Consider the following 115,343-nt stretch of genomic DNA (forward strand, 5'->3'; position numbering starts at 1 on the left):
GAACTGGACGGCCTTCATGGGGCGGCCGAACATGTATCCTTGTGCTTCGGGGCAGCGGATAGCCCGCAGGTAATCCGCTTCGTCCACCATCTCTATGCCCTCAGCGATGACGTCGAGATCGAGGCCCGCCGCCAGCCGGATGACGGCTTCGACGATCGCCTGGCCCTTGGCATCCCCGCCGATCCCGCGGATGAACGATCGGTCGATCTTGAGGCGTGTCACCGGGTAGTCCTTCAGCATGCTCAGCGAGGCAAAGCCCGTTCCGAAATCGTCGAAGGCGATGCCCACGCCGATGGATTTGAGGTGATGCAGCGTTTTGGTGATGCTGCGTTCATTGCGCAGGATGGTATTTTCGGTGATTTCGAGTTCGAGCGCCCTTGCCGGGAGATCGTGATCGGACAGCGCCCGTTCGACCGTTTCAGCGAGATCGTTTGTCCGGAACTGGGCGGCAAAGAGGTTCACCCCGATGCGGAAGTCGCCAAGGCCCATCTTTCGCCATGCCGCGGCCTGCGCGCAGGCGGTGCGCAAGACCCATTCGCCCACGGGAACACACAGAAGGCCGCTTTCGAGGACCGGTAAAAAGGCCCCGGGGGCGACGACGCCGTGTTCGGGGCGGTTCCAGCGGATCAGCGCCTCGGCCCCGGAGAGGCTGTTGTCCGACAGCCGGACCTGCGGCTGATAGTAGAGTTCGAACTCCTCCTCCTCCCACGCCTTGCGCAGGCCCGAACTCACGCTGCTGCGCGTCGTCATGGCCGCGCGCAGTCCCAGCGTGAAGATGCGGACCCGGTGACGGCCGTCGGCCTTCGCCTGGTAGAGGGCGAGATCGGCGTCGCCCAGAAGGGTGGAGGCGTCGCCGGCATCGTCGCAGGAGGTGGCAATTCCGATGCTGGCGCCAATGTAGATCGGCTGCTCGTCGAGCTCGATGGGTGCCTCGATGGAGGAGATGAGTTGCTCCCCCAGTGAAGCCGCCAAGAGCGGATCGCCCCATCCGGCACTGAACACGACGAACTCGTCGCCGCCCAGACGGCCGAGCAGATCGTTCTTGCCGATGATGCCCGATAGACGCCGGGCCACCACTTGCAGGACCTGATCTCCCACCGCGTGGCCCAGAGTGTCGTTCACGTCCTTGAAACCATCGAGGTCGAGAAGGAGAAGCGTCATCGAAACGCCGGCGGCGGAGGCCTTTGCGATCGCCTTGTGAAGGCTGTCGCGGTTGAGGAGGCCGGTCAGGCTGTCGTGTTCGGCGGAGTAACGGAGTTGCTCCTCGGCCTGTTTGCGCGCCGTCACGTCCCGCAGGATGGCGCCGAACTTCGGCTCGCCATTCTCGACCCAGCGCGACAGCGAAAGCTCTATCGGAAACTCGGAGCCGTCTCGGCGGCACGCCATCAGGTTCTGAGAGGTCCCGATGATGCGCTCGGCGCCGCCGGCTGCGACGCGGGCAAGCCCGCGGCCGTGCTGAGCGCGCAGTTCCGGCGGGACGATCATGTCGAGCGAACGCCCGACTGCATCCTCCGCGCTATAACCAAACATCCGCTCGGCAGCGCTATTCCAGGACGTGATGATGTTGTGACCGTTCGCGCAGATGATGCCATCCGGCGACGTCATGGCAATGTTCTGGAACTGGCTTCGGCTGGCGCTGTTGGCAAGCTCCAGCCGCCGCAACTCCATGCGGTCCATCACCAGCGAGGCAAGGTTCACGAGGAACAGGCGCTCCTGCTCTGATAGTCCCGGCCGGGGCTGATGGTCGATGAGACAGAGGCTGCCGAGACGGTGGCCCGAGGCCGAAATAAGCGGGGCGCCGGCATAGAAACGAATGAACGGCTCGCCTGTGACGAGCGCGTTGGAGACGAAGCGGGAATCCTTGGTGGCATCCGGCACCACCATCACCTCGTCGCCCAGCATCGCGTAGGTACAGAAGGAAACGTCGCGGCTCGTCTCGCAGACGGGAAGGCCGACGTTTGCCTTGAAGAACTGGCGGTCCCGGTCCACCAGCGAAACGAGGGCGATCGGGACACTGAAGACGTGCGAGGCGATTTCAACGATGCGGTCGAACTCGTGTTCGGGCGCGGTCCCAAGAATGCCAAACGCTTCGAGCGCGGCTAGGCGCTCACTTTCGTCGTCGAGGATGGGGTAGGACATGCGATGCTGCCGCTGAAAGCTGATGCTGAGAGTCTAGCCTCAAATAACTTAAGGAATGACGCAGCCTCTGCTTGGGTCAGGGGAACTGCTCCCTCAGTCTTTTGTGGCTAGCGTCCCACGCGTGACAGTCACCAGGCTGGCTTGTCCGAAGGACATCTCGCGCGACGCGGCGTCCGGTCGATCCGAAAGCACATAAAATTGTGCCGGTTTAGCCCGGCAAACAGAAGTCTCCCTGAATATTATCTTAGCTGGTAACGAATCGAAAATCGAAGATCGCTACCAGTGCTTGCGGTGCGTCGCCAAACTCACACTCGAAGACGGCGAAGGCCAGTCGGGATTCGGTTTGATGTCTTTTCTACAGCGCGGGCGGTTTTGGATTCTGTTGGCAGTCCTGTTGATGGGCTTCTGCGGCGCGTCGACGTTCGCGCTCCTCGAGATGCGCCGGGACACCTATGGTACCGCCGTCGCCAACGCCGATAATCTCCGCCGCGTGCTGTCGCAGGACATCGAGGGCAATCTGCGCAATTACGACCGGGTTCTGTCGGGCGTTGCGGCGAAGCTGACGGGCGGCCGGATCGCCTCTCTCGCGCCGGACCTGCAGCAGGCCTACCTGTTCGAGGGCGTGCTGGTGGATCCCTATTTCACCAGCCTTCTCGTTCTCGATGCGGCGGGCAACGTGGTGCGCGACGCCGGGGCGAACCCGCACCGGTCCGACAACTTCTCCGATCGCGACTATTTCCAGCTGCAGCGGGACGGAAAGGTCGAGGGGATCTACCTCAGCGACCCGTTCCGGCGCCGGCTGACGGGAGACGACGTCGTGATCGCCCTCAGCCGCCGGATCGACAGCGCGGACGGTTCCTTTGCGGGCGTTGTCGTCGGCACGGTCAGGCTGGATTATTTCCGCAGCCTGTTCGAACGCGCGGCGCTTCAGCCGGGCGACAGCATCAACCTGTTCTCGGCCAAGGGCGTCATGCTGATGCGAACGCCCTACCGCGATGACCAGATCGGGCGCGACTTTTCCGCCACTAGCAACATCCGCCGTTTTATCGCCGAGGGTGCGGGCACGTTCTCCGGCGTCGCCGCCGTCGATGGCCTGCCGCGCATCTATACGTTCGGCCGGGTCGGTGACCTGCCGCTGATCATGAATGTCGCGCTGGACGAGGCGGCGGTCTATGCTGGCTGGCGGACCCGAGCCGCGCAGATTGGCGCCGTGCTCGTTCTGCTGTCCGTCATCGCGCTGGCCCTGGGGCTTCTGGTCCGGCGGGAATTGGCGAACCGGGCGCGGGCAGAGAAGACGGCGCTGCAGAACGAGACGCAGTACCGGCTGCTGGCCGACAACGCGTCCGACATCATCATGCGGCTCGATAGCGACCTGACGCGTCGATACGTGTCGCCGGCCTGCCGCCGGGTCCTCGGCTACGACCCGAGCGAGCTGATCGGCCAAAAGACGCGCGATCTCATCCATCCCGACGACTGGCCGCTGGTCGAGGGGATCGTCGCGGCCTGCCGCGAGCGTCAGGAGCCGGCAGAGGCGGTCTATCGCCTGCGGCACCAAAGCGGCCGGGAGGTCTGGGTCGAAGGACGCTATGGCAGCATTTCCGAGAAGGACGGCTATCTCGTGGTCCTGCGCGACATCACCAAGCGCAAGGCAGCGGAGCTCGAACTCGACAAGGTTCATGCCCGCCTGGAGCAGCTGGCCAACAAGGACGGCCTGACCGGGCTCGCCAACCGGCGGCAGTTCGACGAGAAGATGGCGCTCGAGTGGGATCGTGCAGCCGGCGATGGCAAGCCTCTGTCGCTCCTGCTGCTCGACGTGGATCACTTCAAGCGGTTCAATGATACGCACGGGCACCAGGCCGGAGACGACTGCCTGCGGCGGGTGGCGGCGGCGGTCGAGCAGTGCGTGCGCTCCCACGATATGGCCGCCCGCTACGGCGGCGAAGAGTTCGCAGTGATCCTTCCGGGCAGCGACGAAAGGGCGGCCCGGATCGTCGGCGACCGGATCGTGTCGGCCATCGAGCGCCTCGGCATTCGCCATCGCGGCAACGAGGCGCCGGACAGTGTGGTCACGATCAGCGTCGGCTGTACCACGCGCCAGGCCGAGGCCCCTGAGGGCGTCGATCCGGCGGAGATGATACGGCTGGCGGACGCAGCGCTCTATGAGGCGAAGCGGACCGGCCGGAACCGGGTCATGGCCACCCCCGACATGCCGTCCGACCCGAAGCCGCCGATCGTCGTGGACGACGAACAGAGATCGGTCCGGGCCGACCAGGCCGCCTCCGGGATCACGCCGGGCGCGACGGATGCGCTGAACGCCATCGCGCGCAGCGCCGCGGAGATCATGGACGCGCCGATCGGCTTCGTGTCGCTGGTCGGCAGCGAGAAGGTGATCCTCATTGGGCGGCACGGCATCGATGCTGCCGATGTGCCCCGTGACATCTCCTTCTGTGCCCATGCGGTGACCGGGCTCGAGCCGCTCGTCGTCGCGGACCTTGCACGCGACAGCCGTTTCTCGGAGAACCCCCTGGTGACCGGCGACGGCATGCGCGCCTACATGGGCGCGCCCTTCTCGGACCCGGAGACCGGACTGCCGCTCGGCGCCGTCTGCGTGGTCTCGCGCGAGCCGATGCGCAGCGAACCGACGCCCGAGCAGAAGAAGGCCTTCATGGCCATGGGAAGGGTCGCCGCCCGGCGGCTGTGATCGTCTTAGGCCTCCTGTAAAACCGATTGTTCCCGCAGGCGATGACGCTGCAAACGGGCTTTTGGCCTACGTCCCGGGCACACCCGCGACTGGGCCGCCGCCGGTTCATCATCGGCGCTGAAGCTCACAATAAACTTGACTAGCACACTCTACTTATTGTTCGACCAGCGCTGGAGGGCCTAGGGCTCGAAGGGTTGATCGGGGATACCAGATCTTGATGACGCCAGGTTCGCGGATATCCGTCATTCCCAAGCGACACGGAGTGCCGCCTGCCACGGGTGAGCTGTCGCCCGACAGCCCGGCGCGAACGCCGGATCTTTGCCGTCGCGCGCTGCTCTCCGCGCTTCTCGCTTCCCCGTTCGTCCTGCGCGCGCGATCGTCCGATGCTTCCACCTTGCGGGTGGCGACGCTCGACTACGCGCTCGCTCAGACCCTCATCGTTCTCGGCTGTCCGCCGGTCGCGATCTCCGATGCCCACGACTGGGGGAAATGGGTCGCCGAGCCGCCGCTGGCGCCGGGCACGGTGGACCTTGGCGCCAGTCTCGATCCGAACATGGAACTGCTGGCCGCCCTCCGGCCCGATCTGATCCTGACCACGGACTATGTCGGACTGGCCGAAGAGCGCCTGTCGCGGATTGCCGAGGTCAAACGCATCACGGTCTATTCCGAGGGCGGCTCGCCGCTGCCGAAAGCGATGGCGGCGGTGCGGGAGGTCGGCGCGCTCACCGGCCGGGCGCTCGAGGCCGAACGATACCTTGCCGACACCGAGCGCTTCTTCGACGTCTGCGCCGAGCGCGCCCGGCGGTTTCGCGGCCGCCCGGTTGCCGTCCTCTCCTTCATCGACCCGCGCCACGTCCGCGTCACCGGGCGGCCGGGCCTCTACCAGGACGTTCTCGACCGCATCGGCCTTCGCAATGCCTGGGAGAAGCCCGCCAACTTCTGGGGCTTCTCGACCGTCGGCCTCGAGCACCTGGTCGCGCTTGGCGACGCCTTCGCCGTCGCCGACTACATGCCCGGCGACGTCGCCGCGACCTTGCCGGACAGCCCGCTCTGGCGCGAACTGCCCTTCGTGCGCGGCGGCACGGTGCCCGTCCTGCCGCCGGTGCTGGTGTTCGGCGGGGTGCCGTCGGCCCGCCGCTTCGCCGCGCTGCTGCTCGATGCGCTGGAGGGCAGCGCGTGACCGCCGCCATGCCGGTCGCCGGCCTTCCGAGACAGCGGCGCGGACCCGCGCTCCTGGCCCTCGCGCTCGCGCTGCCGACCCTCGTCCTGGCCGCGATCCTCCTTGGTCCCGATCTCCCGGCGCTGTGGCGCTCGGGCACGGCCGGTTACGATCCGCAGCGCCTCGTCCTCCTCCACTCCACCTTGCCGCGCCTCGCGATGGCGGTGATGTGCGGCGCCGCGCTGGCCGCCGCCGGCGCACTGCTCCAGCAGGCGCTGCGCAACCCGCTGGCCTCGCCGACGACGCTCGGCATCGACGCCGGCGCGCGGCTGGCGCTCGCCCTCGCCACGCTGTTCGCCCCGGCGCTGCTCGGCTGGGGGCGCGACCTCGTGGCGCTCCTCGGCTCGTCGCTCGCGGCAGCGCTGGTGTTCGCGCTCGCGCGTCGGCAGGATCTCGCCCCGGTGCCGCTGGTCCTGTCGGGTCTCCTTGTTGGGCTCTACTGCGGGGCGCTCGCCTCGGTGCTGACGCTGATCGACAGCCGCTGGCTGGTCAGCCTGTTTATCTGGGGCAGCGGCTCGCTCAGCCAGCAGAGCTGGGCCCCGGCCGCGGACCTCGCCGTACGACTCGCGATCGCCGCGCCCTTCACGCTTCTCCTCCTGCGTCCACTGTCGCTGATCGAGCTCGGCGATGAGGCGGCGAGGGGCCTCGGCCTGCCGGTGGCGCGCCTGCGGCTCTGCGCGGTCGCGCTGGCGGTGGCGCTCTCGGCAGTCACCGTCAGCGCCGTCGGCGTGATCGGCTTCGTCGGCCTGGTCGCGCCGATCATGGCGCGGCTGGCCGGGGCCCGCGACTTTTCCGCCCGCCTTCTGTGGTCCGGGGTGATCGGGGCGCTGCTGTTGCTCTTGACCGATCTCGCGGTCCAACTGGCGGCGGGCGTGTCCGCCGATCTCGTGCCGACCGGCGCCGTGACGGCGCTGCTCGGATCGCCGATCCTGCTCTGGCTTCTGCCGCGCCTGCAGGCGGGTCTGCGGCCTCCGACCCGGCAGGCCCGGGCGCCACGGGCGATCGGCGACGGGAACAGGTCACGCCCCGTCGTCGCCGCGATGGTCTGCGGCTTGCTGCTGCTGGTCACCGCAGCGCTGCTCCTTGGGCGGTCGCCAGCGGGTGGGTGGCACTGGCTTGGCCTGTCCGACCTGTCGGCGATCCTGCCCTGGCGGTGGCCGCGGGTGCTGGCGGTTGGCGCTGCCGGTGTTCTTCTCGCGCTGGCCGGTTTCGTGCTGCAGCGGCTGACGGGCAACGAGATGGCCAGTCCGGAAATTCTCGGCGTCAGCGCCGGCGCGACCTTTGCCGTCGCCATTGCTTTGTTCACCGCCGGCAGCCTCTCGCCCGGCGGCACGGTGCTCGCCGCCTTTGCCGGCGCCTTCGCGACGCTGCTCGTGATTCTCCTGCTCGGACGCCGCTCCGGCTTTGCGCCCGAGCGCATGCTGCTGGCGGGGATCGCCATCTCGGCGCTGCTCGATGCGGTGATCGGCGTCCTGTCGGCCGGCGGCGATCCGCGCGCGGTACAGCTGCTCTCCTGGATGGCGGGCGCGACCACGACGGTGGAGCCTTTCGGCGCGCTGATGGCGGCGGGCGCTGCCGCGCTCGTCTTGCTGATCGCCCTCCCGACCGGCCGGCCGCTCGTCCTTCTGACGCTCGGCCCCGCCACCGCCGGCAGTCTCGGCCTCGGCGTGCGCGCCAGCCGGCTTCTCCTTTTGGCGCTCGCGGCGCTGGCGACGGCGGTGGCCACCCCCGTCGTCGGTCCGCTGACCTTCGTCGGGCTCATCGCCCCGCATCTCGTGCGCCTTGTCGGCGTTCGCGGCATGGCCCCGGCACTCTTCCTCAGCGCCGCCACGGGCGCCGCCATCCTCATCGCGGCGGACTGGCTGGCGCGCGTCGTCGCCTTCCCATTCCAGCTCCCCACCGGCCTCGTCGCCTCGCTGGTCGGCGCGCCGGTTCTCTTCTGGCTTCTGCAAAGGCGCACGCAATGAACCTTGCTGTTCCCGTCCCGCCAGCGACGAAAATGTCGCGGACAGGCTTCGAACTCGATGCCGTCAGCTTCGAGGCAGACGGCCGCACCATCCTCGCGCCGCTGACGCTGTCCTTCCCGCATGGCGAGGTGATCGGCCTCGTCGGCCAGAACGGCTCCGGAAAGTCGACGCTTTTGAAGATGCTGGCACGCCAGAACAGCCCGACCGGCGGCACTCTCCGCTTCGAGGGGCGTCCGCTCGGCGCGTGGGGCGCACGCGACTTTGCCCGGCGCGTCGCCTATCTGCCGCAGGACCTGCCGACCGGCACCGGGCTGCGGGTCCGCGAACTCGTGCGCCTCGGCCGCTATCCCTGGCACGGCGCCCTCGGCCGCTTCACCGAGGGCGACGCCGCCGAGGCGGAAGGCGCGATGGAGCGGACGGGAACGCTCGAGCTTGCCGAGCGGGACGTCGACACCTTGTCAGGCGGCGAGCGCCAGCGGGTCTGGCTCGCCATGCTGGTGGCGCAGGATGCCGGATGCCTCCTCCTCGACGAGCCGATCTCCGCCCTCGACGTGGCGCACCAGATCGACATCCTCAGCCTGATCCGCCGCCTCTCGCACGAGCGCTCGCTCTGCGTCGTCGTCGTGCTGCACGACGTCAACATGGCCGCCCGCTTCTGCGACCGGATTGTCGCCTTGCGCGGCGGACGCCTCGTCGCGAACGAGACGCCTGAAGGCTTCATGTCGCCGCCGGTGCTGGACAGCGTCTACGGCATGGCGATGGAAGTGCTGCCGCGGCCGGGATCGGCCATCGGCGTCGCAGTGCCGCTCTAGAGCGCCGTGCGTCCGTCAGGACGCACAAAGGACGCTCTATCTTTTTGGATGCGCTATTCCGAGATGCGGAAGGCGACGCGGACGGCGCGCGAGACTGCGATCGGCAGCATCGTCATATGGGTTTCGCCGGCATAGGTCTCATAGGCCAGCCGTAGGTGCGGCAGAGCGGCGAGGCGCGCGGCCATGGCCTGGGTCAGCGATAGCGTCTGTGCGATCCGGGCATGCTCGAGCCGCTTGTCCGTATCGTCACGTCCGTACTGGAACGGCGCCAGCGTCTCGCCCTCGTGCTCCCCGGCGGAGAGATGGACCTCGATGTCGCGGGCCTGCTCCGCGGCGGCGAACCGGGCCTCGCTTTCCAGCAGCAGGCCGTCCTCCCAGTAGATGGTCGGGCTGGCCGCGACAAAGCGCTGGAATGTCGTGCTGCTGGAGAAGAGGGCATGCAAGGCGAAGAGCCCGCCGAAGGAGTGCCCGAAGAGGGTTCGCCGGGCCGGGTCGACCGGCGCGAGCGTCGCGACGAACGGCAGCATCTCGCGCTCGATGAAGCGCAGGAACCGGTCCGCCCCGCCCGTGACGACGTCGGGTCCCCTCTCGGTGAACGGCGGGTAGGTCCGGCCGGGCGGCGGCGAGAGATCATAGGAGCGCCGCAGCGGATCATAGGCCTCGTCACGGGGATAGCCGACCGCGACGATGACGCCGGGCTGGACATCCGTCCCCATGGGGTAGGCCGCCTGGACACGCAGCGCGTCGACGGCGGTGGCGATCACCGCATTGCCGTCGGTGAGGACGAGAAGTGGCCATCCACCGGGCGGCGCCTCACCTTTCGGAAGGTAGACGAAAAGCCGCCAGACATCGCCGCACTCTCCCGTCAGATCGAAGATCTGCGTATTGGAGAGGAGGGCTCGCCGGCCTTCGGTGGCTGTTTGGAACGGGTCCAATACTTGTGTCCTTCTTGCCGCAGTGGCGGATTTTCATTCCGGGCTGCTCGAGCCCTGAACAGGCCCAAGTTCCTGACGAAAGGAAAGCTTTCGCCGTTTGTGCCCGTCTCAGGGCTATCACGGCCGGCTGATTAATGTTGACTCTCGTTATCATGTTTTTCTAACCGTGCTGGCACCCGGCATCAAGCCGTTGCCAGCAGGACCCATCCGATCATGTCGCCATACCATCGTCCGACGCGCATCCTCTGCGCCACGCTGCTCAGCTGCTCCTGCCTCACCATGGTCGGAGCATCGGCGGCCCTTGCTCAGGACACGATCGTCCTTGATGCCGTGACGCTCGAAGCCGGCGCTGGCGGTGCGACGATGGGCGACGGCGAAGGCGGCGGGCTGCAGACGGACGGCGCCGTCGCCCGGTCGGCGACGGTCGCGACGAAGACGGACACGCCGCTGAAGAAGGTGCCGCAGACCGTCAACGTCGTCTCGCGCCAGCAGCTGGAGAACCGCAAGGTCCAGACGCTGAAGGAGGCGCTGGGGTATACGCCCGGCGTCCGCGTCGGCGCTTTCGGCTTCGATCCGCGCTTCGACAGCTTCTACATCCGCGGCTTCGACGTGACCTATACCGGCGTCTACCGCGACGGCCTGCGCGAGCTCACCGGCAACTTCTCGATCTTCAAGACCGAGCCTTACGGCCTCGAGGGCATCAGCGTCCTCAAGGGTCCGAGCTCGGTCCTCTACGGCGGCGGCTCGCCCGGCGGCATCGTCAACCTCGTCTCGAAGCGGCCGACCGACACGCCGTTCCGCGAGATCGAGACGCAGATCGGCTCCAACAGCCGTGCCCAGGCAAGCTTCGACGCCTCGGGGCCGCTCGGCGGCAGCGACAACGTCCTCTACCGCATTACCGGGCTCGCCCGCGACGCCGATACCGATCTCCGCAGTGCGCCGGACGACCGTGTCTTCATCGCGCCCGCGCTGACCTTGCGCTCCGACGACCGCAACACCCAACTCACCGTCCTCGGCGAGTACATGGACTTCACGACCGGCGGCAACGCGTCCTTCGTCAACGAAAACGGCAAGATCACCGGTCTGGAGTCCGGCGATCCCGCTCTCGGCGACTTCGACGGCAAGCAGGGCCGCATCGGCTACGAGTTCGAGCACCGGTTCAACGATACTCTGACGGTGCGCCAGAACCTGCGCTACGCCCATGTCGACGCCGACGTGAAGTACACCCAGATCGACGGCATCTCGGCGGACCGGCTGACGGCCAGCCGCTCGGCCTGGCGCATCATCGACGCACTGGACTCCTTCGTCGTCGACAACCAGGCGCAGATCGATGTCGACACCGGCCCGGTCAAGCACACGCTGCTCGGCGGGGTCGACTATTCCTATGTCGATGTCGACGACGCCTTCGGTTTCGGGCCGGCGCCGGATCTCGACCTCGTCCGGCTGAACTACGGCGCGCAGGCGATCGCGACGCCGTCTCTCGACCTGGTGTCGACGACGACGCAGCAGAGCCAGACCGGGCTCTATCTGCAGGACCAGATGGAATATCAGCGCTTCGTCCTGACGCTCGGCGGACGCTACGACTGGCTGACCACGAAGAACTTCGACCACATCAACGCGCTCGGCAGCGAGCAGGACGAAGAGAAGTTCTCGGGCCGGGCGGGTCTGGCCTACCTCTTCGCCAACGGCATCTCGCCCTATGTCAGCTATTCCACCTCGTTCGCGCCGACCATCGGGCGCAGCGCGACGGGCGCGACCTTCAAGCCGACCGAGGGCGAGCAGGAGGAGATCGGCGTCAAATACGCGCCGGATGACATCAACCTCGCCGTCAACGCCGCTTTGTTCCGCATTCGGCAGAGCAATGTCCTCGCACAGGATCCCGATAATCTCTTGGGTCAAATCCAGCGCGGCGAGGTGGAGTCCCGTGGTTTCGAGCTGGAGGCGACGACCAGCCTGATGACCGGTCTGAACCTCACAGCAGCCTACACCTACCTCGATCTTGAGATCACGGCGGGCAACAACGAGGGCATGTTCCCCTCCGGCATTCCCGCGCACCAGGTCTCGGTCTGGAGCGACTACACCGTGCAGAGCGGGGCGGCCGAGGGGCTCGGTTTCGGCGCGGGCCTGCGCTATGTCGGCGAAAGCTTCGGCGACGACACCAACACCTTCCGCAACGAGCAGCGCATCCTGGTGGACGCCTCGCTGTCCTACGACTTCGGCAAGGCGAACCCGAAGTTCGAGGGCGTCAGCGCGCAGATCAACGCCAAGAACCTCTTCGACAAGCGCGAGGCCAACTGCTCGTCCGGTTACTGCTACCTCGACGAGGGCCGCAACGTCATCGGCTCGCTCCGCTACCGCTTCTGAGGCTTGTGGCTGGCGTCCAAGCGGGCTGGTTCGCTTTACCGCCGGGGGAAGCCCGTCCCGGCCGCCGAGTGCCATGCCGCGCGGGACACGTCCGGAATCAGCTTGCGGCGGAGGCTCGAAAGCGCTCCCAGCCTTGCGCCCGCAACTGGCAGGCCGGGCAGTCGCCGCACCCATAGCCCCAGTCGTGCCGGTGCGTGCGGTCGCCGGCGTAGCAAGTGTGCGTCTCCTCCCGGACGAGATCGAGCAGAACGTCGCCGCCGAGGGCCTCGGCCATCGCGAAGGTCTGCGCCTTATCGATCCACATCAGCGGCGTCTGGATGACGAAGCGCTTTTCCAACCCGAGATTGAGGGCAAGCTGCATCGCCTTCATCGTATCGTCCCGGCAGTCGGGATAGCCGGAATAGTCGGTCTCGCAGACGCCGGTGACGAGGTGCTTGGCGCCGCGCCGGTAGGCGATCGCCGCGGCAAAGCCGAGGAAGAGAAGGTTGCGCCCGGGCACGAAGGTGTTCGGCAGGCCATTCGCCTGCATGGCCATTTCCGACGTCTGGGTCAGCGCGGTGTCGCTGATCTGCCCGAGGACGCCCATGTCGATGAGGTGATCCTCGCCGATCTTTGCCCCCCATTCCGGAAACTCGCGCCTGAGCCTGTCGAGGATGCACGGGCGGACGTCGAGCTCGATGCGGTGGCGCTGGCCGTAGTCGAAGCCGACCGTCTCGACATGGTCGAAGCGCTCGAGTGCCCAGGCGAGGCAGGTCGTGGAATCCTGTCCGCCGGAGAAGAGGACGAGGGCGGTTTCGCCGGTTGCCGCCATCTCAGCACGCCTCGTTTGCTGGCGTTGCTACCTGCCGGCACAGGGGAACCAGCCCGGAGGCGGTTTTGACGTTGGATACGTCGACGACATTGGCGACAACACCGCTGCAGGCATCGCCAGTCCCTTCAAGGCGGAGCACAGCGTCAGAAGAATGGCGGCACAATCGCAAGCGCTGGCGTGTCGACAGCCTGTCCGGCAGCCGGTGGACGGTCTCGAGGGTGAAGGCTTGCAGCATCGTCATCGGATTTCCAGCATCCTGTGGGTTTGGGGCGCTTGGCACCGTGGCGAGGTGCCCTGCCATCGCCAGGAACAGCCGCCTTCTGTAGGCGCCAGCAGCCCTTGCAGCGGCGCCTGCTGCCAGGGATCCCGGCGCCGAGTTTACTCGATCATGCGACGCGGACCAGTCCCGCCGACCCCTGCGGGTTCTCTGCGCGTCCCGCATGCACGATGTCGGCTGGGCTAGCCGATGCGGCCGCGTAGAGCATACGGGCGCTTTTGGCGGAAGAGGGCGCCGGCCTGCGGATGGGGGAGGGTGGACATGCGAAAGCGCGGCTCGGGCTGGTCGGAGCTCCGGCGCTTCATGGCTTCGTTGAACCATGCGGGCGCATCACATCCCGCCGTTACGGCTGAAGAGGACCCGAGCGGCGATGGCGCCATCTGCAGGAGGCCGACATGCCCGAGCCGTTCCGCGGGAATTTCGCCGAGTTTCCCGCTGCGGTTGACAGGGTGTCCCGCCACCCGTACGTTCATTGTAATGAATATGTTCAAAATAATGAACGGCGGGGGGATTTAAAGTGAGTGGACGAGGGTCGGAACGCGTTCTCGACATGCTCGAATGGTTCGCCCTGCAGGCGGGCGCCGTCTCGCTGGCGGCCGTCGTCCAGGCACTGGACCTGCCAAAGAGCAGCACGCTCCTGCTGCTGCGCCAGCTGGCCGACCGGGGCTATCTCGAGCGGCTCGGCGACGGCACCTATCTGCTTATCCGCCTGCCCGGCGAGGCGGGTCCCGGCCGCGAGGCCTGGGGCACCATTCTGAGGCTCTCGGAAGCGCCGCTGCGTGACGCGGTCGCCGCCTCGAACGAGACCGGGTTCTTGGCGATCACCGAGAAGCAGGAGGTGCGCTACCTCACCAAGGTGCTGCCCGCCCGCGAGATCCGCTATGACCGCGACATCTCCAAACTCCGCAAGGCGCACCAGGTGGCGAGCGGCATCGTGATGCTGGCTGGGCTCGAGCCGTCCGACTTCGACGCCTATCTCGGCCATCTGGCGCCCGAGCTGCGCGGCGAGGTGGCGGCGACGGTCGCGGCGGCGCGGGTGGACGGCTTCTGCGTCAACCTTAAGGGCGTGGTCGAGGGCGCTGCGGGCATCGCAGCGCCGGTTCGAGACGCCAAAGGACGGGTGGTCGCCGCCATCAACATTTCCGGGCCGCGGGACCGCATCGAGGCCAACGTCCCCGGGATCACCGGCATCGTCGTCGAGACCGCCCGCCTCGTATCGGAGGCGCTGGCGCGGCGGAGCCGGACAAGCAGCAAGAACCCTGGGAGGAATTAGAATGTTTAAGCAGAAACTGGCCGCGTTCGTCGTCGGCGCCGCAGTCGCGGGCTTTGCCACCGGCGCCTCGGCGCAAGGCGTGCCGGCGGGCTATCCCGCTGACTATGCCGCCACGATCGAGGCGTCCAAGGCCGAAAAGGGTCTGGTGATTTACTCGAACATGGCCGACAATAACTGGCAGCCGGTGATCGCTGGCTTCAAGGCGGCCTATCCGTGGATCAACATCGAGACCCTCGATCTCGGCTCCGGCACCGTGCATTCACGCTGGGAAGCCGAGGCCGGCAGCGGCTCGCGCACCGCCGACGTCCTCATCTCCGGCGCCAACGACCGCTGGGCGAACTACGGCACCGACGGCCGCATGCTCGACTACAAGAGCCCCGAGCTCGCCAAGCTGCCGGACTTCGCCAATCCCTATGCTGGCGTCTACGTGCTCTCGGCCGACCCGCTGGTCATCACCTACAATGCCGCGCTCCTGACCGAGGAGCAGCGCCCGAAGGGCTTTGCCTCGCTGGTCGCGGCGGCGGTCGCCGATCCCGCGAGCTTCGAGGGCAAGATCACCACCTATGACGCCGCGCGCAATTCGTTCGGCCTCGCCGCCTGGTGGAACTACATGGCCAAGAAGGGCGACACCGGCTGGAACGAGCTTCGCCAGATCGGCAAGATGATCCGCGGCGAGACCTCGGGCGGGCCGATGAACGAGAAGATCGCCACCGGCGAATACGTCATCGGCGTCGCGGTCTCCGGCATCACCATCTTCCCGCGGCTGGAACAGCCGGGCGGCGAACTGCTCGGCTTCGCCTTCCCCGACGACGGTACCATCGTCATGCTCCGCGGCATGGGCATCCCGAAGCAGGCGGCGAACCCGAACTCGGCAAAGCTCTTCGTCGACTACACCCTCAGCCAGGCCGGCCAGACCCTCGTCGGCAAGGGCGGGCTCGTGCCGTACCGCGACGACGTCGCGGAGGCTGACGTCCGCTACACTTTCCAGGGCATCGAGCAGCTGATCGGCCCCGACAACGTCATCCTCGCCGGCTTCGACAAGAAGCTGATCGACGAGGCGCCGGCCTTCGTCACCAAGTGGAACGCCGCCCTGAAGGGCGAATAACCGCGCTTCCGCTGCGGGACGGCCCCACGTCCGTCCCGCTCCCGACCCTTCACCGGAAACCATCGCCATGACAGCCACGACCGCCGACAAGGGGTCGACCGTGGGCTTCGATCGCTCGCGGCTGATCTTCTGGGGAGTCTTTGCCCTCACCACCGTGATGGTGGTGGGGCCGATCGCCCCGATCATCGTCCAGGCCTTCCTCGACAAGCCGCTCTACGATACCGCGGCGGGCATGACCGTCGGCAATTTCGGCCGTCTGTTCGGCGATCCGGAAATCCTTGGGATCTTCTTCAACACGGCGGCCTTCGCCGTGCTGACCATGGTCGTCGCGCAGGTGTTCGGCGCCGTGATGGCGGTGATCGTCGGCCGCACCAACCTGCCGTTCCGCCGCCTGTTCGGCGAATTGCTGCTCTGGCCGCTGTTCGTGTCGAACCTCGTGATCGCCTTCGGCTGGTTCACCATGTACGGCCCGTCCGGCTATGTCTCGCTCGCGGTGCGCGGCTGGATCGGCACGATCCCCTGGAACCTCTATTCCATCACCGGCATGGGCATCGTCGCCGGCCTCAGCCAGGCGCCGCTCGCCTACCTCATGTGCCTCGGCGCCGTCACCAAGGCCGACGCCTCGCTGGAGGATGCCGCCCGGTCGGCCGGCGCCGGCCCGTTCCGCGCGCTCTGGTCGGTCACCGTGCCGATGATGCGCCCAGCGATCATCTATTCCGCCGTCCTCAACTTCGTCATCGGCATCGAGATGCTGGCGATCCCGCTGCTGTTCGGCGCGCCGAGCGGCATCAACACCATCACCACCTTCCTCTACGACCGCGGCATCAACGCCGCCGTGCAGCCGGACTACGGCATCGTCGGCGCGGCCTCGCTGATCCTCCTCCTCGTCGTCGGCTTCCTCGTCTGGCTGCAGGGACGGCTGATGAAGGGCAGCGGCCGCTTCGTCACGGTGCGCGGCAAGGCAACCCGGCCCTCGACGCTCGACCTCGGCCCCTGGCGCTGGGTCGCCTTCGCCGTGGTCGCCTTCTACGTCCTCACCACCATCGTCGCGATCTTCGCCGGCATCTTCATGCGGGCGGGCGTCACCTTCCTGACGCCGCTGATCCCCTTCTACAAGCTGATGACGACGGCAAATTTCGAGCTGATCTTCAACTCCAGTTCCTATATGCGCTCGATCGGCAATTCGGTGCTGATCTCGCTCGTCGGCGCCGTCGTCGGCACGTTTTTCATCGCCATCATCACCCTTGTCGCCCGGCGCTCGGAGTTCCGCTTCGCCCGGCCGCTGGAATATGTCGCGCTGTTCCCGCGCTCGCTGCCGGGCATCATTGCCGGCCTTGGCTTCTTCTATGCCGTGGTCTGGATTCCCGGTCTCGACGTCATCCGCGGCACGATCTGGATTCTCATGCTGGCGTTCATCCTGCGCTACATCCCGGTCGGCTTCGGGGCCATCGCACCGGCGCTCTCGCAGGTCGGCGACGAGCTCGACCGCGGCGCCCGCATTTCGGGGGCGGACTGGTGGACGACGGTGACGCGGATCATCCTGCCGATCCTGAAGCCGGCGCTGTTCTCCTGCTTCGCGCTCCTCTTCATCCACTTCTTCAAGGAATACGTGACGGCGGTCTTCCTGTACCAGCCCGGCTCCGAGATCATCGGCACCACGATGCTGCAGCTGGTCGCCCAGGGCGACAACGGCCCGGTCTCGGCCCTCGCCACCATCCAAGTCGTCATCACCGCGGTCTTCGTGCTTCTGGCGCGCCGCGTACTGGGAGCCAAGATCTATGGCTGATCTCGTCCTCGACCGTCTGACCATCCAGTATGGCGACGTCACCGCCGTCAACGATGTCTCTATCACTGTGCCGTCGGGCGAATTCCTGACCCTTCTCGGCCCCTCCGGCTGCGGCAAGTCGACGACGCTGTTCTCCATCGCCGGCCTTAACAAGGCGACGTCCGGCACCATTCGCATCGGCGACAAGGTGCTGTTCGACGGCGCCAAGGGCATCTCCGTCGCGCCGGAGCACCGCGACATCGGCCTCGTCTTCCAGAGCTATGCGCTCTGGCCGCACATGAGCGTCGCCGACAACCTCGCCTTTCCGCTGAAGCTCAGGAAAATGGGCAAGGCCGAGCGCGAGGAGCGGATCCGCGATGCGCTGACGCTGGTCGAGATGATGCCCTATGCCGAGCGCTTCCCGTTCGAGCTGTCGGGTGGCCAGCAGCAGCGCGTGGCGCTCGCCCGGGCGCTGGTCTACCGGCCGAGCCTGCTGCTCCTCGACGAGCCCCTGTCCAACCTCGACGCCAAGCTGCGCGAGCGGGCGCGGGTCTGGCTGCGCGAGCTGCAGGAGCGGCTGAAGGTGACCACCATCTACGTCACCCACGACCAGTCCGAGGCGCTCGCCGTCTCCGACCGCATCGCGGTGATGAGCATGGGACACCTGCGCCAGCTCGGCACGCCAAAACAGATCTACAACACCCCTGCCGACGCCTTCGTCGCCGACTTCATCGGCTCGTCGAACTTCCTGTCCGGCAAACTGTTCGGCGGCGACGTCGATGGGCTCCCGAACGTCGAGCTGGCCGACGGCTCGCGCATCCGCACGCTGCCCGGCCGCGCCGCGGCCGACGGCACGCTGGTCGTCGCCGTCCGCCCGGAGCGGCTGGAGATCGTCTCCGGCCCGCAGGACAATGCGATCGCCGCCCGCATCGAGCACGGCACCTATCTCGGCTCGGTCTACCAGTATGAGGTCACCGGCGCCGGCTCGCGCTTCCGCATCCAGACCGCCGAGGAGATCGCGCAAGGCGAGGTCTTCATCCGCATTCCGCCCGAAGCCGCGACGATCTTCCCGGCCGAACCGGACGGCAAGTGAGGCGCCCATGAGCACTGAAAAAGACGTCATCCGCTTCGACAAAGCTGCCACCGGTCCGCTGTCCGGTGTGCGCGTCGTCGATCTCTCGCGACTTGTCGCCGGCAACATGCTGACGCTGCAGCTCGCCGATTTCGGCGCCGACGTCATCAAGATCGAGCCGCCGTCCGGCGACTCGCTGCGCGACTGGAAGGATGACGGCCAGTCGCTGCACTGGAAGACCTACGGCCGCAACAAGCGGTCGGTGGTGATGAACCTGCGCGATGGGGCAACGCTCGAGGCGCTGCGGACGCTGATCCGGACCGCCGACGTCTTGGTCGAGAACTTTCGCCCGGGCACGTTGGAGAAAATGGGCCTTGCCCCCGACGCGCTGCTTCAGCTCAATCCGGAGCTTATCGTCGTCCGCATTTCCGGTTTCGGCCAGACCGGTCCCTATGCGCACCTGCCGGGCTTCGGCACGCTGGTCGAGGCGATGAGCGGCTTTGCCGCCCGCACCGGTTTTCCCGACCGCGAGCCGGTGCTTCCCCCTTTGGCGCTCGCCGACATGATCTCCGGAATGTTCGGCGCACAGGCGACCACCATGGCGCTGCTCGCCCGCGAAAAGGGCATGGCACACGGCCAGGTCATCGACCTCTCGCTGCTCGAGCCGATCTTTGCCGTCCTCGGCCCGGAAGCCTCAATCCACCGCCTTACCGGCAAGGTGAAGGAGCGCGTCGGCAGCGGCTCCAACACCGTCTCGCCGCGCAACATCTACCGCTGCCGCGACGGCCGGTTCGTCGCGCTGTCCGGCTCCATGCAGGCGGTGACGATGCGGATCTTCGACATTATCGGCCACCCCGAGATGAAGACCGATCCGCGCTTTGCCACCAACAGCGAGCGCGTGCGCAACCGCCTCCTCGTCGACGAGGCCGTCGGCGCCTGGTTTGCCGCGCGGGACCGCGACGAGGGCCTTGCCATCATGCGCGAGGCCGGCGCGACGGTCGGCCCGGTGTTCGACATCGCCGACATCGCCGCCGACCGGCATTTCGAGGAGCGCGGCATCGTCGTCGAGGTCGAGGATGCCGACAATGGCTCGCTGCCGATGCACAACATCGTGCCGCGCCTCTCCGCGACCCCCGGCGTCTGGCGCCGCCCGGCGCCGACCCTTGGCGAGCACAATGCCGAGATTCTCGGCGAGATAGGTCTCGATGCCGAAGCCATCGCCGCCATCGCCACGGCGACGAAGGCAGCAGTATGATCCGCTCACTCCTCTACGTCCCCGGCAGCAGCCCGAAGTTCATCGCCAAGGCGCACGAGCGCGGGGCGGATGCGGTTATCATCGACCTTGAGGACGCCGTCGCGTCCTCGGAAAAGACCGCAGCGCGGGAGGCGCTGTCGCAGGCCGTGCCGAGCGTCGGCCAGAAGGGCGCCATCACCTTCGTGCGCGTCAACAATTCTGACGAGCGCCTGCTGCCGGACGCAGCCGCCGCCTGCCGCGCCGGCGCCGACGGGCTCTATATCCCGAAGGTCACTACGCCGGACCTTCTTGATGCGATCGTCCGCCACATCGCGCCGATCGAGGCCGAGCTCGGCCGCAAGCCGATGGTCTTCGTGCCGCTGATCGAGGATCCGGGCTCGGTGTTCGACGCAAGGCCGATCGCGGCCGGTCCCCGCGTGCTCGCCCTCAGCGCCGGCGCCGAGGACCTCGCCACCGCCATGGGGGCCCAGCCGACGCCCGAGGTGCTGAAGCTGCCGAAACAGATGATCCACATGGCGGCGAAGGCCGCGGGCGTCCTCTCCTTCGGCCTTCTGCGCACGGTCGCCGATTACAGCGACGTCGAGAGCCTGAGGCTCGCCGCCCGCGAGGCGCGCGACTTCGGCTTCGACGGTGCGAGCTGCATCCACCCGAGCGTCGTCGCCGTCCTCAACGAGGCCTTCGCCCCGTCCGAGGCGGAGATCGCCTGGGCCCGGAAGGTCGTCGCCGCTAATGCTGCGGCTGCTGCCGCGGGCACCGGCGCCTTCACCCTCGAGGGCCGGTTCATCGACGCGCCGATCGCCGCGCGCGCCGAAGCCGTCATCGCTTTGTCCGAACGTCGCTAGACCCTTTTTCCGTAAAGGAGCCCTCGCCATGAGCGACACACCCAATGGCAGCGGCCGCAGCCGCCGGATCCTCGTGACCCACACGCAGATCGCCCCGAGCGCCATCGCCCTCCTCAACGCCCACGACATCGACGTGTTCTTCTCGCCGCCCTATGACGCGCCGGAAGTCGTGGCGGAGCGGGCGCGCGACCTTGGCGTCGACGCCATCATGGTGCGCCAGGGCAAGGTCAACGACCTCGTCATTTCCGCCTCGCCGAAGCTGAAGGTAATCGTCAAGCATGGCGTCGGCATCGACAATATCGACCTGCGCGCCGCCCACGCCCGCGGCATTCCGGTGCTGCGTTCGCTCGGCTCCAACTCGCTCGCCGTCGCCGAGCACGCCATTGCCCTGGTGCTGGCGCTGATCAAGGAAGTCCTGCCGCTCGACCGCGCGGTGAAATCCGGCGAATGGCCGAAGCCGACCTTCATCGGCCGCGACATCGCGGGGTCGCTGATCGGCCTCGTCGGCTTCGGCGCCATCGGCCGCCACACCGCGCGGCTCGCCGAGGCGCTCGGCATGGAGGTCACTGTCTACGACCCGATGTCGTCCGCGGCGATCCTGGCTGCCGGCTATACCGAGGCGAAGACCGTCGACGCCCTCGTCGCCGCCGCGGACATAATCAGCCTGCACTGCCCGCTGACCACTGAGACACGGCATATGATCGACGCCCGCCGGCTGGCGCTGATGAGGCCGACCGCCTTGATCGTCAACACCGCCCGCGGCGGCATCATCGACGAGGCGGCGCTGGCCGAGGCGCTCGCCGCAAAGCGCATTGCCGGCGCTGCGCTCGACAGTTTTGCGGTCGAGCCGCCGCCGGAAGGCAGCCCGCTCTGGCCGCTTGGCACGCTGGTCGCAACCCCGCACATCGGCGGCGTTACCACCGGCTCGGCCCGCGCCATGGCCGAGATTGCCGCCCGCCACATCATCGACGTGCTCGACGGTAAGGCGCCGGACGCCGCCAGCCTGTCGCATCCCGATACTCTCGCCGCCTGATCTCCCGACCCCAACAGGAAGTGCCACCATGCCCGTAGGCTTCAGAATCAACCGCCACTGGACCCGCGTCGACGCCGCCACCGTCGAGGCCTTTCGTGCGCTCCCGGTCGCCAATGTCAGCGATTCCATGTCGCGCCTCGCCTCCGCCGGCCCTCGCCTCAGGCCCATGCACAAGGACGGCAATCTTGCCGGGCCGGCGCTCACCGTCCGCTCGCGCCCGGGCGACAACCTGATGCTGCACAAGGCGATCGACATGGCCGAGCCCGGCGACATCATCGTCATGGACGCCGGCGGCGACCTCACCAACTCGCTGATGGGTGAGCTGATGCTGGCCCATGCGATCAAGCGCGGCGTCGCCGGCTTCGTGCTCTACGGTGCGGTGCGCGATGCCGAGGCCTTCCTTGTCCGCAACCTTCCCGTCTTTGCCCTCGGCATCAACCACCGCGGCCCCTACCGCGACGGTCCTGGCGAGATCGGCTACCCCATCGCCTTCGACGGCATGACCATCGCGCCGGGCGACCTGATGCTGGGCGACATGGACGGCGTCCTTGCCGTCGCCCGCGGCGACACCGCCGCCGTGCTCGCGGGGGCGCAGAAGAAGCACGCTGCCGAGACGCGGCAGATGGAGGAGACCGATGCCGGCACGGTCGACCGGTCCTGGGTCGACAAGGCCCTCGAAAAGGCCGGATGCACCTACGCCGATATCGGCTGACCCCGAAACAGGGCGGGGCGGTTCTACCGTCCCGCGCTTCGTCTCTCTAACGCACGAAAATCCTCCTGCGACGGCGCGAACCGCTCCGTCGCAGGAGGCTCGCCGGCTTAGTCGAGAAGATCGGCGAGGCCGATCGGGAAGCGGCGGATGCGCTTGCCGGTGGCGTGCCAGATCGCGTTGGCGATGGCGCCGCCCGTGCCGGTGATGCCGATCTCGCCGACGCCCTTGATGCCGAGGGCATTTACGTGCGGATCGTCCTCGTGCACCAGGATCGCCTCCATCGACGGCACGTCGGCGTTTACCGGGATGTGGTACTCCGCGAGATCGGCGTTGAGGATGCGGCCGGAGCGCGCGTCCGTGATCGCCTTTTCGTGCAGCGCGAAGGACACGCCCCAGACCATCCCGCCGAGAAGCTGGCTCTCCACCATCCTCGGGTTGATGATGCGCCCGGCCGCGAAAGCGCCGACGAGGCGCGTCACCCGGATCTGCCCGAGATCGGGATCGACCTTCACCTCGGCGAAGACCGCGCCATGCGCATGCATGGCATAGGCTTCCTGCGCCGCGGGATCGCCGGCGCTTTTGCCTTCCGCCGTGACGAGGTCGAGGCCGGCGCGCTGCAGGATGTCGGCAAAGCTCTCGCCCCGGCTCTCGTCATCGCGCCGAACGAGGCACCCGTCGATGGCGACGGTTCCGACATTGCCGGCGCCGAACAGCGGCGAGCGCTCGTCGGTGGTGGCGATCTCGGCGAGCTTGGCGATTACGTTGACGCCGGCTGAGTGCAGCGCCATGCCGGCGGTCGCGGTGTGCGCCGATCCGCCCGCGATCCCGGCATCGGGAAGGTCGGAACTCCCCGAAAGAAACTCCACCTCGTCGATCCCGAGGCCCAGCGCGTCCGCCGCGATCTGGGCGAGAGCGGTCCAGGCGCCTTGCCCCATGTCCTGCGCGCCGATCTCGGCAAGGCCGGTGCCGTCGCGGTGGATGGTGGCGCGGGCATTGGCCTGGAACATCAGCGCCGGAAAGGTCGCCGTGCCAACGCCCGAGCCGACGAGGAGGCCGGCGTCGTCGCGGCGCGCGCGCGGCTCGACCGGGCGACCCTCCCATCCGAAGCGCTCGGCGCCCAGCCGGTAGCATTCGCGCAGGGATTTTGACGAGAACGGCTTGCCGGAGATCGGCTCGACCTCGGCGTAGTTCTTCAGCCGGAAATCCAGCGGATCCATCCCGACCGCGAAGGCGGCCTCGTCGATCGCGCTCTCCAGGGTGATCGATCCCGTGGCCTCGCCCGGCGCGCGCATGAACAGCGGCGTGCCGGTATCGAGCCGCACCGCCTCGTAGCTCGTGCGGATGGCGGGGCTGGCATAGAGCGTATGGGCAACGCTCGCCGCCGGCTCAAGGAAGTCGTCGAAGGTGCTGGAGGCGGTGCGGGTGTGGTTGCCGATGGCCCGCAGCGCCCCGTCCTCGGAGACGCCGAGGCTGATCGCCTGGCGCGTCGGGGCACGGTGCCCGACGGGGCCGTACATCTGCTCCCGGCGCAGCACCAGCTTGACCGGACGGCCGAGCGCGCGCGCCGCGAGGATGCCGAGCACCTGCGGTCCGGCCGGAAAGCCCTTGGAGCCGAAACCGCCGCCGAGGAAGGGGCTGCGGATGTGGATGTCGCCCGGCGCGATGCCGAAGAGTCCGGCGATGCGCTGCTGGGCCATGCCGAGCGCCTGCGTCGGCATGTCCAGCGAGAGGGTGTCGCCCTCCCAGCGCGCGACGACGCCATGCGGCTCCATAGCGTTGTGGTATTGCGCGGGCGTCTCGTAGACCGCCTCGATGCGGTGGGCCGACGCGGCGAGTTCGCCCTCGAGGTCGCCGGTCTCCTCAAAAGCGGGGTTGCCCGCCCCGACCACGTCGGGCGAGAAGGTTTCGGCGCCGTCGAGGCCGGTGCGCGCCGGCTCGGCTTCGTAGCGCGGGGCAAGAAGCAGGGCGCCCTCGGTCGCCGCTTCCAGCGTCTCTGCCACCACCAGCGCGATCGCCTGTCCAGGATAGCGGACGCTGGCGTTTTGCAGGAGGTCCATCCGGAACATGAAGGGGTTGGACTTCTCGTCCGGATCGGACGCCAGCGGCGGGCGGTTTGCCGGGGTGAAGACCTCGACGACGCCCGGATGCGCCCGCGCGGCCGCCTCGTCGAGGAAGGTGACGCGGCCGCGGGCGATCGCGCTGGTGGCGACCACCGCATAGAGCATGCCGGCCGGATGATTGTCGGCCGCAAAGGTCGCAGCCCCCGTCACCTTCAGGACGCCCTCGCGCCGGGTGAGGGGCTGCCCGATGTTGGAGCCGTGCCGCCGGCGGGGCCCGGTCTCGTTCAAGGTCATCTCAGACATGGAGGTCCCCTTTGGACTGCGCGGCGAAGGGCGAGGCCGGAAGCGCCGGAAGGCGCTCCGGTGTGCCGGCTGCCGCGAGCTGCAGTGCGCGCGCAACGATGCGCTCGGCGAGCACGATCTTGTAGGCATTGTCGCCGAAGGGCGTGGCCCCCTCGAGCGCGGCCTTGGCGGCCTGATCGAAGGCCTCGGCGCCCGGCGTCTGGCCCACGAGCACCGCCTCGGCCGCCGTGCAGCGCCAGGGGCGTGCGGCGACGCCGCCGAGCGCAATGCGTGCCGCGCGGATGCGCCCATTCTCAAGATCGAGGCCCACCGCGGCGGACACGACGGCGAAGGCATAGGACGTCCGCTCGCGCACCTTGAGGTAGCGCGAGTGACCGGAAAAGGCCGATGCGTCCGGCGGCAGCAGGACGGCAACGATCATCTCACCTGGTGCGCACAAAGTCCGGTCCTGCGGGGTGTCGCCGGGCAAGCGGTGGAAGTCTGCCATCGGCACCTGCCGGCGACCCGCCGCGCCTTCCAGTTCCACCAACGCGCCGAGCGCGGCGAGGGGGACGCAGAAGTCCGAAGGGTGCGTGGCGATGCAGGCCTCGCTCCAGCCAAGCACCGCATGCAAGCGGTTTTCGCCGCCGAGCGCGTCGCAGCCGCTGCCGGCCTGGCGCCGGTTGCAGGCGCTGGTGGTGTCGTAGAAATAGCGGCAGCGGGTCTCCTGCATCACGTTGCCGCCGACCGTCGCGGCGTTGCGCAACTGTCCGGACGCTCCCGACAGGAGCGCCTCGGCGACGGCCGGATAGGCCGCTGCAAAGCGCGGGTCATGCGCGAGGTCGGCGTTGCGCATAAGGGCGCCGATGCGCACCGATCCGTCCGCCTGCCATTCGATGCTGTCGAGGCCCGGCAGATGGGTGATGTCGATGAGACGGCCGGGGCGGGCGACGTCGCCTTTCATCAGGTCGAGGAGGTTGGTGCCGCCGGCGAGAAAAGCTGTATCCGGCCCTGCCGCGGCGGCCACCGCCTCGGCAACGCTCATTGCCCGCACGTAGTCGAAGTTTCTCATGCCGCTTTCTCCTCAGCCGACGCGGCCATCCGGCGGCCGGCCTCCAGCACCGCTTCGGTGATGCCGGCATAGGCGGCGCAGCGGCAGAGATTGCCGCTCATGCCCTCGCGCACCCGCTCAGGGTCCCCGCCCGCCTGGTTCTCCGCGAGAAGGCCTACGGCGCTCATGATCTGGCCGGGCGTGCAGAAGCCGCACTGGAAGCCGTCGTGCTCGATGAAGGCAGCCTGCACCGGGTGCAGCGTGCCGTTCTCCGCCAGGCCCTCGATGGTGGTGATCTCGGCGCCGTCGTAGCTCAGCGCCAGCGCGAGACAGGAGTTGATCCGCCGGCCATCTGCCAGGATCGTGCAGGCGCCGCACTGCCCACGGTCGCAACCCTTCTTCGTCCCCGTGAGGTCCAGCCGCTCGCGCAGGAGGTCGAGGAGCGTCACGCGGGGATCGTCGAGGTCGATCCGCCGCTCCTCCCCGTTAATGGTCAGTCGGATGGAGTGGGCCATGCTTTCCCCCGTCTCGTGCGGTATCAACCGGGACCGCCCGTGACTTTTGCACGGTCGGCCTCCAAAACACGTCCACACGGATCCCCGTGCGACGTTCGCAGAGCATATACGGAGGGTGCCTCCGCTTACAAGCTTCGAGGAGTTCCAAACTGTAAGATGGCAAGCGAACCGGAGAAGGGAATGCGCAAGCCGCGGGCCGACGTCGTGCGGAACCGGGAGCGGTTGCTCGCCGCCGCAGTTGACGTGTTCCGCTGCGGCGGGTCCGCGGCCAGTCTCGAGGCGGTGGCGCGGGGCGCCGGGGTCGGGATCGGCACCCTCTATCGGCATTTCCCGACCCGCGAGGCGCTTTTCGAGGCCGTGTACCGCCGGGAGGTCGAGGAGCTGGCGCGTCTTGCCGAGCGCCTTTCAGAGGGGCCCGATCCCGTCGAGGCCCTGCGGCAATGGTCGCGCGGCGGCATCCAGCTGGTCGCCACCAAGCACGGCATGCTGACGGCGCTGGCCCTGGCGGTGGACAAGTCGTCCGACGTCTACGCCTTTTCCTTCGAGCACCTGACGCGGGCGATCGGACTGCTTCTCGGGAAAGCCGTGACCGCAGGCGAAATCCGCCACGACGTCGCGCCGGAGGACGTGCTCCATGCCTTGGTCGGGATGTCGATGATGGGGAAGGGGCCAGGCTGGGAAGCCAACGTCATGCGCCTCCTCGATATCTTCATCGACGGCCTTCTCAAGCGCCCGGCGTGAACGCGGGTCGATAACGCGTCGTGGGTCCCGGGCGCGCGCGGCGCAGTTTCCGGTCGCGTTCGGACCGGTGCGAGGAGGGCGCCGCGATCGACGGGGGCTATAATGCCATCCCTCCCCATTAAAGTAATTATATGCGTAACTTTTCGTAAGTTGTATTTATTTTACGACGTAAAATCATAATATCAGATTAGAATATTTCCTTACAAGTATATTTTAAAAGTAAAACAGGCTTGCGCAAGCCTTCGTTCCTATGAGTTGCTGATGCCGCCACGTTGGCCGATCAAGCGCTGAGGACCGATGCGGCCTTGGCATCGACGGGAAGTCGATCCGGTTCGCGTGGCAGCCGTCTTTCGACCGCAGCAACGAAACCCATCACTATCAGGAAGGATGAGGCCGATGGCGCTCACGAAGAAAAGTGCTGTCCGGACCACGCCCGGATCGTTCATCAACCACGAGGAATCGCATGCCGGCGGGGTCAGGCTCGTGGCCGAGGCGCAGAAGCGTCAGGCGCGCTCCTTCGCGCGGCACCAGAAGGCGGCCGAGCGCATCGCCACGGCGGCGAACCAGCTCTCGGCGGGCGTCGCGGAATCGGCCTCGGCGGCCGAAGAGCTGCGCAAGTCTGCAGATCAGATCGCCGCTGGTGCCGAGGAGGCCTCGGGTGCTGCGCAGGAATCGGTCAAGGCGGTCGCCCGCAGCGCTACCCTCATCCTCGACGCGCGCAACAATGCCGATGCGTCGGTGAAGGTGACAGAGACGCTGCAGGGCCTGATCTAGGATGTCAGCAACCAGCTCTCCAGCTCGATCTCGGCGGTGTCGCGGGCGTCCGAACGCCAGGAGAACTCCGCCAAGATGGTCGAGGAACTCGACCGCCAGGCATCGACGATCGGCGAGGTGGTGAAGGCGGTCGCCCGCATCGCCGACCAGACCAATCTCCTCGCCCTCAACGCGGCGATCGAGGCGGCGCGCGCCGGGCAGCACGGCAAGGGCTTTGCCGTCGTCGCCGACGAGGTGCGAACGCTCGCCGAGACCAGCGAGAAGTCGGCGCGCGATATCCAGGAACTCATCACGCAGATCCAGGAGGGCGTGAAGCTCGTCGCCGAGGGAATCTCCACTTCAGCGACCTCGGCGCGCGCGGAAGCCGGCAAGGGCGTCGTCGTCACCGACCGGCTGACGCAGATCCGCGGTGCGATGACCGAGCTGGTCGCGGCGTGCCGGGAGATCGCCCGGGCCAACGAGGAGTCGAACACGGCGGCGGGCGAGGCACACAAGGGCGCCGAGATTATCGCCGCCGCCGCCGAGGAGCAAGGAGCGGCCTGCGAAGAGGTCAGCAAGACCATCGCCCAGCAGACCGCGGCGCTCGGGCAGAGCGAGCAGGCGGCACAGGAACTCGCAGCCCTGTCGGATGAGCTGAAGAACAGCGCCAATGTCGGCAAGAGCGCGGAGGAAGTCGCCTCGGCCGCCGAGGAACTGTCGAGCGCGGTTGAGGAGATCACCCGGGCTTCGACCCAGATCATGACCGCGCTCGACCAGATCAATCAGGGCGCCCAGCAGCAAGGCGCCGCGACCCAGCAGTCGGCCGCCGCGATCAGCCAGATCGAGAAGGGCTCCAACCTCTCGCAGACAAGGGCGCGCGCCGCGCTTGATCAGGTCGAGGAGATTTCCGCGAGCCTCGTCGAGAACAAGGCGGCGATCGACTCGCTGATCCAGGGCGTGGCGCATTCGGTCGTTACCGGCCGCGCCAGCCGCGACCAGATCAGCGGCATCGAGCAGATCAGCCGGCGCATCGACAAGATCGTCGACGCCATCACCACCGTCTCGATCCAGACCAGCATGCTGGCCGTGAACGGCTCGGTCGAGGCGGCGCGGGCGGGCGAGTTCGGCAAGGGCTTTGCCGTCGTCTCCACCGACATCCGCAATCTCGCCCGCGACTCCGCCGAGAATGCCGACCGCATCAAGGATACCGTCAAGGCGATCCAGGACACCATCGTCACGGTGCGCGAGGACCTTCAGAGCATCGCCGACGCGGCGGAGGTGGAGGTCGACCGCAACAAGCTGATCTCGGCCAATCTCGTCACCGTCGGCACCGATATGGCCGCCGTCCTCGAGGGCAACCGGCAGACGCTCGCCGGTGCCGAGGAGATCGGCCGGCTGGTGCGCGAGGTGCAGGTCGCCATCGAGCAGATCGGCGCTGCCGCTAACCAGGCGACGCGCTCGACGACGGAGGCCGCCGCCGCGGCGCGCGAACAGTCGAAGGGCGCCGAGCAGCTCGCCGCCGCGATCGAGGAGATCGCCTCGCTCGCCGACGAGCTTCAGGCCTCCTGAGCCTTTGGCCGGGCGGCGGGACGCTGCCCGGCCCTTTTCCACCAGCGCGCGCCGCCTGCGCTCCATCCTGCACCCAGAAAAGGAATTTCCGTCATGCCGACTTTGGCTGAGGCGCCCTCCGCGGGCGAAGAGAAGGGTGCCGGGCGCGCCGAGAACGGTGCCGGGGGGACCCGGCAGTTCGTGATCTTCCACATCGAAGACGAGATGTTCGCGCTGTCGCTGTCGGAGGTTCAGGAGATCATCCGCTTCCCCGACATCGTCCGGCTGCCGCTCAGCCCGCGCTCGCTCGAGGGCCTTGCCAATCTGCGCGGCACCGTGCTGCCGGTCATCAACCTGCGGGATGCCTTCAACTTTCCTGCGCTCGCCCACGATGATTCCACCCGCGTCGTCGTGCTCGACCTCGGCCATGCCGTCGGCCTCGTCGTCGACCGCATGGCCAATGTGGTCACCGTCGAGGCGGATCGCATCGAGGCCGCCGAGACGCTCGGCACGCTCGTCGATACCGACGTTCTCACCGGCATGATCAAGGCGGTGGACGGCGGTTCGATGGTCATGATCCTCGACGCCAAACGCCTCGTCCAGCGCGAGTTCAGCGCGATCCTCGACCGCCCGACGAGCACCGCACGCCAGGCCGACGGCGGCCAGAAGCCGAACACCGACACGCAGGAGGAGCGTCAGGCCGACGAGGACCAGCTGGTCAGCTTCGAGGTGGCGGGGCAGGAATACGCCTTCCCGATCGAGACCGTGCAGGAGATCGTCCAGATGCCGGCGGTCGTCACCCACGTCCCCAATGCGCCCGGCCATGTGCTCGGCGTCATCACCTTGCGCGACCGGCTGCTGCCGCTCGTCTCGCTGCGCGAGCTCTTCGGGCTCCCGGCCGTCCGGCTGTCCGAGGCCAACAAGGTCGTCGTCGTCTCGCTCGGCGGCGACGGGCGCTTCTCCGTCGGCGTCGTGATGGACAGCGTCAAGGAAGTCCTGCGCGTCGCCCGCTCGCAGGTCGAGCCGGTGCCGAGCCTCCTCGGCCAGGCCGGGCCCGGTAACGACATCCAGGCGATCTGCCGGTTGCAGGGCGGCGAGCGCCTCGTCTCCGTCCTCTCGGCGGAAACCATGTTCAACATCCAGGACCTGAAGGAGGTCGTCGGCGCAACGGAGGACGGTATGACCACCATGGAGATCGACAGCGGCGAACCGCGCGAGCGGGTCGCCGCCGACGAGGAACAGTTCGTCGTTTTCCGCCTGATGAATGAGGAATACGGCGTCAGCATCGATGCGGTGCAGGAGATCGTGCGCGTGCCGGACCAGCTCACGCGCATCCCCAACACGCCGTCCTTCATTGAGGGGGTGATCAACCTTCGCGGCATCGTGCTGCCGGTGATCGACCAGCGCCGCCGCTTCGAGCTCGCCACGGCCACGCGCAACGACCGGCAGCGCATCATGGTCTTCACCGTCCGCGGCGCCCGCACCGGCTTCGTCGTGGACTCCGTCTCCGAGGTCATCCGCATTCCCGCGTCGGCGATCGGCGCGGCGCCCAGCCTGTCGGGCGAGCAGCAGCGGCTGATCAAGCGCGTCGCCAATCTCGCGGAGCAGAAGCGGATGATCCTCCTCCTCGACGTCGTCGAGCTTCTGAACGTCGGCGAGAGCGAAGCGCTGACGCAGGCCGCCTGACGGCACGGGTCAAAGGCGCGTGGCCGAGCGGAGGACGGCATGATCAAGGTACTCATCGTCGACGACTCCGCCTTGATGCGAAAGCATCTGACGGACCTCTTGGGGTCGCAGCCCGACATCGAGGTGCGCACGGCGCGCAACGGGGTGGAGGCGCTGACCGCCATCGACGACTTCGATCCGAACGTCGTGACGCTCGACATCAACATGCCCGAGATGGACGGCATCACCTGCCTGTCCCGCATCATGTTGGCGAGCCCGCGACCAGTCGTCATGGTCTCTTCGATCACCGAGGAGGGCGCCGAGACGACGCTGCAGGCGCTGAGCCTCGGGGCCGTCGATTTCGTCCACAAGCCCGGCGGTACCATCTCGCTGTCGATCGACAAGATCCACCGCGAGATCCTCGCCAAGGTGCGGGGCGCCGCCGAGGCGCGGGTCCGCCGGGCGCCGTCGCTGCGCGGGCGCATCGCCGAGGCCAGATCCGGCCTTGCCGGTGCCGACCGTTCGCTGTCCGGCGCCGGTCCGTCCGCCGCCGCCCCGTCCGGGGGCAAAGCCGAGGGGGCCACCACCGCCCGTTTCGGCCTCGTCCTCGTCGGTGTCTCTACCGGCGGTCCGGGCACGCTGGAACAGATCCTGCCGAAACTCTCCGCGGGGTTTCCTTGGGCGGTCCTCGTCGCGCAGCACATGCCCGGCAGTTTCACCGGCGTCTTCGCGCGGCGTCTCAACGACATCGCCGCGCTGCCGATCGTCGAGGCCAACCGCCAGATGCCGATCGAGCCGGGCACGATCTACATCGCCAAGGGCGATGCCGACCTGCTGGTCACCCGCGGGCCGCTCGGGCCGGTCGCAAGCCCGGTGCCGGCCTCGCGCGAGCATCTCTGGCACCCGAGCGTCGAGCGGCTCGTCACCAGCGCCCTCGACGTCATGCCCGCCACCAGCCTGATCGGCGTCCAACTCACCGGCATGGGCAATGACGGCGCACAGGCGTTGGCGCTGTTGAAGCAGCGGGGCGGGCGGACGATCGCCCAGGACGAGCGCACCTGCGTCGTCTTCGGCATGCCCAACGAACTCATCAAGCTCGGCGGGGCCTCGCTGGTCCTGCCAAGCGAGCGCATCGCAGGACAGCTGAGCGCCTGGCTGTCGCGTGCGCCGTCCGCCGAACCGAGAGGAAACCGCCATGGCGCTCGTTAGACCAGAGAAGATCGACGCCGCCCCGGCGGATACGCCGGCCCTTCTGCCGCGGGATGCCGAGGCCGAGAGCCGGCTTCTCGCGTCCCCCGCCGCCGCCGAACGTCGCAGCGCCGCGCGCGGGCTCGCCTCGACCGAAGCGGGCGCGGCCCTCCTCGTCGCGCACCTCGCCGCCGAGCCTGCCGTCAGCGTGCGCGGCGCGATCCTCAACGCCCTCATCGACAACCGGTCGCCGGCGATCGCTGGAGCGCTCACCGCCTATCTCTCGGTCGAAGACACCGCGCTGCGCAGCGCCGTCGTCGACGCGCTCCTTGCAATGCCCGACGAGGTCGAGCCGCTGCTCGGCACGCTCTTGTCGAGCGATGACAGCGACCTGCGCATTCTCGCCGTCAACATCGCGTCGAAGATGGCGCACCGGCACGCCCCGGCTCTTCTGCAGCGCGTCATCGAGACCGACGGGCATCTCAACGTCTGTGCCGCCGCGGTCGACGGCCTGACGGAGATCGGCGACCACCGCGCGGTGGCGCCGCTTGAGGCGCTCGCGGACCGCTTTGCCGGGGAGCCGTTCATCGCCTTCGCCGTCGAGGTCGCGCTTCGCCGCATCAGGGCATCCTGATGACGACCGTCGCCGCACAGGCGCTGAGAGCCAGCGCGCGCGTCATCTCCGAGGAGGAGTTCGCCAAGTTCAACGAGTTCTTCTACCGGCAGACCGGCATCTCCTTCACCGACCGAAAGGGCTATTTCGTCGAGCGGCGGATCCAGGAGAGGCTGGAGAAGACCGGGGCACGGTCCTTCGGCGAATACTTTAACACGCTGCGGTTCCAGGCCTCCGGCGAGGAGCTGCAGCATCTCGTCAACGCGATGACGGTCAACGAGACCTATTTCTTCCGCGAGGACTACCAGTTCAAGGCGCTGATCGACGGCGTGCTGCCGGAGATCGCCCGCACCCGCCCGGAGGGTTCGACGATCTCGATCTGGTCGGTCCCGTGCTCGACCGGCGAGGAGCCCTATTCGATCGCCATCCAGATCCTGGAGAACTGGGACCGGGCGGATGATTTCGGCATCGAGATCCGCGCCTCCGACATCGATACGCGGGTTCTCATGGACGCGCGGCAGGCGGTCTACAGCGAGCGGGCCATCCACCGCCTGACGCCGGCCCTGCGCGAGAAGTATTTCTCCGCCGCGGGCCCCGGCCGGTTCCAGTTGCGCGAGGAGATCCGCGGCTCGGTCGACTTCTCGGCGGTCAATGTCGCCAACCCCGCGCAAATGGCGCGCTATCGCGGGATCGACGTGATCTTCTGCCGGAACATGCTGATCTACTTCGACGATCTGTCGCGGCGCCAGACCGTGGAGGCGTTCTACGATTGCCTGAAGCCCGGCGGCTTCCTCTGCCTCGGGCATTCCGAGAGCATGAGCCGCATCTCCTCGCTGTTCACCCCCCGCAGCTTTGCCGGAACCATCATCTACCAGAAGGCCAGAGGGGCCGATTGAGGCGCACATGGACCCAAAACGCATCCTCGTCGTCGATGACGGCATCACCATGCGCCTCTTCTACCGCGACGTCCTGGAGAAGGAGGGGTTCGCCGTCGAGGAGGCCGTCAATGGCCTGGAAGGACTGGAGCGCGCGATGCTCGGCCGTTTCGACCTGATCCTCATCGACGTGAACATGCCGAAAATGGACGGGTTCACGCTCGTCGACCGGCTGCGCCGCGAGCCGCCGCTGGCCGCGGTTCCCGTCCTGATGATCAGCACCGAGGCGGCCGCGGACGACGAGGTCCGGGCGCTGGAACTCGGCGCCAATCTCTATATGGTGAAGCCCGCGCAGCCGGTGGCGCTTGCCGCCGCCGCGCGCCTGATGACCGGGGTGCCGCTGTGACGAACCCGTTGCTCGCCCAATTCATCCCCGAGGCCCGCGATCTGATCCAGACCTCGGCGACCGGCCTGTTGAAGCTTGAAGACAACCCGCAGGATGCGGCGGTGGTCAACGAGGTGTTTCGGGCCGTGCACACGCTGAAAGGCTCGTCGGGCCTGTTCGAGGTGGTGGCGCTGACCAGGCTCGTCCACGCCGCCGAGGACATTCTGGGCGCGATCCGGGTCGATGAGCTCGCGCTGAGCCCGGAGATCGTCGACCGGCTGCTCGAAAGCCTCGACCGCGTCGGCGAATGGATCGATCATCTCGAACGCCACGAGACGCTGCCGCTGGAGGCCGACGGCATATCGAAGGGCATGGTGACGGATCTGCGCGCCTGCGCCGGCTGCGCGCCCGGGGCAGAGACCGCGCCTCTCGAGGCCGCGGACCCGTCGCGCCGCCCGCCGATCGCCTGGCTCGGCGCCTTCTCCGAGGCGCAGAGGATCGCCGCCTTCCGGCATGTCCTCTCCGGCGATACGGTGCTGGCCGTCCGCTACGTGCCGGACGAGGGCTGTTTCTACAACGGCACCGATCCGCTCGGCACCGCCCTGCAGCTGCCCGATCTCCTCGGCCTCGATACCACCCCCCGCGAGCCTTTCCCGCCGCTTGCCGAGTTCGACCCCTATCGCTGCCTCCTCGACCTGCAGATGCTGACCGTCGCGCCGAAAGCGGAGGTCGAGCACCTCTTCCGCTACGACATCGAGCAGATCGAGATCGCGACCGTGGCGATCTCCGACCTCGTGAAACTCGCCGGCGATCCCGACAACAGTCCTGTCTGGGACGATTTCACGCAGAATGCCTATGCCCATCTCGCGGAAGATGATCTCGCCTCGCTGCAGGCGGCCTGCGGCGTCCTCCTGCATCTGATGGGACCCGCCTCGCGGCCGGCGTGTGCCCTGCGTTGGTTGGAGTCGGGGCTCGGCGCCGATCGCCCGGACCGGGCGCTGGTGACGGCGCTCGTCGATGCCGTCACGTCGGGCAGTTTTGCCTTGCCCCAAAACGGCGCGGCGGCGCCGCTCGCGGCGGGCGGCGCGCGCACGACAGCCCTCGCCATGCCTTCAGGCGGGCAAGGCGTCGTCGTGCGGCAGCTCCTGGAAGCGCAACGGCGGCAGCTGTCGATGGCCGGCGATCTGGCCCGCCGCCTCGGCGCGGTCGGCGCGACGCTGCGAAACGTGCTGACGGCGCTCGGCCGGCAGGATCTCAACGTGCCCCTCCAGGCAGCGCTCGCGGCGGCCGTCCGCCAGGCGTCGCCGGCCCGGGTCATCGCTTTCATCGACGGGCTGACGACCGCCGGGGTCGACGCGGGTGAAACGCCGCCGCCTGCCGCCGCGCCGCCCGGCGAGCCGGCATCGACGCCAGCCGGGGAGGGCGCCGTCGCCGCTACCGCAGGAGCGGGGCAGAAGACGCTGAAGGTCGACCAGGCGAAGATCGACCGGCTGATGAACCTCATCGGCGAGCTCGTGGTCTCGAAGAATAGCCTGCCCTTCCTCGCCCGCAAGGCCGAGGACGTCTACGGCTCGCGCGAGATGGGCCGCGACATCAAGGAGCAGTACGCGGTCATCGACCGCCTGGCGCAGGAGATGCAAGGCGCGATCATGCAGGTGCGCATGCTGCCGGTCTCCGAGGTGTTCGCGCGCTTTCCCCGTCTCGTGCGCGATCTCTCGCGCAAGCTGTCGAAGCGCATCGCGCTGACGATCGAGGGCGGCGACACCGCGGCCGACAAGACCATCGTCGAGGCGCTCGGCGACCCGCTCCTCCACATCGTGCGCAACTCGCTCGACCACGGCATCGAAACCGCGGACGAACGCGCCGCGGCCGGCAAGTCGCCGGAGGCGCAGATCGGGCTGAAGGCCTATCAGGAGGCCGACAGCGTCGTCATCGAGGTCAGCGACGACGGCCGCGGCATCGACCACCGGCGGGTCCGCGAGGCTGCCGTCGCCAAGGGCGTGATCGACGCCGAGACGGCCGAAGCCTTGAGCGAGCAGGACGCCGTCAACCTCATCTATCGCCCCGGCTTCTCGACCGCGGCGACCGTCTCGGACCTGTCGGGCCGCGGCGTCGGCATGGATGTGGTGCTGACCACCGTCCAGCGGCTGGGCGGCAGCGTCGAGGTGTCGACGCGGCTCGGCTCCGGCACGCTGACCCGGGTGACGCTGCCGCTGTCGATGGCGGTGGCGCGCGTGATGGTCGTCGAGGTGGCCGACAATCTCTACGGCGTGCCGATGGACATGATCGTCGAGACCGTGCGCGTGCCGCGTGCCGCCATCCGGACCATCAAGCGCTCGGAGGCCTTCGTCCTGCGCGATGCGGTCATTCCGCTGGTGCGCCTGCAGAGCCTGCTGCAGATCGGCGATGGCGCCTTTGCGCCGCCAGCAATCGACGAGGAGGCGGTGCTGGTCTGCCGCGTCGCCGGCCACCCGGTGGGGCTCGTCATCGACGATTTCCGCGAGGGTCTCGACGTCATCCTGAAGCCGCTGGAAGGGGTGCTGTCGCGCATCCCCGGCTATTCCGGCACGACGCTCCTCGGCGACGGCCGGGTGCTCCTCGTCCTCAACCTCAAGGAACTGCTGTGATGCCGCTCTGCTACGAAGAAGGACGGGTCCGGTTCGAAGGACATTGTGCGGTCGAGGAAGCGCTGGATCTGACGGAGTTCCTCCGCGCCACCCCAATGGCGGAGGTCGACCTCTCGGCCTGCGCCAGCCTTCATACCGCGCTCTTCCAGGCCGTCATCGCCAGTGGCGCGCGCGTCTGCGCTGCGCCCGGGGACGCGGCGCTGGCCCGTGCGATCATGCCGGCGCTGACGGCCGGCATGAGATGACGACGAGCCGCGTCATCGCGATCTCGAACCGCAAGGGCGGCAGCGGCAAGACGACGACCGCCGTCAATCTGGCGGCCGAGACCGGGGCGCGGGGCTTGCGCACGCTGCTCGTCGATCTCGATACGCAAGGTCATTCCGGCATAGGCTTCGGCATCGTCGCGCAGCGGGGCGTCCCGCGGGTCCACGACATCTTCTCGGATCCGGGGTTCGACCTCCTGTCGGCCGTTCAGCCATCGGGACATCCGGGGGTATGGGTCGCGCCGGCCGACCAGGCTTTCATGGGCGACGCCAACGGGCAAAGTCCGACAACGCTGAGGCGCCAGCTCGGTAGCGACGCGGTTCGCAAGGCCTTCGACCTCGTCATCATCGACACGCCGCCCTCGCTCGACATGCTCCTCGTCAACGCGCTGGCGGCGGCCGATGGCGTGCTCGTCCCGCTGATGCCGCACGCGCTGTCGGCGGAAGGCGTCCGGCAACTCGCCCGCGTGTTCCTGCGGATCGCGACCACCGTCAATCCCGATATCCGTCTCCTCGGGCTGGTGCCGATCATGCTGAACCTGCGCATTCGCCATCACGCCGAAACGCTCGCGCAGCTCGCGCGCGAGTTCGGGCCCGAGCGCCTGATGGACGGCATTCGCACCGACATTCAAATCGCCGACGCCTTCGCTGCGCGTCGGCCGATCCAGGCGCACGCGCCGTCGAGCCGCGGGGCTGCCGACTACCACCGCCTTTCCCACCAGCTTGCGAACCTTTTTCCAGCTATCGCCTAAACCGGAATGCGAAGCCTGCGAGATAGTATTATGTGCCGTCAATAAGAATAGTAGAGTGACTAAGGCATCTTACTGCAGTAAACTGGGCATCCACCTTTTTCATCTAGTGTTCGTGCACCATGGCGTTTCAAGGAGATGGAGATGGCCACGAACATTATGATTGTAGACGACTCGCCCACCATCTTGATGAGCCTCGAAATGACGTTCAGCATGAACGACATCGGCGTCACCAAGGCGGCGAGCGCCGAGGAGGCCGTCGCCAAGCTGAAGGGCGGCTTGAAGCCGAGCATGATCATCACCGATCTCAACATGGGCGCCATGAACGGCATCGATCTCATTCGCACCGTCCGAAAGATGGCCGGTCTCCAGTTCCTGCCGATCGTTCTGCTGACGACCGAGTCGCAGCAGGACAAGCGACAGGAAGCCAAGGCGGCCGGGGCCACCGGCTGGCTGGTGAAGCCAGCGCAGGGCGACATGCTGATGAACGTGGTCCGGCAGGTTCTGAAGCTTTGACCATTGGCATCCCCGCCAGCGATCGGTGCCGCGGCCTGGGCCGTCGTATCTGGATGCCCGGGATGGTGTTTCGACAATGAACAGGACTAATTTTTTGCGAAACCAGAGGTCCCTTGCTGCGCAACCGGATTCTTTCGAGGATGTGCGCCGCCTCATGACGGCGGTCCATGGCTGGAGCGTCTCGAGCGAGGCCGTCTATATGGCGGTCGGAGAGGAGGTTCAGAACCTTCACCGCAAGGTGTCGCAGGTACGCGACGGCATCCGCCGCTCGACGGAGATCTTCGTCGGCGAGGAGATCGGCGAGATGCGCCGAGGGCTGGCGACCGCCGCCGAGGTGTCGCAGACCACCGCCGATCTTTCCCGGGAGCGCAGCGAGGCGCTCGCGCGGCTGCGCGGCTCCGTCGAGATCGCCGTCTCCGGCAGCACGGCGGTGGTCCTGGTCTTCCGGCTTCTCGACTATGTCGTTCTCATCGCGCGGGCGCATGTCGAGGGCATGAGTGACGGGCAGTATGAGCTCGGCCCCTTCACCGCCCATGTCGCCGAGCTGGTTTCGGTCGGCGAGGGGGTCGCGCGGGGTATCGACGAGAGCACGCAGCTGCTCGGTCGCTGTCTTGCCCAGAGCCGCGCCTTCGAGTCGCAGACGGGCCTCGACGGAACCAGCCTGATCGACGATTTCCTGGCGCTCGCGGCCCATCTTGACGAGCAGCAAGGAGCGTCGTCCGAGCGGCGCGAAGCGGCCCATGCCGCCTTCACCTCGATCTGGAAGGCGATCGGCGGCATCGTCGCCGGCCTGCAGTTCCACGACATGGCGCGTCAGCGGCTCGAGCACACGATCGCCAATCTCGGCCGCATGGCCGATCTGCACAGCAAGGGCCTGATCGACGCGGGCCTCCCCCCGATCGCCGAGCACTCGCGCCCGGCGGCGCTGCGCCGCATTGCCGCGCTCGAGATCGCCCAGCTCGACGATCTCCGGCGCCTCTATGAAACGAAGATGGGCGAACTCGACGGCCATCTGGCCGAGATCGGCGGCCAGGTCGTTCAAAGCCAAGACATTCTCGGCCAGCTTGTTCACGGCGGCGGTGGCGCCATGCTCGACACCGAGGCGCGGCACCTTCAGGCGCAGTTCAAGGACGGCGAGCAGGCCCGCCTTCGCCTCGGCAAAAGCCTTGCGCGATGCGCCGAGGCGACCCAGTCGCTGATCGACATGACCGGCAAGCTCGACCAGCTCGAGCACGACCTCAAGATCGCCGGTCTCAACGCCGCCGTGCGTGCGGCACATGTAAAGAGCGAGGACGACACGATCGGCTACATCGCCCGCGTCATCTGCGAGCAGGCCTCAATCGCGCGCAACGAGGCCAACCGCGTGCGCGAGGGAGTCGATCTGGCGGCGATCGACACGACGGACCTCAGCCTGCGCATCCTGCCCGGAATCTCTGCCGCCTACAGCCTCGTCGAGGAGCGGCTGACCAGCACGAGCGCGGTTCTCGGCGAGGCCCAGGCGTCGTCGTCGCGAGAACTGGGTTCCGCCATTTCCGCCGCGTCTTCCCTGACCGCCGACGTGACCGCCATCCGCAAGATGATGACGCCGCATATCGAGGGCTGCGCGCTGCTGCACGCCCTCTGCGCGGCGCTGGCGGCAATCACCGCGGAACTGCCGCAGACAGACGCCAGCGACGAGGAAATGGCGGCAATCGACGAGATCCTCTCGCAAGACTACACGATGGCCGAGGAACGCGAGATCTTTGCCGCCGTCGTCGGCCGGGACGTCCCGGCGGCATCGTCGGGCGCCGCGGACGGTCCCGGTCACCGTCAGGACGAGACGATGGACGCCATCTTCTTCTGATCCTGCGACCAGGAACGCGGAAAACGAGACGGCCCGGCACGCCACACGCGCGTTGTCAGGGTGCCGTCGACGGGACGTGGCGTCTTGCCGGACCGGCGTGGCAGGCGACGTGTCCGAGGGCCTCGCCCGGCTGAGGTCCGTGCCATCGGCGTCGCAAGCCCCGCGTCGGCCGTCCGGTCAATCGACGAGGGCCTCCTTGAGATCCCGGTACTCCTCGCAGGAGGTGCCGCAGAGCGTCTCGATGACCGCGAGCTGTTGCCGCGCGAGATCCGGCTTGCCTTGGATGACATAGGCCTCGCCGAGATATTCGCGGACCCGCGCATAGCGGGGATCGAGCTTCACCGACTGGAGGTAGTAGCCGATACCCTCCTCGGTCCGCCCGAGCTTGCGCGTGGCGTAGCCGCGATAGTTCAGTGCCTTGGCGGTATGGGGCTGCTTCAGGGTGTCCAGCACCTCCAGCGACTCCTCGAACCTTGTCTCCTTGGCGAGAGCGTAGGCGTAGTCGGAGAGCGCGTCGTCAGTGAGGTTCGCGGCTGCGCGCTTCACGCATTTCTTGAGCTTCCCGTCATAGACCTCGCCCCGCTTGCACGTCGGTGTCGCCGGCGTGTCGTCGCCGAGGGCGAAGGCGGGAGCGGCATGGACCAGCAGGGCGCTGGCGAGGAGACCGGCAAGCCCGGTCCGGGCGATCGTCTTGCGCATCATGGCCGTCTTCATGGCATCCCTCCATCGCATCGCGGGTCCATGCCTCCAGCAATACCCTTGCTGGCAGGATGACCGCTGGGCCATGCCAACGCTTCGGACCAAGGTCCCATGGAACGCCGCGCATTGGTCCCATGTCCGCGCGGGCGAAACCGGCTAGGATGGTCGGCGATGACGCCTTTCGCTTCCCTTCTTGCGCCCACCCTCCGCCGATGGCGGGTGCTGACGCTCGCCCGCCAGTATCTCCTCGGCGGCGCGACCGTGCTGCTGGCGGGCATGTTGACGATCGGCTTCTGGGTCACCAGCCAGATCGCCGAAAGTGTCACACGCAACACCGCGACGGCGACCGCGCTCTACGTCGACGGCGTGATCTCGCCGCTGCTGCCCGACATCGATGGATCGAACGTGCTTGGCGAAGGCGCCCGGAGCGCCCTTGACGAGACGCTGTCTACAGGGGCGCTGGGCGAGCGGATCGAGACCTTCAAGCTCTGGGGGCGCGACGGGCTGATCATCTACAGCAGCGAGCCCAGCCTGATCGGGAAGCGCTTCGAGCCGACGACGAGCCTGCGCGAGGCCTGGGAGGGAAAGGTCGCGGCGGAGTTCGACGATCTGACCGACGAAGAGGATGCCCTCGAGCGCGATGCCGGGGTTCCGCTTCTCGAGATCTACCACCCGATCCGCGCCCCCTGGTCCGGCAAGACCGTCGCGGTCGCCGAATTCTACGAGCATGCCAAGGAACTGGAATCCAGCCTCCTCGCCGCGCGCGTGCGCAGCTGGATCGTGGTCGGCGCCGTGACGGTCGCGATGATCGGGGCATTGTTCGGCATCGTCCTGCGCGGAAGCTCGACCATCTCCCGCCAGCGCATCGCTCTGGAAAGGCAGGTGCTAGACCTGCAGGACCTTCTCGAGGAGAACCATCGGCTCGGCCGGCGCGTGCGGGATGCCGCAACCCGCGTCTCGTCGATCAACGAGCGAACGCTGCGTCAGCTCAGCGCCGACCTTCACGACGGACCGGCGCAGCTGCTCGGCCTTGCGGCGCTCCGGCTCGGGAGCCTTTCCCTTGCCGCAGGGCTCGGGACTCGGGCAGCGGAGCTTCTGCCCATCCGCAGCTTCCTCGGCGATGCGCTGATCGAGATCCGGCGCATCTGCCACGGCTTGGCACTTCCGAACATTGAAACGCTGGCACTTGACGCCCTGCTCCGCGACGCGGTGCTCGCCCATGAGCGCCGGACGGCGACCGAGGTCACGCTGCAACCGCCCGGCACCAATCCGGTGCTCGCATCGGCCGAGAAGCTCGCCATCTACCGTTTCGTTCAGGAGGGCCTCAGCAACGCCTTCCGGCATGCGGACGGCCGCGGGCAGGCGGTGGCCGCACGCGTCGAGGGGGAGGCGGTCGTCGTCGAGGTCCGCGATGCTGGATCTGGCTTTGCGGCGGACGCGGCGTCGGGGCTTGGTCTCACCGGGCTTCGCGACCGGATCGAGAGCCTCGGCGGGACTTTTGCCGTCGAGAGCGGCTTTTCCGGAACGCGGCTCGAAATGACGTTGAAGCATGGCACCACCGCGGAGTTGACGGCATGAGCGAACCCGTGAGCGTGGTGGTGGCGGACGATCATCCGCTTTTCCGGGCGGGCGTGGCGCTCAGCCTCGAGGAGACGGGCCGCTATGCCGTCGTCGGCAAGGCCGCCGACGCGGACGAGGCGGTGGCGCTGGCGACGTCGGCAAGACCGGTCGTCGCGTTGATCGACCTGTCGATGCCCGGCGGCGGCCTGTCGGCGGTCCGAAGGATCCGCGAAAGCCTTCCCGCAATTCTCGTCGTCGTTCTCACCGCCTCGGAAAGCGACGACGACGTCTTCGCGGCGCTCGAGGCAGGCGCCCGCGGATATGTCCTGAAGGGGGTTGGATCCGACAGCCTCGTCGAGGTGCTCGATGCGGTCTTGCGCGGCGAGAGCTATGTCCCGCCGCATCTTGCCGCCCGCATCCTGTCGACGATGCGGCGGCGGACGCCCGCCGCCACGCCGCCCGCCGACCCGATGGCGCGGCTGACCGAGCGCGAGGAGGAAATCCTCACGCTCGTCGCCAGCGGTCTCAGCAACAAGGCGGTGGCCTTGCGGCTGGACCTCCAGGAGAAGACGGTGAAGCATCACGTCACCAGCATTCTCGCTAAGCTGAACGTCCGCAACCGCACCCAAGCGGCGATCCTCGCGCAGAGCCGCGTGTCCAGCGGTTGAGCCGGGCGTTCACTGCAGAAGGTCGGAGATCCTGGCGCGATCCTCCGCCGTCGCCCGTCGTTCCACGACGGTTCGGCCCCTCTGGTCTTTCATTTCGAAGCGGCCGTTCTCGATCTCGAGCTTGAAACCGTCCTCGGTTCTGGCCTCGACGTCGTCGACATTGCCGAGTCTGCTGGCGGCGCGATCGTCGCGCTGGGCACGGCTGCCCTTGCGTTGGCCGCCATGGTCGTCATTGGCGTCGTTGTCGTCATCGTTCCGTTCGCTTTCACGACCGCCTCTGGCCTCCCCGCCGCGGCCGCGCGATCCGGCTCCACTGGACCCGTTGTCGTCGCCACCACTGCGGGCCTCGCCACCACGACCGCGTCCGCCATTGCCGGATCCGTTGCTGTCGGAACCGTTGTCGTCGCCGCCGCCACGGGCTTCGCCGCCCCGGCCGCTGCTGCCGTTGCCGTCGGATCCGTTGTCATCGCCACCGCCGCGGGATTCACCGCCCCGGCTACCGCCGTCCTTGCCGGATCCGCCGTTGCCCGAACCGCCGCCGCGGTTGCCGCCTCCGCCGCCAGAGCCACCGGAGTTGCCGCCGGAATCCCCGCCGGAACCACCATCCTTCGCCGCGGCCGTTGCGGCATGGAACCCGGTACTCAGCGACAGGGCCAAGGGCGACGCGGCAACGGCGAGGGCCAGCGCGGCGGTCGCAAACGTGCGGCGGATGCAATTCATCTTTGTCATGAATCGTCTCCTCGTTGTCCGGCGGCCCGTTCGGCCGTTCCAGTGAGGAGAGGATGACCAGCCGGCATCGTCCGCGATAGCGTCCCCGGACCAATGCCGCCCGCGCCCGGACCAATGACCGACGGGCTCGGTCGCCGGCCAGGGGGTGTACCAGGCGTTGGCTCCAAGGTGCGTCATGGAATGCGGAAGGCCGAGCGTCCCTTGACCTTCGCTCGCCCGGATGTCGCCTTTCCGCGCGTCGCGGGCAGGGGCGCTCTCTGGATGAGTTCGCGCCGGACGCACTCTATGAACACCCGCCCGGATATCGCTTATTTCGGCTTCGACAGGGACGCCTTGGACTTCTGCGCGTGGTTGAGATCGATCACGACGCGCGTCCGCCCGGGCTTGGATGCCTTGATCTGCGTGATCCCGAGCCCGGCGGCGAACAGCGCCTGCCAGCCCGACCGCCGCAGGGAGGGAGGCGGCAGTTTGGCGGTAAGACCCCGCGCGGCCAGCTTTCGGCATGCCGTCGCAAACGACATGTCGTCGGCGATCGGCAAGACGCCCAGCGGCTTCTTCGCGGCCGACCAGTCCTCGGCAGAATGTCCGGTGATCCAGATGACATAATCCTGTGTCTCACCGGGCAGCACCGTCCCGCCCTTGCGCCAGGCGGTCACGCGACCGGGGCCGGCGTTATAGGCGGCGGCGGCAAGGCCGAGGCTTCCGAAGCGCCTCCGCAACTCGGTCAGGTATTTCGCGGACTCGGCAAGGGCCCGCGTCGAGTCGAACGGATCCAAGCCGCGCTCCGAGGCTGTCCCCGGCATGAACTGCGCGATGCCCTGCGCGCCGCGCGGGCTGACGGCTTTCGGGTTGAACAGGCTTTCCCGCCAGATCAGGCGGGCGAAGAAGGAGGCGGGCAAGCCGTTGCGGGCCGCCTCGTCTTCGATCGAGCGGCAGGTTTCCCGGCCAAAATTCGCGGCCGTTTGAGCAGGAGGCTTCTCCTCCCCCTCGGCAGCTGAGGCGCCGTTGGCGGGGAGAAGGGTCACGCATGCGAGGAGGGCGATGAGCGTTGGTCGAAACATGCTTCCCCTGTATGCCAGAACAAGTGCCATATTGCGGCATCCGTTATGCTGAAAACCGGATCCGCCTGCTTTGTTTAAGCTTCGACGCTGGTATGACCGTTGCGGCACCTCGGATCTCGAGGAGCCACCTCAGGCCGAACATTTTGTCCGCCTGGCCCAGGAAACTGTCGTCGTCCGCCGGAGCCGGACGAGGCCCATGCTGCCCGCCCCGCGCCAGCCGCCGATGGCCTCGAGACGCTGTCGCTGGCACGGGTTCTCGGGCCTCTCGTTCGGCGAGGTGGCTTGGAGGGGCTGGAGCACGTTCACCAGAAACTCGGTGCGCGCTCCGGCGTATCCTCCAGCGAATGCGCCACGAAGGTGAGGACCTTGCGCAGGTTCTCCCGGGTGATCGGCCCGCCGAGGCAGAGGCGCACGGTCTCCGGCGGCGGCGCGCTGTCGGCGACGAAGACGTCGCTCGCGACAACGCCGATGCCCGTGCCGCGCATCTGCCCGATGAAGGCGGAGCGGGTCCACCCGGCGGGGAGGGGCATCCAGATGTTGAAGGCGAGCGGGTCGCCGCGGAACGAGCCTTCGTCGAGGATTTCCCGCGCCATGCGCTGGCGGGCGCGCGCCTCGTCGCGGACGAAGGAAAGGATCGCGTCGGCCGTCCCGTCCTCGATCCACCGCGTGGCGATCGCCGCGGTGATCGGCGATGCCATGACGTTGGCGGCGGCCATCGCCGCCATGAAGGGCCAGGCGGACCGCGCATCGGGCGCAACGACATAGGCGACGCGCAGCCCGGCGCCGATGCATTTGGCGAGCCCCGCGACGTGCCAGGTGAGGTCGGGCGCGATCGCGGCAAAGGGTGGCTCGCCGTGATCGGGGATGAAGCCGTAGGCGTCATCCTCGATGATCGGCACGCCGAACTCGCGCGCGACATTGGCGATCTCCGCACGGCGGGCGGCGGGGATGGTCAGCGTCGTCGGGTTGTGAAGGGTGGGGTTCAGGTAGAGAGCTTTCGGCTCCAACGTCCGGCAAGCGGCGCGGAAGGCCGCCGGAAGAATGCCGTCCCGGTCCATCGCGATGCCGACGAGACGCAGGTCCTTCTGCGCGGCGATCGCCCGGATGCCGGGATAGGTGATGGCCTCGCAGAGGACGATGTCGCCTCCCGAGCAGAGCAGGCGGAGAATGCCAAGCAGCGCCGCATGGGCGCCGGGCGTCACGAACAGGCGCTCCTGCGTCGGGACCAAGGCCCGCCGTCCCAGCCAGTTCGATGCCGCGTCCCTGTCGCTCGGCGCGCCGCCAAAACCCTGGTAGCGCAGCAGCGCCTTCATGTTGCCGGCGACGACGGAGAAGCCCGCCTCCATTCTCGCCAGCAAAGCGGGGCTGTCCGGCTCGGGCGGCAGGTTCATGTTGAAGTCGGTGCGGGAGGAGGACGGCGGCCGGGCGAAGGACGTGGCGGCCGGGCGGTCCCGCTTCAGGCGCTCGGCCGCATCGGCGGCGATGAAGCTGCCGCGCCCGACCCGGCTGACCAGCAGCCCGCGCTTCTGTGCTTCGACATAGCCGCGGGCGACCGTCGTGAAGTCGATCCCGAGGCGCTCGGCGAGGCGGCGCTGCGGCGGCAGGCGGTCCCCCGCCACCAGCATGCCGCCCATGATGTCCGCCGCCATGCTGTCCGCCAAAGCGAGGTAACGCGGCTTGTCGCTTAGCGAGAGGTCGGGCTTCCAGTCCTGCATGGTGATCCTGACGTCGACGGGGGACCCATCCAGTAGATTGACCATACATTGACTGTATCGGGAAGCTTTTCAAAACAGCACAATGTCTTGCGTCGCAATGGTCCAAACTGCCCGAAAAGATGCAGAAGGCTGCCTATATTGATGACAGTCGCTGCCCAAAGCGCCAATTGGTCGCGCTGACTGAGTTCTATTGATCGCAAAATTGACTGCATCAATCGATCCGCGTTGACCGGATCGCCTGATGGCACCGATCCTTCTCTCGCCGCCAGTCGGCCGCGCCCGCTACCCGCATCCGTCACGAGGAAGGACAGTCATGCCCGTCGTTCAAAAAGAGCCGCATCAGAAGGGTGATTATCTCGTCGACTACGAGGAGAAGGTCTTCGAGGACGTGAAGGCCGATCCGGGCGAGCGCGCGCTCGTCACCTTCCACACCGTGGCGTTCGAGGGCTCGATCGGCTTCGTCAACCTGCTCCAGGCCACCCGCCTCTTGCGCAAGGGTTTCGAGACCAGCGTGCTGCTCTACGGGCCGGGCGTCACCCTAGGGCTTCTGCGCGGATTCCCGAAACTCGGCGACGAGGCCTTTCCAGGCCACCAGAACATGAACAACCAGCTCGTCAAGTTCATGGAGGAGGGCGGCAAGGTCTATGCCTGCCGCTTCGCCCTGCAGGCGCTCTACGGCCATGGCGAGGGCTCGCTCATCCCCGGCATCCGCCCGATCGCGCCGCAGGACGTGCTGGACCTGATCCTGCTGCACCGCAAGGACGCCTTCATGATGCACACCTGGACGGTCTGAGACCGCGGGAAGGAAGGGACTGGCCATGAAGGAGAAGCAGCTGGTCAGGGTCGCCGCGGTGCAGATCGCGCCGGACCTCGCCTCCCGCGAGGGCACGGTCGAACGTGTCCTCAACGCCATCGCGGAGGCGGCGGGCAAGGGCGCGAAACTCGTCGTCTTTCCCGAGACCTTCGTGCCTTGGTACCCCTACTTCTCCTTCTGCCACCCGCCGATGGCGACGGGGGCGGAGCACCTCCGCCTCTACGAGAACGCGGTCGCCATTCCGAGCCCGGCGACGGCGGCGGTCGCCGCGACGGCCCGTCGCCATGGCGTCGTGGTGGCGCTGGGCGTCAACGAGCGTGACCACGGCACGCTCTACAACACGCAGATCGTGTTCGACGCGGACGGGAGCATTGTCCTCAAGCGCCGCAAGATCACGCCGACCTTCCACGAGCGGATGATCTGGGGGCAAGGCGACGGCTCGGGCCTCACCGTGGTCGACACCGCCGTCGGGCGCGTCGGGGCGCTCGCTTGCTGGGAGCACTACAACCCGCTCGCCCGCTACGCGCTGATGGCCCAGCACGAGGAGATCCACGTCGCGCAGTTTCCGGGCTCGCTCGTCGGGCCGATCTTCGCCGACCAGATCGAGGTGACGATCCGCCACCACGCGCTGGAGTCCGGCTGCTTCGTGGTCAACGCCACGGGCTGGCTGACCGAAGAGCAGATCGCCGAGATCCAGCCCGACGAGAAGCTGCAGCGCGGGCTGCGCGGCGGCTGCATGACGGCGATCATCTCGCCCGAGGGCGCCCATCTCGTGCCGCCGCTGACGACGGGCGAGGGCATCCTCGTCGCCGACCTCGACATGGGCCTCATCATCAAGCGCAAGCGGATGATGGATTCGGTCGGCCACTACGCCCGTCCGGAACTCCTGTCGCTCGTCCTCGACAACCGCCGCCAGGCGCCGATGCGCGCTGCCGCCGATCCCGCCGCCCTTTCCTTCGGAGACGAAAGCGATGATGCCGATGCTGCCGACCGCGATGGACACAGCGGAACTGATCAACGAGTTGCAGTCCTTCGGCGCCCGCCTCGTTGATCCCAGGGCCGGCGCCGATTCCCGCCGGGGCGGGGCAGGGCCGTCCGACCACAAGGCGATGACCATCGACGGGATGACCGTCATGGTCCCCGTCCACACCGCACCGGCCTTCGAAAGCCCCTATCTCGTCGAGAAGCCAGACGCCTTCGGCCGCAGCCGGGTGCTCCGCGAGGGCCTGCCGATCGGCGACATCTCCTTCCCGCTCCGCCCGAAATTCTACGATCTGTCGACGGCGGACGGCATTCCCTATTCCAAGATCGCGGTGCTGCATGGACGCGACGTCCTGGCGACGACTGTCCTCCAGACCTGCATCCGCTACCAGAGCCGCACCAAGACCTGCCAGTTCTGCGCCATCGGCCAGTCGCTGGCGGCGGGGCGGACGATCGAGCGCAAGACGCCGGCGCAGCTCGGCGAGGTCGCGAAAGCCGCCGTCGAACTCGACGGGGTCAAGCACATGGTGATGACCACCGGCACGCCGCCCGGCAGCGATCGGGGCGCCGCGATCCTCTGCGAGAGCGCGGCCGGCGTGAAGGCCGCGGTCAACCTCCCCATCCAGGTGCAGTGCGAGCCGCCGGACGAGGACGCCTGGTTCGAGCGGATGCGCGTGAGCGGCGCCGATGCGCTCGGCATGCATCTCGAATCGGTGACCGAGGCGGTGCGCCACCGCATCATGCCCGGCAAGGCGCAGGTCTCGGTCGAGCGCTATTTTTCCGCCTTCGAGGCCGCGGTGCCGGTGTTCGGGCGCGGCCAGGTCTCGACCTATATCCTCGCCGGGCTCGGCGACAGTGAAGCCGAGATCCTTTCGGTGTGCGAGCGGCTGGTGGCGATCGGCGTCTACCCCTTCGTGGTGCCGTTCGTGCCGATCTCCGGCACCCCGATGGAAAGCCATCCGACACCCGATCCCGCCTTCATGCACGCAATCCTGCGCCCGCTGGCGAGGATGCTGGTCGACGGTGGGCTGAAGTCGGTCGACGTCAAGGCCGGTTGCGCCAAGTGCGGCGCGTGCTCGGCGCTCTCCACCTACGAGCGTGGCGAAGCCGATGTGAAGGGGTGCGCGGCATGATGTTTGATCCCGTCCGCTCCTTCGTCGCCCCCGGTTTCCAGATCAAGCACGCTGTCGATCCCTGGGAGAAGAAGGGGGCGGCCGCGCTCCGCCGCGCCGTCTTCTGCCGCGAGCAGGGCCTTTTCGAACAAGACGGCCGCGACGCGATCGACGATGTGGCGATCCCGATCGTCGCGCTGGCGCTTTGGGGCGTCTATGCCGATGCCGTGGTCGGGACGGTGCGCATCCACGAGGAGGCGCCCGGCCTCTGGTGGGGATCGCGCCTCGCGGTCTGCGAGCACCACCGCAAGGTCGGCGCGCTCGGCACGGCGCTGATCAAGCTCGCGGTCTCTTCCGCCCATGCGCGCGGCTGCACGCGCTTCCTCGCCCATGTGCAGAGCCAGAACGTCCTCCTCTTCCGCCGCCTGCACTGGGAGACCGTCGAGGAAGTCGAACTGCACGGGCGCCTGCATCACCGCATGGAGGCCGACCTTTCCTGCTACCCGCCATTCCACACCCCGGAGACCGGGTTCATGGCGCTGAGGGCTGCTGCGTGAGCGGCGCACTCGACCTTGCGGCGCTGGCGAAAGTCCTGCGCAGCAGCGCGGGGCTCACGGCCAAGGGCGACATTACCGAGGCGACTAGCCGGCTCGGCCTATCCGCCGCGGGAGCCGTGCCGGTCGGCGACGACTGCGCCGCCATCCCCGACGGCGAGGGCTGGCAACTTCTCGCCATTGAGGGGTTCATGAACGAGTTCGTCGCCCGCGACCCCTGGTTCGCCGGATGGTGCGGCGTGATGGTCAACATTTCCGACGTCGCCGCCATGGGTGGACGGGCCGTGGCCGTGGTCGATGCTCTCTGGGCGGCGGGCGATGCGGGGGCCGAGGCCATCATGGCCGGCCTTCGGGCGGCGTCGGAGCGCTATGGCGTCCCCATCGTCGGCGGACATACCAACCTCAAGACTGACCGCGCCCAGCTTTCCGTCGCGATCCTCGGGCGGGCGAAGCGCCTGCTGACGAGTTTCGACGCGCGGCCCGGCGACGTTCTGGTGGCGGCGATCGACCTGCGCGGGCGCTACCGCGAGCCCTTCTCCAATTTCGAGGCGGCGACGGACGCCCCGGGCGAGCGGCTGCGTGGCGATCTGGAACTCCTGCCGCGCATCGCCGAGAGCGGTCTGGCGAGGGCGGCCAAGGACATCAGCCAGGGCGGCATCGTCGGGACCGCGGCCATGTTCGCCGAGTGCTCGAAGGTCGCGATCACGATCGACGTCGGCGCGGTGCCGAAGCCCGACGGCGTGCCGCTGGAGCGGTGGCTGCTGACCTTCCCGAGTTACGGCTACCTTCTCTCGGTATCTCCGCCCAACGTCGCGGCCGTGCTCGGCCTGTTCGCCGAGCGCCAGATCGCCGCCAGCGAAATCGGCGTCGTTTCGGCGGGCGATGCAGTCTCGATCCGGGATGGGGAACGGGTGGAGGTCATCCGTAATCTCGGCGCCGAACCCCTGATCTTGCCGACGGAACTGGGTGTTGCGGCATGAGGGCTGTGGCGTCTCCCTCCGGTTCAAGCTTGCGGTCCTTTGCAGAGCGCGAGGCTGTCCCTCGCAACCGCGCACCCGGCGTAGGTGCCGAGCGCCCTCGCGCAGACGGGCCCGGAGGCATCCATGCCTGAGGTCCGCTTCACCATCCGCTGGCCCGACGGACAGTCCGAGGACTGCTACTCGCCCTCGTCGGTGATCAAGGAGCACTTGCAGCCCGGCCGTGCCTACCCGCTCGCCGAGTTCCGCGATCGAACCCGCACGGCCCTGTTGATCGCCAGCGACCGCGTCCGGGCGAAGTACGGTTTTCCCTGCTCCCAGGCCCTCGGACAGATCGAGCGCATCGAAGCCCGGTGCTGGACCTTCGCCGACACCGCCGACGCCGCCGTCGGCGTCCTCTCTTTTCAGGAGTAGTTCATGGCCGGATCGCTTCCTCCCTCGATCCCCGTCGCCATCGTGGGCGGCGGCCAGGCGGGCCTCTCCCTCAGCCACCACCTGACGTCCCGCGGCATAGGGCATCTCGTCTTCGAGAAGTCGACGGCGATGCACGTCTGGGCCGACCGGCGCTGGGACAATTTCTGCCTGGTGACGCCGAACTGGCAGTGCGACTTGCCGGGCCACGCCTATGACGGCCCGGACCCCGACGGGTTCATGACCAAGCCCGAGATCCTCGACTACCTCGCGGCCTTCCGCGCGAAGGTGGACGCGCCGCTCCGCGAGGGGACGGCCGTCACCCGGATCGTGCCGCAGCCGGGGGGCGGGTTTCTCGTCGAAACGTCAGCCGGCTCGCTCCACGCCGATCAGGTCGTTGCGGCGTCCGGAGGGTACACGGTGCCGATCATGCCGGCCTATGCCAGGGACCTGCCGGCTTCGATCGTCCAGATTCACTCGGAACAGTACCGCAATGCCCAGCAGCTGCCGGACGGCCCGGTGCTCGTCGTCGGCTCCGGCCAATCCGGCGCGCAGATCGCCGAGGACCTGCATCTGGAGGGGCGGCGCGTGCATCTCGCCGTCGGCAATGCACCCCGCTGCGCGCGCTTCTACCGCGGCCGGGACGTCGTCACCTGGCTCGCCGATATGAACTACTACGACATCCCCGTCGAGGAGCACCCCTTGCGCGAAGGCGTGCGCGACAACACCAACCACTACGTCACCGGTCGCGACGGCGGCCGCGACATCGACCTCCGGCGCTTTGCCCTAGAGGGCATGCGGCTCTACGGCCATCTCGAAGGCTTCGCGCAAGGGTGCCTGCAGTTTCAGCCGACCGTCGCGGCGAGCCTCGACGAGGCCGATCGCACCTACAACCGCATCAACGCCTCGATCGACCGCTTCATCCTGGAGCAGGGCCTGGAAGCGCCCCCGGCCTCGGTCTACGCGCCGGTCTGGCAGCCTGAGGGCGAGACGACATCACTCGACCTCGTGGCAGAGGGGATCGCCGCCGTGGTCTGGTGCATCGGTTTCCGCCCCGACTTCGGCTGGCTGGAAGCGCCGGTCTTCGACGACCAGGGCCATCCGAAGCACCGGCGCGGCGTGACGGACGTCGACGGCCTCTATTTCCTCGGCCTGCCCTGGCTCCACACCTGGGGCTCGGGCCGGTTCTCCAGCGTCGGCAGGGACGCTGCCTATCTGGCGGACGCCATTGAGGGTGCCCTCAAAACGCGACAGGCCCCGCGCCGTCTCGCCGCCGCGGTTTGACGCCGATGAACGCGACGGCCGTCGAGGCGTGATCGCCGACGGCGGATATTGCCGCCGCCGTCCGTCTTCCGCCACCCGAGATAAACGTGCTTCTCGGGATGCAGCAACTCTCCGGCGTCGGTTCGTTTGAGAACGGCTCCCACGGGAACAGGTGGCGGACCCGTTCGAGCTGGGCACGCTGAGGGCGGCGGTGTCCGCTCAATCGCCGCATGAGCTTGTTATCGGGACGCCACGACCGGGAGCCAGATCCAGAGGGCGACGAGCGTTGCGAACAGCACCGGCGGCGTGAGGACGAGACCGACCTTCATGTACTGGCCCCAGGTGATCGTCTGCCCTTTGCCAGCGAGAACGTGCAGCCAGAGCAGTGTTGCGAGCGAGCCGATCGGCGTGAATTTCGGGCCGAGGTCGTTGCCGATGACGTTGGCGTAGACCATGAGGTCTCGGGTGACGGGGTCGAGGGCGGCGCGGTCGATGGCGAGCGCCCCGACGAGGGTGGCGGGCATGTTGTTCATGACGGAAGCCAGCACCGCGACGACGAACCCCGTGCCGACGGTGGCAACGAATGTCCCTTGCGCGCCGAGCCAGACGAGGATGCCGGCAGCGATGTCGGTGAGGCCGGCATTTCCGAGGCCGTAGACCACCAGATACATGCCGACCGAGAACAGGACGATCTGCCAGGGCGCCTCGCGGAGGACTTTGGCGAGCGGCACCACGGCGCCGCGCCGGCCAGAGAACCAGCGTCCGGCGATGGCGAGGAGGACGAGGGCCGCAGCGCCTGTGACGAAGGCGATGGGAACGCCGAGCGGGCCGGTGACGAAGTAGGCGACAAGCAGAAGGCCGAGGAGCGGGAAGGCCGCGCGGAAGACGGCGGGGTCCTTGATAGCGCTGGCCGGTGCCTCAAGCTCGCCCAGCGGATAGGTGGCCGGGATGTCCTTGCGAAAGTATCCCCAGAGGACAGCCAGCGTCGCCGCGAGCGCCACGACGTCGACGGGCACCATGACCGCGGCATAGCGGCCGAAGGAGATGTCGAAGTAGTTGGCGGTGACGATGTTGACGAGGTTGGAGATCACCAGCGGCAGGCTTGTCGTGTCCGCGACGAAGCCGCAGGCGACGATGAAGGCGAGGGCGCCGGCGGGCGGAAAGTTGAGACGGAGGAGGATCGCCAGCACGATCGGGGTCAGCAGCAGTGCCGCGCCGTCATTGGCGAAGAAGGCGGCGATCACCGCGCCAAGGACGATGACGAGCGGGAAGAGCTTGCGCCCGTTGCCGCCTCCCCAGCGGGCGACGTGCAGCGCTGCCCAGGCGAAGAATCCGGCCTCGTCGAGGATCAGCGAGATGACGATAAGCGCGACGAAGGTGAAGGTCGCGTCCCAGACGATGTCCCAGACCACGCCGACATCGGCCCAGCCGACGACGCCCGTCAGCAGGGCGAGCAAGGCGCCGCCGAGCGCCGACCAGCCGATGCCGAGCCCCCTGGGCTGCCAGATCACGAGAACCAGGGTGGCGACAAAGATCGCGAAGGCGAGCATGGGCGGTTTCCAGGCAGGAGAATGCCGGTCGAGGGACGGGGCAGAGCGTCCTGTCCCGGGACCGGCGGGCGGATGGGCCGGGCGCTTCGGCGCCCGGCAGCGTCAGATCGAGGCCTGGTTCACCCGCTTCATCAGCGCTTCCGCGCTCTCGACCCGCTCGGAATAGCGGTCGGTGAGGTAGGCGGAGCGGCCGCGCGTCATCACGGTGAACTTTGCCAGCTCCTCGCAGACGTCGACGATGCGGTCGTAGAGGCCTGAAGGCTTCATGCGCCCGGCCTCGTCGAACTCGAGGAAGGCTTTCGGCACGGAGGACTGGTTGGGGATGGTGATCATCCGCATCCAGCGGCCGAGGACGCGCATCTGGTTGACGGCGTTGAAGCTTTGCGAGCCGCCGGAGACCTGCATCAACGCCAGCGTCTTGCCTTGCGTCGGGCGCCTCGCGCCGTCGCTAAGCGGGATCCAGTCGATCTGCGCCTTCAGGATCGCCGTCATCGCGCCGTGCCGCTCAGGGCTCACCCACACCATGCCCTCCGACCAGTCGGCGAGGTCGCGCAGCTCGCGCACCTTCGGGTGGTCGGGCTCTGCGCCGTCCGGCAGCGGCAAGCCGCGCGGATCGAAGCTCTGGACCTCGCAGCCGAACCAGCGCAGGAGCCGGGCGGCTTCCTCCGAGACCAGCCGCGAGTAGGAGCGCGCGCGGAGCGAGCCGTGGAGGACGAGAATGCGGGGTGCATGCGCCGGCGCGCCGGGGCCGGCCAGCGCCGCCACGTCGATCGGGCGGAGCTGATCGAGCGCGACGTTGGGAAGGTCCATCGAGAGCGGGTCGGTCACGCCGCCGGTCCCGGGGCGGTACCGACTGATGTCACGGCCTCACCGTCCTCCTTGGTGAAGGACGCAACGGGGTTGTCGAGGAGCGGCAGCACCTTCTCGGACGGGCGGCAGAGCGCGACGCCCTTGTCGGTGACGACGATCGGGCGGTTGATCAGGATCGGATGCGCCATCATGGCGTCCAGCAGTTCCTCGTCGGAGAGATGCGGGTCGTCGAGGCCGAGCTCGGCATAGGGCGTGCCCTTCTCGCGCAGGAGGTCGCGCGGCTTCATGCCCATGACGTCGAGGAGTTCGATCAGCGTCTCCCGGCTCGGCGGCGTCTTCAGATACTCGATGATCCTCGGCTCCTCGCCGGACTGGCGGATCATCTCCAGCGTGTTGCGGGACGTGCCGCAGGCGGGGTTGTGGTAGATCGTGACGGTCATCATGTTCTCTCAGGCAACGTCGGACGGGCGGAACGAGGCGCCTTCGAGCTGCCCGATCTCGCGGACTTTCACGGCGAGCCGGGTGCGCTCAAGGCTTTCGATCGGCAAGGCGGTGAAGACCGAAATCCGGTTCTTCAGGTAGCGGAAGGCGGTGGTGAAGGCGGCGCGCTGCCAGATCTCGCCGCGGCTCTCCTGGCTCGGATCCTCGATGCCCCAATGCGCGGTCATCGGCTGCCCCGGCCAGACCGGGCAGGCTTCGCCGGCGGCCTGATCGCAGACGGTGAACACGAAATCCATGATCGGCGCCTGCGGGGTCGCGAACTCGTCCCATGCCTTCGAGCGCATGCCGTCGGTCGGGTATCCGAACTCCTCCAGCACGCTCAAGGCCATCGGGTTGACCTCGCCCTTGGGACGGCTTCCCGCGGAGAAGGCGACGAACCGGTTGCCGCCCTCCTTGCGCAGGATGCTCTCGGCCAGGATCGAGCGGGCGGAGTTGCCCGTGCAGAGGAACAGGACGTTGAAAGGGGTGCCTTGGGTCACGTGCAGGTCTCCAGGGAACAGGAAGGGGAGGTGAGCGTGGTCAGGTCGCCGCAGATCTCAGGCTTGCCGTCGCAGCAATCCTCGGTGAGGAAGCCGAGGAGCTGGCGCATGTCATTGTAGCTGGCGGCGTAGAGGATGCGGCGCCCATCCCGGCGCGAGGCGATGAGCCCCGAGCGTTCAAGCGTCGCTAGGTGGAAGCTCATCCGCGTCGGGGCAATGGCGAGCCGCTCGGCGATCTCGCCGGACGGAACGCCGTTCGGCCCCGCCCGGACGAGCATGCGGAAAGCGGCGAGCCGGTCGGCATGGGCAAGGGCGGAAAGGGCGGCAACGGCGCGGTCATCATTCATGTCTGCTATTATGCAAACATCCTTGTAGAGTTCAAGCGCGTGCCGACTTATGTCCGCCGGGTATGGCGTTTAGCCGTTCATTTCTGTTGCGTCTGCGATAGGCGTCGTCGCTGGGTTCGGCATGCCGTTGATGAGGACCTCGAAGGCCGTCCGGCTGACCGGCTTGGAGTACAGATAGCCTTGCCCTTCGCGACAGCCGATCGCTTGAAGCACTTCGGCCTGCTCCAGCGTCTCGATTCCCTCGGCAATGACCCGGATATCGAGACCCTCTCCAAGCGTGATGACGGATTTGAGGACAGCGATCGACGGCGGGCTCTCCGGGGCGTCCGTCACGAAGCTCCGGTCGATCTTGATCTTCGAGATCGGGAAGCGCCGGAGGTAGCCGAGGGACGAATAGCCGGTGCCGTAGTCGTCTAGGGCAAAGCTGATGCCAAGGGCCGTCAGAGCCGCGAAGGCCTCCTGCAGGCCGCTGCTCTCCGAGACGAAGGCGGACTCGGTGATCTCCAGTTCGAGCCGTCTGGCCGGAAGGCCCGACAGCGCCAAGGCACGTGTCACCGCCGCCACGAGATCGCCGGCTTCAAACTGAATCGGCGACACGTTGACCGCTACCTTCACGCTATCGGGCCAGCCTGTAGCAGCAAGGCAGGCTGTTTCGAGGACGAAGGTGCCGAGCCGGTGGATGTACCCCATTTCCTCGGCGACCGGGATGAAGGCGATGGGCGAGATGTAACCGCGCACCGGATGCCGCCAGCGCACGAGCGCTTCCGCGCCAATGATCCTGGCATTCTCGATCAGCACTTGCGGTTGATAGACGACCTCGAACTCGCCCTTGTCCAAGGCGTTCTCGATATCGCGTTCGAGCGTGAGACGGGCAAGGCGGTCGACCTCCATGCCGCTGTCGAAGACGGCGATCCGCTCGCTGGCCAGTGACTTCGCTCGGTAGAGCGCAATGTCGACCTGGCGCATCATGTCGGTCCCATCCACGGAATGATGCTGCCACCAGCCGATGCCGACGCTGGAGCCGACCGAGATGCGGTGCCCCCTAATGAGGTAAGGCTCGCGGATGGCGGCGAGCAGGCGCTGGGCGGCCTCGACGGCTGTCGCGACGTCGGCGCACCGCAACAGGATCGCGAACTCGTCTCCCCCGATCCGCGCTACAAGGGCCTCCGGTCCGACCACGCGGCGGGCACGCCGTGCCGTCTCGACCAGCACCGCATCGCCGGTCCCGTGGCCCAGGGCATCGTTGACGGCCTTGAACCGATCAAGATCGAACGCCATCAGCGCGACGCCGTCCGGACGTTCCGCGTCGCCCAGGTCCGAGATTGCGCCTTCGAGGGCGCGGCGATTGGCGAGTCCCGTCAGCATATCGTGCAGCGCCTGGTGCCGCAGCCGCTGCTGCGCACGCTCGCGGTCGGTAACGTCGCGGAGCGTCAGGCAAAGATGCAGGACATCGTCCGCGGCGGCATCCTCGTGCGCGGTCACTCCTCTCATCCAGAAGGGCGCAATCGAATATTCGATCACGCGCTCTTCCTCCCCGGCATCGAGCGTCAGATGCCGCAATGTCCGGTCGGCATGGGCAGCTCTTGTCGATCCGATCCGGGCAGCTTCGCTGAGCGCCTCGCTCAGTGCAGGCGGCAGGTCGCCCAGAAGCGCGATCGGGACCGGACTGCGCAGAAGGGTCGCCGCCTCGACATTACTGCGCGCGATCCGGCCATCGCCATCGACGATGACGATACCGTCGAAGCTTTCGTCGACGACATGCTCGAGCATGCCCTCTGAGTTCGATGCGTGGAGCCGGGCGAGCCAGACCCGGAGCCGGCCAAGGTTGAACTCGCGCAGGAGCGTCAGGATCATCAGGCCAAGGCCGAGGCCGTGAAGGCTCGCCGTTTGCAGCGCCACGGTCCCGTATCGCTGGAGGAGGAAGGCACCGCCTTCCAGCAACACCATCGCGGCGATCAGGGCGAAGACGGCGCGCCTTGCCGGAACGCATGCGATGGCGGCAAGGGCGAGGATCCCGATGATTGCCAGCGCTGCGATGGGCACGGGCCTCTCGGTGATCTCCCGCTTCTGGATCAGCGTCTCGGCCGCCAGCGCGTGAACGAGCGATCCCGAAACCGTCCCGAAGACGGGCACGGTGAACAGGTCGCGCAACTCGGCGGCGCTGGCGCCGACGATCAGCGTCTTGCCGGCGAGAGCTTCTGGCGCCACGCGGCGGTGGAGAAGGTCGACAAACGAAATGCGCGGTATCTGAGAGGCGGCGATGCTGTAGTCGATGCCGAAAGTGCCGGTCTGGGTCTCACGGCCGGCGACAACCGACGCCAGCGAGGACAGGGTTTCTCCCGCAATGTCTGTCGCAAACGGCACGCGCCGCAGCCGCCCGTCGGGGTCGATGGCGACGTCGACACCGACGGGCCACGACGCCTGGAGCAGCGAGTCGATCGGCATGGCCGCGTGAAGCGTCGCGGCGCCCGTCGTCTCGGGCTGCGCGAAGGCGGCGAGGTAGGTTTCTATCCCCGCATTGGCGAGCGCGTCACCGAAAGCCTGATCTTCCGTCGCCGTCGAGGACGATGAGAAATCGATGTCGAAGGCCACGCGCTCGGCCCGCGCTGCCGCAGCCGATGCGAGCATTTCGCCGTAGAGGTGTCTCGGCCATGGCCAGATCCCGACGTCGGAAAGGCTCTTTGCATCGATATCGACGAGGACGATGCTGCCGCTGGGCGAGCGGCTGTGCGCCGAAAAACGCAGTTCCGACAGGCGGTTGTCGAGCGCATCGAAGAGCCCGGTCGCCTGCGCCACGGAAAGGCCCAGCGCCAGCAACCCGAACAGCCCCATTTTCCGAAACGCGCGGAAAAGCGCCGGCCGAGGTTTGCTGGCCGACGTCAGTTGATCCCTGGACATACCAGCGGTCCCGTCCGTCAGTGCTTACCCTTGCCGTTGCCGCTGCCACCAGCGTTTCCGTTGCCGCCGGCGTTGCCGTTGGCGTCGGCATTGCTGTTGCCGCCGGCATTGCTGTTGCCGCCGGCATTGCCGTTGCCGCCGGCATTGCTGTTGCCGCCGGCATTGCCGTTGCCGGCGGCATTGCCGTTGCCGCCGGCATTGCCGTTGCCGCCGGCGTTGCCGTTGCCGCCGGCGTTGCCGTTGCCGCCGGCATTGCCGTTGCCGGCGGTATTGCCGTTGCCGCCGGCATTGCCGTTGCCGCCGGCGTTACCGTTGGCGTCGGCATTGCCGTTGCCGCCGGCGTTACCGTTGGCGTCGGCATTGCCGTTGCCGCCGGCGTTGCCGTTGCCGCCGGCATTGTCTTTGCCACCGTTTCCGTCACCCTTGTCGCTGTCGCCAGGTTCGTTGCCGTTTCCTTTGCTCTTGCCAGCGTCACCGGCGCTACCGCCCGGTCCGTTGCCGCTCTCTTTACCCTTGTCGCCACCTGGGTTGCCCTTGTCGTCCTTTCCATCGTCACCGACGCTGCTGCCCGGTTCGCTGCCGTTCCCCTTGCCCTTGCCCTTGCCAGGGTTGCCCTTGCCGTCCTTCCCGTCGTCACCGACGCTGCCCGGTCCGTTGCCGTTCCCCTTGCCGTTGCCTTTGCCAGGCTTGCCGTTGCCGCCCTTGCCGTCGACGTTGATGCCGCCGCCAGGTCCATTGCCCGTCTCTTTGTCCTTGCCACCGCCAGGCTTGCCTTTGCCGCCCTTGCCGTCGTCACCAGTGTCGCCGCGAGGTGCGTTGCCGTTCCCCTTACCTTTGCCGCCGCCAGGGGTGCCCGTGCCGTCCTTCCCGTCGTTGCCGCCGCTGCTGCCGTTACCGTTGCCCTTGCCGCTTCGATCGCCATTGTCGCTTCCCCCGCGGTCGCTCCGGCCATCGCTGTTGCTGTTGTCGCCCGAACGCGCGGACGATGTCTGCGAGCCCCGGTTGTCAGAAGCGGCGGAAGGCGTCGTGGAACCCGCATCGCTTGTCCCGGGACCGGCGGTCGACGCACTGGCCTCGCCGACCCGGGCTTCGGCGCTGAATTCCTTCATGGTCATTCCCGCCGGCGCAACGGATGGCGAGGAAGGCGTGCCCGATGCTACCGCCGGCGCATTCACGCCGCCCGTGCTAAGGCCGCCCTTCGCGGAGGCAACGCTGGCGTTCTGCCCCGCGCCCACCGCGGCCGTCTGACCCGTCCGCAGATCGCTGACCTGAACAAGGCCACGGGTGACCCCGATGTTCGTCTTCGCCCTGGCAACGCTAACCGTGAACTTCGTGCCCTTCACGACGGCCGCCATGTAGGGCGTCTGCACCGTGAAGTGCGGCTGCTTCCGCTTCTCGATGTCGAACTCGATACTGCCGGCCTTCTGCCTGACCTCCGTCTTCGCGCTGAAGAAGGATTTGGGGACGACCGCTGCCACGCTGTTCGGCATCAAGGTCATCACATTGTTCTCGCTGACGAGACGCACGCGGCCGTTCGACCCCGTCGCAATGGTCAGACCCTCGGCGATCTTCATCTCCCGTTTGATCTCGAAGCGCTCTTTCGACTGCGAGATGGCATAGGCGGTGCCTGAGACGCGATCGACCAACCATTCTCTGGCCATCGCAACGCTGCCGCTGAAGGCCCAGCCAATGATCGTAAGAAGAAAGATGAATGTTTTCATCGTGTGTATCCGCCATTCCGAAGTCAGCGGAGACTATGATTGTCCAGCTAAGGACCACTTAATCAGAAGCGGACAAGTGATGTCGAAAGTGCATTTCCTGCGCGACTGGGCCTATGAGGAGCATTCGCGCGCGACACTCGCTCGAAGACAGGCCGGTGAATCAATGATGCCAGTGCTCGCAGTGCTCATGCCGGCAGAAAAGTTGCGAGAGCGTTCGTGAAGGAAGGCTCTGTCGTCTTGTCAGTTGGTCCGACAGCCGCCGAGGCTGGGTCGCAGAACCGCGGGCAGCCGATGGAACCGCCCCTCCGGAGACCCATTACTCAGCGGCCAATTGTTCGGCTCAGCGAGCATTTGGGCTGGGATAGCATGCCATGGTGACTTGGTTGCAGCTTGGCGACTTGCATGCCTGCGAGGGCGATGATTGGGACAGCCTGTCGACGTTCCAGCGTCTTGTCGCGGAGGCGAACGAAGGCTGTTCGGGGCGCATCGGCTTCGCGGTTCTGCCGGGTGACAACGCCAACCATGCGACGCGGGAGCAGTTCAAGCGCGTGGCGGAAGTCGCCGCCGGGCTGGCTTCGCCGCTATTCATCCTCCCGGGTGACCACGACTTCGAGGCAGGGCATCTCGACGACTTCCGCCAATACCTCGCGGCGCAGCCCCTGCCACGCATGGAAACGATCGGCGCCGCTCGCATTCTGCTCCTCGACATCGTCCGCGCCGGATCGGGCGGTCCGGATTTTCGTCTGGGACAGTCACAGTCTGCCTGGTTGAGGCGGCGGCTGGCGGAGGAAACCGATGCCCCGACCCTCGTCTTCATGCATGCCTTCCCCGAGGACCTGCACGAGGGCGGCGAGGCGGTGGCGACAGCCCTCGCAGAAGGCGGCGTTTCCTATGTTGGGACCGGGCATACCCACTACAACGACGTGTTGAACGACGGGCACGTCATCTATGGCGCGACCCGTTCGACCGGGGAAATCGAGGAGGGGCCGCCGGGTTTCACCGTCTCAGCGCTGGACGGCGATGTCGTCTCCTGGCGCTTTCGCGCGCTGGGATCCGGCTGGCCCTTCGTGCTCATCACCTCGCCCTCCGACATCCGGCTGGTCACGAAGGCGCAGTCGCGTACTCAGGTGCCCGACCGTTCCTTCGAGGTCCGCGCGGAAGTCTTCGGTGCTGGGCCCCGCACGCGGGTCACGGCAACGCTCGACGGCGGGGGAGAGCGGCAGCTGACGCCGGACGGGAGTGGCATCTGGTGCTGCCGCTTCGACGACGTCGCGGACGGACTGCGTGTCCTCGCCGTGACGGCGGTGTCGGAGGACGGCGCCAGCAATACCGACATCGTCGAGGTGCTGGTGCGCAATCCGCGAGAACGGCCGAAGCGCGGTCCGGCCACGGCTCTCGGGCACTCCGTGCACTCCGTCCGCTCCTGGCCGAGCCACGGCATTCCCGGTGGACGCCTTGGGCCGAACGCGAACGGCCGCAAGTGGTAGGCTAGCCGCGTCGGATCAGCCCGCTCGACCCAGTTGCAGAACGGCCGCTCTCCGGTCGTTCCAACATTGCGATCTTCGGCTGAGCCGACAGCGGTTTCCCCGCGCTCAGTTCCAGGGCTGGAAGAGGACTGCGCCGAGCGCGAGGAGAAGCGCCGGCGGCATGACGACGATGCCGATCTTCAGGAAGCTCCACGCGCCGAAGGACAGGCCCTCCCGGCGAAGCGCGGTCAGCCAGAGGATGGTCGCGAGCGACCCCGTGACCGAGAGGTTGGGGCCGATGTCGATGCCGACGAGGATCGCGTCGATGACCTTCTGAGGCAGGTCCGCGGCCGTCGTGAAGGCGCCGGCGAGGAGGCCGAGCGGCAGGTTGTTGGTAAGGTTCGTGCCGAAGGCGAGTGCGGTGCCGGCAAGGAACGCGCCGGTTTCCGGGTTGGCGTTCAGCGGACCCTGGAGGTGGCCGACGAGCATCGCCTGCACCCCGCTGACTTCCAGGGCGCGGACGATCACGAAGAGGCCGGCGACGAGGATCAGCGTATCCCAGGAAATCTCCTTCAACAGGGGAAGCGGGCTGGTGCGTTCGCCGACCGTGACGGCGAGCGCGGTGAGGAGGCCCGCGATCAACGTCGGAAGTCCAAGCTCCAGCCCGAGGGCGGAGGAGCCGAGCAGCACGGCGGCAGCGGCCGCAAGGCCGATCGCCGCGATGCGTCCCCCGGTCGACAGAGCGGGAATGTCGATGTCCGTGTTCGTCGTTCCCGTGAGGTTGGCACGCTGCGTCAGCCGCAGCAGGAAGAATGTCGCGCCGATCGCGGCGACCGAGGGAAGCGCGAAGCGGGCAAGCCAGTCGCCGAGCGCCGGCATGTCCGCCCCGAAGACGACGAGGTTGGCCGGGTTGGAGATGGGCAGCACGAAGGAAGCGGCATTGGCGACGAAGGCGCAGACGAGGAGGTAGGGAATGGGCGACGTGACTTTGGCTGCCCGTGCCACTGCGATGACGGCTGGCGTCAGCACGACCGCGGTCGCGTCGTTCGACAGGAACACCGTGACGAGCGTGCCGATCAGGTAGACAAGACCGAAAAGCCGTTGTGGCGAGCCCTTGGCTGAACGGGCGGCATAGGCTGCCAGAAAGTCGAAGAGCCCCTCGCGGCGGGCTGTTTCGGCGAGCAGCATCATGCCCGCAAGAAAAAGATAGACGTCTGTGCCCGAGGCGATGCCGTGCAGCGCTTCGGGCCAGGGAAGGAGGCCGATGACGACGAGAAGCACCGCCCCGGCGAGGGCGTAAACCCATTCCGGCTTGTTCAGCGGCCTGAAGATGACGCCGAAGACTGAAAAGGGCGCTGATACCCCAGGTGGCAAGGTTAACGCTGAGGGGCATGGGAACGCCTGGCTTGCCGGGGGAAGCCGGCGATGGGTATCGGATCTCTACGGATGTTGGCGAGCGATCTGTCAATCACCCTTGCAGGCGGCTGCAACTTTCGAAGCACAGACAAGCCAGAGCACCAAGCCGCACAGCGCGAAGCCCGCGAGCGCCAGGTAAGCGACGGAGAACCCGTAGCGTGCGACGATCACGCCGGCGATGGCCGGGCTGAGCGAGGCGCCGACACCCTGCACCGTCATCACCGCGCCAAGGCCCGCATTGATATGACCGGTACCCTTCAACATGCGCGCGACGAGGCCAGGGACCGCGACGCCGAGCAATCCGGCCCCGACGCCATCGAGCATCTGCACGGGAATCAGCGCGTAAGGGCTTGGCCAGAGGCCGGCGATCAATCCCCGGAGCGGCATGGCGACCAGGGCCGCGACGAGGAGCAGAAAGTAGCCGCGGCGGCCTGCGAAGCCCGCTGCCAACAGTGCGATAGGGATCATCGTCAACTGGGCGATGATGACGGTCGCGGCCGTATACGAGACCGGGTCGGACAGGAGCATCTGCAGCGTCGAATGTTGGGTGCTCGGCTCCGCCGCCGGCCGGCCTGCGGTTGCCTGTCCCGGCGCGATCGTCACCGACGGCGCCGTCGCATTGGCGTCGGATGGCGCCGTGCCTTGCGTCGAGGCTTCAGGGGATGCCGTCGTCGCGCCGGCAGGTGCGGTGTCGCTACTTTCCGCCTGTGTCGCGACCTGCTGGCCGAGCAGCGGCAGCATGGCGCCGTTGCCGAAATGGAAGAGCATCAAGGTCGCGGCCAGAACGAGCAGAGGTGTCGACTTCCAGAGCACGCTGAAACCCGACGGCGCCTCTTTCTCGTCTCCGCTCGACTTCTCGAGGCCGCGCGCGGCGTCGTGGTCGATGTCGTCTGCCTTGATCATCAGGACAGCGACAATGGAGCCGGCCGCCATGACGGTCATGAGGATGAAGACGGCGGTGAGGCCGAACTCGTAGCCGAAGAAGCCGGCACCAGCCGCTGCAAAGACGTTGCCGCCATGGTTCCAGGCTTCGTTGCGGCCGAGCTGGGGCGCAAGGCCCTTTTGTCCGACGAGACCGAGCGTCAGGCCGGCAATGGCCGGGCCGATAGCGGCGCCCGCAATGCCGGTCGCGACCTGCGAGGCCGTGACGAATGCGAAGGTCGGGACAAACAGGATGGCGACCGAGGCGATGATCACCAGCGCCGCGCAGAAGGCGACCATGAAGCGCTTGGCCTTCGACGCGTCGGCCAGCGCGCCCAGCGGTGTCGTCGCCAGCATGCCGGCGATGCCGCCGATGGTCATGACGTAACCGATGGTGGCCGTGCTCCAGCCTTGCCCGATCAGGAAGATGCCGAGAAAGGGACCGAGACCGTCCCGGACGTCGGCGAGGAAGAAGTTGACCGCGCCGAGAGCCTTCAAGGATCTCGATCGAGCAACCGGGCGTCCGGACGGAAGTGCTTCTGCAACCGTGGTCATATGCGCATCCTGGAGGGGTTCCAAGCCGACATCTGTGCGTAACCGCACTGACTGGCCGGCCTCTCAATGCGCCGTCCGTGTTATGGTTGCTCACTAAGCAGCATGCCGATAGCCGCGTTGTCTTAACCGTGGGGCCGTGGTGCAGAACTGCATCTGGCAGCAACGCTCCGCCCTGAAGCGGTCGCACCTGTATGCACCCCGCCTTCGATCAAGCCGATGACGGGGTGTAGACCAATACAACCGGACGAGCCGCGACGGATAGCCGCGTCGCGGCGATGAGATCTCGCCCCGCAGATTGCAGTACGCGGCGTGCGTCCGCCCGTGGCGCCTAGAACTTGATCATCACCTTCCCCAGATGCTCTGCCGCCGCGAAATAGCGGTAAGCCTCGGGCGCGTCCACGAAGGCAAACGTCTTGCCAGGGATGGTGTCCAAGCCCTTGGCTTCGATGAAGCGAAGGAGGTCGACGAACATGGCACGGCTGCCATTGGCGATGCCGCGGATCGTCAGGTTCTTGGCGATGAAGGCGAGATAGTCGGGAATGGCGGGGCCCTTGCCCGGGGAAACGCCGACTACGACGATCTGGCCGTTAACGGCACAGGCGGCGATGGAATGACCGAGCGTATCGACCCCACCGGTCTCGATGACGATGTCGGCGCCGGCACCGCCTGTCTCCGCCATCAGTTCCGCTGCCCAGTCGGCGCTGGTGCGGTAGTTGATGGTGATGTCGGCCCCGAGCGTACGGACGAGGTCGAGCTTCTCGTCCTGCGAGGAGGTGATGGCGACACGCGCCCCATGTGCTTTCGCGATCTTCATCGCGGCCAGCGAAACGCTGCCGGTCCCGAGGCACAGGACGAGATCCCCGGGTTTGACGTGGCACATCTCGGCCAAGGCGTGCCAGGCGGTGAGGGCCGCCGAGGCGAGGCCGGCGACGTTCTCGTCGGCAATGCCGTCCGGCACTCGGATCAACGCGGGCGCGGGCAGCACGACCTTTTCAGCCAGCCATCCATCCCGCGTGACGCCGATGTCCTCGGCGAAGACGTCCTGACGAAACCCGCCGTCGAGCCAGCTGGAGAAATGACCGCAGACGACGCGGTCGCCTGCCTTCACCTCGGTGACCCCGTCCCCGACCGACACGACCGTGCCCACACCTTCCGACATCGGAATTCGCGTCGCAGGCTGGTCGCCGCCATAGGTGCCGCGCAGCAATTGCAGGTCCCGGCTGATCATGCCGACGAGGCGTGGCGCCACGACAACTTCGCCGCGGCCGGCAACCGGCTCCGCGCGCATCGTCGCGGTCAGGGCGTCGATGCCGTTCCGCGATCCAATCTGGAATGCTTTCATACTGCTGGCCTTCTCTCGTTGTGTGAGGCGAGCATACGGAGAATTCAGATCGGCAGTGGCGATGATCGATCGCCATCGCGGCGACCGATGCGCTACAATAAGCGATGGCCGATGATCTTGTGGGGATTTCCGTCTTTGTGACAGCCGTGGAGGCTGGCGGCTTTTCCGCGGCGGCCGAGCGCCTTCATTTGTCGCGTTCGGCAGTCGGCAAGTCGATCGGTCGCCTGGAGAAGCGGCTGGAGGTTCGGCTGTTCCACCGCACCACCCGCAGCATGACGCTCTCCGAGGATGGGCAGTTCTTTTACGAGCACTGCTTGCGGGCTCTCGCCGAACTCAGGGCAGGACGGGAGGCGCTCACCTCCGGAAAGAGCGTTGCGACGGGCAGGTTGCGTGCCTCCTTGCCGGTGCTGTTCGGCCGCAGATGCGTCGCTCCGATCCTCACGAGCCTGGCAGGCAAGCACCCGCTCCTGGAACTCGAGCTGAACTTCAGCGATCGGACCGTCGACCTCGTCGAGGACGGGTATGACTTAGCCATCCGCAGCGGCGCACCTGAAGGTGGCGCAGGGCTGATGACCCGCCGTCTCGCCTCGCAGACGATGATCCTCTGTGCCGCGCCCCGGTACCTTGTGGAGAACGGCACGCCGCGATCGATCGGCGAATTGGAGCGGCATGCGCTGATTGCCTATGCGGCGAGGGGCCAACTCAGGACATGGCTGTTCCCGCGGCGCGGCCATGCGCCGATCGAAATACAGCCGGCAGGACGGATGCGCTTCGACGATCTCGAGTCGATCTCGGATGCCGTTGCCGATGGACATGGCATCGGTTGGCTGCCGCGCTGGCTGGTCAGCGACCGACTGGGTGCTGGCGAGATCGTCGAGGTGCTCGCCGACGTCCCGCCGCTTGTCGTTGACATCCATGCGGTCTGGCCGGAGACGCCCCATCTCCCGTTTCGAACCCGGCTGGCGATTGACGCCTTGGTTCAGGAGCTCCCCCGGACGATGGACGCCATCTAGCGTTTTCCCGGCAATGCTCGAGCGTGATCTCAGTTAGCCTTTCGCGTGACGGCCAGATTGCCAGATGCGCTTCTGATGACCGGTCAAGCCGTCCAGAGCGCCGCGATTGCGTGAACGAGATTTGCCGCGAGAAGGCAGAACACGGCGAAGGAACCAAGGTCCTTCGCGTGCCCGGCAAATTCGGCATAGTCCGGGGATATCCGGTCGACGAGCACTTCTATCGCGGTGTTGAGCGCCTCGACGGCGAAAAGGACGAGGGCGAGGGTGATCTGCGTCGCGTAGCTCCCGATCGGAACGCCCCATCCGGCGAACAGGACCAGCAAGACGAAGAGCGCGATGAGTTCCTGCCGAAACGCCGTTTCGCCAAGCAGGCGTTTGAGCCCCAGGAACGAGTAGCCGGCGGAAGCGAAAGTATGGCGCAGCCCGAACGCCTTCACTGGTTTGGTCTGAAACTTCGGCGCGTCGTCGGTCACGACGGGTTTCCCGCCGGCGCGCTGTCCGTGGGCTTCTCCTTCGCCTGTCGGCAGGTGCCGAAAGCGTCGAGCGCGGGATCGTAGACGCCGGTCGACACATCGGTAAGGCCGAGGATCGTGTGGAAGAGGTTATCGTGCGAGACGGGACGGTCTCGTTCGTCGCGCAGGCAGTTCATGTCGATATTGCTGGCCCGCTGGTACGCATCCGAAAGCCAGGTGATGAAGGGGATATGCGTCTGGGTCTGCGGCGCCAGAAAATACGGCGTCCCGTGCAGGTAGAGCCCGTTCTCGCCGAGCGACTCGCCGTGATCCGACATGTAGACCATGGCGGTTGCCGTCTCCGGACCCTCGGCCTTAAGAAGGTCGATGACCTCGGACAGGATATGGTCGGTGTAGAGGATCGTGTTGTCATAGGCCGCAACGATCTCCTCCTGCTGGCAATCGGCGAACTGGGCGGTCTCGCAGGCCGGACCAAAGCCTGCGAACGCCGGCGGGTAGCGCTTGAAATAGGCGGGTCCGTGACTGCCGAGCTGATGCAGCACGACGACGGCGTTTCCTGTCTTCGGCCGCTGCTGCAGGAACAGCTTCAGGCGTTCGATCAGGACCTCGTCCTTGCACTCGCCGCCCTCGCAGAACAGGGGATCGTTCGCGTCCGGCAGGAACTCGTACGCGACCCTGTCGGCGACATGCTTGCTGCCCGTGTTGTTGTCGAACCAGTCGACGGCGAGGCCGGCATGCTGGAGAACGTCGACGAGGTTTTCCGACGCGAGCCCCTTGGCCGTCGAATAGTCAACGCGCGGGTAGACCGAGAACATGCAAGGAAGCGAGATGGCGGTCGCGGTCCCGCAGCTCGACGCCTGCGTGAAGCTCACGACATTGCGCTTTGCGAGTTCGGGATTGGTGTCTCGACCGTAGCCGTTCAGGCTGAAGTTCATGCCACGCGCCGTCTCCCCGACGACGATCACGGTCAGCGAGCGCAGGCCCTTGGAGGCGAAGCGCGAGCCTTGCTGGGCGTCGGTGCCCAAAGGCGCTGCAACGATGTCGCGCTCTTTTCTCAGGCTCTCGACATATTTGACGGCGCCGGCGATCGGCGCGCCGGGATTGAAGGTGTCCATCAGATCGCCGCGCTCGCGGAAGGTCGAGGAGTAGGACGCGTAGTTCAATCCGACGATCGTGATCGCCCCGAGCAAGCAAGGCAAGATGACTGCCATGTTGAACAGGAACTTCTTCGGAAAGGCCCGATGGACGATCCGTACCCAGGCGATCAACAGGCAGGGCAACACGACGTAGAGAGCGAGATGCACGAAGAGATTGGGCGTGAAGAGGTTGCGCGCTTCGCCGCTCGTCGTGACGACAGCGCTCTGGATCATCTCGCGATCGATGATCGTGCCGAACGTGTCGGTGAAATACGAAGCCGAGCCGGCGACGACGATGAGAAGGATAAAGACGGGCTTGATCAGGTATTTGATCGACACCGTCGTCAGCGCCGCGACCGTCAAAAGGAAGATCGCCACCACGAGAGCGGCGAACTGAGCCTCATGGCCGGCGAAGTAACGAAGGCCTTTTGCGAGGAACGTCTGGTTCGTTGCGACGAGGAGGTAGGCCGATACGACGACCGACAGCGTGATGCTGCCGATGCGCGGTCTGGATAGTTTCATGGGGATCTTTGGATTCGAAGGGCAAGGCGAGTTGGGGCGTCAACTCCCTGAACCTTAAGAGGGTTGCCCCTTCGAATTGATGGCCATGGCTATACGGATCGCCAATCATTCGCGGCGCCGCGTTCGCTTTCTCCAAGCACAGGATGTCAGCGTGCCGGGTGCTGGTCGATCGCACGCGGCGATCTGGCGCTGCCGGCAATGGACCTGAAGCGGGCAAGATTCCTTTCGCGGTGATCCCGTCAGTTGTCGTTGGCGTCATCCACCAGGTCGACATTCTCCATCATGTGGTAGCCGAGCGGATCGATGATGAAGCCCCTGACCTCCTTGCGGGCCGCGACCATGAAGATCGAGTGCGCGATCGGAACCCAAGGGGCCTGCTCGTGAAAGATGACCTGCGCCTGCTGGTAGAGCGCTATCCGCTTGGCGACGTCCGATGTGGCTTTGGCCTCGACCACGAGAGCATCGAAACTGCGATCGCACCAGCGTGCGATGTTGTTGCCGCCGATGCGCGCGGCAAGGCAGCCGAGCAGCGTGTGCAGGAAATTGTCGGGGTCGCCGATGTCGGCCGCCCATCCGTAGATCGCGAGCGTAAACTCGCCTTGCTGCAGGATGTCGCGATAATCCTTCCATTCCGCGGTTTTGAGCTCGAGCCGGATGCCGAGCTTGGCAAGGTCGGTTTCCACCATCTCGGCGACGCGCTTGCCGTTCGGCGTATACGGACGGTCGACCTGCGGATACCAGAGATCGACCGTCATCCCCTCGGTGATCCCCGCCTCGGTCAGCAGCCGGCGGGCCGCCTCCGGATCGTAGCGGTAGGGCGCGATCCTGTCGTTGTAGCCCCACAAAGTGGGGGGGATCGGATTGACCGCGGCGACGCCGGTCCGCGGGTAGACGGCCGAGATGATCGCCGCCTTGTCGATGGCAAGGTTGATCGCAAGGCGGACCCGCGCGTCGTCGAAGGGTGGGCGCGTCGTGTTCATGGCGAGGTAGCCGATGTTGATCCCTTCCGACGTATGCAGCGTCAGCCTCGGATCGGACCGGATCTCGGCAAGGTCCCCGGGTTCCGGATAGGCTGAAATGTGGCATTCGCCGGCCTTCAGCTTGGTCAGCCGGGCCGCCGCCTGCGGGGTGATGGAGAACACCACCGTGTCGATCGGCTGCCGCCCGCGCCAGTAGCCGGGGAAGGCGCGATAGCGGATCGTCACGTTCTCGTGGAAGCTCGAGAACATGAACGGGCCCGTGCCGATCGGCTGGGTGTCGAACAGCTCCTTCTTGCCGGTCTTTAGCAAGGTGTCAGCATATTCGGCGGAGAGGATCGCGTTGAACGACATGGCGAGATCCGACAGGAACGGCGCTTCCGGACGGGTCAAGCGGATGTGCACGGTGTGCGGATCGGGTGCCTCGACGCTTTCCAGAAGGTCGGCCATGCCCATGTCCTGGAAGTAGGCAAATCCGCCGCCCGCGGTCGCGTGGTAGGGGTGATCCGTTTTCCACTGCCGCAGCAGCGAGAACACCACATCGCGCGCGTCGAAGTCGCGGGTGGGGGTGAACAGCGCATTGGCGTGGAAGTGAACGTTCCGGCGGAGCTTGAAGACATAGTCGCGCCCGTCGGGGGAGATGCTCCAGCTCTCGGCGAGCGAAGGCTCGATGATGGTGGTGCCGACCTTGTACTCGACGAGGTTGTTGAACATCGGATGCGCCGCATCCATCGCCGTTCCGGTGACCGCCAGTTGCGGGCTGAGGGTTTCGGGATTGCCTTCCGAACAGAAGACCAGCGTCTTTGCCCCGGCGGGAAGCACGGGGAAGGCGAATGCCAAGAGGATCAGGCTCGGCAGGATGCACGACATTCTCTGGATCATCACGAGGCCTCCGGGCTTTCGGTGTCGTCGATCGAGGTGGCTTGCGGTGCGGCAGACGGCAGATCGATGGTGAAGCGCGCGCCGGGCAGCGGCGGGCGGTCGAACCGCACCGTTTCCGGGCCGCCCATGCTGATCGTGCCGCCGAGGGTCGCGGTGACGAGATTGAAGACGATGTGGAGGCCAAGCCCGGTCGATCCCTTGCCGCGTCCGGTGGTGAAGAAGGGGTCGAACACCCGCCGCCGATGGGCAAGCGAGATGCCCTGTCCGTCGTCGGAGAAGATGATGCGCACGCCGCCGTTCCGCTGGGCGATCTCGACGCGGACCAGTCCCCGGCGGTCCGCGGGAAAGGCATGGGCGAAGGCGTTGGACAGGAGGTTGGTCAGCACCTGCGCGAGGGCGCCGGGATAGGAGTCCAGCACGAGGTCCGGCTCGCAGAGGACTTCGGTGCGGTGTCCGGCGCGTTTCGTCAGCGGCCCGAGGCTTGTGAAGAGATCCTCGGTGAAGGCCTGGAGCTCGAACGTCCGCCGCTCGCCGCTCGCCTGGTCGACGGCGACCTGCTTGAAGCTCTGGACGAGATTGGCAGATCGTTCGAGGTTGGCAAAGATCAGGCGTGCGCCCTCTGCGGTCCGTTCGACGAAGGTGTCGAAAGCCTGGCGCGTCACCTGTCCTTGTCGCGCTTCTGTCTCGAAGCGGCGCGTCTCCTCGTTCATCACCGTCGCCGTCGTCAGGGCGACGCCGAGCGGCGTGTTGATCTCGTGCGCGACGCCGGCGACGAGCTGCTCGAGCGAGGCAAGCTTTTCCGCCTGGATCAGCTGGGACTGGGTCTCCTTCAGCTGGCGCAGCGCATCCTCGGTGCGTTCCTTGGCGACGCGCAGGGCGTTTTCGCGCTTGCCGAGCTCGCGCAGGAAATGGTTGGTCGCCCGCGCCATGGAGCCGATCTCGTCGCGCCGATCGTCGTCGGGCAAGGGGCCTGACAGATGACGGGAGGCCCGGTCGAGCATCCCGTCTTCCAGCCGCTTCAGCGGCTTCAGGATGGACTGTGCGACCAGCACCGCGGTCGCGGCGCCGACGACCAGGCCGATGATGGCGCCGAGCACCAGAATGCGGCGCACATTGGCGCCGATCGACTCCGCATTGGCCGACAGGGTCGTGTTCAGCGTCGCGACCTCGAGGAGCATGATCGAGGCGATGTCGCCCATCGATCCGAGAATGGCGTTCTGGTCGGAAAGGCCCGTCTTGATGTCCCCGAGGCCTTCCCGCCACTGCTCGATCGCGTCGAGCATCTCGGTCTGGATCAGGGGGGAGATCGGTTGCGATGCGATGGTGTCGGCAAGGCCCACGCTCTCCACAATGACGTCGGAGACAACGTTCACGTCGCGGGCCGAGAACGCGGCCAGCGTGCGATCGCCGAGCTTCAAGGTGGCGATCGCGATGTTCTGGGTGGCTTGCTCGGTCTCGTGCGCCTCGACGGTATAGGTCAGCAGTTCCGCGGCCTGGTCGTGCAGCGACCGTTGCTCGGTCGACTTGACCTTGAGCAGCCGGTCCAGCCAGTCGAGCGAAGCGCCCGTCGCCCCGCCGCCTAGGATGTCCGCGAGAAGCACCCGCAGTTCGGCGGCCTCGCTCCCGGACGCCCCGAGCGCGCTTTCGAGATCTTGCGCTGCATGGCTGAGGCGGGCATTGGCGTAGGACTGGTCCGGCGGCGGATCGGTGCCGCCGTCCGCCACCCGCCGTTCCCTGTCGGTGATGGCGATCCGGACCGCGGTGGCGGTATCGACGAGGGTCTGGGCGGCGCGCAGCGCCGCGTCGCGATGGGTCAGTGTCCGCACCACGTCGGCGTTGGACTCGTGCTGCCGAAGGCGCGCTTCGTCGGTCAGCTTGATCAGGCCGCGCAGCCGCTGGTCCATCTGCGAGAAGAGTGCGTCGTTGCGCTCGGTCGACCGCGCGAGATCCTGCATCGCCGTGAAGTACTGCGTCGCGCTCTCGCGGACCGAGGCGATCGCGCCGTCGGTCTCGCTGCCGAGGCTCCCCGCCTGCAGGTTCTCCAGTCCGACCTCCGCCGATTTCAGGGATGTCCCGAAGCCGGCCAGATACCGGTCCCGCGTGGCCGGGGGTGAGGCGAGGTAAGCGTCGCGACGGCTCATGGCCGACACGATCTGACGGTAGATGGTGGCGACCTTCAGCGCCGCTTCATGGGTCTGGTCCGCCTTGTGGAGCAAGCCGATCGACGCAAAGGCGAGGGCGGCCGCGATGGCGATCGGAATGGCGCCGACGAGAAGGATGGAATGCCGGATGCGGGGCGGACGCGGGCGAAGCCAGCCTCTCGCTTTTTTCCGCGCCAGGGGTGCCGTAGGCTCGGCCGGCAGTTCATGCCGCACTGGAAGGCCTCCCCCCTGTCTGGTTGTCCCGCTCCGTCATGCGTGCCGCGTGCTCCGTTGCACCGGCATCTTTCACCGCCGATGTTTCCGGCAGATTTCTTGCTGGACCTCAGCCCCGCAACAGTCGCGCAATGAAGGCGGCGCCAGCGCGGCGGCTATCCCTCCGGGGCGAAGAGATAGCCGGCGCCTCGGATCGTCCGGATGATCGTCGGTCGCGCCGGGTCATCCTCGATCTTGCGGCGGATGCGCGTGATGCGAACGTCGATCGACCGGTCGAAGGGATCCACGTCGCGCGCATTGGCAAGGGTCAGCAGCCGTTCGCGGGTGAGCACCCGGCGCGGGTTCTCGGCAAAGGCCTTCAGCAGATTGAACTCGCTCGGGATTAGCTGCCACTCATTGCCTTCCTCGTCGCGCAGAAGCTGGGTGTCGAGATCGAGCAGCTTGGCGCCGAAACGCACCTCCCGGCGCGGCGGCTCGAGGCTGGCCAAGGCGGGCCCGACAGTTCGCGGCGGTTGCGCGCTGCGGCGCACGACGGAGCGGATGCGCGCCAGAAGCTCACGCAGTTCACAGGGCTTGGCGAGATAGTCGTCCGCCCCGAGTTCCAGCCCCACCACGCGGTCGATCAGGCTCGCGGTCGCCGTCAGCATGATCACCGGGACAGACGGCTCGCCTTTCAGAAAGCGCACGAGCGACAGCCCGTCCTCGCCGGGCATGTTGAGGTCGAGCACGACGAGAGCCGGCGTCTCTTCGGGCAAGATGGCACGCAGGGCATCGCCGCCGTCGCAGAGCTTCACCCGAAAGCCGTTGAGGGCGATATAGTCGCCGATCAGGGTGCGCGTGTCGGTCTCGTCGTCGACGACGATGATCAGCGGGTCGAGGCTCATGGCTTTGCCCCGGCACGCAGCGGCAGGACCACGGCGAAGCTGGCGCCGCCGAGCGGTCCGCTCTCCGAGATGTCGATGCGCCCGCCATGCAGGTCGACGATCTTCCTGACGATCGAGAGGCCGAGGCCCGTGGAGCTCTCGCCCCCCGTCGGTTGCGCCGACAGGCGCTGGAACCGTCCGAAGAGACGGGTGACGTCCTCCGGCTTCAGCCCGGGACCGCTGTCGGCGACGACAGCTTCCGCCTCGGATCCGACCCGCCGCGCGGTGACGCGGACATGGCCGCCGGGCGGGGTGTACTTGACGGCATTGCTCACGAGGTTCTCCACCGCCTCCATCAACCGATCCGGATCTGCCGAAATGGGGAGGTCCGCTTCGAGCTCGATCTCCAGGGTTTGCTGCTTGGCGGCGGCCAGGCCCTCGTTCAGTTCGGCGACCGCTCGCACGATTTTCCCGAGATCGACGTGGCGGCGATCGATCGAGATGTCGAAGGCATCCGCCATGGCATCGGCGACCGAGACATCGACAATCCGGTTCATGCGCTGTGCCGCGGTGCGCACGTATCCGATCTGGACATCCATCGCCTCCTTCGCGTCTCCGCCGCTCTTGGCCGCCAGCGCCGTCAGCATCTCGGCGCGGCCGAGGATCACCATCAGCGGGTTCTTGAGATCATGCGCGATGGTCCCGAGGATCTCGTTCTTGAAGGCGTTGACGCGCCGCAGCTGGGCCCCTTGCCCCTCGAGCCTTACATTGGCCTCGGCGAGCGCCGCCGTCCGTTCCTCGACCCGGCGCTCCAGTTCGGCATTCGCTTCGGCGAGGCGCTCGTGCAGGCGGGCATTGTCGAAGGCGACGCCGAGCTTGGACGCGAAGACGTTGACGAGGGCAAGCTGCGTCTCGGTCAAGGCGTCGGGGCCGTCGAGGATGACGAGGATTTCCGCACCGCTGCTGGTCTGCAGATAAAGCCTCTTATGGCCGGGCGAGGCGAGGGCGTGTCCGTCGCGCATGGCATCGGCAAACAGGGTGGCGAAGTCGATGGCGCCGTCATCCATCGCCGCGAAGCTGCCGCTGCGCGCCAGAACCGAATGCACGCCGTCCACGGTCTCGCGGAGGACGAGAATGCCCCCCGCCTCGATGCCCAGCAGCGCGTTCAACTGCAGCAGCACCCCCTCGGCCAAGGTTCCGAGCGAGCGCCTGTCGTAGAGCTCGGCCGCCGAGGCGACGATCAACGCCAGCCCGGCGCGGGTGTGCTCGAGGCGGCGAAGCTGCTCGTAGCTGCGGACGGATGCCGTCAGCGTCGTGAACAGACGCTCCGCCGACAGTTCGGTCTTCGCCTTGTAGTCGTTGATGTCGTAGTCGACGACGATCCGCTGCTCCGGAGCCTGTCCCGGCTGCCCGGTCCGCAGGATGATGCGGACGAACTCGTTGTGCAGGTCTTCCCGGATCCGCCGGGCGAGCTTCAGCCCGGCATCCTCGGTCTCCATGACGACGTCGAGCAGCACGATGGCGGTGTCGGGGTTGCGGCGCAGCAACTCGAACCCCTCCGCCCCGGAATGGGCGCCGATGAGGTCGAAGCCGCGACCTTGCAGGCGGTAGTTCCGGAGCGCGTACCGCGTGCCGTCATGCACCGCCTGGTCATCGTCGATCACCGCAAGCTTCCAGCCGGCCGGGGGCGGGTCGATATCATGCCCGGGATTTCCCGCCGGATCGGCAAAGGTCATGAGATCCGTCGACATCGGAAGCGATCCAGCCCTTCCACGCGCCTTTTCTTGGCGGTGCCATTGCGTCAAGTCTACACATCTTCGGCAGTGTTTGGAGAGGCAAAGCTGAGGAGTTCAGATGGCCCCGACCAAGTGCGGCGCTCCGCGCGTCAGACGGTCCGCGCCCGCGACGGGTGCACCCTGTTCAGCCGGCTCGGCTGTGCCTGCCGGTGCGCTTCCAAGGCGACGTAGTAGTCGTAATCGAACTCACAAAGGTTCTGCGACGCGCGGTGAAAGCCTGGCAAAACGTTTGCCGATCGCCGCTTATTCATGGTGCGCCGACGTCCCCGCGTCACTTGCAAGCGAGCGAGGATGACAGCGCCGAGCTTTCCGGCGGACCGGGAGAGCGCCTGCGTCAGCGCCGCCGGCGAGACGGACACACGCGTGGTCAGGTCATGGATCCGGGGGGCGAGGTTCAGCATGATGAAGCACTCGAAGGGCCAGGGGCCGTTTGGTTTTCGAGCCGGGAAGTAGCGAGCGAATGTTTCGGCGGCAGTTCGAGACGGGGGAAAATGGTTTCGTCCAGATGTCGCCGCCGAACCTTTCGGTGACGCGACATGCCTGCGAAACAACAAGGCGGAATAGTCCGGCGCGCCGAAACCACTTTCCCGGACCGGGAAACGTCCCGGGCATCAGGCGGAAACAGGACGGCGGCATCAGTGAGCGGCGGCGGAGGGGATCCCCTCTCCCCGTGCCACTGTCTCAACGTTCAGGACTACACGATGTCTTCGATCCTTGATTTCCATCTTCTTCAATCGCTGTCCCTGACGGCCGCCATGGCGTTCGGCGTGATAGGCGCCAATCGCCTGACCGCCAGGCGTATCGCGCCTTGCCGGACCGTTCTGACGCCCGAGCAGCGCCGCCGGCTGGCGCTGGTGCGGGCTGTCTCGTCTTCGGTGCTGGTGACCGGCACCATGATCATCTGGCACAGCGAGTTGCAGACGCTCCTCGTCTCGCTGGCGGCGGTCGTCGTCGCGCTCGTCGTCGTGTCGAAAGAAATTATCCAGGGCGCCCTTGGTACTTTGGTGTCCAGCGCCTCCGGCTCGGTCCGGATCGGCGACTGGATCGAGGTGGCGGGCGTGCGGGGCGAGGTCGTGGACCGGTCGCTCCTGACGACGACGCTGAACGAGACCGGGGACGGTACCTTTGGATACGCCTACACCGGACGCCGGCTCGTGGTGTCGAACATTCACCTCTTCAACGCCACCACGCGGCGCCAGCGGTTCGGTCGCGAATTCGTGCAGCACCGCGTGGCCGTGATCTTCGACCGCGGGCCGTCGAACGCAGAGGCGCTGGCGATCTGGCGAAGCGAAGCGGCCCGTCTCTGCAAGCCATTCGCGGTTGCCGCAGCAAAAGCGCGAACGGCGATCGAGGCGGAACTCGGCGTGACGATCGGCTCGCATGAGCCGAGGACAAGGATATCGACGACCGAACTCGGCAAGGTCTGCCTCGAAGCGGAGTTTCTCTGCCCGACAAGCCAAGCCGCGCAGATCGAGGCCCGGCTGAAGACCAGCCTTCTCGACTGGCTGTCGGCGGCGGCATCCATCGCCAATTTCGGTCGCCGCTTCGACAATGCGAACGCCAATTCCACGTTGCCGCACGGAGACCGGATTGCGGGCAAGGAGGCGGCGTAAGCCCTGGCGCGCAGTGCCGACCGGCTTCCGCCGAAGGAAGCCGGTCGCTCGCTTTGACGATCCCGCTTCGTCTGCCATCCGACTGGCCCGTCGCAGTCTACAGTGCTACGCCATCACCTATATTGGAATTATTCTAAGTTAGGGGCATGGCCATGCGGTGGTTCGCGAACGGCAGAAAGCGTTTTAAGGATTTGTCGGAGCGGGAAATCCTGGCCCTCGCCATTTCGGCAGAAGAGGATGATGCGCGGATCTACTCCGGCTATGCCGAGCGTCTGGCGCAGGATTTTCCCGATACGGCCGCGGTCTTTCGCGAAATGGAACAGGAGGAGGACGGCCACCGCCGCGTCCTGATCGCCGAGCACGAGCGCCGCTTCGGCGGGGCCATTCCGCTGATCCGGCGCGAGCATGTGGCGGATTACGTCAGCCGGCGTCCGATCTGGCTGGTCGCCAATCTCGGGATCGAGCAGATGCGGGCGGAAGCCGACCGGATGGAGGATGCCGCTTGCCGGTTCTACGACGAGGCCGCCAAGCGCGTCGGCGACCCCTCTACCCGCCGCTTGCTCGGCGACCTGGCGGAAGCGGAGCGCCGGCATAAGGGCAAGGCCAACTCGCTGGAGGAGGCCCATCTGACGGGAGAGGCGCGCGCGGGTGAAGACCAGACGGCACGCAAGCAGCTGATCCTGACCTTGGTCCAGCCGGGGCTTGCCGGTCTGATGGACGGCTCGGTGTCGACCCTCGCGCCGATCTTCGCCACCGCCTTCGCGACGCATGACACCAAGACGACGCTGCTGGTGGGCCTTGCCGCCGCTGTCGGCGCGGGCATCTCGATGGGCTTCACCGAGGCCGCCCATGACGACGGCGTGCTCTCCGGCCGCGGCTCGCCGCTGAAGCGGGGTCTGGCCTCCGGCATCATGACCGCCGTCGGCGGGCTCGGCCACGCGCTCCCCTATCTCATCTCGGACTTCTGGACGGCGACCGCCATCGCCTTCGCCGTCGTCTTTCTCGAACTGTGGGCGATCGTCTGGATCCAGCACCGCTTCATGGAGACGTCGATCGTGCGGGCCACCCTTCAGATCGTCGTCGGCGGCGCGCTCGTCCTCGCCGCCGGCATCCTGATCGGCGGCGGCTGACTGCGATGGCTTCTCGATCAAATATACACAGGGTGCCGCGACACCCGCGATGACGGGACAACGAATGCCCTACAATGCCTCATACCGAAGCGAGGGTTAGTGCCTTTCGTTCGGGTGCCGAGCGTTAAGCCATTCTTCTGATGACCGTTTTCAGTGCAGGGGGCTGCGCGATGTAAACATCGCACAGCCCTCTGCACTTTTTATTCAAAGGCGTCGCTGAAGTGCAACGGCGCCCTTTTGTACTTCAGTCTCGAGGAAAGTGTACACGGTCCACGAAGGCCCGATCGAAGGCTTCGGACACATGCGCGAAGGAGCGCTGCGCCTCGGCCTGCCCGCGTTCGCCCTCGCTCGGCTCCAGCATGAAAACGAGGAAGGAGCGCCCGGTGACCATGTATTCGAACCCGAAGTCGAACGGCGCGAACTCCTCGCGGTCCGGCAGGTTGGTGTCGACCACGCACTGCCAGCGCGTGCCGCCGGCAGCCTCTGGCAAGGTGAAGTTCACGACGTCATGATGGGCGTTCATGACGATCATCATGGTCGCATCGGTGCCCGGACGACGGATGCCGGCGGCCTGCGCCCGGCCGTCCAGCAGCACGCCGAAGCAGCGCGCCCCCGCATCGGCCCAGTGCACCTCGTCGAACTCGGTTCCGGCAGGCGTGATCCAGGTCACGTCCTTAACGCCCAGTTCCTCGTCGTAGCGTCCGCTGAGGAACTTGCCCCGGCGCAGCATCGGCAGCGACTGACGGAGCATGATCAGCTTCTGCACGAACTCCGCGAGGTCCTTACCCTCCGGCGATACATCCCAGTTGACCCAGCCGATCTCGTTGTCCTGGGCATAAGCATTGTTGTTGCCGTTCTGCGTCCGCGCGAACTCGTCGCCCGCCAGGATCATCGGCGTGCCCCGCGAGAACAGCAAGGTCGCAAAGAAGTTGCGCAGCTGCCGGAAGCGGACGTTGTTAATCTCCGGGTCGTCCGACAGCCCCTCGACGCCGTAGTTGCACGAGAGGTTGTGCGAGTGTCCGTCGCGGTTGTCCTCGCCGTTCGCGTCATTGTGCTTGTCGTTGTAGCAGACCGTGTCGTGCAGCGTGAAACCGTCATGGGCCGTGATGAAGTTCACGGACGCCCAAGGCTTGCGGCCACGCCGGTCGAAGATGTCAGCCGACGCACTGAACTTGCCGGCGACGGCCGGAATCTTGCCCTCGTCGCCCCGCCAGAACGAGCGGATGGTGTCGCGGTAGCCGTCGTTCCACTCGGCCCAGCCCGGCGGAAAGCGTCCGACCTGATAGCCTCCCGGGCCGCAATCCCACGGCTCGGCGATCAGCTTGGTCTGCGCCAGCAGCGGATCCTGCATGCACGCGTGCAGGAAGCCCGAACCTTCGTCGAAGCCGGTCGGCTCGCGTGCCAGGATGGTCGCGAGGTCGAAACGGAAGCCGTCGACCTTCATCTCGCCGGCCCAGTAGCGCAGCGAATCCGTCACCATCTGCATCACCCGCGGATGCGCGGTGTTCACGGTGTTTCCCGTGCCGGTATCGTTGATGTAGTAGCGATTGTCGTCCGGCATCAGGCGATAATAGGTCGCGTTGTCGATACCCTTGAACGACAAGGTCGGGCCGAGCTCGTTGCCTTCGGCCGTGTGGTTGTAGACGACGTCGAGGATGACCTCCAGTCCCGAATGGTGGAACTGAGAGACCATCTCCTTGAATTCGTTGACGAAGGGCGTCGAGCAGTAGCGCGGGTCCGGGGCAAAGAAGCCGAGCGAGTTATAGCCCCAGTAGTTCCGGAGGCCCTTCTCGACGAGGTAGCTGTCATCGACGAAAGCATGGATCGGCAGTAGCTCGACCGAGGTCACGCCGAGACTCTTGATGTAGGCGACGACGTCCGCGTGCATCAGGCCGGCGAAGGTTCCGCGGTCGCTCTCGGGAACGGAAGGGTGAGTCTGGGTGAAGCCCTTGACGTGGGTCTCGTAGAAGATCGTCCGTTCCCACGGCACGTTCGGCTTGCGCTCTTCGCCCCAGGTGAAGGCCGGGTCGACCACGCGGCATTTCGGCACGAACGGCGCGCTGTCGCGGGTATCGAAGGACAGGTCCTTGTCCTTATGGCCGATCGTGTACCCGAACAGGGCATGGTCCCACACCAGCTCGCCGACATGCTGCTTGGCATACGGGTCAAGCAGAAGCTTGTGATGGTTGAAGCGATGACCGGCCTTCGGATCATAGGGGCCGTGCACGCGATAGCCGTAGGTGAGGCCCGGGCGCGCGGCTGGCAGGTACCCGTGGAAGATCTCGTTGGAATATTCCGGGAGCTCGATCCGCTCGATCTCCTGCGTTCCGGTGGCGTCGAAAAGGCAGAGCTCCACCTTCGTGGCGTGGGCGGAGAAGATCGCGAAGTTGACGCCGCGCCCGTCCCATGTGGAGCCGAGAGGATAGGGCCTTCCCTCCTCAAGTTGAGACCGCGACGAAGGCGGGCTAAAGGCCGGGGTGGCAGACTTCTCGACCGGGGTATGGATTGTCATGCGGGCTCACAGTGTTCGGATACAAAGACGAGGTCGAAAGTGCCGCCGATGCCGTTCGTTCCGCTCCCTGCCTTATTAAGTTGCGGGTGAACACAATCCCGAACCGTGCGTTATATCGCACTGCAAAATCACCGTGAGGGTTGTCGTGAGAGTTGCCGAATTGATGAGCCGCATCGTGGATTTTGCAGCGCCCGAGGACACGGCGCGCTCGCTCGCCGAGCTGATGGGCGATCTGGACGTCGGGGCGGTACCGGTCGGCAGCCCTTCGGATCCGCTGGGTGTCGTGACCGTCCGGGACATCCTCTACCGGGTCGTCGCCAAGGGCGGTGACCCGTCGTCCATGGTCGCCACCGAAATCATGTCGTCCCCGATCATCTGTTGCCGCGTCGACGATGGAGTGAACGAGGCCATGAGCACGATGGCGGCAAATCACATCCGGCGGCTGGGGGTCAGGGATCATACCGGCGAGATCGTCGGCTGGCTGACCTTGGCCGACATCTCGCGCAAGCTGCTGCTGGAGACGCGCGCGATACCGGAAGCTCTTCAGGAGGTCAGGTCCGAAAGCGTCGGTTAAGGCTCCGCGTCAGCTCCCGCGTCAGGGTGAGGCGTGCTGCGACATAGCTGAGGTGGATCGAGGCCAGATCGTTGTCGACGCCGGACAGCGTGACCAGCGACACCGCATAGGCATACTCCGAGAACCCCGCCTTTGCCGTTTCCGCCAGGATCAGCGACAGCGCCCTCGGCTGGCTGGCTGCCTGGTGGAAGGCGGCGATGGCGACGGCATCGGCGCGGATGGACGCGAGACCACGGGCGGCTGCCTCCAGCTGCACTGCCGACAGGTCCACCGAGACCGCTGCCGCCGCCGCCACTTCCAGCATCAGCGAACGGACCTCCGGCGTCACCACCGAGAGATCAAGGACGAGCGGGTAGGAGGTTTGAAAACGGTTATCGAGGTGTGCGCCGAGCACCTTGGAGGCGAGCGCCTTCAGAAGGATCTCCGAGCGCAACTCCTCGAAGGAAATCTCTCCGAGGGACGAGGTCCGCCCCATGTCGGCGGGCGGCGCTTCCGAGAACGGGCGATCCGCCAGTTCCACCAGCGCCTGCACTTCGCCGTCCCGAACGCCGCTGGTGACCGGATCGATCGCGTGGGGGGACTTGTCGTTTTCCATCACGAAAGATCCAATCTTTGGCGCCGGGCCAAACCGGGGTTGGGGCAGTGAAAACTCCCTCCAAGGACGGTTTGGAGCCGGAGGTGTTCCAACCCACCGGTAATTAGCGTGCCGCGAAGGCCCTGCGGCTATGCCGCGCAGGACGCCAAACGCCATGGGCAAAAGCGTGGGTCAGCCATTGTCGCCTTTCGCGCTCGCTCTACTCTCCCGCCATCCTCGCAAGCTGCCGGGAAAGCCCGGCTGTCAGATGCCGGGTCGCATCACCGCGTGCCTCTCTCGAAAGCCTCAGAATGACGATCGACCAAGCCCTGGCTTTCGGCCTCGTTTTCGCGACCGTCGTCGGCTTCATCTGGGGACGCTTGCCCTATGATCTGGTGGCGGTCGCGGCTTTGTTCGCCGGGCTGGTGCTCGGCATCGTGCCGTTCGATCAGGCCTTTACCGGCTTCTCCGACAATGTCGTCGTCATCGTCGCCGGCGCCCTGATCATCAGCTCCGCCGTCGCGCGCTCGGGTTTTGTCGAGGACCTGATGCGCCCGCTTCTGCCGTACATGAAGTCGGCCCGAAGCCAGGTGCCGATCCTCGTCGGGGCGACCATGTTGATGTCGATGGTGACGAAGAACGTCGGCGCACTGGCGATCTTCATGCCGGTGGCGGCGCAGGTCGCCAAGCGCAGCGGCACGTCGATCTCGCGCTTCCTAATGCCGATGTCCTTCGCCTCGCTCATCGGCGGCCTGGTGACCTTGGTCGGCACGTCGCCGAACATCATTGTCTCGAAGATCAGGGTCGACGTGTCCGGCAAGCCGTTTGGCATGTTCGACTACGCTCCGGTCGGCCTCGGCGTGGCGGCGGCGGGCTTCATCTTCCTCTCGCTCGCCTCGGGCCTCCTTCCCAAACGCAAGCCGGGCGGCACGGTGTCCGCCAGCTTCAATCTCGATGCCTACACCGTCGAGGCCGTCATCCCCGAGGGCTCGGCCTCCGCGTCCCGAACCGTTGGTGAGATCGAGGCGCTCGGCGACGGAGACATCCGCATCCGCTGGGTCATCCGGGAACGCTTCCGCCGGCTCGTGCCGTCGCCCGACATGCCGGTGCGTGGCGGCGACGTGCTGCTCATCGCCGGCGATCCCGAAGATCTCGAGCGCGCGATCGCCCGCTCGGAACTCCGGCTGGCGGGAGAGACGATCACCGCCGCAGCCGCCGACGTCGAGACGGAGACGGTGGTCGAGGCGATCGTGTCGCCGGCGTCGTCGGTCATCGGGCTGCCCGTCATCCGCGGCATCATGCAGCAGCATCCCGAAGTCGCCGTGCTGGCGATCAGCCGAGGCGGGCAGCCGATCAGCCAGCGCCTTTCATCCCTGAAGCTCAGGGCAAACGACGTCGTCGTTCTCAAGGGAACTGCCGACGACATTTCACAGGCCCTCGGCGCCTTGAACCTCTTGCCGCTCGCCGAGCGTCGCATCGTCCTTGGCCGCAACCGGCGCAGCTACGTGCCGATCGCGGTGCTGGCCATCGCGATGGCGCTGACGGCCGCGGGCATCGCGAGCGCCGCCGTCGCGTTTTTTGGTGCGGCGGTGACCTTGCTGCTGCTGCGGGTGATGAGCATGTCGGATGCCTATCACTCCGTCGAGGCCTCGGTGATCGTGCTCCTCGCCGCGCTCATTCCGATCAGCGAGGCGATCCAGACCACCGGCGGCACCGACCTGATCGCGGCTTGGCTCTCGCCGCTGCTGTCGGGGCTCGCGCCGTCGCTCGCGCTCGCCGTCGTCATCATCCTCGCCATGGCCGTCACGCCCTTCCTCAACAATGCCGCGACGGTGCTGATGATGGCGCCGATCGCCGCGTCGGTGGCCATCAAGCTCGGGCTCAACCCGGATCCCTTCCTGATGGGCGTCGCCCTCGGCGCGGCCTGCGACTTCCTGACGCCCATCGGCCACCAGTGTAATACGATCGTCATGGGCCCCGGCGGCTACAAATTCGGCGACTACTGGCGGCTGGGCCTGCCGCTATCCGTGATCGTGGTCCTCTGTGGCACGTTGCTGATCACACTCGTCTGGCCGTTCTGAATGGCCGTTCTGTCAGCAGATCAATCAGCGCAAGGGGTGGCATCTTTCGCGGGCCCGAAACGACAACCGCACCGGACGTCGAACAGTGCGCGGAACCTGGGGCACTGCGACCGCCACTCTCCAGACTAAAACGGCTTGCGGTCCGTCTTTGGCGGTGACCTGGTCAGCGCAGGACCGGTGTCGCGGAACCAAGGTTCAGCAGAGTCAGCCTGCTGACGATCGTCCGGGATGACGTGCTCGGTTAGCGAACCACCAGCACCGGCACACTGGCGCCCTGCACGACACGAGAGGCCTGGCTGCCGATGACGAAGCGCTCGAAACCCCGCAGGCCGTGGGACGCCACTACGATCAGGTCGCAAGACCGGAACTTCGCGGTCTCGAGGATCGCGTCGGCTGGCGAGCTGCCGGGTATGTAGAGGGTCTCGCATTCCACACCCTCTGCTGCGGCGGCGGCAGTGGCGCTGGCAAGGACCTTGTCGGCCCATTTTCCGCAACTGGTGTTGTAACCTTCGAGCACGGCCGGGTCTTGGAACAGACCCAGCTTGGACACGAGGTCGAAGACCGGAAAGGCTTCGCTGACTGTCAGGATGGTGACTTTGGCTTTGGCCAGCTTTGCAAGTTCGAGGCCGGCCGCAACCCCTTTGGTTGACAGGTCCGAGCCGTCGGATGCGATGAGGACATGCTTGTACATCTGCGGTCTCCGGGGGCAAAAGGGTGCGGTGGCGGTCGTCAGGCCGGACGAAGGGCGCGCAGCGCATTCAGGATGACCGCGACATCGATCGCTTCCTGGAGAAGTGCGCCTTGCACCGGCGGCAGGTAGCCGAGTGCCGCGGCCACCATCCCGATCGCAGAAAGCCCGATTCCCGCGAAGACGCTCTGAAGCGCGATCTTTCGGGAGCGCTGGCCGATGGCCATGGCCTCGACGAGCCCGTCGAGACTGTCGCGCAGGAGGATCACGTCCGACGCCTCCGCCGATGCGGCGGCCCCCTTGGCGCCCATGGCGATGCCGAGATCGGCGGCGACCAAAGCCGGCGCATCGTTGACGCCGTCGCCGACCATCATCACCGGTGCCTGTTGCTTCTCGCGCCGCACCAGCGCGATCTTGTCCTCCGGCACGAGGTCGGCGGCGATCGCGTCGAGGCCGAGGCTCTCGGTGATGGCGAGCGCGACATCCCGGCGGTCGCCGGTGGCAAGCACGATCCGCGTCACGCCGAGCGTCCGCAGCCGCGCCAGCGTCCCGGTAACATCCGGGCGGAGCGCGTCGCGCATCAGGACGAGCCCGGCAAAGGCGCCGTCGACGGCTAGCGCGACAGTGAGGGCGCCGGCGGGAACGGCGGCAGTCAGCGCCGACCGTTCGGCATCGGCCATCCCCGCGGCGACGAAGCCCTTGCCACCGACGCGCACGCGGCGCCCGGCAACGCGCCCCTCGACGCCTTCGCCCGGCACCTCCCGCGTCTCGGTCGGGAGCAAAAGGGCGAGCCCGCGTTCGACCGCCGCGGCGACGACGGCCTTGGCGACGGCGTGCTGCGACGCCTGATCGAGACTGGCGGCGAGCGACAGGACTTCGGTCTCCGTCCAGCCTTCGCCGACGACGATTTCCGACACGGCGGCGGTCCCGTGTGTCAGGGTTCCCGTCTTGTCGACGACGAGCGTCCTGATGCGGCCGAGCGTCTCGAGCGCGGCGCCGCCCTTGACGAGAACGCCGACCTTGGCCGCCCGGGAGATGCCGGAGACGATGGCGACGGGAACCGCAAGGATCAGCGGGCACGGCGTTGCGACGACGAGGACCGCGACGGCGCGGACGGGATCGCCGGACAGCCACCAGGCCAGAGCCGAGAGCCCGAGGGTCACCGCCATGAAGCCAAGGGCGTAGCGATCGGCAAGGCGCGTCATCGGTGCCTGCGACGTCGTCGCTTCTTCGACGAGGCGGACGATCCCGGCATAGGTGCTCCGGGCGGCCGGCTCGCTCGCCACGAGGTCGAAAGCTGCGCCGACATTGGTCGAGCCGCTCATCGCGGCGTCGCCGTCGCGTTTCGTCACCGGAAGGGATTCGCCGGTGAGCGGCGCCTCGTCGAGCAGCGCCGATCCCGAGACCGTCCCGTCAACGGGAAGGACATCACCGAGATGGACGAGCAGGCGGTCGCCGGCGGCAACCTCCGAAATCGGGATGGTGGCGAGGGTTTCGCCTGAATACCGCACCGCCGTGCGCGGGACGCGGTCGAGAAGCGCGTTCATCTCGCGGTTGGCCCGGCCCGCGGCATAAGCCTCGAGCGCCTGCCCACTGGCATACATCAGCGCGACGACGGCCGCCGCGAGTGTCTCGCCGATCAGCAGCGCCGCCGCCATCGAGAGGGCGGCCACGAGGTCCAGCCCGACATCGCCGCGGCGAAGGCTCGCGGCGATCTGCCAGAGAAGGATGGCGAGGACCGGCAGGACGCCTGCCGACCAGATCAGATCGGCAGCTTCTCCCTCGCCGAGCAGGAAGGCTGCGGTGCCGGCGCCGAGCCCTGCCACCGCGCAGCCGATTGGCAACAGCCTCGACAACCGCCTTTCGCGCTCGGCAAAGCGGACCGCTTCGACCGGCACGATAGTCGATGGCATCATCATGGCGTGCCTCCTCCAGAGGTCCGGCAGGTTCGACATGCCGCCCGAGGTAGGGCGTGCATCCATCTGAGCCGGGCGTTCAAGCTGTCCCCCGGCGATGGTCTGGCACAAAGCCTCGCCGCAGCCTCTGAAGTCGCGCCGAACTCCCGGAGACGGTCACTCTCTCTCAGCATGGACGGCGCACCGATGCCTTGATCTGGCGCAAACCCGGCGCCGTCTTCGGCGCCGCTGACAGAGTGCGGGCCGGTCGGGCCTCCCGCGCCGGACCTCGGTCCGCCCTGCCTTGGTTGATCCAGTGCCCTTAGATCGATATGGAGGCGGACTGCTCCTCGCCCGCAGTTGTCCCGTCGACGCGCCCAGGAAACGAATGCCGCTCTTCGACGTCCTGCCGCCCGATCTGTTCAAGCCGCTGGCTTCCCCGTCGCGGCGGCTCTATTCCGACCTCCTGCTGCATCTCTATCACCGGACCTTCGAACTCGCGCCGGAGGCACCGCGCCGTGCCGATGTCGTCAGCGAGGTCGAGGACTTCCTCTTGCGATGGGAAGCCACGCAGGAACCCGTTGCCGACGAGGAGGCGCTGGAGCCGTCCGGCGACGACCGCGCGCGCGCCACCTATCAGCGGCTGGTGGATACCGGGTGGCTTGTCGAGCACCGGGAGCGATACGTGCGCCTCGTCGACTTCAATCCCGAGGCGAGCATCCTCGTTCAGGCTCTGGCCGAGATCGAGAAGGGCGAGGCCCGCAGCTATGGCGGCGCGGTCCTCGGCGTTCTCGGCGCGCTGGAGGGAACCGCTGCGGAGCCAGACGAGCGGTCCGAAAGCCTTCGCAACGCCCTTCGGGGCGCGAACGAGTTCGCGGCCCACATGCGCACGGTCTCGATCTCGCTCCGCCAGGCCGAAGACCGGATCCTGAAGCAACCGAGTGTCCGGGAGGTGTTCCGGCATTTCTTCGAGGATTTCGTCGAGCGCCACCTCATCCGCGACTTCAAGACCTTGCACACGAAGGACAATCCGTTCCGGTTCCGCGCCGCCATCGTCCGTCAGGCGAACGAGATGATGATGGACGACAACCTCGTGGCAAGGCTGGGAGAGGCCTATGCCAGGGAGGGCAGGGCGGATGATGCGGCGGCCGGGCAGGAGCGGGTGCGGGAGGAGATCGCGGAGGTCATCGCCGTGTTCGACGCCGCCGACCTGCATCTCGATGCCATCGACGCCACCGTTGCGCGGATCGAGCGGCGGATCGTCAACACGGCCCGCTACATGGACCGGATCATCAACCCCTCGCAGGTGCGCCTCGTCGACGCCATCAAGGCCTTGGCCGACGACGGCCGCGAGGATGTTCCGGTCGCGACCGCCCTTCTGCCGCGCATCCTGCCGCTCGGCCCCGTCCACGTGCCGGCGCCGCGCCGCGAGCGGGCGGTCGTCGCCCCGACCGTCATCCGGGACGTTCCCCCCGATCCCGGCGCGCTCGTCTATGCCCGGGCCAAGGCCGAGTATGTCCGGCGCACCCGCGTCACGGCGCCGGTGCTTGCAAGCTATGTGGATAAGGTCCTCGGCGAGAAGACGGAGGTTCGCGCCAAGGATATCATGCTCGAGACGGTGGAGGACTTCGTCGCCTTCCAGCGACTGCGGGAACTCCCCTCGATCTTCAACGGGGCCTTGGCGTCCCGCTTCGAGCTCGTCCTCCTGCCTGGTCGCTGCTCCAACGACTGGATCTCCTGCCAGGATTTTCTGATACGACGGCGAATGCCTAGGGATAGTGATGCAGCGTGAGACCGACGAATTTCGCGATATCGTCGACGGCGACTGGGCCGGCGGCCATATCGCCGGCCGTCGCCCGTCGGCCGAGGAGATGACGCGGTCGCTGCAGGTGCTGCTCACGCGCCAGTGCATCTACTCGCACACGCCGGGGCTTGGCCGGACCTATGATCTCGTCCGTGCCTATCCTACCTTCTACGAACGCTATTTCGGCGCCCTCGGCTACCGGCTTGAGGTGTCGGCCCGTGATCAGATGGTGGCGCTCGTCGTTCCCGGCGACGAGGCGCGCTACGACGGCATGTTCGAGCGGCTGCGCAAGGACGAGACGATCGTCCTCCTGGCGCTGCGCCTTCTCTGGGAGGAGGCGATGCGGGCCCATGAGATCGGGGATGGCGGCGTCGTGGAGAAGACGACCGATACGCTGGTCGACCGCATCGAAAGCGCGACGCAAGCCGCGCCGCCCGACGAGATGCGGCTGCTCGACATCCTGCGCCGCTTCCAGCGCAACGGCGCCGTTCGTCTCGGCGAGCGCGACCGGGTGGGCCGCGTGTCGCCGCTTTCCATCCTCCCCGGGATCGCGGTCCTGGTGCCGGACTCCTACGTTGAGGACCTGATGGCCTGGGTCGCGGCGCCGCCTGCCGAGCGTAGCCCGGGCCTCGATCCGGACCGCACGGCGGTGGAAATCGAGCGCAGCACCGCGTCGGCGGATGCCGTCGTTCAGCAGCCGGCCGGCCGGGGCAGTACTCTTGTATAGCCTGCGCCGGATCTCGATCTCCAACTGGTATCTGATCGATGCCCAAGACATCGAGATCCGCGGCGAGGCCGCCCTGATCGGGCCGACCGGCGCCGGCAAGAGCTCCATCCAGGACGCAATCCAGACCGTCATCACCGGCGGCAATCACAACCGCCTGAACCTCAATGCGAGCGCCAGCGGTCGCTCGTCGCGCAGTGTGCTCGAATATTGCCTCGGCATGACCGGAGATCCCGCGCAGGATGGCCGTCCCTTGCGCAAGTCCTGCGAGAGCATCCTCGCGCTGACCTTCGTCCACGAATACACGGGGGTGGCCCTGTCAGTCGGCGTCGCCTTCGCGGCCCGCCATGGCGACAGCCGCGAGGAGGTGCTGTCGCGCTTCATCATCCCGGGGCACGACTTCTCGATCGCAGCCCTGCGCCGCGAGGAGGACGGGGTCTCGACCATCGCGCCCTTCGCGGAGGTCGCCGCGGACCTGCGCAAGGCGCATCCGGACATGGCCGAGTACAAGTCCTCGGCCGAACGCTTCACCGCCGACATGCTGGCGGCGATGCGCGGCGCTGCCTCGCCGCCGAATGCCCGCCACTTCCTGCGCGCCTTCTCCAACGCGCTGGCCTTCAAGCCGATCTTCGACCCCACGGTCTTCGTGCGCGAGTTCGTGCTGGAGCCCGATCCGCTGGATGTGCAGCGCGTCCGCACCTCGATCGCGACCTGGCGGGAGCTGGAAACGCTGATCGAGGAGGCGGAGGCCAAGCATCAGCGCGTCAGCCGGATTTGCTCCCGGTTCGAGGCCTGGGGGACAGCGCGCGTCGAGGCGGACCGATTGCGCTGGCGGGCGGCCGCTGCGGACGCGACCCGGGCAGCCCTCGAATTGCGCTCCGCCCGCGAACTTTCACGGACCCGATCGGCCAGCCTCGATGTCGAGCGCCATGTGCTGACCAGCCGCCGCGAATGGATCCGCAACTGGGACGAGGAGATCCGCTCCAAGCAGGCCTTGCTCGGCGCGGCCAGCGGCGAGGCGCAGCTTCGACAGATCGACGCCGAGGCGAAGCTCGCCGAGCGCGATCTGCGCGAGGCGGAATCCGCCTGGACCCGGATCCGCGGGGCGCTCGCCGATCTCGTGCGCCTGTCGTCCCTCGCCGACGTTCAGCGTCCCGGCATTCTTTCCGCCCAAGAGGCGGCGCGCCAGGCCCTGGCGCTGGTGCCAGTGGGAAAGCTGTTTCACGAGGCACTCCGCGGGCGTGCCGAGGAGGTCCAGGACCTTCTCTCCAGAGCCAGCGATCTTGATACGCTGCAGACAGCGCTCGATGATCTCGCCCACAGCCTTCAGGACGAGGTGCGCCATCTGCAGGAGGAACTGCAGCGAACGGCCGTCAGCCCATCACGGACGGGTGGTGGTGTCCTGTCGCGGGAGGCCGGGGCGCTTCTGACGGCGCTCGCCGCCGCGGGCATCCCCGCCGTTCCGCTGTGCGACGTCGTCGGGGTCGCCGATCCCGATTGGCAGTATGCGGCCGAGGCGCTGCTCGGGCGAGGCCGCGAAGCGATCATCGTCCAGCCACCGCTGCTGCCGCGCGCCTTTGATCTGATGTGGCAGAACCGAAACGCGTTTGCCGGCTGCACGCTGGTGAAGACGAGCGCCACCGCCTCGACCCGCACGAACACGCCGCCGGGCAGCATTCTCGAGGCGCTTCGCACGGAGGACCGGCACGCTTTGGCGTTCCTCACCGTCCGTATCGGCGCCTTCCGCAAGGCGGACAGCGAGGCGGAACTCGACCGTCTCGATCGCGGCATCATGCGCAACGGCAAGACGTCGTCGGGCATGAGCCTCTCCGTCCAGCGCGAGCTGAAGGAACTCCTCCTCGGGCGGCAGGCTGGCGCTTCCGGTGCCGATCAGGCCGACGGCAGCCGTGCGCGCATCGAGCGTGAACTCGCCGGGGCGACGATGCGCCTCAACGAGATCCGCGCCGCCGCCCGCCGCGTGCCCGGCATCCTCCAGGTCCTGACCGCCGATCCGCCGCTGGCCGAAATAGAGCACCGCGCCACCACGGCGCAGCTCCGGCACAGCGCGCTCCTGCGCGACCGGCGGTCCGTGGAGGAGAGCGACGCTGCCGGGCTCCGCGCCGAGCTCGACGACATCCGGGCAGAGCGCGACGCCCATGCCGCGGAACTGGCAGAGGAGGTCGAGCCGAAGATCGACGGTCTGCAGCAGGCCGTCGCCCATGCGAGGGCCAGGGAGACGGTCGCCGCGGAAAAGCTGAAAGCCGCTGTCGCCCTTCGCCGGAGTGCCTTTGCGGCGCTGGAGAGCGAGACCAACCGTGCGCTCGCCCGCCTCGACGGCAAGACGCGCTCGGCCGCCGAGGTCTGCGCCGCCTTCCGGGACGAGATCCGCGCCGGCGGTGCCCCGCGCCGCGACCTGATGGCCTGGCTCGCGACCTGCCGCAACGAAGCCCGCACCGGCGTCGACCTTGCCGAGGGACAGGCACGGCGCGACCAGCTGGCCGCGCTGCGGGATCTTGGCGACTACGCGGCGCAGTGGCGGATCGCCGTTCCGGTGGTCGACGCCGACAGCATGATCGCCGGCTATCGCTGGATCGAGGAGGAGCGACAGCGTCTCGAGGAGAACGATCTGAGGGTTTACCGCGAGGCCTGCGCGAGTGCGGCGGGCGAGATGCGCCGGATGTTGCGCGAGGATCTCCTGGCGCGGTTGTCCGAAAAGCTCGGCAATGTCCCGCACCGCATGGAGGCGATGAATCGTCTTCTGCGGCGCCACCGCTTCACCGGCCAGACCTACGCCTTCACCTATGTCGTCGACGGACGCTTTGCCCGTCTCCACGATCTCGCGGCGAGGGTCGCCGACGGCGATCTCTCGGAGGCGGTCTTCGAGGCGTCGATGGAGGATGTGGAGGCGATGATCGAGGGGGGCGAGGACGCCTCGGCGATGGCGGACTACCGCCAGTACTTCACCTTCGAGATCGTCATGACGGACGCAAAGGGAGCCCGGACCAGCCTGTCGTCGCGGGCGATGAAGGGCTCGGGCGGCGAGGCGCAGGTGCCGTTCTACGTCGCGATCGCCGCCTCGCTGTCACTGGCCTACTTCCCCGGCCACATCGCCGGTCGCCCGGTCGGCATGGGGCTCGCGCTGTTCGACGAAGCCTTCAACAAGCTCGACGTCCCAAATACCCAGGCGCTGCTGCGCTTCTTCAAGGACATGGGCCTCCAGCTTCTCATCGCCGGGCCAGAAGACAAGCGGGCGACCTTCAGCGAGGTTCTCGACACCATCGTTCTCGTCAACAAGTCTCTCGACGGCACCTCCGTCTACATCGACACCGAGCATCCCCGCGAGGCGGCAAAGCAGGCGCTGGCCGAACTGAACCCGGACCATCGCGACCTCGGAGACCTGCGGTCGGCCGTGATCGCAACCTGAGAGAACGACCGGCGTCCAGGTTGGAGGCCTCCGGCAAGAGGAATTGAAGGATATGTTCCGGCCTAGCGCACCGGCGCATGGGCCGACCCCTGGGCCGTCACCGAGCGCTCGATGCGCTCACGGTCGAGAACACCCGAACGGCGCAGTTCCTGTTTCAGCTTGTCGATCGGCGGCGCGTAGAGGAAGCCGAAAGAGACGCAGTGCCCGCGCCCCTCAACCGCGTGGTGGAGACGGTGGGCTTGAACCAGTCGCTTGGCATAGCCCCGATGCGGAACATAGCGGAACGGCCAACGCTGGTGCACGAGCCCATCGTGGACGATGAAGTAGAGCAGGCCATATAGTGTGATGCCCCACGCAATCGCCAGGATCACCGGCGACAATGCCTGCCCGACGAAGAACAAGGTGACTGCAAAGCCGCTGAACACCACGGCGTAGAGGTCGTTCTTCTCGAAAAGCCCCTCGGTCTCCTCGTGGTGCGACTTGTGCCAGGCCCAGCCGCTCCGTCCGTGCATGACGTATCGGTGCATCGCCCAGGCAAAACCCTCCATCGCCGCCACAGTCACGAGCGCTATGAGGACGTAAAGGAGAATCTCAAATGTCATGGCAGCTCTGCGGGTTGCACGTCTGACGGACGCGGCGTGTTGGCGTCTGTCGGTTGCCGAAGATATGGGGATCGGCCGATGGCTGGCAAGGCTTGCAGGCTGCGCCTTATCCTCGCAGGCCATGCCTCGGTCGGCACCACTTCAGACGAGGCCAAGAACCTTTAACGCCCCGAGCAAAAGGCCGTCCCCTATCGACAAGGACAGGACCACCTCGATCAGGATCGCCATCACCAGCGTAGCGCGCCACCCGATCAGTTGGGCAACAAAGAAGCCGAGGATCACGCAGCCGGTGTCGCTCATGGAGTTGACGATGCTGTCGCCCGCATAGGCGCCCGGTTGGCCCGAACCGTTGAACAGGCGGATCACCGGCGGCGTGTTCTCGACGACCTCCCAGACGGCGCTCCCGATCACCGCGACCATCAGCTTGGCGCGGGTCGACCAGCCAGGCTTCAGTCCGTTGATGAAGACGTACAGGCCGGCTCCGAAGACGCCGTGCATGAATGAGTAGGGATCCGATAGGTGCTGGGAGTTGGCTCCCTCCTCGAAGCCAGCACTCCACAGACGAAGCGGCTCGAGCCGGGGCAGGAACGAACGCCCGAACAACCAGAGCAAGCCTGCGGCCACGCCATTGACCAGGAGCATCAACAGCGCGCAAGCGCCGAGCGACGGCTTCGCTGCGTCGGACCGCTCTGGGGTCATGAAGGGCGCGAGACGACCCTGGTTCGCATCGGGGGAGGCTTCTGTCATTGCCCGCGAGATATGGAGCCGCCATCGACCTGGTCCATAGCCCTGTGTGGCGCTTGATCCCAATCGTTTGGTTTGACTTCTCGCGCCTCAGGGCGAGGGTTGACCCTCTCGACCTTCTGGCGTGCAAATCAACCGCCATTGGCCGAAGCCCTTTAAACAACGCTGACGTGCCCAATCTCTCCAACGGGAGTGTCGGGAGGCGATACGCCGCATGCCACCCGATGACCCCGCAGATTAGGATGAAAAGATGGAGATGAGTGAGGTCACCCCGATCAGCCCGAAACTCTTCGCCCCGCGCGAAGACACGACCGCGCAGAGGCCGCGGCTGCGTCCGTTTCAGGCGGCCATCGGTCTGTCGCTTGCGGGCTGCGTGCTCGTTGCCTGGATGACGATCCACGTCGCGACGGTTTTCTTTCTCGATCTCAGCTGGGGCACGCTGCCGTTCGTTCCGGTCATCATCGCCGTGCAGTGCTGGTTGACGGTGGGCCTCTTCATCGTCGCGCACGATGCGATGCACGGCTCGCTCGCGCCCGGCTGGACGCGGCTGAACACGTTCATCGGCACCTTTATCCTGACGATCTATGCGGGTTTTGCGTGGCGCCAGATTCGCAGCGCGCACATGGCCCACCATGACGCTCCGGGCACCGCCGACGACCCCGACTTCTGCGCCGACGAGCCCGATCGTTTCTGGCCATGGTTCCGCACCTTCTTCACGCGGTATTTCGGGCGCCGCTCCATCCTTTTCGTGTGCACGGTGGTGGCCAGCTACATCCTCGTTTTCCGCGCCCCGGTCTTGAACGTCGTCCTGTTCTATGGACTGCCATCGCTGCTGTCGTCGTTGCAGCTGTTCTATTTCGGCACCTTCCGCCCGCACCGTCACGAGGAGGAGAACGGATTCGCCGACGAGCACAATGCGCGCTCGAACGAGTTCGGGTACCTGGCGTCGCTCCTTTCCTGCTTCCACTTCGGCTACCACCACGAGCACCACACGCAGCCTTGGGTCCCGTGGTGGGGCCTGCCGGCCCATTGGCGGGAAGGTCGGCAGTCCTGACGTTCACGCCGTCCGAGGTTCAAAAGAACTGACCTGACTGACCGACATCCAGCTTGCGCGGCAGGAGAGGAGCACCCGCTATCGGCGGAAACCAGAGTGGCGCCGTCGACGAGAAGCCCGTTGGTGCCATCGACGTGAACCGTCGCGCCGCCGACGTTCTGGGGATCGGCAACCTGTCCGGCAACATCTGCTGCCACCACCTTCAGCCCAGCCATGGTTCGCCTTGCCGCGAGAGTGCGGTTCCGAAAACAACCCTGCGCTGCCGTATCGAAGGAGTGGCCGCTCCGGCGCAATTCACGCGGCCGTTCCGATAGCAAGGCGGGGTGGGGAGGGGGCGGTCCGCTTGCAGCTCAATGTTCGCGATAGCTGACATTTCCCGCAGGAGTTCGGGCCGAGAATGGACCTTCAGGGGTCGAATTTGCGAAATTTGGTTTCGTCCCGCATCGGGGGCCTTGCAGCCTTCGGTGGCCTCTCTCCGCTTCGTGCCCATGCCATGAAAGCAGCGCCGCCTAGAATCATGGCGAGGAAAAGGGCAGCGACCACAACCGCGAACCAAAACGCTTCGGGATCTCCGTCAATCGATACGATCCCAGGCCGACGTGCCCGAATGGTCCCGTAACTCCAAGCTCCGTAGAGTTGGGAAACAGCGAAGATCGTGCCGGTTCCGACAACGATAGCTGAAATCGCAAGCTTCGTGCGTTCGAGCAGGCGGTCGCGACCCAAACGGTTCATTGTTTATGCCTCTTCCTACAGCCTTGAAGCAGTCTATTGCCCCAATGGTTTATGAGACGCTGACTCATAGTTGGATGTTGTGATTCATGAACGACCGCTTCCGATGATGCTGTTTCCTCTGGTGAACGGCTCAGAAGAGTCGTGAACAGACCCGCAGTTTTAAGCGAACTGTCGTCGGTCGCTGGCGTTCGGTGTCAGGTGTCATGCCTACCCGGCGCTGGGGTCGTCGGACGTGCCAGGACCGTCGAAAAATAAGGGCAGTTCTGCGCAGCCTACATCCCGTGATTGCGGGCTCTCCAGTCTATTGCTCATTTTCCATGATCACTTGCGACAGTGAGCAATTCGACAGGGAATCTTAGGGCCCTCTTAGAAGTTAAGCGCCTAACGGTCCGCCGCGCGAGACCGGCTGTTGGTTGTCGCCCCGGAGACCGACGTGAACCACTTTTTCCCGACCAAATCCGACCTGCTGCTGGCCGCGCTCGACAAATCGATGGCGACGATCGAGTTTGCGATGGATGGCACCATCCTTACCGCCAATGCCAATTTCTGCGCACTGATGGACTATTCGCTGTCGGACATCGTCGGGCAGCATCATCGGCTGTTCCTCGACGAGGGCTATGCGGCGTCGCCAGAATACGCCTCTTTCTGGAAGCGGCTCAGCGATGGTGAGTTCGAGTGCAGCGAGTTTCTGCGGTACGGTCGGAACCGCAAGCAGGTCTATATCCGCGGCAACTACAATCCGGTGGCCCGGCCGGGGCGCAAGCCGCACAAGATCGTCAAGTTCGCCAACGACATCACGGAATCCAAGCTCGAACAGATCGAGAAGTCCGCGAAGATCGACGCCATCGGCCGGGCGCAGGCGCTGATCGAGTTCACGCCGACCGGCGAGATCATCGCCGCCAACGCCAATTTCCTCGCCACGATGGGATACCGGCTCGAGGAAATCATCGGCCGTCATCATCGGATCTTCGTCGAGCCCGCGGTCGCACTGGCGTCCGCCTACGCCGTCTTCTGGGAGCGGCTGCGGAACGGCGAGTTCATCGCCGACGAGTTCAAGCGCATCGGCAAGGACGGTCGGTCTGTCTTTATCCAGGCGTCCTACAACCCGATCTTCGACCTCAATGGCAAGGTGGTGAAGGTGACGAAGTTCGCGACGGATGTCACGGAGCGTGTTTGCGTCGTGAACCGCCTCGACGAAGCGCTCGACCGACTGGCGAAGGGGGACCTCGTGCAGCGGCTGGATCGCCCGTTCATCCCCTCTCTCGAGCCGCTGCGGGTCAGCTTCAACTCCTCCGTCGAGCACATGCGAGATACGCTCCGGTCCGTTGGCGTCAACGCCCTGGAGATTGGCAACGGCGCCGATCAGATCCGCATCGCCGCGGACGATCTCGCCCAGCGGACCGAACCGCAGGCGGCGGCTCTCGAAGAAACCTCGGCGGCGCTGTCCGAGATCACGGCGGCGGTCAACACCTCCAGCAAGCGGGCCGACGAGGCAGGCGAGCTCGTGTCCCGTACCAAGGGCGGGGCTGAACTGTCGGGCCAGGTCGTGGCGAAGGCGACGGCGGCGATGGCCGAGATCGCCCATTCCTCCGACGAGATCGGCAAGATCATCGGCGTCATCGACGAGATCGCTTTCCAGACCAATCTCCTGGCGCTAAATGCCGGCGTCGAGGCGGCCCGGGCGGGGGAGGCTGGCCGTGGCTTTGCCGTCGTCGCCCAGGAAGTGCGCGGGCTCGCCCAGCGTTCAGCGGAGGCTGCCAAGGAGATCAAGAGCTTGATCTCGACGTCTGGTCGGCAGGTCAGCGCGGGCGTCGACCTGGTCTCGCGAACCGGCGAGGCGCTGCAGGCCATTGTTGGCGAGGTCACCGAGATCCACGCCCACGTCATCGCGATCGTCTCGTCGGCCCGCCAACAGGCGGTCGGTCTCCAGGAAATCAACGTCGCGCTCGGCACGCTGAACCACGGCACGCAGCAAAATGCCGCGATGGTCGAGGAATCGACGGCGGCGAGCAACAGCCTGGCCGCCGAAGTGCACGCGCTGAATCAGCAGCTGCTGCAGTTCCAGACTGAGGACGACCAAGTGACTGGACGCCGCTCCAGCGCTGACCGCCAGAGATCCCAACGTTTCGGACTGCAGCTGATAGCGTCCTAGGCATCCCTGTAAAGTTAGGTCCCTCACTGCACCGCGCACCGGTGCGGGTGGAGATCATGAACTCTTGAAATATGGCCGGCTACGAGTTCTCGCAGGAACGGACGCGCGCTCAGCGCAGGCCGGGTTCCAGCCAGACGCTCATTCCGGTGTCCAGGTCGGCCACGGCCTCCTTGGGCTCGGCGCGCAGCAGGAAGCTGTTGAGGTCATGGTCGCCCACCGCCCTTGCGGCGCGCCAGGTGGCAAACTCTCCGAGCGCGCGCAGTTCGGTGACGTGCGCCTTGAAAGCGCGGTCCTTGGCATCCGTCAGCGTGATTTCGGCGCCGACCCGTAAAGCCCCGAGCCGGTCTTCGCGCAAGGTGAACGCGAACCATCGGTCCGCTCCGGCTTCCAGAGTGACGACGGTCTGGCCGCGCGGGATGACCTCCCCGGGGGAGGCGACGATCAGCCGGACCTCGCCGTCGGCGGGGGCGAGAAGGTTGGTTTTGGCGCGCTTGGCGGCGACAAGGGCCATCCGGGCTTCCGACAGGGCCAGATCTGCGTCCGCGCTGGCCCTCTCCTCCGCCGTCGGACCCGCCATGCTCCGTTGATAGTCGGCTTGCTGTAGCCGGAGTCTCGCCTCCGCCTTGCGGAGCGCGCCGGCCGTCTCGTCCCGGTTCTGCTGGCTCTGGACATTTCGCGCCGCCAGCGTGTCCACCCTCTGGAATTGCTGCTTCGCCAGGTTCCGGTTCGACTCGGCGATCTCAACATTTCGCCGGGCGATATCGACCAGCTCCTTGCGCATGCCGGCATAGACGCGCGCGCGATCAGCCCGCGCCTTGGCCACCGAAGCCTTGGCCTCTTCGAAGGTTGCATCAAGCGTGGGGCTGCTCAGAACGGCGATGACGTCCCCTTTCTTCACCCGCTGGCCCGGTGTCACCGCCACGGCCTCGAGGCGGCCGTCCACTTCCGCCGCGATCTTGACCTCGGTCTCCCGCACGAGGCCGACGATCGCCGTTGTCGACAGGCGCCCCCCGGTCCCGGCGCTGTAGGAGACGGCCGCGACGGCGCCGGCACCGGCAATGACGAGAAGCACGAGCGCAGGCGCAAGGCGCCGCAGCGATCTAGCCATTTTGGGTCTCCCGGCGGCGCATCATGGTGGCCGCCAGCATAGCGAGCGCGGCATAGATGCCGGTCAGCATCCAGAGGGTCGTCCAGTCCCTTGTGACGTCCTGGAGGCTGGCGCCCATCTGGTTGATCCGGACCAGCCCGTCGATCGCCGACGTGCTGGGAAAGATGCGGCTGGCGTTGCGCAGCACGTCGGGAATGGATTCGAGCGGCCATGCGACGCCGACCATGAAGAACAGCGGGACGCTGGTCGCGACGAAGAGGAGGACCGCGGTTTCCCGGCGCTCGAACCATTCCCCGACGAGCTGCCCGAGAAGACTGCTGGCGATGAGGAAGGGCACGGCCATCGCGACGATGTCCAGGGGGTTCCCGAGCGTCGAGAAGCCATACAGCCGGGGGAGGACGAACAGGTAGAGCGCGGCGCCCGGAGACGCGGCACAGAGATGCGCCAGAGTCTGGCCGAGGATCGCCCGGGCGGTGCCGCGCCGCCGTCTTGCGGCCGCCCCGCCCTCCTCGAAAGCGATGCCGCCCAGCATGGCGGAGCCCATGAGAAGGGTCTGCTGCAGGATCAGCACGAAGGCTGCCGGGACGATGTAGCTGGCATAGCCGCCGGTCGGGTTGAACAGCGGCTGCGAGACCACTTCTATGGGAGAGGCGCGCACGAGACCTGCCAGCGCGAGGCTGCCATCGGGGCGCGCGCCGTTGGCCGCGACCTCTGCCGAGACCACGCCGGCCGCTTCCCGAATGCCCTGGAGGGTGCGGTTGAAGAGAAGGAAATAGGCCGAATCCACATAAGCCGCGATCCGCGCCGTGCTGCCGCGCAGCACGTCCCGCGCGGTTCCCTGTGGAATAGCGAGAATGGCGAACACTTCGCCGCGCGCGAGAGAAGCCTGCGCTTGCGCGAGGGACTTCGTCTGCGCCGTGACCATGACCGCCTCGTCGGCATTGAGGGTCTGAACCAGAGCGCGGCTGAGCTCGGTGCCATCCTGGTCGACGACGGCGACCGGAATGTCCCGGAGGACCTGACCGAGATAGGGCTGGGGATAGAGCGCGCCGTAGACGAGGGGCGCCAGCACCATCAAGGCAAACACCCCGCGGTCGCTGAGGATGCGGCGCATTTCCGCTGACATGGCCGGGCCCACGCCGGCGCCAAGTGCCTCCGGAGCGGCCGGGCGGGGTCTGGGCGAGGGGCGAAAGGTTTCCGCGACGCTGCCAAGGCGCATGCAGGCGAGCGCGGCGGTGCCGGCCGCGAACGCGGCAAGGATTGCAAAGGGCCCGGCCGAGACGGCGGTCGGCAGGCCGCGGGCCGCCTGCTCGAACAGGATCTGCATGTACCAGCGCAGCGGCAGCAGCGATCCCCAGGCATGCGCGAACCCGTTCATGGCAAAGAGCGGAAAGCCGACACCCGCAAAGCCGAAAGCGGGCGAACAGACGATGGCCGTCAGACTGAGGCCGAGCGCGAGGTTTCGCACCAGAAGCTGCAGAAGGGCACCGATGGCGAGATAGGAGATCAGCAAAAGGCATGCCGCCACCGCCGCCTGCAGGGCGTCGCCGCGGAACGGGATCTGGAACATCCCTTCTACGATGACCGAGACAGTGGCCATCATCACGGCGAAGAGAACGAAGAGCGGGGTCAGCTTGCCGAGGATGGCGACCAGCGGGCTTCCCCCCGCCGACCTCAGCCAGGCGCCCATGCTGCGACGGGAGAACTCCGAGCCGACGGCGTAGCCTGCTGCGATGGCGGTCACGACATGCAGAACGGTCGGGAGAACCGAGCGCAGCAGAAACTGCGCAAAATTCAGCGCGGGATTGGTCAGGACATATTGCTCGACCACCAGGGCCCCCGGCCTGAAGGTGGCGCTGCGAACCGGTGATGAGATGGTCGCCGTGACCGACCCCAGCGCCGCGGAGACGGCACTGGCCGCCGTGTTGCCGGGCGTAAAGAACTGTCGGTTGTAGAAGACGACGATCTGCGGACGCTTCGCTGCGAGAAGGGATCTCTCGAAGTCCGGCGGGATGTAGACAGCCGCGATCGCCTGCCCCGAACGGATGGCCTGCATGGCGCCGTTGAGATCGGTCGACCGCTCGGAGACGATGACCGACGGAGACGACGACACCGCCTGCACATAGAGCATCGAGGTCGGCGTGCGGTCGGCATCGACGATGCTGACATGCAGGTCGCGGATGACGGCATTGCCAAAGGTGAGGGCGAGCAAGGCAAAGGCGAGGAGTGGCATTCCCAATGCCAGAAAGAGCGCGACGCCATCCCGGCGCATCCAGCGCCACTCCCGCCGGGCGACGAGGAAGAAGCCGGGGGCGGGGGGGCGCCTCACGGGCGCCCGGCCGGCGCTTCGGCATAGACGCTCATGCCCGGGCGAAGCTCGGGGTTCGGCTCCACCGGATAGGCGCGCACCTCGAAGCTCCTGAGGTCGAAATCGCCCGTCGCCCGCGTGGCGCGCCAGCCGGCATATTCGCCCTTGGCGGAGATCCATCGCACCTCGACCAGGATCTCCCGATCCTGAAGCGCCGGCACGCGCATCCGGAAGCGATCGCCGACCTTCAAGCCTCGGACGAGATCCTCGCGCAGATCGAAGCGCAGCCAGACGTCGGAAAGGTCGACCAGGGACATCAACTGCACGCCGGGTGAGACGAATTCGCCGACCTCCGTGCCGATCTGGTAGACCTGCGCCGCCAAGGGCGCTCGGACGATTAGCTCGTCGATCTGGGTCTGGATCGTCGCGACGGCGGCTTGCGCCCGCGCGACATTGGCCGAGGCCACGCCCTGCTCTTCGCTTGTGGACCCCGCAGCCGCTTCGTCATAGGCGAGCTTGGCCTGTTCGGCCCCTTGCTGCGCGATCTGCAGCGCGTTCGTGGCCTCGTCGAGCCTCTGGATCGTCGCATTGCCCTTGGCGGTCAGGGCCGACACCCTGGCATAAGTGGACTTCGCCGTGGCGAGGTCGGCCGCGGCGCTCTCGATGGCGGCCTTCTTCTGTGCGATCACCTCCGCACGGGTGCCAGCCTCGATCCTGGCGAGATCGGCCTCAGCCACGGCGAGCGCTGCCCGCGCCTCGTTGGCGCGCATCTGGATCTCGGGATTGTCGATCTCGAAGAGGACCTGTTGGGCGCGCACGCTCTCGCCGCGCGTCACCGGGCGGCTGGCGACCCGGCCATCGACGCGGGCCGCAATGTCGATGCGGGTTGCCCCTGCCTCGCCCTGGATCAGGAGCGGTAGCGGCAGGAGCAGATACCAGAGCGACAGCCCAAAGATCGCCGTCATGATCAGGCCGGCGAGGAGGGCCGGCAGTTTCGACAGGACAGGCTTTGTGGAAGCGGGGATCGGCGGCTCGGTCGAAAGGGGACCGAAATGCGCCCCCGGCTCGCTCTCTGCAGTCATCGTCCAATGGCCCCGGAAGTCAGATTGCTCGGTCTTTCATGCACTGGTATCGAAGGCGGTATGGTCGAAGGCACTGGCGGCGGTGCTTCAGTATTCGCGGAACATCCGCTGGATGTCGGCGGCATCCTTCGTCTTCGTCAGGGCCAGCTTCAGCAGCACCCGGGCCTTGGCCGGGTTCAGCTCGAGGGACGCGACGAGCCCCAGACTGTCGTCGTCCACCTCGTTGTTCCGGTAGACGATTCCGGACGGCAGCCGGGTGCTGCGGACTACGACGACGCCCGCCTTCACCGCAGCGGCCACCCGCTCGAGGGCCGGCCCGGTCATGTTGCCGTCGCCGACGCCCGCGATCACCAGACCCTTCGCTCCCTTCTCCACGGCGGCGTCGATCAGGTCGGGGCTCATTCCGGCATGGGCGTAGAGGATGTCGACCCGCGGCAGGCTCTCGAGACCCTCGACGCCGAACTCGCTGGACGGGCCCCACCGCGACGCAGGCTTCGAGAACCAGGTCACGACGCCGGTATTGGACACGGCGGCAAGGCCGCGATTGCCGCTTTGAAAGGTCTGCACGTCGGTCGTGCTCAGCTTGGCGACGTTGCGGGCATAGTGAACCTGGTCGTTCAGCACCACCAGCACGCCCCGACCCGCCGCTTCGGGGTCGATGGCCACCGCCACGCCGTTATAGAGATTGCTCGGTCCATCCGCACTGACGGCCGTCGCCGGCCGCATCGATCCGACGAAGACGATCGGCTTCGTCGACCGGGTGACGAGGCTGAGGAAATAGCTCGTCTCCTCCATCGTGTCGGTGCCGTGGGTGACGAGCAACGCGTCGACGTCGGGCGACGCGGACAAGGCCTCGACCCGCTCGGCCAAGGTCAGCCAGACCGCGTCGCTCATGTCCTGGCTGCCGATGTTGACCACCTGCTCGCCGGAGATGATCGCGAGCTTGTCGAGGCCGGGAACCGCGGCCACGAGATCCTTGATGTCGAAGGAGCCGGATGTGTAGCCGTAGCCGCCCTCCGGCGCCTGTGCGCCGGCGATGGTCCCGCCCGTTGCGAGGATCGTGACGTGCTTGGCGCCTTGCTCGGCTCGCACGGTTCCCACGGCCCCCGCCAGCAACGCCGCCGCGCCTGCGATCATCACCAAGCTCATCCATGAACTGCCCACGGTTTCCTCCCTGCCTCAGCCAGCAAGCCTGTTTGCCCCGCCAATCCTCGAGCGTCGCCCTTCGCGTTAGGCATTGCGGGCCGCGGACCGAGCCCCCGACAGAGCGCCCGCTCCTGGTTCGTCTCAGGCTGTCTTGCTGGCCTCGTACTCGGCCGCGTAGCCCGCCGCGACGCTGCGGATGGCGCGCCCGATATTGTCGTAGACATGGTCCGGCAGGTTGGCGAAGGAGACGCGCACGGACCAAGCGGGCGCATCGAAGCCGCTGCCGTTCAAGAGCACGATCCCATGATCCTCGGCGAGCTTGAACACCGGATCCAGCGGATGGACATTGACTTTCACCCAGTCGACGACCTCCGCGCCGACATATTTGCGCATCCAGAATTCGAAATCGATGAGGCCATAGTAATAGTCGAAGTGACTGTCCTTGCCGACGTCGATTCCCAGTCCCTCGATCGCGGCTTCCACGCGTTTCTTGACGATGCCGATGCAGCCGCGCTGGTAGTCCTTGCGGACATCCATCAGCTCGCTGATCGAGAACAGCATCATCATGACCTGTTGCGGCAGCGACAGCCCGGCCGTGTGGTTCAGTGCGACGTCGCGGCTATCGGCGACGATGCGGTCGATGAAGCTGATGTCGCGGGGCGTGAGCGTCAGGGCGCCGTACCGCTTGTCGATCAGCCTCAGCGTCTCCTCGGGCAGAGCGGCGATCAGCCTGTCGAAGACGTTGTTCTCGTGGACCGCGATGGTCCCGAGCCGCCATCCCGTGCACCCGAAATACTTGCTGTAGGAGTAGACCCCGATCGTATTGAAGGGGAATGCGCCGAGCAGTCCCCGGAAGCCCGGCACGAAGGTCCCATAGACATCGTCGGTCAGAAGGATGAGGTCCGGGCGTTTCTCGAGGATCTCGCCGATCTTGGCGATGACCGCGTCCGACAAGGCGATGGCGCTGGGGTTGCCGGGATTGACGACGAAGAACGCCTTGATCTTCGGGTCAAGCAGCTTGTCCAGTTCGGCGTCGCTGAACTGGAAATGGTTCTCCTGCGTCGCGCGGATGTCGACGACCTCCAGCGCGAAATCCTCCAGATGCGGCATTTCGAGATAGGGGGTGAAGATCGGAACACCCAGCGCGATCGTATCCCCCGGATTAACCAGCCGGTTGGATTTCAACGACTTGAAGATGTAGCACATCGCCGCCGTGCCGCCCTCGACGGCATAGATGTTGAACTTGCCAGCGGGTTTCGGGTCCCCGCACATCGCCCACTGCAGGTATTCGCGAACCACCTGCTCGTTGTGCACCAGCATCCGGTCGGGAACCGGATAGTTGTCGCCGTTGATCGCGTCGACCAGTTCATGGACGAACTTGTCGGGCTCGAAGCCAAAATGCTGGATCGTCCACTTTATCATCGCCGCAAGGCTTGTCGCGCCCGGCAAGGCCGCGTGCGCCGCCAGCCAAGTCTCGGCCCGCTCGGCAATGCCGGCTGGCCTCGCCATGCCGCCGATCCCGGGCGGCAGATCCATCACCCGCTTGCTTTCGGTGATGGCGAACTGGCCGAGGGTGTAGAAGGCCTCGCGCGGTGCCGTCGCGATCCAGTTGGGATTGCCCCGGCCGGCATTGATGTAGGTCAGCGCGGAGGCGGAGGTGGAGGACGACTTCAGCGCCGCCTTGGACAGGAAGTCCTTGATCTCGAAAGGGCTGAGCGCCTCGTAGGGGGCCAGGCGGTGATCATCCATAAGAGCTCCTCCCAGAGCATGTTACGAGGGTGCCGAGCGCGCGACCGTGCTCAGCCGTTCTGCGTCATCAGGACGATCACCATTCCGAAGATCGTCAGCAGCATCTGCCCGACGGCATAGGGCAGGCCGTAGCCGAGGGCGGGGACCTTGCTGCGCGCGGTCTCCTGGACCATGCCGAGGGCCGCCGTCGTGGTCCGGACGCCGGCGCAGATGCCGAAGAGGATCGCGGGGTGGAACTTGAAGACGAAGTGCCCCAGCAGGATCGCAAACAGGAGCGGGATGGCGGTCGCCACCGCGCCCCAGAGGAAGAGGCTGATCCCGACCTGCTGCAGGCCGGCCACGAAGCCCGGCGCCGCGTTGAGGCCGACGACGGCGATGAAGACGTTGAGGCCGAGCGTGTTGAGCAGCCACAAAGCCGGGCCGGGAATGCTGCCGAAGGTCGGATGGATCGTCCTGACATAGCCGAGCAGCAAGCCTGCCAGCAGCGCCCCGCCGGATGTCGACAGGCCGAGGGGAATGCCGGCGACCGGAACGCTGATCGCGCCCACCAGTCCTCCGATGACGATCCCGGCCGCCACCACCATCAGATCGGTGGCCTCCACCGGGCGATCGGCAAAACCGACCGCCTTCACCAGGGCGTCGACATGCGTCCGGCTGCCCTGCACCGTCAGGATGTCGCCCCGCAGCACCTCCGTTTCCGGCAGAACCGGGATTTCGATGAGGTTGCGCATGATCTTGCGCAGATAGATGCCGCGCGTGACGGGCTCGTCGGCCAGCTCGCTCAGCGTGTGGCCCGAATATTTCCGGCTGCGGACAAAAATGTCCGCCTGCTCCACCGGGATGTCCAAGAGGTCGCGGTCGTCGACTTCCGCGACGATGGTTTCGATCTGCTCGACGAGGATTGGGCGGGGTCCCGAAATGGCGACGATGTCGCCCGGCGCTAGGACCGTCGCGGCATCGGCATCGAAGATCCGGTCCCCCCGGCGTACGCGCTCGATGAAGATGCGAAGGCCGGGAAACAGCTCGGCGACCGGCTTGCCGGTCAGCACGGCCGAATCCACCCGGTAGGCGCGGACATCGACGTTGCGGTAGGCCGAGAACACGCCGGCGTCGCGGCCCTTCACGCCGCCCATCTCGACCTCGTACTCGGCGCAGGCCTTCGCCAGATCGACACCGATCATCTTCGGACCCACCTGGGCGAGAAGGATCGCCAAGCCGATGGTGCCGAAGATGTAGCTGACGGCATAGGCGATCGGGATGGCGTCGGCATAGGCCTTCGCCTGATCGGCCGGGAGCCCGAGCCGGCTGATCTGATCGGTCGCCACGCCGATGGCGGCGGACGTCGTCTGCGAGCCGGCATAGAGGCCCGCGGCGTAGCCCATGTCGAGGCCGGCGATCGTCGCGCAGGCGAGCGGCACCAGGAGGCACAGGGAAAGCACGAGCACCGAGAACACGACCTGCTTGGGCCCATCTCTGCTCAGCCCCGCGAAGAACTGCGGGCCGACGCCATAGCCGACGGCGAACAGAAACAGCATGAAGAAGGTCGACTTGATCGGCCCGGGCACCGCGATCCCGAGCTGGCCGATGGCGACGGCGGCCAGCAGCGTCGCCGTGACGTTGCCGAGATTGAATCCCGCGATCTTCTTCGGCCCTATCCAGAACCCGATGGCGAGCGCAACGAAGATCGCGAGCTCCGGGTACTGGCGCAACGTGTTCACAACCCAGTCGCTCATCCGGATCCCAGGGGTCGCCGTTAGAGGGGATGACGCCGTGCCGGCACGACGGGCTGCGGTAAGATGCCGGAAGCATGGCCGAGCCGGCCGCAGGGGAGAAAGCCACAACTCGTTTCGCGGCGGCCCCGGCAGTTTTCCCCGGTACTCGGCTGTCAGTAGACTTGGACATTTTACGCAGATGATGAAGGCTTCAAACGGTGGCGCTACCGACAGGCAAAGGAGCCTGCGCACTGCGGCGATGCCTCATGTGCTTATGACGTGCTGTTATCGCGACAGACATAGTGCGCGGCGTGCTTCCCTATGGAGCTTGGTGGGAGTTGCTGGAACCCTTTCATCCGCGGTCCTTGCTTTTGTGCGCGAATGGAACTGTAGGTCGGCATAACTATAAAATATTCAATAATTCGAGTAGGAGGTTAACCATCAAGTAACGCATGTGTCAATGTAGTTTTACATGTATGTCTATTTGTATGGGCTGCAAACATTCACGAGTGTTGAGCTCGTCAGACAGTAGGGCGTATCGAGACCCAATGTTCACCCACGCGATCAAGGACGGTTGCCCAAGCCGAATTGATTGTCGGCGAAAAACGATGCGAGGGTATGGACGCGGAACATTCACGGCCTAGCATTGTCCGCAGCGAGCCATATGAGGGGCGGGGCATGTCACTACGGCCTTTGGCGCCTCTTTCCCGAACGGGGCTCTTCGTCGGCATGCTCCTGCTCGCGGCTTCGCTGACGCCCAGCCTTCTGCCGCGCGACGCGGTCATCCAGGGCTTGCTGTCTGGAACTTCCCTGTCGGTCGGGTATCTCCTCGGCGTCTGCATCCGGGCCGCATGGCGCTTTGCCGAGCTCCCGGAGGGATCAGGGCGCCAGCGCGTGATCCTCGAACGGTCCTCGGCTTTCCTGTGCGCGCTCCTGGTTGCCTTCGTCCTGTGGAAGGCTGCGGCGTGGCAGAATTCGGTCCGCAGCGTGATGGGCATGGATCCGATCGAGACGATCTACCCTGTCGAGGTCGCGCTGATCGCGGCCGGCCTTTTCGCCGTCCTTCTGGCGCTGGCAAGGCTTTTCCGGCGGGCCACCGCGTTCATCGCCGGGCGAATGCGGCGCCGTTCCTTGCCGCCGCGCCTCGCCTGGCTGGTCGGGGCGAGCGCTGCCCTCTGTGTTTTCCTGGCGATCGCGGACGGGATCGTGTTCAGGGGCGTCCTGAAGCTGGCCGACAGCTCGCTGCGCGAGATCGACCAGTATGTCGATGTCGACCTCGCCCCACCCTCCGTGCCGAAGAAAACCGGGAGTTCGGCCTCCCTGGTGGCATGGGAAACGCTGGGGGCGCAGGGGCGTGCCTTCGTCGCGTCCGGTCCGACGGGTGAGGCGATCGGCCGCTTCTTTGGCACGAGCGCCCGCGAGCCGTTGCGGATTTACGTCGGCCTGAATTCGCGGCCAACGGTGGAAGAGCGCGCGCAGCTCGCACTGGACGAAATGCTGCGGGTGGACGCCTTCGGCCGGTCCGTTCTCGTCGTCGTCGTTCCCACCGGAACCGGCTGGGTTGACCCCGCGGCGCTCGATACGGTCGAGTATCTTCACCGCGGCGATATCGCCTCGGTCGCCTTGCAATACTCCTACCTCAATAGCTTTCTCTCCTTGATGGTCGAGCCAGGCTACGGTTCGGAAGCCGGACGCGCCCTGTTCAACGCCGTCTACCGGCACTGGACAGCGCTGCCCCATGACAGCCGGCCCCGCCTGTATCTCTACGGGCTCAGCCTCGGGGCGATGAACTCGATGCTGTCGGCCGACCTCTATGACGTGATCGCCGATCCTTTCAACGGGGCGCTCTGGAGCGGCCCTCCCTTCGGCAGCGCCACCTGGCGGGAGATGACGCAAACAAGGGTTCCCGGGACGCCGGCCTGGCGGCCCCGCTTCCGCGACGGTTCCGTGGTCCGTTTCGGCAACCAGACTGGCGGCTTCGACGAAGGGGCGCCGTTTGGTCCGGTGCGGATCGCCTTTCTTCAGTATGCCAGCGATCCCGTCACCTTCTTTGAACTGTCGAGCCTTTACCGCGAGCCGGACTGGATGAAAGACCCGCGCGGGCCCGACGTCGCACCGGAGTTTCGCTGGCTCCCGGTCGTCACCATGCTGCAGCTCGCCTTCGACATGGCGATCGCCACGACCAGTCCGATCGCCTTCGGCCATCTCTATGCGCCGCAGCACTACATCGACGCCTGGCGCGCGGTGACGGATCCTCCCGCTTTGGATGCCGCCACGCTCCAGCGGCTGAAAGACCTCTTCGCCGCCCGTGCTCCGGACCAAGCCAGCCCGCCTTCGTAGCGGACTGGCCGAAAAGGAGAGTTTCATCGGAACATCTGAGGAAAGGCTCGATCGAGGAGGAACTAATCATACGGCTGGCGTCCTGCCATGATGACCCGAATCGTCCTTAGCCGGGCGGCCTTTGGCTTGGTGAGTACGCCCTCCAACTCAGCCTTACGAACTATTTGAACCCGATAGTCATTCTTTAGCGAACCTACTGTAGCCTGTGGAGAACAGGGAGAGTGGATTTTGGCATTGCAAGACAGGACGTTCGAGACGGTCACGCTGACGGATCTCGAAACCATGGGAAAAGCTGAGTGCGACGCACTCAGCTTCGGGGTTGTGGGAATTTCCCCCAATACGGCCGTCGAGGTTTACAATGCTGCGGAGGCTCGTATGGCCGGGCTCGATGCGGAAACCGTTTTGGGTGTTCCGTTCTTCGAGGCAGTTGGGCAGTGCATGAACAACTTCATGGTTGCTCAGCGGTTTGAAGATGAACCCGAACTCGATGCGATCGTGCCCTATGTGCTGACGCTGCGCATGCGTCCAACGCGCGTGAGGCTTCGGCTTCTTGCCTCGGCCAGCCATCCGCTTCGATACATCCTGATCGAGCGCTGAGACTGAGGATCGAGAGCTTGGCTTCCGACGAAGAGAGACTGCTCGAGTTCCTGTACGCCTGTCCCATCGGACTCATCGAGTGCGATGGCAAGGGCGAGATCGCCATGATCAACCCGCATGCCATGCAGCTTCTGCTGCCGGTGGCCGCTCAACGCGATGTCGGCAACCTTTTCGCAGCCTTCGAGCAACACGCTCCCGAACTGCGTAACCTCGTCACCAGCTTTCCAAAACAGGCCGGGCGGGTTTGCGAGAATCACCGCATCGTCGTCGATCTCGGCAAAGGCCGCATTGGCGGCCAGCCGGTCGTGCTCGATTGCGCGATCATCAAGCTCGGACCAAACCGGCATATGGTCACCTTGAGCGATATCAGCCGGCAAGTCGCACAAGAAGAGCGGTTAAGTCAGGCCAATGCGTGGTTTTCGACGCTCCTCGATAAGATCAATAACTACTCCGTGGTGACCATCACACCAGAGGGAATGATCGTCACGTTCGACGACGCCTTCATCACGCAACTCGGTCAGAACCGGGATGAGCTCGTTGGGCGATCGCTCGCGGCTGCGCTCGGCTATAATACCGCAGACGAAATTTTGCCTTTGAGAGACCAGATGGAGCTTGCGGCCAGAGACGGCTGGCATCTCCAGGAAAGCTGGCAGATGCGTTTGGACGGAGAGCGCTTCTGGTGCCAGCGCCTTGTCGTCGCTCGGCGCGGAGGAAAGGCAGAGGCCCCGGTGAGCTTCCGGGTTATCCTGCGCGACGTTCCCTATCGCGACTCGGCATCCGACGATCTGCGACGCCTTCTCACGCGCGACCACCTCACCGGCGCCGCCAACCGGATGCATTTCAGTCAAACGCTGGAGCGCGAACGCAAACGGTGGGAACAGCTCCGGCATCCGCTGGGCCTTGTCGTGCTCGATCTTGACCACTTCAAAGCCGTCAACGATACCCATGGCCATCCCGTTGGCGATATTCTCCTGCAGCGTGTTGCTGAGCTTTGCAAAGCCTTGTTGCCGCAGCGTTCCTTGTTCGCGCGTCTCGGCGGCGAAGAGTTTGCGGTGCTTCTACCGCAGTGCCGACTGACCGATGCCTTCAGATATGCCGAACTGCTGCGGGAAGCGATCGAGGCGCTCGAAGTCGTTGTCGAAGGCGGAGCGCTGAAGGTGACGGCCAGTTTTGGCTGTGCCGCGCTGGATGAAGCAGCGGGTTCGACCGACGAGCTCATCGCCCTCGCTGATCGACGTTTGTACGCAGCCAAGGAGGCTGGCCGCAATCGGGTTCAACCCTTGGATATCGACGCTGTCAGTACTGCCGCGTGACCGCACGAATCTTACAGCGTTCCGCGCTGCGTCGCCTTCTCGGTGCCGTTGTCCGGACGGAAGTGCAACGATTGCGGGGCAGTTCGTCGCATCATCTCCTTGCGGGGGACTGGTCCGACGAGACCGCCATCGGAGACGACGGTTTGGGTCTCGACTCTCTAGAGCAGCTTGGAGCGCTTGGCGCACTGGCCGAGACGTTCCTGCTCGGCGACGATCTCCTTCCGGAAACGCCCCCAGCCACGGCCGGTGACTGGCTCGACTGGGTCGAGCGCGGTCATCAGGCGGGTAAAAACTCGTTCGGTGTCAAAACCTCCGGGTCGACCGGCATACCCAAGACCTGCCTGCACGATGTCGCCGACATCATTGACGAAGCGGAATATCTCGCAACCGAGTTTCCGCACTGTCGCCGGGTCGTTTCACTGGTGCCCGCGAACCATCTCTATGGAATCATCTGGGCGGTTCTGCTGCCAGCGTCCCTCGGTGTTCCGGTGGTAGAGCGGGCGCTAGGCAGTTCGCTCGGTCTTATGCCGGGCGATCTGGTCGTCGCAGTGCCGGAGCAATGGGGGGCCTTCGTGCGATTGAAACCGGCCGTGCCTGCCGCGTGCGTCGCGGTAAGTTCTGCTGGTGTCCTCACGGACAGCATGGCGGCCAGCCTGCGCGAGGCCGGCTTCAGCCGGGTCGTCGATGTCTATGGATCCTCCGAGACGGGCGCGATTGCCATGCGCGACGCGCCAGCGGCCGGATACGCGCTTTTGCCGCGCTGGGAACTCCGCTCTGGCGATGGTGCATTCCAAATTGTCGACCGCAAGGGCTTTGCCGCCGCGCTGCCTGATCATATCGATCAGTTGGGACCTCGCCGCATCCGGCCGGCCGGACGCCGTGACCACGCCGTGAAGATCGGCGGGCTGAATGTCTGGCCAGACCGTGTGGCTGCTGTTCTCCGCGAAACCGATGGGGTTGCCGATGTCGCCGTCAGGCTCGGCGAGAGTGGTCGCCTGAAAGCATTTGTCGTTGCGGACGCCCATGTCACTTGTGCTGAGCTCGAGGAGGTTCTGGAACGGGTCGCGGCGACAAAGCTTACCGCTGTCGAACGCCCGAAAACATATCGTTTCGGCGCCGAGCTGCCCCGCAACGGTATGGGTAAGCCTGCAGACTGGACCTGATACAGTCGTTCAACCTGCGCGAACATTGATGCGCTTTGAGGTGCGGCAAAAGATGCCGTCACGACAATCGGGTTTCGGCCGCCGCGTAGATAGCCTTGCTGGCAGCGAAGCCGGCCTTAGTAAACATGCCCGGACTGACCTCGCCGTTCGAGATCACTTGTGTGATGCCAAGTCGCCAACGAGCGGATCCTTCGAGCTTGGAATCCTCCGGACGGCAGTGGTCATCACCCTTGGGCTAACGGTCTGGGCCCAAGACGTGAGAACAGCACTGAGTAGAAACTCAGCTGCCAAAAATAATAGCGATTTGAAACACTAGATATGGTCTGGCTGGGGAACCTGGATTCGAACCAAGACTAGCGGAGTCAGAGTCCGCTGTTCAGGCACAAAGTGGTGTCACAAAAGCCTTGTATTGCGGGCTTTGACGATTGCAGCTCCAGCGGGATATCGCGAAAAGGCATCTTCCATATCCACCGCATATCCACCGACCGAGTTCTGTCAATTGTCCACACGATATAGAGCATCGGATGTTCGGGTCCCGGAGTGAATGCCCCGGTCTCGCGTCAGCACTGTTCCGCGACCCGAACTCCAGCCTCCTGAGTAGACGATGCGCCTGCAAGATTCGATGGCTCGTCCGCCGGTGGTTTTGCCCGCGTACGCCGACGCCGCATGCTGGTTCTCCAACACCAGGAGGACACTATGGACGACCCGAACTCCGACAACCTCTACGCTCTGCTCGAAACTGAATTCGGCGGCACCGTCCACGGCTGGCCCGCCCGGGCGACGGTCCCGAAGCCGAGGACCGCATCAACTGCGCACTCGACCTCGCGGATCTCCCAATGATCGACGACGGCTTCCGCCGACGCTTCCGCGAAGAGCTGCGCTACGGTCAGATCTACGAGGACGCCGGGGGCTTTCTCTGGCGGTGCTGGTGCCGGGCCATGCAGCAGCCGAACGTTTTGCTCGATCGCTACGGGCGCGGGTATGCGCGCCCGTCCGTGGCGGCATGATCTCCGCCGGCGGGTTCTCTAATTTGACGCCAGCCCGCCGACGCCCAACCCTCTCTGTAGTGGCCGCTGGGGAGCGGCCCGCCAGAGGGCGAGAAGATCATAACGTACCGTTCCGCCGCCGAGACCATCGCCGCGCTCGACTACGACGGCAAGGTGCCGTTCCAGGCCGCCATCCTTCGCATCCGGGGAGCCGAGCGCGGTGCCGCCGCCGCCCGTGCCTACCTCGACGCCGAGGTGTCGGCGGGCGACCGGGCGGAGGTCCTGAGGCTGTCGACTGTAGCTGCCTGATCACCGCCACATCGTCGACGACCATAAGCCCCGGCCACCGCGCCGGGACTTTCGTTTGGAGCGGCGAGCGTCTGACGACCGCTCTAGGCGACGCACCTCTCAGGTGCTGCGGTTGCGCTCGCCCGCTGCCACGATAAGGTCCATCAGTCGTTCAAGCTCGCTTGCTGACCCGAGATATCGGTCGGTGTTCATGTACCCGAGCGGGGGAGCGTCGACGCCTGGCACGTCGCCTTCGTCGATACCGATCCATTCGCGGTCGAAGCTGACGTTAAGACCGTGTACCCCGGCGCCCGTCGCGAAGACCGAGGCGCATTTGCCCTTGCCTCCAGGGCGGACAATCCCGAAGCACGTCACACCCCGGTCCAACCTAAGTTTGCGCGAGAGCGCAGCGTTAACGGCAGCGTCGAAAAGTTCGCCGTGGTCTCCCGCCGCCGCCTTCGCGCGGAGCTCATTCATCGAGCTTTTCGGACTGCGTGACGATGAACCGACGAGGGTCGGTATCTGCGGCCTCGGCAGTACGCCTCCTTCTCGATCAGGCGCACGCCCGGCTCCGAGGACTTCGATGCGGCTTCCTGTCCAGCGCCAGATCTCCCAGTCGAAATGCCATTCCGAACCCCGCGCCGACAGCATCGCGCTGAGTTCGCGGAGGGCCGCTTCGGGAACGGACTCCGCAAGAACGACGAT

General features: G+C 66.6%; 94 protein-coding genes and 1 pseudogene (2 of these 95 only partly in view). 54 read left to right on the top strand and 41 right to left on the bottom strand.

All coding sequences use genetic code 11. The annotated features are described in order from the left end of the window. Positions 1–2,139, bottom strand: partial view of a putative bifunctional diguanylate cyclase/phosphodiesterase gene (locus ACZLZY_RS14045; RefSeq protein ID WP_472934836.1) — the 5' portion only. Its footprint begins 45 nt before the window's first position; 2,139 of the gene's 2,184 nt are visible here — the first part of the coding sequence; the start codon lies at positions 2,137–2,139; its stop codon lies beyond the left edge, outside the window. Positions 2,140–2,521: 382 nt separating this feature from the next. On the opposite strand from ACZLZY_RS14045, the gene ACZLZY_RS14050 reads away from it, so the two are divergent. From ACZLZY_RS14050 to ACZLZY_RS14065, 4 genes are all read left to right on the top strand, one after another. Continuing rightward, positions 2,522–4,840, top strand: coding sequence for a diguanylate cyclase (locus tag ACZLZY_RS14050; protein ID WP_472934837.1), 2,319 nt, complete (start codon positions 2,522–2,524; stop codon positions 4,838–4,840). Between the two features lie 262 nt (positions 4,841–5,102). Further along, positions 5,103–6,020 carry an ABC transporter substrate-binding protein gene (locus tag ACZLZY_RS14055; protein WP_472934838.1) on the top strand — a complete coding sequence of 306 codons (918 nt, stop codon included), beginning with the start codon at positions 5,103–5,105 and terminating at the stop codon, positions 6,018–6,020. Between the two features lie 8 nt (positions 6,021–6,028). Next, positions 6,029–8,026 carry a Fe(3+)-hydroxamate ABC transporter permease FhuB gene (gene fhuB, locus ACZLZY_RS14060; protein WP_472934951.1) on the top strand — a complete coding sequence of 666 codons (1,998 nt, stop codon included), beginning with the start codon at positions 6,029–6,031 and terminating at the stop codon, positions 8,024–8,026. A gap of 32 nt (positions 8,027–8,058) precedes the next feature. After that, positions 8,059–8,838, top strand: coding sequence for an ATP-binding cassette domain-containing protein (locus tag ACZLZY_RS14065; protein ID WP_472934839.1), 780 nt, complete (start codon positions 8,059–8,061; stop codon positions 8,836–8,838). Between the two features lie 53 nt (positions 8,839–8,891). On the opposite strand, the gene ACZLZY_RS14070 is transcribed toward ACZLZY_RS14065, so the two are convergent. After that, positions 8,892–9,773: an alpha/beta hydrolase gene (locus tag ACZLZY_RS14070; protein WP_472934840.1), complete on the bottom strand. Its 882-nt coding sequence runs from the start codon at positions 9,771–9,773 to the stop codon at positions 8,892–8,894. A 213-nt stretch (positions 9,774–9,986) separates the two neighbouring features. On the opposite strand from ACZLZY_RS14070, the gene ACZLZY_RS14075 reads away from it, so the two are divergent. After that, entirely contained in the window at positions 9,987–12,137 is a 2,151-nt protein-coding gene (locus ACZLZY_RS14075; protein ID WP_472934841.1) for a TonB-dependent siderophore receptor, read from the top strand. A gap of 97 nt (positions 12,138–12,234) precedes the next feature. On the opposite strand, the gene queC is transcribed toward ACZLZY_RS14075, so the two are convergent. Further along, on the bottom strand, positions 12,235–12,948 hold the full coding sequence (queC, locus tag ACZLZY_RS14080; RefSeq protein ID WP_472934842.1) for a 7-cyano-7-deazaguanine synthase QueC: 714 nt from the start codon (positions 12,946–12,948) through the stop codon (positions 12,235–12,237). A gap of 1 nt (position 12,949) precedes the next feature. Then, complete coding sequence (locus ACZLZY_RS14085; RefSeq protein ID WP_472934843.1) at positions 12,950–13,189, bottom strand: hypothetical protein; 240 nt, start codon at positions 13,187–13,189, stop codon at positions 12,950–12,952. A gap of 553 nt (positions 13,190–13,742) precedes the next feature. Here ACZLZY_RS14085 and ACZLZY_RS14090 point away from each other — a divergent pair. The 8 genes from ACZLZY_RS14090 (at position 13,743) to ACZLZY_RS14125 (ending at position 22,282) form a co-directional block, all read left to right on the top strand. After that, the gene (locus ACZLZY_RS14090) at positions 13,743–14,498 is read left to right on the top strand and encodes an IclR family transcriptional regulator (RefSeq protein ID WP_472934844.1); all 756 of its coding nucleotides are present in this window, start codon (positions 13,743–13,745) and stop codon (positions 14,496–14,498) included. Between the two features lies 1 nt (position 14,499). Then, complete coding sequence (locus tag ACZLZY_RS14095; RefSeq protein ID WP_472934845.1) at positions 14,500–15,603, top strand: ABC transporter substrate-binding protein; 1,104 nt, start codon at positions 14,500–14,502, stop codon at positions 15,601–15,603. 67 nt (positions 15,604–15,670) lie between these two features. Next, the gene (locus ACZLZY_RS14100; protein ID WP_472934846.1) at positions 15,671–17,389 is read left to right on the top strand and encodes an ABC transporter permease; all 1,719 of its coding nucleotides are present in this window, start codon (positions 15,671–15,673) and stop codon (positions 17,387–17,389) included. Then, positions 17,382–18,461 (top strand): ABC transporter ATP-binding protein, encoded by a 1,080-nt coding sequence (locus ACZLZY_RS14105; protein ID WP_472934847.1) that lies wholly within the window; start codon positions 17,382–17,384, stop codon positions 18,459–18,461. Before ACZLZY_RS14100 ends, ACZLZY_RS14105 begins: the two co-directional genes overlap by 8 nt. 7 nt (positions 18,462–18,468) lie before the next feature. After that, positions 18,469–19,695, top strand: coding sequence for a CaiB/BaiF CoA transferase family protein (locus ACZLZY_RS14110; protein WP_472934848.1), 1,227 nt, complete (start codon positions 18,469–18,471; stop codon positions 19,693–19,695). After that, positions 19,692–20,537, top strand: a complete 846-nt coding sequence (locus ACZLZY_RS14115; RefSeq protein WP_472934849.1) for an HpcH/HpaI aldolase/citrate lyase family protein — start codon at positions 19,692–19,694, stop codon at positions 20,535–20,537. The genes ACZLZY_RS14110 and ACZLZY_RS14115 overlap by 4 nt, the downstream gene beginning before the upstream one ends. Before the next feature lie 28 nt (positions 20,538–20,565). Further along, the gene (locus ACZLZY_RS14120) at positions 20,566–21,570 is read left to right on the top strand and encodes a hydroxyacid dehydrogenase (protein WP_472934850.1); all 1,005 of its coding nucleotides are present in this window, start codon (positions 20,566–20,568) and stop codon (positions 21,568–21,570) included. 28 nt (positions 21,571–21,598) lie between these two features. Further along, positions 21,599–22,282 carry an RraA family protein gene (locus tag ACZLZY_RS14125; protein WP_472934851.1) on the top strand — a complete coding sequence of 228 codons (684 nt, stop codon included), beginning with the start codon at positions 21,599–21,601 and terminating at the stop codon, positions 22,280–22,282. 107 nt (positions 22,283–22,389) lie between these two features. Here ACZLZY_RS14125 and ACZLZY_RS14130 read toward each other — a convergent pair whose 3' ends face one another. Genes ACZLZY_RS14130 through ACZLZY_RS14140 form a run of 3 tightly spaced genes read right to left on the bottom strand, consistent with a single transcriptional unit; the run spans position 22,390 to position 26,190 of the window. Then, the gene (locus ACZLZY_RS14130) at positions 22,390–24,645 is read right to left on the bottom strand and encodes a xanthine dehydrogenase family protein molybdopterin-binding subunit (RefSeq protein ID WP_472934852.1); all 2,256 of its coding nucleotides are present in this window, start codon (positions 24,643–24,645) and stop codon (positions 22,390–22,392) included. Next, positions 24,638–25,696, bottom strand: coding sequence for an FAD binding domain-containing protein (locus tag ACZLZY_RS14135; protein WP_472934853.1), 1,059 nt, complete (start codon positions 25,694–25,696; stop codon positions 24,638–24,640). The genes ACZLZY_RS14130 and ACZLZY_RS14135 overlap by 8 nt, the downstream gene beginning before the upstream one ends. Then, the gene (locus ACZLZY_RS14140; protein WP_472934854.1) at positions 25,693–26,190 is read right to left on the bottom strand and encodes a (2Fe-2S)-binding protein; all 498 of its coding nucleotides are present in this window, start codon (positions 26,188–26,190) and stop codon (positions 25,693–25,695) included. The genes ACZLZY_RS14135 and ACZLZY_RS14140 overlap by 4 nt, the downstream gene beginning before the upstream one ends. A 156-nt stretch (positions 26,191–26,346) precedes the next feature. Between ACZLZY_RS14140 and ACZLZY_RS14145 the strand changes: the two genes are divergently transcribed. The 13 genes from ACZLZY_RS14145 (at position 26,347) to ACZLZY_RS14205 (ending at position 39,956) form a co-directional block, all read left to right on the top strand. Next, a complete protein-coding gene (locus tag ACZLZY_RS14145; protein ID WP_472934855.1) occupies positions 26,347–26,931 on the top strand; it encodes a TetR/AcrR family transcriptional regulator in 585 nt (194 codons plus the stop codon). A 396-nt stretch (positions 26,932–27,327) separates the two neighbouring features. Further along, entirely contained in the window at positions 27,328–27,705 is a 378-nt protein-coding gene (locus ACZLZY_RS14150; RefSeq protein ID WP_472934856.1) for a hypothetical protein, read from the top strand. A gap of 36 nt (positions 27,706–27,741) precedes the next feature. After that, the gene (locus ACZLZY_RS14155; RefSeq protein WP_472934857.1) at positions 27,742–29,253 is read left to right on the top strand and encodes a methyl-accepting chemotaxis protein; all 1,512 of its coding nucleotides are present in this window, start codon (positions 27,742–27,744) and stop codon (positions 29,251–29,253) included. Positions 29,254–29,346: 93 nt separating this feature from the next. Beyond that, positions 29,347–30,918, top strand: coding sequence for a chemotaxis protein CheW (locus tag ACZLZY_RS14160; RefSeq protein ID WP_472934858.1), 1,572 nt, complete (start codon positions 29,347–29,349; stop codon positions 30,916–30,918). 39 nt (positions 30,919–30,957) lie between these two features. After that, complete coding sequence (gene cheB / locus ACZLZY_RS14165; RefSeq protein ID WP_472934859.1) at positions 30,958–32,106, top strand: chemotaxis-specific protein-glutamate methyltransferase CheB; 1,149 nt, start codon at positions 30,958–30,960, stop codon at positions 32,104–32,106. Continuing rightward, positions 32,093–32,719: a HEAT repeat domain-containing protein gene (locus ACZLZY_RS14170; protein WP_472934860.1), complete on the top strand. Its 627-nt coding sequence runs from the start codon at positions 32,093–32,095 to the stop codon at positions 32,717–32,719. The genes cheB and ACZLZY_RS14170 overlap by 14 nt, the downstream gene beginning before the upstream one ends. Next, positions 32,719–33,594 carry a CheR family methyltransferase gene (locus ACZLZY_RS14175; protein WP_472934861.1) on the top strand — a complete coding sequence of 292 codons (876 nt, stop codon included), beginning with the start codon at positions 32,719–32,721 and terminating at the stop codon, positions 33,592–33,594. The genes ACZLZY_RS14170 and ACZLZY_RS14175 overlap by 1 nt, the downstream gene beginning before the upstream one ends. 7 nt (positions 33,595–33,601) lie before the next feature. Further along, positions 33,602–33,979 carry a response regulator gene (locus ACZLZY_RS14180; RefSeq protein WP_472934862.1) on the top strand — a complete coding sequence of 126 codons (378 nt, stop codon included), beginning with the start codon at positions 33,602–33,604 and terminating at the stop codon, positions 33,977–33,979. A gap of 8 nt (positions 33,980–33,987) precedes the next feature. Beyond that, on the top strand, positions 33,988–36,585 hold the full coding sequence (locus tag ACZLZY_RS14185; protein ID WP_472934863.1) for a chemotaxis protein CheA: 2,598 nt from the start codon (positions 33,988–33,990) through the stop codon (positions 36,583–36,585). Beyond that, positions 36,585–36,830 carry a hypothetical protein gene (locus ACZLZY_RS14190; RefSeq protein WP_472934864.1) on the top strand — a complete coding sequence of 82 codons (246 nt, stop codon included), beginning with the start codon at positions 36,585–36,587 and terminating at the stop codon, positions 36,828–36,830. The genes ACZLZY_RS14185 and ACZLZY_RS14190 overlap by 1 nt, the downstream gene beginning before the upstream one ends. After that, positions 36,827–37,600, top strand: a complete 774-nt coding sequence (locus tag ACZLZY_RS14195; RefSeq protein ID WP_472934865.1) for a ParA family protein — start codon at positions 36,827–36,829, stop codon at positions 37,598–37,600. The genes ACZLZY_RS14190 and ACZLZY_RS14195 overlap by 4 nt, the downstream gene beginning before the upstream one ends. Before the next feature lie 141 nt (positions 37,601–37,741). Continuing rightward, on the top strand, positions 37,742–38,113 hold the full coding sequence (locus ACZLZY_RS14200) for a response regulator (protein WP_472934866.1): 372 nt from the start codon (positions 37,742–37,744) through the stop codon (positions 38,111–38,113). 154 nt (positions 38,114–38,267) lie between these two features. Next, a complete protein-coding gene (locus tag ACZLZY_RS14205; protein WP_472934867.1) occupies positions 38,268–39,956 on the top strand; it encodes a hypothetical protein in 1,689 nt (562 codons plus the stop codon). 177 nt (positions 39,957–40,133) lie between these two features. Here ACZLZY_RS14205 and ACZLZY_RS14210 read toward each other — a convergent pair whose 3' ends face one another. Beyond that, positions 40,134–40,658, bottom strand: a complete 525-nt coding sequence (locus tag ACZLZY_RS14210) for a tetratricopeptide repeat protein (protein WP_472934952.1) — start codon at positions 40,656–40,658, stop codon at positions 40,134–40,136. Between the two features lie 168 nt (positions 40,659–40,826). On the opposite strand from ACZLZY_RS14210, the gene ACZLZY_RS14215 reads away from it, so the two are divergent. Further along, positions 40,827–42,233, top strand: a complete 1,407-nt coding sequence (locus tag ACZLZY_RS14215; protein WP_472934868.1) for a sensor histidine kinase — start codon at positions 40,827–40,829, stop codon at positions 42,231–42,233. After that, positions 42,230–42,883 carry a response regulator gene (locus tag ACZLZY_RS14220; RefSeq protein ID WP_472934869.1) on the top strand — a complete coding sequence of 218 codons (654 nt, stop codon included), beginning with the start codon at positions 42,230–42,232 and terminating at the stop codon, positions 42,881–42,883. Before ACZLZY_RS14215 ends, ACZLZY_RS14220 begins: the two co-directional genes overlap by 4 nt. 9 nt (positions 42,884–42,892) lie before the next feature. Here the strand turns inward: ACZLZY_RS14220 and ACZLZY_RS14225 are convergent, their stop codons facing one another. From ACZLZY_RS14225 to ACZLZY_RS14235, 3 genes are all read right to left on the bottom strand, one after another. Continuing rightward, positions 42,893–43,603, bottom strand: coding sequence for a hypothetical protein (locus tag ACZLZY_RS14225; protein WP_472934870.1), 711 nt, complete (start codon positions 43,601–43,603; stop codon positions 42,893–42,895). Between the two features lie 317 nt (positions 43,604–43,920). Beyond that, complete coding sequence (locus ACZLZY_RS14230; protein WP_472934871.1) at positions 43,921–44,673, bottom strand: lytic transglycosylase domain-containing protein; 753 nt, start codon at positions 44,671–44,673, stop codon at positions 43,921–43,923. Between the two features lie 302 nt (positions 44,674–44,975). Next, positions 44,976–46,388: an aminotransferase-like domain-containing protein gene (locus tag ACZLZY_RS14235; RefSeq protein ID WP_472934953.1), complete on the bottom strand. Its 1,413-nt coding sequence runs from the start codon at positions 46,386–46,388 to the stop codon at positions 44,976–44,978. A 313-nt stretch (positions 46,389–46,701) separates the two neighbouring features. Here ACZLZY_RS14235 and ACZLZY_RS14240 point away from each other — a divergent pair, with 313 nt between their 5' ends. The 7 genes from ACZLZY_RS14240 (at position 46,702) to ACZLZY_RS14270 (ending at position 52,521) form a co-directional block, all read left to right on the top strand. Beyond that, positions 46,702–47,181 (top strand): MSMEG_0572/Sll0783 family nitrogen starvation response protein, encoded by a 480-nt coding sequence (locus tag ACZLZY_RS14240; protein WP_472934872.1) that lies wholly within the window; start codon positions 46,702–46,704, stop codon positions 47,179–47,181. Positions 47,182–47,206: 25 nt separating this feature from the next. Beyond that, positions 47,207–48,253, top strand: a complete 1,047-nt coding sequence (locus ACZLZY_RS14245; protein WP_472934873.1) for a Nit6803 family nitrilase — start codon at positions 47,207–47,209, stop codon at positions 48,251–48,253. Then, positions 48,177–49,316: an MSMEG_0568 family radical SAM protein gene (locus tag ACZLZY_RS14250; RefSeq protein WP_472934954.1), complete on the top strand. Its 1,140-nt coding sequence runs from the start codon at positions 48,177–48,179 to the stop codon at positions 49,314–49,316. Before ACZLZY_RS14245 ends, ACZLZY_RS14250 begins: the two co-directional genes overlap by 77 nt. Then, positions 49,313–49,852 (top strand): MSMEG_0567/Sll0786 family nitrogen starvation N-acetyltransferase, encoded by a 540-nt coding sequence (locus ACZLZY_RS14255; RefSeq protein ID WP_472934874.1) that lies wholly within the window; start codon positions 49,313–49,315, stop codon positions 49,850–49,852. Before ACZLZY_RS14250 ends, ACZLZY_RS14255 begins: the two co-directional genes overlap by 4 nt. Continuing rightward, on the top strand, positions 49,849–50,829 hold the full coding sequence (locus ACZLZY_RS14260) for a sll0787 family AIR synthase-like protein (RefSeq protein WP_472934875.1): 981 nt from the start codon (positions 49,849–49,851) through the stop codon (positions 50,827–50,829). The genes ACZLZY_RS14255 and ACZLZY_RS14260 overlap by 4 nt, the downstream gene beginning before the upstream one ends. Positions 50,830–50,952: 123 nt before the next feature. Then, positions 50,953–51,240 carry an MSMEG_0570 family nitrogen starvation response protein gene (locus ACZLZY_RS14265; RefSeq protein ID WP_472934876.1) on the top strand — a complete coding sequence of 96 codons (288 nt, stop codon included), beginning with the start codon at positions 50,953–50,955 and terminating at the stop codon, positions 51,238–51,240. Positions 51,241–51,243: 3 nt separating this feature from the next. After that, on the top strand, positions 51,244–52,521 hold the full coding sequence (locus ACZLZY_RS14270; RefSeq protein WP_472934877.1) for an MSMEG_0569 family flavin-dependent oxidoreductase: 1,278 nt from the start codon (positions 51,244–51,246) through the stop codon (positions 52,519–52,521). Positions 52,522–52,739: 218 nt separating this feature from the next. Here ACZLZY_RS14270 and ACZLZY_RS14275 read toward each other — a convergent pair whose 3' ends face one another. From ACZLZY_RS14275 to ACZLZY_RS14305, 7 genes are all read right to left on the bottom strand, one after another. Beyond that, the gene (locus tag ACZLZY_RS14275) at positions 52,740–54,050 is read right to left on the bottom strand and encodes an arsenic transporter (protein WP_472934878.1); all 1,311 of its coding nucleotides are present in this window, start codon (positions 54,048–54,050) and stop codon (positions 52,740–52,742) included. 102 nt (positions 54,051–54,152) lie between these two features. After that, a complete protein-coding gene (gene arsH, locus ACZLZY_RS14280; RefSeq protein ID WP_472934955.1) occupies positions 54,153–54,860 on the bottom strand; it encodes an arsenical resistance protein ArsH in 708 nt (235 codons plus the stop codon). Between the two features lie 14 nt (positions 54,861–54,874). Next, positions 54,875–55,300, bottom strand: coding sequence for an arsenate reductase (glutaredoxin) (gene arsC, locus ACZLZY_RS14285; protein ID WP_472934879.1), 426 nt, complete (start codon positions 55,298–55,300; stop codon positions 54,875–54,877). A gap of 9 nt (positions 55,301–55,309) precedes the next feature. Next, a complete protein-coding gene (locus tag ACZLZY_RS14290; protein ID WP_472934880.1) occupies positions 55,310–55,840 on the bottom strand; it encodes an arsenate reductase ArsC in 531 nt (176 codons plus the stop codon). Beyond that, on the bottom strand, positions 55,837–56,187 hold the full coding sequence (locus ACZLZY_RS14295; protein WP_472934881.1) for an ArsR/SmtB family transcription factor: 351 nt from the start codon (positions 56,185–56,187) through the stop codon (positions 55,837–55,839). The genes ACZLZY_RS14290 and ACZLZY_RS14295 overlap by 4 nt, the downstream gene beginning before the upstream one ends. A gap of 69 nt (positions 56,188–56,256) precedes the next feature. Next, positions 56,257–59,085, bottom strand: a complete 2,829-nt coding sequence (locus ACZLZY_RS14300; RefSeq protein WP_496253583.1) for an EAL domain-containing protein — start codon at positions 59,083–59,085, stop codon at positions 56,257–56,259. A 17-nt stretch (positions 59,086–59,102) separates the two neighbouring features. Then, positions 59,103–60,806, bottom strand: a complete 1,704-nt coding sequence (locus ACZLZY_RS14305) for a FecR domain-containing protein (protein WP_472934883.1) — start codon at positions 60,804–60,806, stop codon at positions 59,103–59,105. On the opposite strand from ACZLZY_RS14305, the gene ACZLZY_RS14310 reads away from it, so the two are divergent. Both ACZLZY_RS14310 and ACZLZY_RS14315 read left to right on the top strand, forming a co-directional pair. After that, a complete protein-coding gene (locus ACZLZY_RS14310) occupies positions 60,793–61,026 on the top strand; it encodes a hypothetical protein (protein ID WP_472934884.1) in 234 nt (77 codons plus the stop codon). The genes ACZLZY_RS14305 and ACZLZY_RS14310 overlap by 14 nt on opposite strands. A gap of 151 nt (positions 61,027–61,177) precedes the next feature. After that, complete coding sequence (locus ACZLZY_RS14315; protein WP_472934885.1) at positions 61,178–62,293, top strand: metallophosphoesterase family protein; 1,116 nt, start codon at positions 61,178–61,180, stop codon at positions 62,291–62,293. A gap of 105 nt (positions 62,294–62,398) precedes the next feature. Here the strand turns inward: ACZLZY_RS14315 and ACZLZY_RS14320 are convergent. The 3 genes and pseudogenes from ACZLZY_RS14320 to ACZLZY_RS14330 all read right to left on the bottom strand — a co-directional run bounded on the left by ACZLZY_RS14320 (position 62,399) and on the right by ACZLZY_RS14330 (position 66,506). Beyond that, positions 62,399–63,665 (bottom strand): annotated as a pseudogene (locus tag ACZLZY_RS14320) (arsenic transporter). A gap of 71 nt (positions 63,666–63,736) precedes the next feature. Next, positions 63,737–65,107 (bottom strand): MFS transporter, encoded by a 1,371-nt coding sequence (locus ACZLZY_RS14325; protein WP_496253584.1) that lies wholly within the window; start codon positions 65,105–65,107, stop codon positions 63,737–63,739. 385 nt (positions 65,108–65,492) lie between these two features. Then, complete coding sequence (locus ACZLZY_RS14330; RefSeq protein ID WP_472934887.1) at positions 65,493–66,506, bottom strand: zinc-dependent alcohol dehydrogenase family protein; 1,014 nt, start codon at positions 66,504–66,506, stop codon at positions 65,493–65,495. 104 nt (positions 66,507–66,610) lie between these two features. Between ACZLZY_RS14330 and ACZLZY_RS14335 the strand changes: the two genes are divergently transcribed. After that, positions 66,611–67,519 (top strand): LysR family transcriptional regulator, encoded by a 909-nt coding sequence (locus ACZLZY_RS14335; RefSeq protein WP_472934888.1) that lies wholly within the window; start codon positions 66,611–66,613, stop codon positions 67,517–67,519. An 83-nt stretch (positions 67,520–67,602) separates the two neighbouring features. Here ACZLZY_RS14335 and ACZLZY_RS14340 read toward each other — a convergent pair whose 3' ends face one another. The 7 genes from ACZLZY_RS14340 to ACZLZY_RS14370 form a co-directional block, all read right to left on the bottom strand. Further along, positions 67,603–67,992: a diacylglycerol kinase gene (locus ACZLZY_RS14340; protein ID WP_472934889.1), complete on the bottom strand. Its 390-nt coding sequence runs from the start codon at positions 67,990–67,992 to the stop codon at positions 67,603–67,605. After that, the gene (locus ACZLZY_RS14345; RefSeq protein ID WP_472934890.1) at positions 67,989–69,650 is read right to left on the bottom strand and encodes a phosphoethanolamine transferase; all 1,662 of its coding nucleotides are present in this window, start codon (positions 69,648–69,650) and stop codon (positions 67,989–67,991) included. Before ACZLZY_RS14345 ends, ACZLZY_RS14340 begins: the two co-directional genes overlap by 4 nt. Positions 69,651–69,889: 239 nt before the next feature. Further along, positions 69,890–71,509, bottom strand: a complete 1,620-nt coding sequence (locus tag ACZLZY_RS14350) for an ABC transporter substrate-binding protein (RefSeq protein ID WP_472934891.1) — start codon at positions 71,507–71,509, stop codon at positions 69,890–69,892. After that, positions 71,509–73,884: an ATP-binding protein gene (locus ACZLZY_RS14355; protein WP_472934892.1), complete on the bottom strand. Its 2,376-nt coding sequence runs from the start codon at positions 73,882–73,884 to the stop codon at positions 71,509–71,511. Before ACZLZY_RS14355 ends, ACZLZY_RS14350 begins: the two co-directional genes overlap by 1 nt. Before the next feature lie 155 nt (positions 73,885–74,039). Next, a complete protein-coding gene (locus ACZLZY_RS14360) occupies positions 74,040–74,768 on the bottom strand; it encodes a response regulator (RefSeq protein WP_472934893.1) in 729 nt (242 codons plus the stop codon). After that, positions 74,765–76,498, bottom strand: a complete 1,734-nt coding sequence (locus tag ACZLZY_RS14365; RefSeq protein WP_472934894.1) for a sensor histidine kinase — start codon at positions 76,496–76,498, stop codon at positions 74,765–74,767. The genes ACZLZY_RS14360 and ACZLZY_RS14365 overlap by 4 nt, the downstream gene beginning before the upstream one ends. Before the next feature lie 134 nt (positions 76,499–76,632). Next, positions 76,633–76,944, bottom strand: a complete 312-nt coding sequence (locus tag ACZLZY_RS14370; protein ID WP_472934895.1) for a hypothetical protein — start codon at positions 76,942–76,944, stop codon at positions 76,633–76,635. 300 nt (positions 76,945–77,244) lie between these two features. On the opposite strand from ACZLZY_RS14370, the gene ACZLZY_RS14375 reads away from it, so the two are divergent. Together ACZLZY_RS14375 and mbfA are read left to right on the top strand one after the other, a co-directional pair. Beyond that, complete coding sequence (locus tag ACZLZY_RS14375) at positions 77,245–78,156, top strand: mechanosensitive ion channel domain-containing protein (protein WP_472934896.1); 912 nt, start codon at positions 77,245–77,247, stop codon at positions 78,154–78,156. A gap of 146 nt (positions 78,157–78,302) precedes the next feature. Beyond that, positions 78,303–79,286, top strand: a complete 984-nt coding sequence (mbfA, locus tag ACZLZY_RS14380) for an iron exporter MbfA (RefSeq protein ID WP_472934897.1) — start codon at positions 78,303–78,305, stop codon at positions 79,284–79,286. A 244-nt stretch (positions 79,287–79,530) separates the two neighbouring features. Here the strand turns inward: mbfA and glgX are convergent, their stop codons facing one another. Beyond that, positions 79,531–81,798, bottom strand: coding sequence for a glycogen debranching protein GlgX (gene glgX, locus ACZLZY_RS14385; protein ID WP_472934898.1), 2,268 nt, complete (start codon positions 81,796–81,798; stop codon positions 79,531–79,533). A gap of 163 nt (positions 81,799–81,961) precedes the next feature. Here glgX and ACZLZY_RS14390 point away from each other — a divergent pair, with 163 nt between their 5' ends. Further along, on the top strand, positions 81,962–82,372 hold the full coding sequence (locus tag ACZLZY_RS14390; protein WP_472934899.1) for a CBS domain-containing protein: 411 nt from the start codon (positions 81,962–81,964) through the stop codon (positions 82,370–82,372). Here ACZLZY_RS14390 and ACZLZY_RS14395 read toward each other — a convergent pair. Next, complete coding sequence (locus ACZLZY_RS14395) at positions 82,350–82,967, bottom strand: hypothetical protein (RefSeq protein ID WP_472934900.1); 618 nt, start codon at positions 82,965–82,967, stop codon at positions 82,350–82,352. The two genes, ACZLZY_RS14390 and ACZLZY_RS14395, sit on opposite strands and share 23 nt — an antisense overlap. Before the next feature lie 290 nt (positions 82,968–83,257). On the opposite strand from ACZLZY_RS14395, the gene ACZLZY_RS14400 reads away from it, so the two are divergent. Then, the gene (locus ACZLZY_RS14400; protein WP_472934901.1) at positions 83,258–85,027 is read left to right on the top strand and encodes an SLC13 family permease; all 1,770 of its coding nucleotides are present in this window, start codon (positions 83,258–83,260) and stop codon (positions 85,025–85,027) included. Positions 85,028–85,268: 241 nt separating this feature from the next. On the opposite strand, the gene ACZLZY_RS14405 is transcribed toward ACZLZY_RS14400, so the two are convergent. Both ACZLZY_RS14405 and ACZLZY_RS14410 read right to left on the bottom strand, forming a co-directional pair. Continuing rightward, positions 85,269–85,718: a universal stress protein gene (locus ACZLZY_RS14405; protein ID WP_472934902.1), complete on the bottom strand. Its 450-nt coding sequence runs from the start codon at positions 85,716–85,718 to the stop codon at positions 85,269–85,271. Positions 85,719–85,756: 38 nt separating this feature from the next. Continuing rightward, positions 85,757–87,631: a heavy metal translocating P-type ATPase gene (locus tag ACZLZY_RS14410; RefSeq protein ID WP_472934956.1), complete on the bottom strand. Its 1,875-nt coding sequence runs from the start codon at positions 87,629–87,631 to the stop codon at positions 85,757–85,759. Positions 87,632–87,998: 367 nt separating this feature from the next. Here ACZLZY_RS14410 and ACZLZY_RS14415 point away from each other — a divergent pair, with 367 nt between their 5' ends. Genes ACZLZY_RS14415 through ACZLZY_RS14425 form a run of 3 tightly spaced genes read left to right on the top strand, consistent with a single transcriptional unit; the run spans position 87,999 to position 93,562 of the window. Then, positions 87,999–89,402: a Wadjet anti-phage system protein JetA family protein gene (locus ACZLZY_RS14415; RefSeq protein WP_472934903.1), complete on the top strand. Its 1,404-nt coding sequence runs from the start codon at positions 87,999–88,001 to the stop codon at positions 89,400–89,402. Then, the gene (locus ACZLZY_RS14420; protein ID WP_472934904.1) at positions 89,392–90,141 is read left to right on the top strand and encodes a DUF4194 domain-containing protein; all 750 of its coding nucleotides are present in this window, start codon (positions 89,392–89,394) and stop codon (positions 90,139–90,141) included. Before ACZLZY_RS14415 ends, ACZLZY_RS14420 begins: the two co-directional genes overlap by 11 nt. Further along, positions 90,134–93,562, top strand: coding sequence for an SbcC/MukB-like Walker B domain-containing protein (locus tag ACZLZY_RS14425; protein ID WP_472934905.1), 3,429 nt, complete (start codon positions 90,134–90,136; stop codon positions 93,560–93,562). Before ACZLZY_RS14420 ends, ACZLZY_RS14425 begins: the two co-directional genes overlap by 8 nt. A gap of 62 nt (positions 93,563–93,624) precedes the next feature. Here the strand turns inward: ACZLZY_RS14425 and ACZLZY_RS14430 are convergent, their stop codons facing one another. Both ACZLZY_RS14430 and ACZLZY_RS14435 read right to left on the bottom strand, forming a co-directional pair. Next, entirely contained in the window at positions 93,625–94,164 is a 540-nt protein-coding gene (locus ACZLZY_RS14430; protein WP_472934906.1) for a sterol desaturase family protein, read from the bottom strand. Between the two features lie 141 nt (positions 94,165–94,305). Beyond that, on the bottom strand, positions 94,306–94,806 hold the full coding sequence (locus tag ACZLZY_RS14435; RefSeq protein ID WP_472934957.1) for a DUF2585 family protein: 501 nt from the start codon (positions 94,804–94,806) through the stop codon (positions 94,306–94,308). Between the two features lie 358 nt (positions 94,807–95,164). On the opposite strand from ACZLZY_RS14435, the gene ACZLZY_RS14440 reads away from it, so the two are divergent. Both ACZLZY_RS14440 and ACZLZY_RS14445 read left to right on the top strand, forming a co-directional pair. Then, positions 95,165–95,962, top strand: coding sequence for a fatty acid desaturase (locus tag ACZLZY_RS14440; RefSeq protein WP_472934907.1), 798 nt, complete (start codon positions 95,165–95,167; stop codon positions 95,960–95,962). A 1,165-nt stretch (positions 95,963–97,127) separates the two neighbouring features. Beyond that, positions 97,128–98,846, top strand: a complete 1,719-nt coding sequence (locus ACZLZY_RS14445; RefSeq protein WP_472934908.1) for a methyl-accepting chemotaxis protein — start codon at positions 97,128–97,130, stop codon at positions 98,844–98,846. Between the two features lie 109 nt (positions 98,847–98,955). On the opposite strand, the gene ACZLZY_RS14450 is transcribed toward ACZLZY_RS14445, so the two are convergent. From ACZLZY_RS14450 to aspT, 6 genes are all read right to left on the bottom strand, one after another. Continuing rightward, complete coding sequence (locus tag ACZLZY_RS14450; protein ID WP_472934909.1) at positions 98,956–99,954, bottom strand: HlyD family secretion protein; 999 nt, start codon at positions 99,952–99,954, stop codon at positions 98,956–98,958. Then, positions 99,947–102,283: an ABC transporter permease gene (locus ACZLZY_RS14455; protein WP_472934910.1), complete on the bottom strand. Its 2,337-nt coding sequence runs from the start codon at positions 102,281–102,283 to the stop codon at positions 99,947–99,949. The genes ACZLZY_RS14450 and ACZLZY_RS14455 overlap by 8 nt, the downstream gene beginning before the upstream one ends. Continuing rightward, the gene (locus ACZLZY_RS14460) at positions 102,280–103,344 is read right to left on the bottom strand and encodes an HlyD family secretion protein (protein ID WP_472934911.1); all 1,065 of its coding nucleotides are present in this window, start codon (positions 103,342–103,344) and stop codon (positions 102,280–102,282) included. Before ACZLZY_RS14460 ends, ACZLZY_RS14455 begins: the two co-directional genes overlap by 4 nt. 87 nt (positions 103,345–103,431) lie before the next feature. Next, complete coding sequence (locus ACZLZY_RS14465) at positions 103,432–104,481, bottom strand: type II asparaginase (RefSeq protein ID WP_472934912.1); 1,050 nt, start codon at positions 104,479–104,481, stop codon at positions 103,432–103,434. A gap of 150 nt (positions 104,482–104,631) precedes the next feature. Continuing rightward, positions 104,632–106,239 carry a bifunctional aspartate transaminase/aspartate 4-decarboxylase gene (locus ACZLZY_RS14470; protein WP_472934913.1) on the bottom strand — a complete coding sequence of 536 codons (1,608 nt, stop codon included), beginning with the start codon at positions 106,237–106,239 and terminating at the stop codon, positions 104,632–104,634. Positions 106,240–106,289: 50 nt separating this feature from the next. Beyond that, positions 106,290–107,972 carry an aspartate-alanine antiporter gene (gene aspT, locus ACZLZY_RS14475; RefSeq protein WP_472934914.1) on the bottom strand — a complete coding sequence of 561 codons (1,683 nt, stop codon included), beginning with the start codon at positions 107,970–107,972 and terminating at the stop codon, positions 106,290–106,292. Between the two features lie 657 nt (positions 107,973–108,629). On the opposite strand from aspT, the gene ACZLZY_RS14480 reads away from it, so the two are divergent. From ACZLZY_RS14480 to ACZLZY_RS14510, 7 genes are all read left to right on the top strand, one after another. Beyond that, positions 108,630–110,291 (top strand): alpha/beta hydrolase, encoded by a 1,662-nt coding sequence (locus tag ACZLZY_RS14480; RefSeq protein WP_472934915.1) that lies wholly within the window; start codon positions 108,630–108,632, stop codon positions 110,289–110,291. 228 nt (positions 110,292–110,519) lie between these two features. Next, positions 110,520–110,888 carry a hypothetical protein gene (locus ACZLZY_RS14485; protein ID WP_472934916.1) on the top strand — a complete coding sequence of 123 codons (369 nt, stop codon included), beginning with the start codon at positions 110,520–110,522 and terminating at the stop codon, positions 110,886–110,888. A 17-nt stretch (positions 110,889–110,905) separates the two neighbouring features. After that, a complete protein-coding gene (locus tag ACZLZY_RS14490) occupies positions 110,906–112,201 on the top strand; it encodes a sensor domain-containing diguanylate cyclase (protein ID WP_472934917.1) in 1,296 nt (431 codons plus the stop codon). A gap of 143 nt (positions 112,202–112,344) precedes the next feature. After that, entirely contained in the window at positions 112,345–113,364 is a 1,020-nt protein-coding gene (locus tag ACZLZY_RS14495) for an AMP-binding protein (RefSeq protein WP_472934918.1), read from the top strand. A gap of 696 nt (positions 113,365–114,060) precedes the next feature. Further along, entirely contained in the window at positions 114,061–114,204 is a 144-nt protein-coding gene (locus ACZLZY_RS14500) for a hypothetical protein (RefSeq protein WP_472934919.1), read from the top strand. Then, positions 114,201–114,371: a hypothetical protein gene (locus ACZLZY_RS14505; protein WP_472934920.1), complete on the top strand. Its 171-nt coding sequence runs from the start codon at positions 114,201–114,203 to the stop codon at positions 114,369–114,371. The genes ACZLZY_RS14500 and ACZLZY_RS14505 overlap by 4 nt, the downstream gene beginning before the upstream one ends. A 153-nt stretch (positions 114,372–114,524) precedes the next feature. After that, the gene (locus tag ACZLZY_RS14510) at positions 114,525–114,659 is read left to right on the top strand and encodes a hypothetical protein (protein ID WP_472934921.1); all 135 of its coding nucleotides are present in this window, start codon (positions 114,525–114,527) and stop codon (positions 114,657–114,659) included. Between the two features lie 99 nt (positions 114,660–114,758). Here the strand turns inward: ACZLZY_RS14510 and ACZLZY_RS14515 are convergent, their stop codons facing one another. Beyond that, positions 114,759–115,343, bottom strand: the 3' portion of a protein-coding gene (locus ACZLZY_RS14515) for a hypothetical protein (RefSeq protein WP_472934922.1). The gene runs 327 nt beyond the window's last position; 585 of the gene's 912 nt are visible here — the last part of the coding sequence; its start codon lies beyond the right edge, outside the window; the stop codon is at positions 114,759–114,761.

This window comes from Mesocryomonas lacus (assembly GCF_055730135.2).

Bases quoted from the DNA above. Each gene is read 5' to 3' on its own strand.
- fhuB (WP_472934951.1), top strand. From the start codon at position 6,029: ATGCCGGTCGCCGGCCTTCCGAGACAGCGGCGCGGACCCGCGCTCCTG.
- ACZLZY_RS14065 (WP_472934839.1), top strand. From the start codon at position 8,059: ATGTCGCGGACAGGCTTCGAACTCGATGCCGTCAGCTTCGAGGCAGAC.
- ACZLZY_RS14075 (WP_472934841.1), top strand. From the start codon at position 9,987: ATGTCGCCATACCATCGTCCGACGCGCATCCTCTGCGCCACGCTGCTC.
- queC (WP_472934842.1), bottom strand. From the start codon at position 12,948: ATGGCGGCAACCGGCGAAACCGCCCTCGTCCTCTTCTCCGGCGGACAG.
- ACZLZY_RS14085 (WP_472934843.1), bottom strand. From the start codon at position 13,189: ATGACGATGCTGCAAGCCTTCACCCTCGAGACCGTCCACCGGCTGCCG.
- ACZLZY_RS14095 (WP_472934845.1), top strand. From the start codon at position 14,500: ATGTTTAAGCAGAAACTGGCCGCGTTCGTCGTCGGCGCCGCAGTCGCG.
- ACZLZY_RS14100 (WP_472934846.1), top strand. From the start codon at position 15,671: ATGACAGCCACGACCGCCGACAAGGGGTCGACCGTGGGCTTCGATCGC.
- ACZLZY_RS14105 (WP_472934847.1), top strand. From the start codon at position 17,382: ATGGCTGATCTCGTCCTCGACCGTCTGACCATCCAGTATGGCGACGTC.
- ACZLZY_RS14110 (WP_472934848.1), top strand. From the start codon at position 18,469: ATGAGCACTGAAAAAGACGTCATCCGCTTCGACAAAGCTGCCACCGGT.
- ACZLZY_RS14115 (WP_472934849.1), top strand. From the start codon at position 19,692: ATGATCCGCTCACTCCTCTACGTCCCCGGCAGCAGCCCGAAGTTCATC.
- ACZLZY_RS14120 (WP_472934850.1), top strand. From the start codon at position 20,566: ATGAGCGACACACCCAATGGCAGCGGCCGCAGCCGCCGGATCCTCGTG.
- ACZLZY_RS14125 (WP_472934851.1), top strand. From the start codon at position 21,599: ATGCCCGTAGGCTTCAGAATCAACCGCCACTGGACCCGCGTCGACGCC.
- ACZLZY_RS14130 (WP_472934852.1), bottom strand. From the start codon at position 24,645: ATGTCTGAGATGACCTTGAACGAGACCGGGCCCCGCCGGCGGCACGGC.
- ACZLZY_RS14135 (WP_472934853.1), bottom strand. From the start codon at position 25,696: ATGAGAAACTTCGACTACGTGCGGGCAATGAGCGTTGCCGAGGCGGTG.
- ACZLZY_RS14140 (WP_472934854.1), bottom strand. From the start codon at position 26,190: ATGGCCCACTCCATCCGACTGACCATTAACGGGGAGGAGCGGCGGATC.
- ACZLZY_RS14145 (WP_472934855.1), top strand. From the start codon at position 26,347: ATGGCAAGCGAACCGGAGAAGGGAATGCGCAAGCCGCGGGCCGACGTC.
- ACZLZY_RS14150 (WP_472934856.1), top strand. From the start codon at position 27,328: ATGGCGCTCACGAAGAAAAGTGCTGTCCGGACCACGCCCGGATCGTTC.
- ACZLZY_RS14160 (WP_472934858.1), top strand. From the start codon at position 29,347: ATGCCGACTTTGGCTGAGGCGCCCTCCGCGGGCGAAGAGAAGGGTGCC.
- cheB (WP_472934859.1), top strand. From the start codon at position 30,958: ATGATCAAGGTACTCATCGTCGACGACTCCGCCTTGATGCGAAAGCAT.
- ACZLZY_RS14170 (WP_472934860.1), top strand. From the start codon at position 32,093: ATGGCGCTCGTTAGACCAGAGAAGATCGACGCCGCCCCGGCGGATACG.
- ACZLZY_RS14175 (WP_472934861.1), top strand. From the start codon at position 32,719: ATGACGACCGTCGCCGCACAGGCGCTGAGAGCCAGCGCGCGCGTCATC.
- ACZLZY_RS14180 (WP_472934862.1), top strand. From the start codon at position 33,602: ATGGACCCAAAACGCATCCTCGTCGTCGATGACGGCATCACCATGCGC.
- ACZLZY_RS14190 (WP_472934864.1), top strand. From the start codon at position 36,585: ATGCCGCTCTGCTACGAAGAAGGACGGGTCCGGTTCGAAGGACATTGT.
- ACZLZY_RS14195 (WP_472934865.1), top strand. From the start codon at position 36,827: ATGACGACGAGCCGCGTCATCGCGATCTCGAACCGCAAGGGCGGCAGC.
- ACZLZY_RS14200 (WP_472934866.1), top strand. From the start codon at position 37,742: ATGGCCACGAACATTATGATTGTAGACGACTCGCCCACCATCTTGATG.
- ACZLZY_RS14205 (WP_472934867.1), top strand. From the start codon at position 38,268: ATGACGGCGGTCCATGGCTGGAGCGTCTCGAGCGAGGCCGTCTATATG.
- ACZLZY_RS14210 (WP_472934952.1), bottom strand. From the start codon at position 40,658: ATGATGCGCAAGACGATCGCCCGGACCGGGCTTGCCGGTCTCCTCGCC.
- ACZLZY_RS14215 (WP_472934868.1), top strand. From the start codon at position 40,827: ATGACGCCTTTCGCTTCCCTTCTTGCGCCCACCCTCCGCCGATGGCGG.
- ACZLZY_RS14220 (WP_472934869.1), top strand. From the start codon at position 42,230: ATGAGCGAACCCGTGAGCGTGGTGGTGGCGGACGATCATCCGCTTTTC.
- ACZLZY_RS14225 (WP_472934870.1), bottom strand. From the start codon at position 43,603: ATGAATTGCATCCGCCGCACGTTTGCGACCGCCGCGCTGGCCCTCGCC.
- ACZLZY_RS14230 (WP_472934871.1), bottom strand. From the start codon at position 44,673: ATGTTTCGACCAACGCTCATCGCCCTCCTCGCATGCGTGACCCTTCTC.
- ACZLZY_RS14235 (WP_472934953.1), bottom strand. From the start codon at position 46,388: ATGCAGGACTGGAAGCCCGACCTCTCGCTAAGCGACAAGCCGCGTTAC.
- ACZLZY_RS14240 (WP_472934872.1), top strand. From the start codon at position 46,702: ATGCCCGTCGTTCAAAAAGAGCCGCATCAGAAGGGTGATTATCTCGTC.
- ACZLZY_RS14245 (WP_472934873.1), top strand. From the start codon at position 47,207: ATGAAGGAGAAGCAGCTGGTCAGGGTCGCCGCGGTGCAGATCGCGCCG.
- ACZLZY_RS14250 (WP_472934954.1), top strand. From the start codon at position 48,177: ATGCCGATGCTGCCGACCGCGATGGACACAGCGGAACTGATCAACGAG.
- ACZLZY_RS14255 (WP_472934874.1), top strand. From the start codon at position 49,313: ATGATGTTTGATCCCGTCCGCTCCTTCGTCGCCCCCGGTTTCCAGATC.
- ACZLZY_RS14265 (WP_472934876.1), top strand. From the start codon at position 50,953: ATGCCTGAGGTCCGCTTCACCATCCGCTGGCCCGACGGACAGTCCGAG.
- ACZLZY_RS14270 (WP_472934877.1), top strand. From the start codon at position 51,244: ATGGCCGGATCGCTTCCTCCCTCGATCCCCGTCGCCATCGTGGGCGGC.
- ACZLZY_RS14275 (WP_472934878.1), bottom strand. From the start codon at position 54,050: ATGCTCGCCTTCGCGATCTTTGTCGCCACCCTGGTTCTCGTGATCTGG.
- arsH (WP_472934955.1), bottom strand. From the start codon at position 54,860: ATGGACCTTCCCAACGTCGCGCTCGATCAGCTCCGCCCGATCGACGTG.
- arsC (WP_472934879.1), bottom strand. From the start codon at position 55,300: ATGACCGTCACGATCTACCACAACCCCGCCTGCGGCACGTCCCGCAAC.
- ACZLZY_RS14295 (WP_472934881.1), bottom strand. From the start codon at position 56,187: ATGAATGATGACCGCGCCGTTGCCGCCCTTTCCGCCCTTGCCCATGCC.
- ACZLZY_RS14300 (WP_496253583.1), bottom strand. From the start codon at position 59,085: ATGTCCAGGGATCAACTGACGTCGGCCAGCAAACCTCGGCCGGCGCTT.
- ACZLZY_RS14310 (WP_472934884.1), top strand. From the start codon at position 60,793: ATGAATGTTTTCATCGTGTGTATCCGCCATTCCGAAGTCAGCGGAGAC.
- ACZLZY_RS14305 (WP_472934883.1), bottom strand. From the start codon at position 60,806: ATGAAAACATTCATCTTTCTTCTTACGATCATTGGCTGGGCCTTCAGC.
- ACZLZY_RS14315 (WP_472934885.1), top strand. From the start codon at position 61,178: ATGGTGACTTGGTTGCAGCTTGGCGACTTGCATGCCTGCGAGGGCGAT.
- ACZLZY_RS14330 (WP_472934887.1), bottom strand. From the start codon at position 66,506: ATGAAAGCATTCCAGATTGGATCGCGGAACGGCATCGACGCCCTGACC.
- ACZLZY_RS14335 (WP_472934888.1), top strand. From the start codon at position 66,611: ATGGCCGATGATCTTGTGGGGATTTCCGTCTTTGTGACAGCCGTGGAG.
- ACZLZY_RS14345 (WP_472934890.1), bottom strand. From the start codon at position 69,650: ATGAAACTATCCAGACCGCGCATCGGCAGCATCACGCTGTCGGTCGTC.
- ACZLZY_RS14350 (WP_472934891.1), bottom strand. From the start codon at position 71,509: ATGATCCAGAGAATGTCGTGCATCCTGCCGAGCCTGATCCTCTTGGCA.
- ACZLZY_RS14360 (WP_472934893.1), bottom strand. From the start codon at position 74,768: ATGAGCCTCGACCCGCTGATCATCGTCGTCGACGACGAGACCGACACG.
- ACZLZY_RS14365 (WP_472934894.1), bottom strand. From the start codon at position 76,498: ATGTCGACGGATCTCATGACCTTTGCCGATCCGGCGGGAAATCCCGGG.
- ACZLZY_RS14370 (WP_472934895.1), bottom strand. From the start codon at position 76,944: ATGCTGAACCTCGCCCCCCGGATCCATGACCTGACCACGCGTGTGTCC.
- ACZLZY_RS14375 (WP_472934896.1), top strand. From the start codon at position 77,245: ATGTCTTCGATCCTTGATTTCCATCTTCTTCAATCGCTGTCCCTGACG.
- mbfA (WP_472934897.1), top strand. From the start codon at position 78,303: ATGGCCATGCGGTGGTTCGCGAACGGCAGAAAGCGTTTTAAGGATTTG.
- glgX (WP_472934898.1), bottom strand. From the start codon at position 81,798: ATGACAATCCATACCCCGGTCGAGAAGTCTGCCACCCCGGCCTTTAGC.
- ACZLZY_RS14390 (WP_472934899.1), top strand. From the start codon at position 81,962: ATGAGCCGCATCGTGGATTTTGCAGCGCCCGAGGACACGGCGCGCTCG.
- ACZLZY_RS14395 (WP_472934900.1), bottom strand. From the start codon at position 82,967: ATGGAAAACGACAAGTCCCCCCACGCGATCGATCCGGTCACCAGCGGC.
- ACZLZY_RS14400 (WP_472934901.1), top strand. From the start codon at position 83,258: ATGACGATCGACCAAGCCCTGGCTTTCGGCCTCGTTTTCGCGACCGTC.
- ACZLZY_RS14405 (WP_472934902.1), bottom strand. From the start codon at position 85,718: ATGTACAAGCATGTCCTCATCGCATCCGACGGCTCGGACCTGTCAACC.
- ACZLZY_RS14410 (WP_472934956.1), bottom strand. From the start codon at position 87,631: ATGATGCCATCGACTATCGTGCCGGTCGAAGCGGTCCGCTTTGCCGAG.
- ACZLZY_RS14415 (WP_472934903.1), top strand. From the start codon at position 87,999: ATGCCGCTCTTCGACGTCCTGCCGCCCGATCTGTTCAAGCCGCTGGCT.
- ACZLZY_RS14420 (WP_472934904.1), top strand. From the start codon at position 89,392: ATGCAGCGTGAGACCGACGAATTTCGCGATATCGTCGACGGCGACTGG.
- ACZLZY_RS14430 (WP_472934906.1), bottom strand. From the start codon at position 94,164: ATGACATTTGAGATTCTCCTTTACGTCCTCATAGCGCTCGTGACTGTG.
- ACZLZY_RS14435 (WP_472934957.1), bottom strand. From the start codon at position 94,806: ATGCTCCTGGTCAATGGCGTGGCCGCAGGCTTGCTCTGGTTGTTCGGG.
- ACZLZY_RS14440 (WP_472934907.1), top strand. From the start codon at position 95,165: ATGAGTGAGGTCACCCCGATCAGCCCGAAACTCTTCGCCCCGCGCGAA.
- ACZLZY_RS14450 (WP_472934909.1), bottom strand. From the start codon at position 99,954: ATGGCTAGATCGCTGCGGCGCCTTGCGCCTGCGCTCGTGCTTCTCGTC.
- ACZLZY_RS14460 (WP_472934911.1), bottom strand. From the start codon at position 103,344: ATGACTGCAGAGAGCGAGCCGGGGGCGCATTTCGGTCCCCTTTCGACC.
- ACZLZY_RS14465 (WP_472934912.1), bottom strand. From the start codon at position 104,481: ATGATCGCAGGCGCGGCGGCGTTGCTGGCGGGGGCCGTGGGAACCGTG.
- ACZLZY_RS14470 (WP_472934913.1), bottom strand. From the start codon at position 106,239: ATGGATGATCACCGCCTGGCCCCCTACGAGGCGCTCAGCCCTTTCGAG.
- aspT (WP_472934914.1), bottom strand. From the start codon at position 107,972: ATGAGCGACTGGGTTGTGAACACGTTGCGCCAGTACCCGGAGCTCGCG.
- ACZLZY_RS14480 (WP_472934915.1), top strand. From the start codon at position 108,630: ATGTCACTACGGCCTTTGGCGCCTCTTTCCCGAACGGGGCTCTTCGTC.
- ACZLZY_RS14500 (WP_472934919.1), top strand. From the start codon at position 114,061: ATGGACGACCCGAACTCCGACAACCTCTACGCTCTGCTCGAAACTGAA.
- ACZLZY_RS14505 (WP_472934920.1), top strand. From the start codon at position 114,201: ATGATCGACGACGGCTTCCGCCGACGCTTCCGCGAAGAGCTGCGCTAC.